The sequence below is a fragment of the Aureivirga sp. CE67 genome (genome assembly GCF_015767245.1).
Classification (GTDB): Bacteria; Bacteroidota; Bacteroidia; order Flavobacteriales; family Flavobacteriaceae; genus Aureivirga.
Map to the genome: position 1 here is coordinate 1 of NZ_JADOTV010000001.1, position 115,343 is coordinate 115,343.

Here is a 115,343-nt window from a genome sequence, read left to right on the forward strand (position 1 = left end):
TTAATTTACTACAAAGATCAAAAGAAAAATTGAATTTTAAGCAAATAAGAACAAAGTTAGCTTATAATAAAGATGAGTTGAATAAGATTTTTAAATCAAATTTATTTTTATGAAAAAGCCGTGTTGGTCCATAGAAATTTACTTCAAATGATATTAATTTATCATATTCACACTAAAATTTCTAGATTACCAATTTTTGAAACAGTGGTGTAATGGTAACACTCGGTGCAGATAATAATTATTTGATTATCAGATTTTGGTTAAAAATAATTTATTTCAAATCTAAAACAGGTTCACTGCGTTGTTGGTTCGAATCCAACCTGTTTCTCTAAAAAAAGGACAATTTTATGTTAATCAAAAAACTAGGGAAATTACATAAACGATTACCTTTTTTATTTATTGGGGCAGTAGTTCAGAGGTAGAACGCATTATAATTTTAAGATTTCCTTTTAGGACAATTATAATTTATTTCTTGCCTTTCACGCATGAGGTCGTGGGTTCGAGTCCCACCTGCTCCACAATTTTAGTCAATAACTACTTATTTCTAGTCTTCGGACATTTTATTTGGGATAAAAAATAGTTGTTAGATTACTAATTTTCTTATTTGTTTTATGGGAGTTTTATTTAGAACACACCCCTCACCCCTCTCAAGAGGGGAATGAATAAGTTTAAAAAAAGAAAAAATGCAAAAAGAAATTTTAAAAATCGCTATTCAAAATGGAGCATTGTATGTTCCTAGTTTTGAAAAATTAGATTCTTATGAAATTCAAGAGTCTACTTTGAACTTTTTATTCAACATCAAAAAGCTTGGTTTTTTGTTAGAAGAAAATGCTTTGCATGCAATTCAAACATTGAACCCTACACAAAAGCTGGAAATTTATGAAGTTTTACAAGAAATTACAGGTGTAAAAAAGAATTGGACACCCTTAATCAATAAATGGAAAATTTCGGTTCGTGTTGGTTTTTCGGATTATTTAAAAACTTTTTTAAATCAATTTTCTAAAAACAAAACTGGTGTACAAATGCCTTGTGGACATCTGATTCCAGAAGGAGCTTTTGAGCTGGAAAGATATAATGGTTGCCCATATTGTGGAACTCCATTTGAATTTGATTCTTTAAAATTAGAAGGAAAAGGAAGTCAGTTGAAAAGTCTGATTTTATGGACAGAACAAGATGCTGAAAATTATTTTCATTCTTTATTAAAATCAAAAGTTCCATTGGATGCAACACAGGTTTGGCAGTTAAAAACACTGTTGAATTATTTTGAAATCCCAAAAAATATAGAGATTTCTATGAAAGAAACTTCCATGTTGGTTGTGGGAAAATATTTCGAAAAAGATGATTTAGAAGCTGTGGCGAAATTGCTAAAAAACCCAAATGATTTGATGCGTTATTTATGGTATCAGCACACTGGATTTTTGCAAATTGTACAACCAAAAGTGATTTTGAAAAGAAAGATGCGAAATATGGTTTATTCTCCACATTCGCAAGAAGTTCTTTTGAAAGAATATAAAAAAGAATTGCACCTAAAATATAGCAGAACCGAAGCTCGAAAAATAGCTTTTCTTTTTAATCAGTTTGAAGGAAATGTGCAGAAAATCTGTGAAAACATGCATCCAAAAAGAGAAATGTGGGTTCGCTTTATAAGAGCTTTACGTTTTTCTGAGTTTGCAAAACAAAAAGGTTTTGAAAAATTAGCTAAGGTTTTAGATACTTTTTATAAAAAAGAATATGTTGTTTTTGAAGGAAATGTGCAGCATTATAAATTGAAGTCTGACGCAAAAAATACATTTCGTTTATTGAAACAAAGACCAGGATTATTTGCTCGTTCTTTATTCTCAAACATGCTTTGGTTTGGAGCCGAAGAAACGATCAAACATTTCAAGGAAATTGCTGATATGTTACCAATTCGCTTGATTTTCACTCTGAATATGTATAGCGAATATTATTTTGATAAAAACGGAACAAGACAAGTGCAACCTTTAGGTGGCGTTTCGAAAAATGTGCCGAAAAATAAATTTTTAAAGTTATATGATGATAAAACTCTGGAAGGAATGCAAAAAGCAATTCAAGAAATGAGTTTGGAAATCATGGCGAATCGTTTTGCGAAAATGCCAAAAAATGGAGAAACTATTTATATCAGCAACCATTTAAAATTTGCACCAATTCCAGTTGGAGATCGTTCGGAAACTGTGCAAGAATTACCAAGTGCTTTGATGGGAACTCGTTTTCCTGTACATGGAAACACAGTTCGTTTGTTTATGCAATGGGGAGAAGGTTTGCCAGCACAACATCTGGATATGGATTTGAGTTGTAGAGTGATTTATTCTTATAAAACAGAACGTTGTTCTTATTCTAATTTGACAATTCATGGTTGTCAGCATTCTGGAGATATTCAGCAAATTCCGAATAAAATTGGAACTGCAGAATATATCGAAATTGATGTTCCTAGCTTACAAAAAGCAAATGCAGAATATGTGGTTTTCACTTGTAATGCTTTTACTGATGGTGCTTTAAATCCAAACATGAAAGTTGGTTGGATGAATAGCAATTCTCCAATGAAAGTATCAAATTCGGGAGTTGCTTATGATCCTTCGGCTGTGCAACATCAGGTTTCGATTACACAAAGTATTACCAAAGGTTTGGTTTTTGGAGTTTTGGATGTACAAAAAAAAGAAATTGTTTGGTTAGAAATGCCTTTTCAAGGACAAGTTGTGCAACAATTAGATCATACAGGAATTCATGCTTTATTAAATAAATTGAATAGCAAATTGACTCTTGGAGGTTTACTAGAATTAAAAGCAACAATTCAGAACCAAACTATTGTAGATTCTCCTGAAGATGCAGATGAAGTTTATGATGCTATTTGGGGAAGAGATTTAAGCAAAGTTCATGAGTTTTTGTTTGAAGATGTTGAGGAAATTATAGAATTGTAGAAAGGGGAAAAAGTCTTGACTTTAGGGTTGGGGCTTTTTTGAGGAATTTAATAACAATTATATTTACAATAAAACACATCTAATTAAATACAACAAACTCTTCATGGCTTTGAACTTATAAATAATTAAAAAAATAATAAACACCTCTATGAAGCATTTATTATTTTTCTCAAAGTTCTTTTTAATTCCTCGATTTCTTCTTCTGTTATTTCTTTTTTTATTTTTTTAATTTCGATAAATTATTCTTTAATTCTCTTTTTTTTTGCCTAAGAACATATTTTGCATCCTCTTTTGAAAGCTTTCTTTTTCTTTTTGGAAATTCAATATCTCCTTTTACTAAAAAAGTGTTTTCAGCTATTTTTTTTCCATTAACAATATCGTACAACTTGAAAGTATTAATAACTAACCCTTTTTTAATACTATCTCCAATCATTTTAGGTTCTATTTTATAAATATCTATAGAAGTCAATAGATATTTTTTTTTCAACGAATATTCTTTATTCCTATTGAACTTTTCAATAATACTATTTTTGTAAGAAAAATTTATTTGTTCGGGATAATACTCATATAAGATTTCTTTATCTTTATAAAACTTCAAATAATTTCTCACACAAATATCATCTATATAAAAAGAAAATAAAGTTGTATCTTGTGGTAGAATATTTTCAATATTATACTTATTTTGAATAAAAATAATTTCGTCTTTTTGAATATTTCTTACTTTTTCAGACCAAAAACCATTTTCAGAAATAACTTGATTTTTATTTAAGTATTCCGAAACACTAATTGTATCAACTATTATATTTACATTAAAATCCTCTTTTATAATATCTAAGGGTAAGTTTTTTTCTAAATAAGATTTCAAATCGACTTCATTTGCATAATAAAGACTATCTACAAACTCTTTTTTTGAATACAGAACTTCTTTTTCATTAGAACAGCCTATAAGTAATAAATAGACTAAACTTAATATTAACTTTTTCATTTTTTTTAATTATTTTAATCATGCACAAAAATGTTAAATTTAATAGTTCTGTAAAAATATTTTTAATCAATTATTATAGAAAATATAAAGAAGAGAAATAGGGTTAATTAAAACCCTATTTTTATTTTTTCTGTTTGTTGAAAATTCTTTTTTGTATAGTTGAAAATCTCTGCCAAAGTAAGTTCTTCATTGATCGATTCACTATCTAATTCTTCCAATAAATTATTCGTTTTTTCTACAGATAATTTCTTGAAATCATAATAAGCAATCATTCTTCCTTTTCGTAAAAGTGCTTTATCGATTTTATCCAACTCAGAATTGAAAGTACAAATAATTCGAATGTTTAAATAATCACTGAAAAGTCCATCTGTCAATTGTAAAATTGTAGAAACAACTGAATTTTTACCAGAATGTTCTCGTTTCATTATTACTTTCTCAGCATCTTCAATAATCAAAATTGCATTTTTATGATCGATTAGAAATGAAATAAAACCTGGTTTTAAAAGTTCTGTCACAAAATCATTTTGAATAAAGATAAAACTCAAATCATCAAATTTTGAAATCAAACTTTTGATATAAGTTGTTTTTCCAGTTCCAGGTAAACCATGAAGGAGAATTAATCCAGAACTTTTACTTTCAAAAGATTTACTTATAGTTTCATGAACATCTTTAAAATCTTCGTTATAATTCTTTTCAATATCTAAATCAATAAATTCTGTTTTGACTTCTTGTGTTGAAAATCCGTTTGTACTACTTGTTAAAACTTCAAATGAAGGAGCAGGCTTTTCTGCTAATTTGGTTCTTAGTTCATGATTTTTATTCAGAATCCATTTTTCTGTTTCTTGATCTTCACTGTGATAATAAAAATTGACTTTCAATTTTGCATAATCTATAGTAACACTAACCAGAAGTTCTTTTGTTTTACTTGAAAATAAATAATCAAAAACATAATCATCTTCAATTTTTGCATCTTGTTTATCTTCTGTATTCCAATTTTTATACAAAATTTCAAAATCCTTTAAATCTAATATTTCAAGACCTTTTTCCATGTTTTCTTTTGATTCTTCCAAAGGAATAGAACAACTCAAATTTGAAGGAATTTTATCGTAAATAAAAGTAAATAATGGTGTGTGTTCAACATAATCATTATAAGATGTGTAGATATCAAATAAATTCTTCATATAATTTTTATTTTTATAATCGCAATTTAGAATAAAAAATGAATATGTATCAATTTCAGATTGCTATTTAAAACAAAAGAATCAAAATGCACAAAATAAATCCAAATTTCCAAACCAAACTCCAATCCTACCCTCCTATTTTTAGACTAAAATTAGAGTATTTAAAAAAATTAGTACTTGAAACAGCAGAAGAAAATAAAGAAATTGGAAAAGTAGAAATGACTTTAAAATGGGGAGAACCAAGTTTTATTACTAAAAACGGAAGTACATTACGCATGGATTGGAAAGAAAAAAATCCGAATCAATATGCTATGTATTTTCAATGTTCTACAAGTTTGGTTCGTACTTTTAAAGCAGTTTTTGGAGAGAAATTTACTTATGAAGGAAATCGAGCAATCATTTTTCAGATGGATGAAAAAATTCCAACCGAAGAATTGAAAGAATGTATCAAAGCTACTTTGAATTATCATAAGGTAAAACATTTACCTACTTTGGGGATTTAATATTTAGTTAAAACTTTTACAAATATTTTTTAGACCAAAAAACAGCTTCATTCATAAAAAAAATCCACTTTTTTTCAAAAAAACATTTACTACGCAAAAAGACTGCATACTTACATTTCATCTTTGCAATGTAATTATGAGAGACATATAAAATCTTATAATTCAAGTCGAATATGAAGGGAAATTTTGCTATTCTCTGAAAAAGAAAAAAATTCATGTGTGCTATTATTTAGGCTGATGATAATAGTACACTAATTAAAAAGATCATTGAGTTATTTTAAAAATATTGAAAATTAAACGTAAAGTATTAGGAAGTTTCAGTATAGCTTCACAGTATACAGGTTCTTAATCGCAGTATATTCTGAATATTTTATGTTTCACTTTGGATCTGTAGGTTGTAGGTTCGAATCCTACTCATTTTTTAATGATAGTTCAATTGGATAGAACGACAGTTTTTATTTTTTTCGGTTCAATTCCGAAACTTCACCTGTCATGTGAATGGTCTGGTTAGACATGTACTTTACAAGTACTCTTTTAATTTAAGTGAGTTATTTTCATTAATAATAGATTTTTCATTTTGAAAAGTCACTTGGACATTCTTCGAAAATTCAGGATACCGAAAAAAATGATTTAAATGCTCTTTTGACACGATTTTCTATCAAAAAGAAAGAAAAACAACTCAAAAAGACCATTTAAGGAGATTTTTTACTTAATGAATATTCCAAAAATGCAGATTGTTTTCGGATAATCTTCTAAGATTATTCTTGAAAATAACTTTTTTTCAAAAAATAACATCAAAAACAAATTGTTAAATAATTAAAACAAAAAAAATGAAAAGGTTAGTCGTAAATGCGGGAGAAATTGCTATGAGTTTTAGTCACGGAAATGTAGAAGATATCTACGAAACCGGAACTTATTGGGTTGGTTTTAGAAAAGAAATAAAGATGTATAGTCTTTTACATTCTTTCACACCACCAGTAGCTCTAGAACTTTTGAAGAAAAATGAAGATTTTCTTCGTTTAGCAAAAATTATAGATGTAAATGACAATGAAATATGTTTACACTATAGGAATGGAAAATTTCAAAGCATCTTACGAGCTGGCGAATATGTTTTTTGGAATGGTATTAATGAAGATACTTTCCAAAAAATAGATTTTACAAATTATGAAATCGGTGATTCGATCTCTGACGAGATTATTTCAAAATATGAGTTTGCTTCTTTTGTAAAAAGATTTGATATTCAACCTTATGAAAAGGGAATATTACTTGTAAATTCAAAATTTGAAAAATGGTTGGATCCTGGATTTTATCGTTTTTGGAAAAATGCCACAAAGATTGAAGTTTTGAAAGTAGATTTAAGAGAGAAGCAGTTGGAGGTTGTTGGTCAAGAAATATTGACACAAGACAAAGCTAATCTGCGAATCAATTTTGTGATGAATTTCAAGGTGGAAGATGTGTATAAAGTAACTTTTGAAATAAAAGATTATGAAAAACAACTTTATTTAATGGGACAAATGCTTTTGAGAAATGTAGTTTCAGAACATTCTTTTGATAAATTATTAGAAGATAAAAATGAAATTGCAGATGCTGTTTTTAATGAATTCAAAGAAAAAGCTAAAAGCATTGGTGTAAAATTAATTAGTTGTGGAATCAAAGACATTATTCTTCCTGGAGATATCAAAGAAATAATGAATCAAGTATTGGTGGCACAGAAAAAAGCACAAGCAAATGTTATCATGCGTCGTGAAGAGACAGCTTCTACAAGAAGTTTGTTAAACACCGCAAAACTTATGGAAAATAACGAAATGTTATTAAAACTGAAAGAAATGGAATACGTAGAAAAAATTACGGAAAAAGTAGAGACAATTTCTCTTTCAGGAGGCACACAGATTGCCGAGCAACTCAAAAATTTATTTGTAAAATGAAACTTACTGGACAAGACATATTAAAACTAGGATATAAACAAGGAAAAGAAATCGGATTAGCATTAAAAATCGCTGAAACTTATCCTGAAAAAAAACAAAAACAAGCAAAACGAGATTTGAAAAAGGTGTTGAAAGCACCGATGAATTATCTCCGAAAAGAACCATTTGCAGAATTGGCAAAAGAATTGGTTTCCCCTTCTCTAAAAGAAGCAATTGTTCCATTGTTGGATGAAAAGATTGCATATAAAACCTTTGGAAAAGTACAAATCGAGCAAGGAGCAATCGACCAAATGGAAACAGCGATGAAACTTCCAGTTTCAAAAGCCGGAGCTTTGATGCCTGATGCACATCAAGGTTATGGTTTACCAATTGGAGGAGTTTTAGCAACAGAAAATGCCATTATTCCTTATGCAGTTGGTGTGGATATCGGTTGTCGAATGTGTATGAGTATTTACGATTTACCCGTTTCGATGCTTCGAGAGGAGAAACGAATGTTCAAAGATCTGTTGAATGTTAATACTCGTTTTGGAAGAGAATCTTTTGAAAATTCAATGGATCATGAGATTTTAGAACATCAAACTTTTCAGGATATTGCAATTGTTAAAACTTTAAAAGATCGTGCTGCAAAACAAATTGGAAGTTCTGGTGGAGGAAATCATTTTGTAGAATTCGGAATTGTAGAAATCACTGACGAAAACAACGAATTTGATCTTCCTACTGGGAAATATCTAGGATTGCTTTCGCATTCTGGTTCTCGAGGTATGGGAGCTTTTATTGCAAAACATTATACAAATCTAGCAATGCAAAATTGTAAACTTCCAAAAGAAGCAAAACATTTGGCTTGGTTAGATATGAATAAGCAAGAAGGACAAGAATACTGGTTGGCAATGAATTTAGCTGGAGATTATGCTTCTGCTTGTCATCATCAGATTCATGAGCGAATGGAAAAAAGTTTGCAAGCTACGACTTTAGCAATGGTGGAAAATCATCATAATTTCGCTTGGAAAGAAATGGATCAGTTCGGAAATGAGCGAATCGTTCACCGAAAAGGAGCAACTCCAGCAGGAAAAGGAGTTCTTGGAGTAATTCCAGGTTCGATGACTGATCCAGGATTTATCGTTCGAGGAAAAGGAAGTATTCTTTCACTAAATTCGGCTTCGCACGGTGCTGGTAGAAAGATGTCTCGTCGAAAAGCCGAAAGCATGCTGCAAAAAAAAGATGTGAAAAAATTCTTGAAACATCATGGTGTAGAAGTTATCGGTTCTGGTCTTGATGAAGCTCCGATGGCTTATAAAGACATCAATGAAGTGATGAATTATCAAAGTGATTTGGTGGATGTAATCGGAACATTTCAGCCTAAAATTGTAAGAATGTCAAAGGATTAATTTTAAAATTTAATAGTAAAGCAAGAAGAGAAATTTTCTTGCTTTTTTTTATTTTTTATTGAATACTTTTATTTATAATTGCAAAAAAAATTAACATTTGTTATGATTATATTCAACATTCAAGCAGCAATTCTTGGTGCTATCATTGCTATTATTATTTATCTTATAAGTTTTATTTATCCTGAAATCACTTCCATAAAAGGTACTCCTTTCTGGTTAATTTGTTTTGTGACCGCTTCTCTTGGTGAGTTTATCAAAATTAAAGCAAAATTATTTTGGCTTCCAGCTTGGCTTATCACCTTTCTTGGTTTAGCTATTTCGTCCTATTTTGATATACAAGATGATATCTTTCCAACTTTCTTGATTCTAGGACTTATTTTTTCTGCATTACCTATTTATTTGGCAAAATCAAATTTTCAAAAAAAATGGAATAATGCTCAAAAAAGTTTAGAAATTTTAAAATCGAAAGAAATCACTGAATTTGATTCTAAAGAGTATTACACTCTTTTACTTGATGCTCTTTTTATTTCAGAATTTGCCGATGAAAATAATGTCCATGAACATATTATGTTTCAGTTATTCATCAAAACTTGGTTGAAAAATAAAAATGTTCAAAACCATTATTTTGATTTTCTAAACTACTTGAGTTTAAATATTCCAAAAGAAGATTTTGATAAGAAATTTAAATTATTCCAACATTATTTATCAATTATAAATGCTAAAGAAACTGTTTATTTTAACGATTACATGTTTATGGAAATGGCAGTCTATTTTAAAGATTGGATTTGGTTCAAAAACCCAACGAATAAAACTACTATAAAAGAAGAAAATTTAAAATTCAGAACAGTAGAATAAGGCTGCATCCCTATCGGGTCGTGCTATCCGTTACAAGTTCGCAGCAAAAAACCTTGTATTTCTAAAGAATCCGTGGGCTTCCGTTGGTCGCCTCCTTTTCTTAAGAACTACAAGGTTTTCTGCTTTACGAGCTTTCCACTTCTATCACTTGCAGAAGTAAATTACTAATCCTGAAGCTTTTCATAAAAATTATTAAAAAAGATTCTACAGCAAAAAAACAACACAATTTTATCAGATTAATATTGTAATTTCGCATCAGTAAAATTTATTTTTAAATGAATAGTATAAGTGTTTTCGATATGCTAAAGATCGGTGTTGGACCTTCCAGCTCCCATACTTTAGGACCTTGGAGAGCATCTGAGCGATGGATAAAAGAACTAAAAGAAGAAAATCATTTTGATAAAGTAAAAAATATCAAAGTTGATTTATATGGTTCCCTTTCTCTTACTGGTAAAGGTCACGCTACAGATATTGCTGTAATTTTAGGACTTTTTGGTGCTGACCCAGAATATTTTGATACCACCAAAATAGAAAGTACCATCGAAGAAATCAATGAAACCAAAACATTAGATTTCAACAATGAATTGAAAGTAAATTTTGATCCAGAATCAGATATTACTTTTCATAAAACATTCTTACCATTTCATTCAAATGGTCTGACTTATACTGCAACTTTAGAAGATAATTCAGAAATTACAAGTACCTTCTACTCTATCGGTGGAGGATTTATTTGTAAAGAAAATGACGGAGATTCAGATATTGAAGAAACGAAAAAACTTCCTTATCCGATTAATTCTTCCAAAGATCTTTTAGCACATTGTGAAAGAGAAAACAAACAAGTTTATGAAATTGTTCTTGAAAACGAAAAAACTTGGCGTGATGAAGAAGAAATTTATCATCAGTTAGATCGTGTATGGAACACAATGCTAGAATGTGCCTACCTTGGTTGCCAAACTGAAGGACATCTACCAGGAGGATTAAATGTACGAAGAAGAGCTTATGATTTACATAAGTCTTTAATTAAGAAAAATGAATATACAAAAGATACTTGGGTAGAAACAATCCGAAAAATGGATGTAAAATTCCATAAAATCTTCAAATGGATTAGCTGTTTTGCTTTAAGTGTAAACGAAGTAAATGCATCTTTAGGAAGAGTTGTAACAGCACCAACAAACGGAAGTGCTGGAGTAATTCCTGCTGTATTGATGTATTATCAATGTTTTGTAAACAAATTTGCAACAAAAAAAGAAATCCGTAGATTCTTGATGGTTGCTGGAGAAATCGGGTGTATTTTCAAGAAAAATGCAACTATCTCTGCCGCAATGGGAGGATGTCAAGCAGAAATCGGAGTTTCTTCTGCAATGGCAGCTGGAGCTTTAACAGAATTATTAGGTGGAACTCCCGAACAAGTAACTATCGCTGCAGAAATTGCGATGGAACATCATTTAGGATTAACATGTGATCCGATTGGAGGTTTGGTACAAATTCCTTGTATTGAAAGAAATTCAATGGGAGCAATTAAAGCAATTCATGCTGCGGAATTAGCTTTGGAAAGTAATGCAAATCATGCGAAAGTAACCTTGGATGAAGTAATTCAGACTATGTGGGAAACTGCACAAGATATGAATATAAAATATAAAGAAACATCTACTGGAGGTTTAGCTGTATCAGTTAATGCGGTAGATTGTTAAAAAATAAAAAAACAAAACTAGTAGTAGGTAATCATCTTATGGCAAAAGAATTTACAGCTTCAATCTGCTAGTTTTGTTTGTAATATTATCCCTATTTAGCTTTTTTCTTTCTGACAATTGTTTTCTTTACGTCTTTCCAATATTGCATAATTATAAATGAAGTAACTACTGCAGAAGCCATACCTTCAAAGAATACTGCAAAAACTGCCATAGGAGCTGTTAAATTATCACCCCACACAAACGATGTTTCTAAAACTTTGATAAAAGAAGGTGAAATAAATTGTAAATATATCGCCAACGAAACAGTAGAAAGTATTACCGATAAACTTGCTGTTGATAGTGAAATCGACATGTTTTGGAAATAATCATGTTCGCCATTTACATTTACATTTTTACGAATAGCACCATTTACTCCCCACAAAACAAAAACGAAGTTTAGTAATCTTAACTCAACAACATCATCCAATCCCAGTAATTTCATTACTAAAAAATAAACAATGATACATACGTATATTTTTAAAGTCTGTGTCCATATTATTTTTGAAGCTGTCATAATCGTAAATATTTTTTAGAGTTAACTTTATTCAAATTACTAAAAATTCTATTTCCTTTAAATCATTTATCTTTTTTTTAACCTAATTCCAAGGAAGTTACACCATAAATTTTATCAATTGGCAAATCCGGAATTCCGTTTTTATACATACGAACTGTTCTTGAAACTTCTTTCATTTGGTACTTTTCCACTAAACTTTTAGACTCAAAATTTGGTTCTGGAATATCAATAAATATGTCTGAAAATTCATCAGCATAAGAAAAAGCAGCTTTTAATAATTCTTCGGCATAGCCTAATTTCTCCGAGAAAAGTGGGCCAATTTTATAACCATTATCACATTTTCTGATAGTAATAAACCCTTTGACTTTATATCCTTCTAAAAAAACAAAGCTTTTAGCATCTTTTAATTTTATCCATTCTTTTAAAAATTTTTTTCTCCTAGATGGAAAAAATTTAGAATCGAAAGTATATAGTTTTCCAAAAGAAATTTTAGAAGCCTTTTTAATTTTTTTAGTATAATCCGATTTAAAATTATTATGAATTACATAACGAACATTTGTGTATGCAGATGCAAAACCACTTTCGTGATAATTTTCTTCTCTTTGTGTAACACCATCTAAGCCAATAATATCAGTTCCTAGATAATGCATTCCATGATTCCATAGCTTTTTTCCTAATCCTTTATCTCTATATTCTTGTTTAACAATAAAACATCCTAAAAAACCGAATTTATCTTTATACTTAACAGCTGAAAAACTTCCAATCAATTCATCTTCATTATATATACCGAAAAAACCTTTTTTATCTGTTTTAAAAAAAGCTTTCATATCATATTTCCCAGGGTTCCAACCTTCCTCTTTTATAAATTCATAAACATGTTTTAAATCTTTCCTTTTGATATGTTTTACTTTATAATCTTGAATTTCCATATTAACTTCTAATTCTTATCTTCTTTAAATTAGTTATATTTTTTTGAAAATCACTCATATAAAGACATAAAAAAAGAGTTACAAAAACTGTAACTCTTTTTTTAATTTATTTTAAAACAATATTATTGACCAACCATTGCATCAACTTTTGCTTTAACTTCTTTTTGTTTATCATACATTTCTAATTGACCATAGATTCCATAAAGTAAATTCCCAACAGATTCATTTGGTTTTAATTGAAATGCTTTTTCAAACGATGGTAAAGCCTTTTTATAAAGATCCATTTGTTTAGCTTGTAAAGCATCGTATTTATCGAAATTATTTAAATTTTCGTTCATTTCTTTAACAATTGCCTTCTCTTCTTCTAAGATAGCAACACCGATGTTATTATAAGCTTCAGCATAATTAGGATCAATTTCTGTAGCCTTTTCAAAATAGCTTATTGCACCTTCAACATCTCCTTGATCTAAAGTAACAACTCCTACATTGTAGTATAAAGTTGCATTATCTGGAGCTAATTCGATCGCTTTTTGTTGAAGATTTTTAAACATTTCCTTATCTCCTAATGCATAGTGAACACTAGCTTCAGTTAATAATAAATCGTAATTCTTTGGTTCTTCTTCTCTCTGCTTTTTAATTAACTCTAAAGCTTTTTCGTACTGTTCTAGAGCAATATATGCATTAGACATTGTTTTCACAATTCCACTTCTTCTTGAAGGCTCAACAACTACTTGTGGATCTTTAACTAACCCTAACTTAACTTGTGTATCCATAGCCTTCTTACTAGCATGAGGAATTTCCTTTCCAGTAGATATATCTTTAGACTTATAAGTTGTTTTAATTCCAGTATATCCTGTATCTAATAACTCTTGGTATTTATCGATAGCACCTTTATAATCTTTTGCAAAGAATAAACTTAAAGCAGCATTATCTAAATATGCTGTATCGGTAGGTTGTAATTTATATACTTGATAAAAATTCATTGCAGCTTCAGTATAATCTTTAGGAGATTTAGAATCTTTAGCCGCATTCCATTTTAATCTTGCTTCTTTATCAAATTTTCCAACTAAAGCTGATACATTTTTTTTAGCCTCAGAAGTATATTTTTTTGATTTAGTTTCTTTTTCGTATTTTAATAATTTGTTGAAAAATTCACTTGCTTGAACGTCTTCTCCTTTACCTAAATAAGCTTTTCCCATATTTAAATAATATTTACCTAAATATTTGTTTTCACCTGTTTGATCAATAAGAGCTTTTGCTTCTTTTAAGTTTTCAATGGCTCTATCATAACTTTCAGCTTTTAAAGATTTTTCAGCTAATTTAATCTCTTTCTTTTGAGAAAAAGCTACTGTTCCAACTAATAGAGCAGCAGATAATACGATTACCTTTTTTTTCATCTTGGGTTTAGTCTATTTATTATTGATTGTTATTTTCTTCACCGTTTAGCTCAATATTTGTGCCAACTTCTTCATTATCATTTTCTTCTTCCTCTTCATGCATCACTTTTGCTACTGCAGCAATAGAGTCTTTCTGTTTGATATTAATCAATTTAACTCCTTGTGTTGCTCTTCCCATTACACGCAAATCAGCAATTGCCAATCGGATTGTAATTCCAGATTTGTTGATAATCATTAAATCATCTTCATCCGTAACATTCTTAATAGCTACTAATTCACCTGTTTTTTCAGTAATGTTAATTGTTTTAACACCTTTACCTCCACGGTTTGTAACACGATAATCTTCTAAACTTGAACGCTTTCCATATCCTTTTTCAGAAACAACAAGAATATTACTTTCCATATCATCTACAGAAACCATTCCGATTACCTCATCTGATTCTGAAGCTAAAGTAATTCCTCGTACTCCTGAAGCATTTCTACCCATCGGACGAGTTTTGTTTTCTTCAAATCGAATACATTTTCCTGAACGTAAAGCTAATAATACCTGGCTATCTCCAGTTGTTAATTTTGCTTCTAATAACTCATCTCCTTCACGAATTGTAATAGCATTAATACCATTCGTTCTCGGACGAGAGTATTGCTCTAATGAAGTCTTTTTTACAACACCTTTCTTTGTTGCCATAATCACATAGTGATTATTGATATAATCTGCATCTCTTAAGTCTTCCGTTACTAAGAATGCTTTTACTTTATCATCTGGCTCAATGTTGATTAAATTCTGAATTGCTCTTCCTTTAGAAGTTTTATTTCCTTCAGGAATTTCAAATACACGCATCCAGAATACTTTCCCTTTTTGAGTGAAGAACAACATGTATTGGTGGTTTGTTCCAACAAATAAATGTTCTAAGAAATCTTTATCTCTTGTAGCAACACCTTTTTGTCCTCTTCCTCCTCTATTTTGAACTTTATATTCGTCTAAATTCGTACGTTTTACATATCCTGCATGAGAAATAGTTACAACTACTTTCGTATTAGGAATCATATCCTCAATACTCATATCTCCTCCAGCATACTCAATTACAGATCTTCTTTCATCACCATATTTTTCTTTAATAGCGATTGTTTCTTCTTTAATGATTGACATTCTTCTAGTCTCATCACCTAAGATATCTTTTAAATCTGCAATCTTAGCCATAACCTCATCAAACTCTGCTCTTAACTTGTCTTGTTCTAGACCTGTTAATTGTCTTAATCGCATTTCTACGATAGCTTTTGCTTGGATTTCAGTTAATTCAAAACGTGTAATTAATCCTTGTCTTGCTTCATCTGCGTTTTTAGACCCTCTGATTAATTTAATTACCTCATCGATATTATCACTGGCAATAATTAATCCTTCTAAAATATGTGCTCTTGCTTCTGCTTTTTTAAGCTCATATTCTGTTCTTCTAACAACAACTTCATGACGGTGCTCCACAAAATATTTAATCATATCTTTCAGATTCAATAATTGTGGTCTTCCTTTAACAAGTGCAATATTATTTACACTAAATGAAGTTTGAAGGGCAGTATATTTGAATAATTTATTTAAAACTACATTCGCAACAGCATCACGTTTTAAAACATAAACGATACGCATTCCTGTTCTATCCGACTCGTCACGAATACTTGCAATTCCGTCTAATTTTTTATCGTTAACTAAATCAGCTGTTTTCTTAATCATTTCAGCTTTGTTAACTTGGAAAGGAATTTCAGTAACAATGATACATTCTCTACCGTTTACTTCCTCGAAAGAAGTTTTTGCACGCATCACAATTCGTCCACGTCCAGTTTGGAATGCTTGTTTTACTCCTTCGTATCCATAAATAACTCCACCTGTTGGGAAATCTGGAGCTTTTACATGCTTCATTAATTCCTCAACTTCAATTGCATTATCATCGATATAAGCGATAATTCCATCTGAAACCTCTGAAAGATTATGAGGAGCCATATTTGTAGCCATACCTACAGCAATTCCTGAAGCTCCATTTACTAATAAGTTTGGAATTCTTGTTGGTAAAACCGTTGGTTCTTGTAAACTATCATCAAAGTTTAGTTTATGGTCTACAGTCTCTTTATCGATATCAGAAAGCATTTCTTCAGAAAATTTCTGCATTCGCACCTCTGTATAACGCATCGCAGCAGGACTGTCACCATCAACAGAACCGAAGTTACCCTGACCATCGACCATCATATATCGAACGCTCCAATCTTGAGCCATACGTACCATTGCATCATACACTGAAGTATCTCCATGTGGGTGATATTTCCCCAGTACTTCTCCAACTACTCTGGCAGATTTTTTATAAGCTCCTGTAGATTTTATACCTAATTCATGCATCCCAAACAGCACCCTTCTGTGTACTGGTTTTAATCCATCTCTTACATCAGGTAACGCCCTCGAAACAATAACCGACATTGAATAATCAATGTAAGCCGATTTCATTTCGTCTTCTATATTGATAGGAATCAGTTTTTCTCCGTCTGACATATTATATATTTATTTTATTTAAATGAGTCTTTTTTCAACAGAGCAAGATACATTATTTATAGGTTTTAACACCAATTTTAACACAACTTTTTTTAGGTAGTTATTAACATTTTTTCTATTTTTAGAAAAGACAATCTGTCATATTAATTATTGGAACAAAATTTGAGCAATCACTAGCAAGTTCATCTTATTATTTTTTGAAATTTGATATAAATAAATCCCTGATTTATCCGTTTAAATTATTAAATTATACCAATTTTAAGAATAGTCGTTTTTTTCTGAATTAATTTTTAAGATAAAACGACAAGATTGACAAAAATTTTCTACTAACTTTACGATGTAAAAAAAAAATATGGACGACAATTTTTCACCAAAAGTAAAAGACGTGATCGCTTACAGTAAAGAAGAAGCTTTGCGTCTAGGACATGACTTTGTAGGAACCGAGCATCTAGTGTTAGGAATACTTAGAAAAGGAGAAGGTAAAGCTATCGAGATATTAAACGCATTAGATATAAATTTAGATCATTTAAGAAAAAAAGTGGAGGAATTAACTCCAAGAAACTTCTCAAATGTGAACTCTGAAAAAAGTAGTATTCACTTAACTAGGCAGTCTGAAAAAGCACTAAAAACAACTTTTTTAGAAGCTAAAGTACACCAGAGCCCTTCGGTGAATACTGGACATTTATTATTATGTATTTTAAGAAATGAAAATGATCCTACAACAAAACTTCTACACAAGTTTGAAATAAACTATGAGGAAGCTAAGATTATTTTCAAAGAACTTGTAGAAGACGAGCAAGAAGATATCACAGATTCTCCTGTTTCTGAAACTCCTAATGACGATGATTTTGATGATTTAAAGTCAAGTCCTTTTAACCAACCTAAAAGTAATAAACCAGTGCGAAAGACAAAAACTCCTGTCTTAGACAATTTTGGTCGAGATTTAACTTTACTTGCAGAAGAAGGAAAATTAGATCAGGTTGTTGGAAGACAAAACGAAATAGAACGTGTTTCTCAAATTTTGAGTAGACGAAAGAAAAACAATCCGATGTTGATTGGAGAACCTGGTGTAGGTAAATCAGCCATTGCTGAAGGTTTAGCGCTTCGAATTGTACAAAGAAAAGTTTCTAGAATTCTTTTTGACAAAAGAATCGTTTCTCTTGATTTAGCTAGCCTTGTTGCTGGAACAAAATACAGAGGACAGTTCGAAGAAAGAATGAAAGCTCTGATGAATGAACTAGAAAAGAATGATGATATTATCCTTTTCATCGATGAAATTCATACAATTGTTGGAGCTGGAGGAGCTACGGGTTCTCTAGATGCTTCAAATATGTTGAAACCTGCTTTAGCACGTGGAGAAATTCAATGTATTGGTGCTACGACTCTTGATGAATACCGTCAAAATATTGAGAAAGATGGAGCTTTAGAACGTCGTTTTCAAAAAGTACTTGTAGAACCTACTTCTGTTGAAGAAACTATTCAGATTCTACATAACATCAAAGATAAATACGAAAATCATCATAATGTAAATTATACTGAAAAAGCAATTGAAGCTTGTGTTCGCTTAACAAATCGATACATGACGGATCGTTTTCTTCCGGACAAAGCTATTGATGCTTTAGACGAAGCTGGTTCTAGAATTCACATTACAAATATTGTAGTACCTAAAGATATTCTTGAGATAGAAGCACAATTAGAAGATATTAAAGAAAAGAAAACTGCTGCTGTAACTGGTCAAAAATATGAAGAAGCTGCAAAACTTCGTGATGATGAAAAACGTTTAGAGTCTGCACTTCAATTGGCACAAGCACAATGGGAAGAAGCCTCAAAATTAAATAGAGAAACTGTAACTGAAGATAATGTTGCAGAAGTTGTTTCTATGATGACTGGAGTTCCTGTAAACAGAGTTGCTGAAGCAGAAACAAAAAGATTAAAAGAACTTCCTGAATTAATTAAAGGAAAAGTTATTGGACAAGATGAAGCTGTAAAGAAAGTTGTAAAAGCTATTCAGCGTAATCGTGTTGGACTTAAAGATCCTAACAAACCAATTGGTTCTTTTATTTTCCTTGGTCAAACTGGAGTTGGTAAAACACAATTAGCTAAAATTCTTGCTACAGAATTATTTGATTCAGCTGAAGCTCTAGTTCGTATTGACATGAGTGAATACATGGAGAAATTTGCTGTTTCTCGTTTAATTGGAGCACCTCCTGGTTACGTTGGATATGAAGAAGGTGGACAATTAACGGAAAGAATTCGCCGTAAACCTTATGCTGTTGTTCTTTTAGATGAGATTGAAAAAGCACATCCAGATGTATTCAATATGTTACTTCAAATTTTAGATGATGGACATATTACAGATAGTCTTGGTAGAAAAATTGATTTTAGAAATACAATTATCATCATGACTTCTAATATTGGTTCTCGTCAATTAAAAGACTTTGGTTCTGGTGTTGGATTTGGAACTGCTTCGAAAAAAGAACAAGCAGATCAGAATGCGAAATTGATGATTGAAAATGCATTGAAAAAATCATTTGCTCCAGAATTCTTAAACAGAATTGACGATGTAATTGTATTCAATGCTCTAGAATTAGAAGATATTCATAAGATTATTGATATCGAATTGGATAAACTTTATAAAAGAATTGAAAAACTTGGTTATAAACTTATTCTTAAAGATAAAGCGAAAAACTTTATTGCAGAGAAAGGTTTCGACAAACAATATGGAGCTCGTCCTCTGAAAAGAGCAATTCAAAAATACATTGAAGATGCATTAGCTGAAGAAATAGTCTCAGCGAACTTGAAAGAAGGAGATGAAATATTGATGGATTTTGATAAAAAAGAAGAGAAAATCAAAATCACTATTGAAAAGCCTAAAAAAGCAAAATCAGAATAAAATAAAAAGCCCTCATTTTTGAGGGTTTTTTTGTATCTTAAAGAAACATTCTCGCCCCAAAAGATTCATAGTATAAGTTTTCAAATATTAGATTATGATTGAGAAAGTTTCTGGAAAAATGGGATTGCCTCCTGGCGCACTTGTCTATGTTGGAAAAAAAAGAAGTTTCCCTACAAAGGTTGACTATATTGGATATGACAATAAACAAATTGAATTTGAAAAAGATATTCCAGTTGAAAGACTTAAAGAAATTTATGCGAACAATAATGTAAACTGGATTGATGTTCGCGGACTTCACAATGTGGAAATTATTCAAGAAATCGGAGAATTTTTTAAAATAGACAATCTTCACTTAGAAGATATTTTAAACACAGAACATCGACCAAAAATTGAAGAAACCGAACATTATATTCTACTTTGCATCAAAACTATTTCTATCCGAAAAAGCACAAACAAACCCAAAATACGACAACTTTCTGTAGTTCTTTTTGAAAATTGTGTTATTACTTTTCAAGAAGAAGAAGAATGCCATTTACACATGGTAAAAGAAAGAGCTGTCATCAAAAAAGGGAATATCCTAAATTATGGAAATGATTTTTTGATGTATTCTATTATTGATTTAATTATTGACGAATATTTTGGAGTGATTGATAAATTTCATGATAGCTTGGAAGAATTAGAAAGTAAAATTTTTAATATGTGTGAAGAAGAATCTCTGATTTTAATTCAAGATAATAAAAAATACATCATACATCTTCGAAGAGCTATCTTTCCTATTCGTGAAGAAATTTTTGTTTTGATGAAACATGCTTCAGATTTAATCACATCTAAAACATTAAATTATTTCCATGATATTTATGAACATATTTATTTCCATATGGAATCTCTTGAAAATATTCGAGAAATAAATGCTGGTTTAAAAGATTTGTATTTATCGAAAATCAATCTTCGAATGAATCAAATAATGCAAACACTTACAATTTTCGCTTCCATATTTATTCCACTTACTTTTATCTCAGGTTTTTATGGAATGAATTTCGAAAATATGCCAGAACTAACTTGGAAATATGGTTATTTTGCTACTATAGCTGTGATGATTATTACTTGTGTGCTTCTTTTAATTTATTTCAGAAGAAGAAAATGGTTATAAAAAAAGGCGAAGTAAAAACTTCACCTTTTCTATTTTATTTTTGAATTGCTTTGAATGCTTTAGGTAAGAACTTCAAAATATCTGAAGCAATAAAACTTTCATGTGTATGTTGTTTTAATGCAATATCAGCTGTTAAACCATGAAGATAAACTCCTAAAATTGCTGCTTCTATTGGAGTATATTTTTGAGCAATTAATCCTGCAATTATTCCCGTCAAAACATCTCCACTTCCACCTGTTGCTAATCCTGGATTTCCTGTTGAATTAATATAAATCATTCCTTCTTTTACAATCATTGTATTTGCTCCTTTTAGCACAATAATCACTTCATGATTTACTGTAAATTCTCTCAGCTTATCTAATTTATCAAAATCATTTTCCCATTCTCCAATTAGTCTTTCCAATTCTTTTGGATGTGGAGTCAAAACAGAATCTTTTGGTAAATGTTTAATCAATAATTTATTTTTAGCTAAAATATTAATCCCATCTGCATCTACAACTAAAGGGATTTTATTTCCATGTAAAAACATTTCAAAACCTTGAATAGTTTCTGAAGCTGTCCCCATTCCTACTCCTACTCCAATCACTGTTGGGTGTACAGAGTAATCAAAATATTCTAGAGTGTCATCCGAATCTACCTCAACCATTGCTTCTGGAACTGTAGCTTGCATTACTTGATACCCACAAGACGGAATGTAGGCTGTAGTCAATCCTGCACCAGTTCTTATCGCTGCTTTTGTTGCCAAAACTGCTGCTCCGATTTTCCCATAACTTCCTCCCATCATCAACACATGACCGAAAGCTCCTTTATGAGAAAATTTTGTTCTTTTTCTATAAATGGATTTGATTTTTGGAAGATCTACATATTGTACAGTTACTTTTAACTCATCAATAAATTGCATATTTAAACCAATGTCTAAAACTTGCCATTTATGGATAAACTTTTCATTTTCTGGAAGCATAAAAGCTAGTTTTGGAAACTGAAAAGTCAAAATCACATCACTATGCACACAAACATCTGTTGAATTCAAACTTTTTTCAGCAAAAAATCCTGAAGGTACATCAATCGAAATTATTTTCGAATCGGAAACTTTATTAATCTCTTCAATAACGTCTGCTGGAAGTCCGAGAACTGATCTATTTAAACCAATTCCGAAAATAGCATCTATAATTACACTATTACTTGTTATGTGTGGAAAATCTTCTTTTTTCTCCAGCTGGTAAATCGTTACTCCACTTTTTAAAAGTGCATTAAAATTGGTCGCAAAATCTTCCGATCTATTGGAGTTTGCAGGAACGATATAAACTTCAACAGTATATTTTTTCTTAGCAAGCATTCTTGCAATTGCCAATCCGTCACCTCCATTATTTCCTGTTCCACAGAAAATATAAAATCGCTTTTTTTTCCAATCTTTTTTGTTCGTAATATATTTTACACATGCTTTTGCAGCACGCTCCATCAAATCGATTGAAACAATAGATTCTCTTTTTACAGTTTCTCTGTCTGCTTCGTAAATCTGCGAAATCATTGGAATTTTCATAAGCTTTCTTTTAAAATATTAGACTAAATAAAGCTTTGAATTAGATATAAATAAAATACAAAGGTTATTATTTTATTAAAACACACCCCTAACCCCTCTCAAGAGGGGAATTAAAAATTATCATTTATAAACTAAAATCAAAGAAAAAGGAATGAGAATATTCCTTCTTCTAATTTAACCATTATTCTAAAGATTTTAAAGCTTCTTTTAGTTTTTCGACACCTGAAACTGCATTTTCTTGAATTAGATTTACATTTGATGGTAAAATTCCTTTTTCAATATGCGGATCGATTACAAAAAGTGGACATTTTCCATCAATATAATTGATCAGATTTGCTGCTGGATATACTTGTAGACTTGTTCCAATTACCACAAAAATATCTGCTTTAATACATTTTAAAGCTGCATTTTCAATTTCCGGAACATCTTCTCCAAACCAAACTATATTTGGACGAAGTTGTGCTCCTTTATCACAAACATCTCCAATTTTTATTGGATTTGTTCCGATATCAACAATTGTTTTTGGATATAAAGAACTTTTTGCTTCTCTTAATTTTCCGTGTAAATGTAAAACGTTAGAACTCCCTGCTCTTTCGTGTAAATCATCTACATTTTGTGTGATAATATGCACATCAAAATCTTTTTCTAATTCGGCTAAAACTTCATGTGCTTTGTTTGGTTTTGCTTCTCCTGCTTGTTTTCTTCTTGCATTGTAAAATTCTAAAACCAAACTCGGATTTTTTTGCCATCCTTCTATAGAAGCTACATCTTCAATTTTGTAGTTTTCCCATAAACCATCGCTATCTCGGAAAGTTTTTAATCCACTTTCGGCACTGATTCCTGCTCCTGTCAGAATGACTAATCTTTTTTTCATAATTTTTGTCTTTGATTCTTATTTGCTCAAATATAGAAATTATTCAATCATAATCGTTTCTGAAAGAAAAGGAAGCATCGTTCCTTGAGAATTAACTAAAGTGAAAATAAATTCCAATTGCAATGGTGTTTTGCAAGTAGAAGTATATGGAATTTTTATAATTCTATTTCCTGAAATAAACTCCGCTTCACTCGAAGCATTTAAAGGGTCTTTCTTTATTTCTAATTTATCTACTTCTATCTCTCCTTGAATTTTTAAACAACCATTTATAGGGTTTATATCAGATTTAAACATATTTTCTGTGGAAGAATTTAAAGAATAAATATTCCAGTCTTCTTTTAGGTTAATATTTAAAATAATATGTGAATTTGTTTTTGTTGCAGTAATTTGAATCCTATCGGCATACATAGATTTATCTATTTTAGCTTCCTTTACTTCAGAAGAACTTTTCCATGAAATAGAATTAAAATTTGGATATAAATCATCTATATTAAAATTTTGTAGATAAAATTCATGAAGCACAAGTCTTATTTGTTTTTTCTCAGCAAAAACATTCGAGTTTTCAATATGTTTTTTGAACATTTCTAATGTAGTTTCATCTACAGCATTTGAAACTTTTCTGACTACTTCTTCATAATTTTCTTTTGTCAAATCACTCAGATAGAAATCCATTAATTTTTTATTTTCCTCAGTAAATGTAAATAATTGTTTGTTAGCAGTTACATATTCTAAAATATCCTTAACCTTAATATCTCTCTCATAATCTGATTTTATTTTCTCTATTGCAGTAGCAAATACTGAAAAGTTTTGAAGCGTTAGAACTTCATATTTAGACAAACCACAGGTTTCTAACCTCTTTAAATATTCATTCGTATGCGCACTTGTAATATTTTTCTTTACATAAAAAATAATTTCTTCTTTTAGTTCGTCACAATCATTTGCAAAAACATTCAAATTTAAACCTAAAAGAAAAAAAATAATAATCTTCTTCATTTCTATAATTTTCTATTTAATTAATGAACGGCGAATATAGAAATTAAATCTATGTCTGATTGCTTCTGCAAAAGTGATTGTAGTGAAAAGCTTTTGTTTTTTTGAAAATTAGAAATTGTTAGAAAACGGAGGCGACCAACGGAAGCCCACGGATTTCTTAGAATTTCTTTTTCAAAAAAGCAAAACTTGTAGCGGAAAGCACAACCCGAAATGTAATGAAGGGATTTGCCCTAAAATTAGAAAAACTTAGATTTGAATAGGTGTAAACTATTTCTATTTTATTAAATAATATCACATTTGATTTTTTTTGAAATAATTTTATTTAATCTAATAACACACCCCTATCCCCTCTCAAGAGGGGAACTCAATAATCTGAATATCTTTATATAAAATCAAACATATTAACGTTTATTCTATATCTACATTTTTTCTTGTTCAAATATAGTATTTCTTACTTTGTTCTTCTTATACTTTGTTTTAAGTAAAACTTCTTTGTTCTCAGCTGCACGATAATGTTTACTATCAGGATTTAAAAGATATTCGAGTTGAAATGCAATCATTTTTTCAAAAGGTACAAGAAAATTATTTGTATCAGATTGTTCTAAACCGCTTTTTTTAAGCAAATTTAAAACAGTATGCACAGATTCGATCGTACTAAGACAAAGAGATTCTGGTTGTTGTTTGAATATAAATTTCGATTTTATTTCATTGTCAAAACTCACTCTTTTTAGCTTTTGTAAATTCTTGCTAAGCTTAAGCATTTTTCGAGCGCAAGGCCAAGTAGCATCAAGAATAAAAATATGTGGATTTTCTCCCATAAAAGAGTTTATTTCTTCATTTTTTTTGGTTGATAAATTGAAATTATCATTCCCAGGATACAATAAGAAAGCGGTATTTTTCTCATTAGCCAATATTTCGTTTACTCGATTATTATTGGTAAAATCTACTCCAACTATAATTTCTGAATTTTCAAGCTGAAGATTTGTGATATGTCCCGTTCCTTTTTTCTCTTTTTTATATTCCTTTGGGTGCATCAGAATAATAAAATGAGTTTTGGTAGAAATTGGATTTATATATTCACAAACACAGGTGCATGAAGATCTCATGCATTTATAACATTTACCTCTTGTTTCTTTATTTTCTATTTGCAAAGTGAGATTCTTTTTATTTTTCTAATCGGTTGTATTAAAAAGTCTAATTTCTTATTATTTTACACTCTGTATTTACTTAAAAAAAATAATAAATGTTCAAAAATAGTCGATTTTGTATTTGAAAACAAAAAACAATAATATTTGGATTTACAACTTTTGTATGTAATGGAGGGATTTGCCCTAAAAGAAATTAAAATTCTCTAATTTTGTGTTTTAAAATTAAAGGATGGGTAGTAGTTATAAAAAGAAACATAAAGTTCGAATTGCGGTTTATAATCTAGAAAATCGAATTTTTGTTGGGAGGAATAATATTGAGGTGAATTTACCTGGAGTTGAGAAACAAATGCAGAAAGACGATAAGTTGTATATTCATTATTTGAATGAAGGAAAATATCGTTTGCTTTGGGTGTTTCGTAGACCTGTGATGAAGAAAAAAGAGATTTTACAGATTTTGGAGGAAGCAAATATTAATGGTTTGTTGTTTAAAGAAAACTTACAAGCTTTGATGCTTTATACAAATCTTTCTGAGGCAGATTTTGATTTAGAAAGTTTGGAAACTGCTCTTGAGAAAATAGAAAAGCTTTAAAATAAAAATCCTATTAGAAGTCTAGTTTCTAATAGGATTTTTGGTTTTATTTAAATTAGTCGCGAGTTACAAACCCGCGCCAGAATAGGGTAAACACACCCCTAGCCCCTCTCAAGAGGGGAACTTAAAATTATCTTCTACGTTTCTTTTTCTTTGGTTCTTCTTCTGTTGTTTTTTTAGATTGATTTGCGATATAATGCGATAACATTTTATCCATTAATTCTTCTTTTGTCAGATGATGTAAAACTGTTCGGAATTTCATTTTCATTTCTTGCGAAACTTCTTTGTTCATCTTTGTTTTGAAGATTTGTTTTGCCCAAAGTAAAGCCGAATTATCTTCCATACTTTCTGCTGATGGTTTTTCATAAGCTTTGAAAGTAATTCCTAATTCTGCCTGAAAATCTGCGATATCTACAGCTTCTTCTTGCTGAATAATCGATAAAGAAAGTCCTGAAGCTCCAGCTCTCGCAGTTCTTCCGCTTCTATGAACGTAAGTTTCGTATAAATCTGGTAAATGATAATTCACCACATAAGACAAATCTTTCACATCAATTCCACGAGCTGCTAAATCAGTTGCAATCAAAATATCAATATATCCATCTCTGAATTGTCCCATGATTCGATCACGAATTCCTTGTGTCAAACTTCCATGAATTGCTCCTGAAGAAAATTTATGTTTTGCTAAATTCTTCGCTAATTTATTAACCGCTGCTTTTGTTTTACAGAAAATAATTCCTTGTTTTCCTTCTCTACTTGACAAGAAATGCATCAAAACATCTAGTTTTTCAATCGGATCAACAATTACATATTTATGATTGATTTTTTCATTTCCAGAAATTTTCATGTCAACTTTTATTTCTTCAATATCTTTTGACATATAATCATTAATCAAGGAACGTGTAGTTCCTGGAAGTGTTGCTGAAAACAAAAAAGTTCTCTTTTTCTTCGGTAACATTTTGAAGATTTCATTCAAATCTGTTTTCAATGAAGTTACCATTTCATCTGCTTCGTCTAAAACCAAATATGAAGCTTCTGCAATAGAAACTGCTTCTCTTTTTACCAAATCAATTAATCTTCCTGGAGTTGCCACGATGATTTGTGTTGGTTCTTTTAGTCTTTCTATTTGTGGTTTGATTGGAATTCCTCCGCAAACAGCAGCGATAGAAATTGCTGGAATTTCAGAAGCATAAGCTTTTAAATTCTCATAAATTTGTTGTCCTAATTCTCTTGTAGGAACTAAAACTACAGCTTGCACCTGCGTTTTTTCCACATCGATCATTTGTAATAATGGCAAACCAAAAGCGGCAGTTTTTCCCGTTCCTGTTTTTGCTAATCCTACAAAATCTTTCGTGGAATTCAATAAAATTGGAATTGTTTTTTCTTGAATTTCCGTTGGTACTTTTATGTTTAAGTTTTCTAAACTTTTTAAAATTGGTGCTGATAATCCTAAATCAGAAAATTGTTTTGACATCTAAATTTATTTTGTGCAAAAATACGCAGCCTTTTAGACATAGACTCTTTTATTTTCTTAAAATATCAAATCAAAGAGATTTTTAAACAAAACCTAACATGTACACATCGTAACTGTAGCAGTTTTTAATGATTTATATTTTTCAAAATATGGTTTTAAAAGCTTCTCTCTTTCTTCATAAACTCCTCTCATTTTCTTCTCAAATTCTTCATCAGACTGTACCATATCTTCAATTTCTTGAATTCTATTTTCGATTCTATAATTGAATTTCACAAGAAGTTCTTTTATTTCACTTTTCACCTCATCTGGAACATTTCCTGCATCATGAATAAAAACTTCAAAAGAACACATATCTTTTCCATAAGCATATTGAGCAAAAGGTTTTGTGTTCATCCAAACTTGATCTTCGGAAGTATAATTTCCTGAAAGTCCTGTTGTATAGCTTTTTCTTTCTAAATCTAAAATTTCAACTTTATCCACTTTTTCTAAAACAATTGCCATCGGTTCTAAATGTTTATAAACATAAAGATTTTTGTTATAAACATATTTTAACCGTTTTGCATAATAACAATATTCTCCTGGCTCTGTAACCAATTCGTTTTTCAAAAACAATTTTGGATTTTGCTCTAAATACGATTTATATTCATCTGTATTTTTTCCATTTGCTAAAAAACGATAGCCTTCCACGGTTTCTCCATTCTTAAAATGAATCTGGAAATGAATTTCTACTCCATTATATTCTGCAAAAAGAAGAATTGGAAATAGGAAGATTATTATTTTGGTGAATGTTTTTTTTGTCATATCTCAATTTTGATTCTTTTTCAGTTTATTTTAATTACTTAAAAGCTAATGTATAAATTTCATCCCTCAATTCAAATCCGATTTCGACTCCGCTCAATCTCCGTTTTCAAACCTCACTCCTTCCTAAACATCTTCATCAACATTTCAGGAACATCCATTCTTTCCATAATTACTTCAACAAAACGAAGTTTATCATCATTAGCTCGTAATTCAGAAAGGCAAGTTTCTAATTCTTCTGTAGTAGTAACTTTTGTAGTCCAAACATTTTCGCCAAACATTTTTGGTAAATCGGCATAATTCCACATTTGAATATCGTTATATTCCATCTTTTCTCCATGAATCACCCGCTCAATTGTATAACCGTCATTGTTTAAAAGAAAAATAATTGGAGTCGTTTCATAGCGCAACATCGTAGAAACTTCTTGAGCTGTCAATTGAAAAGCACCATCTCCCACAAAAAGAATATTTTCTTTGGAAGAATCTGCGATAGAAGTTCCTAGCAAAGCTCCAACTGAATAACCAATAGAAGCCCAAATAATTTGAGAAATAAAATTCACATTATCTGGCATTCGAATAGGTAAAAGTCCAAACAAACTCGTTCCTGTTCCTGCAATAATAGTACTGTGTTCTTTGAAAAAATAACCCATTCGATCCCAAAAATACGCTTGTTCAATTTTATTAAAATTTTTCTCAATCATGAAATGATTTTTCTCTTTTTTAGGAATTTTTGTAGCGGAAAATTTCAGTTTACTATCTTTAATTTTTTTGGATAAAAAAGGAATAAAGTCATGAAAGTATAATTCATAATAATGAGAGTTTTTGACACGAACATGATTACTATGAATTTCTATTGAAGAAGATTTTGGAAGCATACTTGTGTTCAAATCCGAAATTAGAGCGCCGAAAGAAATAATACAATCTGCTTTATGCACAAAATCATAGACTTTTTCATTTCCATTTTCGCCACTATAAACACCAACAAACAATGGATTTGATTCATTTATATAAGCTTTCCCCATATTTGTAGTAATAAATGGAATCTGAACTTCTTTAATTAAATGTTCAATATCTTTTTTAATATCATGTCGCATCGCACATAAATCCACACACAAAAGAGGTCTTTTAGAATGACTCAAAACTTTTGTAATTCGAATTGCAGCTTCTTCCATCGTTTCTTTGGCTGAAACTGAATTTGTAAGTTCCAAAGGCTTTTTTTCCACTTCAATTTCCTGATAACAAATATCACTTGAAACTCCAATATAAACTGGTAATTTCTTTTTGAAACAAACTGTCAAAACTCGATCAATTTCTTCGGCAGCATTTTCCACAGTAAGAATTGTTTGAGCTTTTGTCACTTTTGCATACATTTCTTCAAAAACATTGTATTCATTTGTTCGAATAGAATGATGAAAAACAATATCTGATTTTTGAATTTCTGCAGAAGGCATTCCAACAATTTTTACCACAGGAAGATATTCAGCAAAAGAACCCGCAATACCGTTTATGGCACTCAATTCTCCAACACCATAAGTTGTAACCAAAGCTGCAGCTCCTTTGATTCTAGCATAACCATCCGCAGCATAAGCTCCATTTAATTCATTACAATTTCCAATCCAACGCAAGCCTTTATAATGTACAACTTGATCTAGAAAACCTAAATTATAATCTCCTGGAACTCCGAAAACATCGTCAATTCCCAACTCCTTCAATCGCATTAATAAATAATCTCCTACTGTAGTTTTCATAATTTTTCTTTTATTCAAAAAAACACTTATTTATTTTTCATTTTTTCTAAAACTCTCTGACATCTTTTTACCACAGGAACATCTACCATCTTACCTTGATATTCGCAAACAGAACCATTTGCTTTTTCATAAGCTTTGATAATTTCTATCGCTTCTTGAATTTCTTTTTCTGTTGGTTTTAATACATTTTTAATCGTTTTTAGTTGATTAGGATGAATAGCGATTTTCGCATCAAAACCTAAATTTTTAATCACTTTTATTTCTTCAATTAATCCTTTTTCATTTTTAAAATCTAAAAAAGGAACATCCCAAGCTAATTTATGAGAAGCTTTTGCTGCTTGAATTATTCTACTTCGAAAAGTCATAGAATTTTTAATATCAAGATTTGCTCCTATATCATTTGCGAAATCAATTCCACCATAGACCAAACCAACAACTCTAGAGTGTTTTGCAATTTCAAAAGCTTTTTCCAAACCAAGTGCAGTTTCTATTAAAACCAAAAAATCTACATTTTGAAACTCTCCAGAAAACAAAGAATTATAAATCTCTACTTCTTCAAAGCTTTCTATTTTTGGTAAAAGAAAAATTCCTGGAACAAAATCGTTTTTTAGAAAAGCTGAAATATCTTCCAATCCAAAAGCTGTTTTGATAGAATTAATTCGGACAGAAAGAAGAATTGAATGGTTGCTCGGATATTCTTTTTTCTGGTTAAAATAAGAAAATAGAATCTGTCTTGCCTCTTCTTTACCTTGTATAGAAATAGCATCTTCCAAATCGAAACAAACCATATCTGCAAAAGGTAAATTTCCTGCTTTTTCAAATTGTTCCAGATGATTAGCAGGTGTAAATAATAAGTTTTGACAAAGTTCAATTTTCTTCATCCTCAAAGAATTAAAAGTATCCTTCAAGTTACTAAATATCTAGTTTTCAAAATATTGATTTGATTTAAATCGCAAAACTTTAACACTAAACAAAAAAATCTTAAATGATTTATTCTTAATTTATTAGGTATTAAAATTTCAATATCTATTTCAAAAAAGAGAAAAATAAAAATGAATATTTCAAATAGTTTAAAAGGGCATCTGGCAGTATTTTTTGCTTACATTTTTTTAGGTTCAAATTTTATGTTTGTAAAAGTTTTGATGCCAGAAGTTTTATCTCCAATGGCTTTCTTTTTTACAAGAATTTGGGGAATTATTCCTTTTGCTTTTATTCTTTATCTCTTCAAACCTCAGAAAATTAAAAGAAAACATTTTATTCCACTTTTAGTTAGCGCCATCATGATTGTAACCATTAGTAATCATTCTTATTTCTATGGTTTAAATCTTACTTCTCCTGTGGATGCTTCAATTTTAATGACTTGCACACCTATTTTCGCTCTATTTTTTAGTGTTTTAGCCAAACATGAAAAATTTAGTTTATTGAAAATTATTGGTGTTATTGTTGGAGGAATTGGTGCTGTAGTTTTAATTCTCTACGGAAGTAAATCTGGAAATCATGAAGCTACTCTCAAAGGAAATTTAGCATTTTTATTAACTTCATTGGCTTATGGAGCGTACATTGTAGCATCCAAACCAATCATTCAAAATTATAATGCTGCTACTTCTATTTTTTGGATTTTCTTTTTAGGAGGTTTGACGATTATTCCTGTTGTTTATGAACCTGTCGTTTCAACAGATTGGCTTTCTATTTCTACAAAAGACTATTTAATGATTGGTTATACCGTTTTAATCGCGACTCTTTTGGCTTATTCTTTAGCAATTTATTCGTTAAAACACTTGCCACCTTCGGTATCTTCTAGCTATATCTATATACAACCCGTTACAGTTTTTGTGATGATTTTATTTTCAGATGCACTACATCAGGGTAAAAATTTTAAAGATGATTTTTCTTGGGTAAAAGTATTCTCTTGCGTGTTAGTTTTTATTGGAATTTTAATCATTATACGAGGAAGAAAAATTGAATTACAAAAAATAAAAAAGAAGAAAATATGATGTTTCTCGCTTATGCTAAATTAAATCAAGATGAATATTTTGAAGTTTTCGGTTTGGATTTCGAAGATTTTGAAATTGGGCAAAAATTCATTCATCGTCCTGGAATTACAATTACACAACAAGACAATAAATCAGAATGTTTAGACACTTTAAATGGTGCTTGGATGCATTATGATCAGAATTATGCAAAAGATACAGAATGGAAAAATTGTTTAGGTGTAAGCACTTTAAGTGTACAATATATTTTGGGTTTAACTTGGAAAACTTTTTCTCGAAAAAAAAGAATTACAACTATTGAAAATATCACCATTCCGAAGCCATTTTTTGGAGGAGATACTTTTTATACAGAATCCGAAATTTTAGATATAAATGTCAACGCTGGAGATGATGATTGTGGAGAAATTTTAGTTCGAACTTCGGGAATTAATCAAAAAAAGGAAGTTTTTACTATAATCGAATATATTGTTTTGATTTATAAAAAAGGTAAACATCCATTCTATGGAGACAAACGATTTAATTATAGTTTAAAATCCGAAAAGTTTTCTGCTTATTTTCAAAAAGATAAAAATGAGTGGATTGAACGTTCTGGAATTTATTTAGAAGATTTTAAAAAAGGAGAAATTTACCATCATTTTCCTTTCAAATATATTTCACAATCGGAAGCAATCAAACATGCACTACATTCTGGAAATAATGATTCAAAATATATCGATCCACTTTATTCTAAAAGTTTGATGTTGGAAAACAAAGTACCAATTACAGAAGCTTACCTTTTATCAATTGTTTGTGCAAGTACGACAAAAACTTTCGGTAGAGTTGTTGCAAATCTAGGCTGGAAAAATATTCATTTCACAAGAGAAGTTTACCCAGAAGAACAAATTCGAGTAATTTCAAAAATATTAGGAAAAAGAAATTCTAAATCTCGCCCAGACCAAGGAATACTGAACGTAGAATCTTATTGGATTGACGATAAAGGCGACAAAGTTGTTTCTTTTGAGCGAACATTACTTTTATATAAAAAGGACAAAGCTCCGTATGAAAACAGCGGGTATTCTTAAAATTCAATAACAATACTATGTCACAATTCCTGAAAGCACATCTGGCTGTTTTTTTAGCTTATATTTTTTTAGCAATTAATTTAGTTGTCAGTAAAATACTGATGCCAGATGTCATGGATCCAAGTAGTTTGTTGTTTTTAAGAATTATTGCTTCGCTTCCGTTTTTAGTTATTTTTTATATTCTGAATTTTCAAAAAGTAGCTAAAAAAGATATTGGAATTTTGATTCTTTGTAGTGTTTTAGGAATTGTTCTTGACAATGCTGGTTTTTATTTTGGTTTAAACCTAACTTCACCTATTGATGCTACAATCATCATGACTTTAGCTCCAATTTTCACTTTAATTATCAGTGTATTTCTAAAATTTGAAAAACTAAATACTTTAAAAATATTAGGAATCGCCTTAGGTGCAATTGGCGCAATTTTATTGATCACTCATTCCAACGAATCTTCTAAAGGAGCAACTTTATCTGGAAACTTAATCTTTCTTGGAGCATCCATTGTTTATGGTTTATATGTAGTTTTTTCGAAGCCTTTAATCAAAAAATACAATGCACAAACAGTCCTATTTTGGCTTTTCGCTATAGGAACTATTTTTATTTTCCCTACAACCATAAATTCAGTACTAGAAGTGAATTGGTCAGAAATTAATTTCGGCAATTATTTATTAATTAGTTATACCGTAATATTAGGGACTGTATTAAGTTATCTTTTAGCAATTTATTCTTTAAAACATCTTGCTCCATCTACATCTGCAAGTTATATCTATATTCAACCTATTATTGTATTTCTTTCCGTTATTATCATTGATTTTTTTGATGTAAACAAAGATTTTAAAAATGATATTTCTTGGATTAAAATTTCAAGTTGTTTGATTGTTTTTGGTGGAATTGTTTTGATTATTAGAGCTAGAGTTCGAGAGTTAAAAAAAGAAAAAGTATAGTTTTCTATAAAATCTAATAAATAAAAATCCTGTTTAAATTCTATTACAAAATTCAAACAGGATTTAAATAAAAACAGCTATTCATATTGAATAGCTGTTTTACATAATCTTTATACTTTTTCTACCAATCGGAAACCTTCACCGTGGATATTTAAAATTTCCACTGAATCATCTCTTTTTAAGTATTTTCTAAGTTTAGCAATATAAACATCCATACTTCTAGATGTAAAGTAGTTATCATCTCTCCAGATCTTAGTTAGCGCTAACTCTCTAGGCATTAAATCATTTTTATGAATTACTAACATTCTTAGTAATTTATTCTCTTTCGGAGAAAGTTTTTGTGGTTCTTCTCCATCAAAAGATAAATGTCTTAATTTAGAATTAAAAGCAAACTTACCTACATTGAATTCAAACTGATCTGCATCTGAATTTTTATCTACTTCTTTTCTCTGAAGTATCGCTTTAACCTTGTACAATAAAACTTCTGAATCAAAAGGTTTGTTTAAATAATCATCTGCTCCTGCTTGATAACCTCTTAATACATCTTCTTTCATTGTTTTAGCAGTTAAGAAAATGATAGGCACCTCTGGGTTTGTTGTTCTGATGTCTTTTGCTAATGAAAATCCATCTTTTCTAGGCATCATAACATCTAAAATACATAAATCAAATTCATCATTTTTAAACATAATTAAACCTTCTAAACCGTCTTTAGCATGTGTTACATCAAAATCATTCAATGCTAAATAATCATTTAAAACTGTTCCAAAATTTGGATCATCCTCAACCAATAAAATTTTACCGTTTTTCATATCTTCACTATTTATATCAAGGGTAATTTAATATAGAAAGTACTTCCTTTACCTTTCTCACTTTCTACATACACCACTCCCTGATGTTCCTCAACTATTTTTTTAACATACGACAGGCCTAATCCGTGTCCTTTAATATTATGAATATTTCCTCTTTGTTCTCTATAAAACTTTTTAAATACGTTTTTCTGAACCGATTTACTCATACCAATACCATGATCTTGTATTTTAATCACAATATTTTTTGGTGTATTTTCAATATAAATATCAACTTTAGGTTCGTCTTCCGAATATTTAATTGCATTATCTAACATATTGACAAGAACGTTTGTCATGTGAAATTCATTTCCTAAGAAAGTTGAATTTGTCACATTATAATGTCTTTTAATATATCCATTTCTTGAGTTAACAATTAAGTCAACATGAGAAATAGCTTCGTCCATTAACTTAACAATATCAATATTTTCTTTATTTAAATCTAACTGATTTTTCTCTAATCTTGAGATTCGTAAAACGTTTTCCACTTGTGAATGCATTCGTTTGTTCTCTTCACGAATCATACCAATGTATCGTTTTACTTTTGTTTTATCATCAATAATTTTGGGGTTCTTTATAGCATCCAAAGCTAAATTAATTGTAGCAATAGGAGTTTTAAACTCATGAGTCATATTATTGATAAAATCTGTCTTCATTTCAGAAATTCTCTTTTGTTTTATCATCTGATAAATAGCAGTTCCAAAAGCTACAATAATAATGACTATAAAAAATACAGATAAGATCAACATTTGAAATATTGTTGACAAAATGTATTTTTTTTGTCCAGGAAAACTAACATATAATTGATAATCACTTGCTCCATTGTTATCTTCAAACATTGGAACCATATATGTTTGTTCGTTATCTTTATTAAAATATCCAGAACGTATTGGAGTTGCAAAATGATTATTATAAACTCCGTATTTAAAATCTGTTGAAATCCCTCTTAGCGTTAATTCCTTTTCTATTGCTGCTTTCAATTTATTATTTGAAATCCTTTTATTAATCGGAATTACCTTCGCCAAGGTATTAAAGCTCATTTTAAAATTTTCTATATGTAAATTATCAAAACTAGCTTCTTTTGTATAGGATTCTGCTTTATTAAATTCTTTATTATCTTCAGCTTCATCATAATAATCAATCTTTTCTTGACTAAATATTTTTTTGAAGCTTAGTGAATCATTGATAAAAAGATCATTATCCGTCAATTCACCTTCAAACATTTCATTATCAAAAATTTCTGACGGTACATCATATTTTTCTTCAAAAACAGATTGTTCATAAGTAAAAATCGTTTTACCTGTAGTATCCATTCTTTGTAGAATAATCTTCTTTAGATCAGAACTTTTCGGTTTTGGTATCTCTTCTATTTTTTGAAGTACTACATTATACCAATACAGAGCTTCTTCGGTAGAGATATCATCAGAGACATTTGCTAATGCAAATTGTACATCTTTTTTAAATTCTTTATCTCTAATTTCAATAGAACTTTTGATCCAATAAACTTGAACTATAATACTTCCTACTAAGGAAATACTCATCAATAATATAATGAGTACAAAAACCTTTTTTCTCATACTTCAAAATTACACTTTTAACAGGATCGTTATATTTATTTTAACGTTTATTAACATATTTTGAAAGCTTTTATTAATTTCTTAACAATAAAAAATAAATTCGCATATCTAGATTCTTAATTATTAAGTAATTCATTATGTATTTTTAAAACTTTTAGTTTTAATTCAGACTCTGTTTTATTTTCTATAACATAATCTGCTTTCTCTATTTTAATTTCGTCAGGTAATTGTTTATCAATCCTTGCCAGAACTTCTTCCTTTGTACTTTTATCTCGTTTGATCACTCTTTCGATTCGATTTTCTAACGGAGCTGTTACCACGATTATTTTATCACAAAGTTTATCACTTCCATTTTCAAACAAAATTGCATTTTCATAAATGATATAATCCTTAAGTCGGTTATTTTCTTTAAACATTTCAAAATGCTTAAAAACTTCCGGATGTACTATAGAATTTAACAATTCTAGTTTATTTTTATCATTAAAAACAATATTTGCTAAATATTCTCTATTCAATTTACGATTTTTATAAGAATTTTCACCAAAATTTTTAATAATTTTTTCTTTAAGCTTTTCTGAGGTGTTCATAATCTCTTTCGCTTCAGTATCGGCAATGTATGTTGGAATGTGCAATTCTTGAAACAATTTTGCTACTGTAGTTTTCCCACTTCCTATTCCTCCTGTCAGTCCTATTACTTTCATTTATTAATTAAAAATTCTATTTTATTTGGTATAATTCTTACTGAATTTATATATTTTGGTTTTATGATAACTTTAGGTAAAAGATAATTTAAATTTTGTGATTTCGAATATTCATAATCACATTCTACCTTAAACAAATTTTTATCCAAATCCTTAAATTTTTCAATCGGTACTTGGCATTTAATTTCTACCTTATTCGGAAAAGTTATTATTTTATCTTCCTTTGGTAAATTTATTACTTCAAAATCTACTTCAACTGTAGCTTCTGTATATTTTAAAACTTCTGCTTTAAGAACTACTTCTTTTTCCGAAAAATTCACATTTTTAATATTTTCAGGAATTTTTAAAGGCAAAAGCTTTTCGATATTCGAAGAAATATGTTGTATTTCTACTTTCTCTGTATGTATCTCATTCAGGTTCTGTAATGCATTACTCGATCCCATTACAGTTACTGAATCTGGAATTAATTCGTATTTTCCTTTTATATTAATTCCTGTTTCAAATTGAAAATTCACATCAGCGATAACGGGAATTTTCCTAGAAATATTTTTATTTAGCTGTATAAAAATCGAATCCGTATATATTTTTTGCAGATTGGTATTTTTATCCAACTGATCTTCAATTTTTACAAAATGTGATTTTGGTAAATAGAAATATTTATTTTTTCCTAAAACTTGTATATCATTTAAATCAACTTTAAGAGTTGGAGTCGTAAATTTATATTTCAACAAATTAAACCCTGTCCCTTGAATCAATACATGTAATTGTTTATTAGAATAACTACTTAATTCTTTTTCTTTTGGTAAGTTTATATACTTTATATCAAAATACGCTGGAGTTGTATATTTTTTCGACAATTTGATGAGTAGCCAACTAATCGTTGAAAGGCATAAAAAAATAAGAAACGTCTGAAATTTCTTATTTGTTCTCAATTTTCGAAATAATAGCATTTATCTAAACATTGGTGTTATATAAAATGTAAGATAAAAAAAGTGAGCCAAATAAGCTCACTTTTAATAGAATATTTTAATATTCAGCTTATTTTTTCTCTGAAGTTGTATCAAACTTTTTACTCAATTCCATTGAAATTGCTGATTTTTCCATCTTCAATTTACCTGCTCCGGTTTCTACTACTACAGTTCCATCATTTTCATTGATTTCTGCAATCTTACCATGAATTCCACTTGTAGTAATAATCTTTTTACCTTTAGTCAGTTCAGATTGAAAAGATCTTTCTTGCTTTTGTTTCTTCATCTGAGGACGAATCATCATGAAATAAATCACAACAAACATTACTAAAATAATTGCAATGTTATACTGACCTCCTGCTTGTAAAAATATTGCTGAATGTATCATTTTCTATACTTTGTTTAAATTATTTTTTTGCTGCTGCTTCCGCTTCTTTTTTAGCTTTCGCTTCTTCTCTTCTCTTTCTTGCTTCTTCAGCTCTTTTCTTTCTTTGTTCAGCTTTTTCTGGATCTGGCTCTACGTTTGCTTTGATTTTGATAAGCTCTTTACCTTTCGCAGTATTTGTAGTTAAAGTAACTGTTTTAGTTTGTCTGTTTGGTTTCCCGTTAGAGTTAAATAAAACTTTGATTACTCCTTCTTCTCCTGGCTTGATAGCTTTTCCTTTTGGATAATCAGGTACAGTACATCCACAAGATCCTTTAGCATTAGAGATAATTAAATCAGACTTTCCAGTATTTGTAAATTTGAATTCTGTTTCAACTTTATCTCCTTCTTTAATATCACCAAAGTCGTGTTCAGTTTTTTCAAATTTAATTACTGGTGCATTTTCAGTATTTTTTACATCTCTTTCTTTTGCTGCTTCAACTTTAGTTGCATCAATTTTTTTTGCTGCATCTCCTCCGTTATTACATGCTGCGAATGCAAGAGTAATAAAGGCTCCTAAAATAATAGTTGTTTTTTTCATCTTGATTTATATGATTAATTTTGGTAAAAATAAAAAATTATAACAATCCTCTCCCAATTTTCTCGATTCTTTTTGAATCAGAAAATTCTTTTTGTAATTTATCTAATACCCCATTGATGAAATAACTACTCTTTTTTGTAGAATAATCTTTAGATATCTCAATGTATTCATTAATCGTAACTCGCACAGGAATAGAAGGGAATTTTAAAAATTCACAGATTGCCATTTTAATTAATAACATATCCATGTCTGCAATTCTATCCGTATCCCAGTTTGGTGTTTTATCTGCAATTTCCTCACCATATTTGTCATGGTGTAAAATTACTCTTCTAAATAAGTTTAAAACAAAACGCTCATCATCCATGTCTTTGTATAATCTATCAACAACAAACTGACGATCTGTTTTAATCTTTTTTAGATTTTTCATAATCCAAGTATTCACAAATGGAATATCATCTACCCATCCTAAAAACTGATCTTCAAAATAATCTTCTAACTTTTCATTTGGCGCAATGATGTGTTTGAAAACATTGATCACAAAAGTCTTATCTTCTTGCTCAGATCTTTCTGCATTTTCCATGTATTTCACATAGAAATCACTTTCTTTAATCAAGTTTAAAACTAAACGAACGTACTCGTCATCCAAATTCCAATTCGTAATTTTTCTTTCCTCGATCTTATCCGTCAACGAAGTACTTTCTGCTAATATTTTTAAAACAGAATTGTCAATAAATTTTGTGTTAGGATTTAGTTCTTCTTTTGAAGCAAGATGCTTTTTCTTAGAAATTTCTATGTCATTTCTAGCCATATCTCTAACTCGTACCAATAAGTCTAGCTTCAAAAGGTACAAATCATACATTTTATCAATACTATGAAGTAAAAACTTCTCTTCTTTTGCTAAATTGTCACTCCCTGACTTTAGCATTGCATACGCCGACTGCATTACTTTTACTCTGATATGTCTTCTATTAATCATCTTTAAAGAACGTTTATAATTTTTAGGGTAAAAAAAAGAGCGGACCTTTTTTAGTTCCGCTCTGCAAAATTAAATATATTTTTTAATATCTATATTATTTTTTTTCATTTTTTCTAGCATCAATTCTAGATTGTGCTACGTTCAATGCTGCTTCATGAGTAGTAATTCCTTCTTTCTCAGCTAAAGAGAAAATATCTAACGTAGTGTTATAAATATTTTCTGTCTTCGTCATGATTTCATCTCTACCATACTTAGCAATCTCAGCATATACATTGATGATTCCTCCAGCATTAATCAAGAAATCAGGAGCATAAAGGATTCCTCTTTCTTTTAATCTATGTCCGTGTTTGATCTCATCAGCTAACTGGTTGTTTGCAGCTCCAGCAACGATTTTAGCATTTAATTGCTCAATTGTGTTATCGTTGATAGTTGCTCCTAAAGCACATGGTGCATAAATATCTACATCTAATCCGTAAATATCAGATCCCATATGAACAGTTGCTCCGTATTTTTTGCTTAACTCTAATAAACGATCTTCATGAATATCGTTGATGATTACTTCTCCACCTTCTTTTGTGATATAATCAACTAAAGTTTCTCCTACGTGTCCAACTCCTTGAACTAAAACTTTTCTTCCTTCTAAGTTATCCGTTCCGAAAACGTGCTTAGCAGAAGCTTTCATTCCCATAAATACTCCATAAGCAGTAATTGGTGATGGGTTTCCAGATCCTCCTCTACTTTCAGAAATTCCAGTTACGTGTGGAGTAACATCATGGATAACATCCATATCACGAGTTTCCATTCCAACATCCTCAGCAGTAATATATTTACCTCCTAATGAGTGAACAAACTCTCCGAATTTTGCCATTAAAGCATCATTCTTTTGTGTTTTTGCATCTCCGATAATTACAGCTTTTCCTCCTCCAAGGTCTAATCCTGTTACCGCAGACTTATAAGTCATACCTCTTGATAAACGTAAAACGTCGTTTAAAGCTTCCCACTCGCTTTTATAACTCCACATTCTTGTTCCTCCTAAAGCAGGACCTAATACAGTGTTGTGAATACCGATGATTGCTTTTAAACCTGTTTCTTCGTCATTGCAAAAAACAATTTGTTCGTGACCGTTAAATGAAAGTTGTCCGAAAACTGGATCCATTTTTTTAAGGTCTTTTACTTCGATAGTTTCTGATGTCATTTTGTATATTTTTGTTAATTGAAACTTTAATTCCCTGCAGAATGAATTATTTTAACTTTTTAAGATTTTTGTCAAAAGTTCGCCTTTTAAAATTATCTTGTTAAAAAAAACATTTTGTTAGTAAATACTGAATTTCTCTACGTATTTTTGACAAAATTATTTGCATTCACTCTATTCGTTGTTCGCAAATTTAATTTTTTAGTTTACGATTTCAAAACATTCAATTGTTTTTATACAATTTTCAAAGAAATAAAATAACAAAACTTTAAAATGAAAGCCTTAAAATATTTAAATAAATACTTTATAAAATATAAATTTCAGCTAATTCTTGGGTTATTTATTACCGTATTGGCAAAAATATTCGCTCTTTTTGTTCCTCAAATAATTGGGCAATCCATTGATATTGTGACAGATTACAAAAACGGAGTGGTTACAGAGCTTTCTGAAGTGAAAACACAATTGATGTACAATATTCTGTACATCATCGGAGCTGCCTTGGTTTCTGGTGCTTTTACATTTTTAATGCGTCAGTTGATAATTGTAACTTCAAGAAAAATTGAATTTGATCTTAAAAATGAAATTTTCCAACAATACGAATTACTTTCTCTAAATTTTTATAAAAAACACAGAACCGGAGATTTAATGAATCGAATCAACGAAGATGTAAGTAAAGTTCGTATGTATTTTGGACCTGCAATCATGTACAGTATCAACATGGTAGTTCTGTTTATTGTTGCAATCGTAGAAATGGTAAAAATTGATTTAAAACTTACATTGTACACTATGATTCCTTTTCCAGTACTCTCAATTTCTATTTATTATTTAAGTAAAATGATTAATGAGAGAACAACTGTTGTTCAGCAATATTTATCACATTTGACTACAATTGCTCAAGAAAAATTTTCTGGAATTAGCATTATCAAATCTTACGGAATTGAACCAGATACTATTCGTGAATTTGAAGATGTTTCAAACACTAGTAAAGATAAAAATATTCATTTATATAAAGCACAAGCATTATTTTTCCCAATGATGATTTTATTAATCGGAATTAGTAACATCATCGTAATTTATGTTGGTGGAATGCAATATATCTCAGGAAGAATCAATTTAGGAACTATTGCCGAGTTCTTGATTTATGTGAATATGCTAACTTGGCCAGTTGCAATTGTTGGTTGGGTAACTTCTATCATTCAACAAGCAGAAGCTTCTCAAAAACGTATCAATGAATTTTTACACGAAGTTCCAGAAATCCAAAATAATGCTACTGAAAAATCAGAAATTGAAGGAGATATTGTTTTTGATCATGTAACTTACACTTATGATGACACAAAAATTACAGCCTTAAAAGATGTTTCTTTTCATGTAAAAAAAGGAGAAACTATCGGGATTTTAGGAAAAACTGGTTCTGGAAAATCTACCATTTTAAATTTAGTTTCGAGGCTTTATGATGTTACAGAAGGAGAAATTCAAGTAGATCAAACAGATATCAAACAAGTAAATCTTGGTGATCTTAGAGAAAATATTGGTTTTGTTCCTCAAGAGGCTTTCTTATTTTCGGATACGATTGAAAACAACATAAAATTTGGAGATGAAGAAGCAGATGAACAAAAAGTAATTCAAGCTGCAAAAGATGCTTATGTACATCATAATATAGAAGATTTCAAAGAAGGTTATCAAACTTATGTTGGAGAAAGAGGTGTAACACTTTCTGGAGGACAAAAACAAAGAATCTCAATTGCTAGAGCAATTATCAAAAATCCACAGATTTTAATTTTCGACGATTGCCTTTCAGCAGTAGATACAGAGACGGAGGAAAAAATCTTGAACAATCTTTACAAAGTCAGTAAAGACAAAACTACTTTCATTGTAAGTCATCGAATTTCATCTGTAAAACATGCAGATCAAATCATTGTTTTAGAGGAAGGTAAAATCATACAAAGAGGTAACCATGAAACGTTACTAAAAAAAGATGGGTTTTACAAAGAACTTTATGAACAACAACTTATGGAAAAAGAATTTTGATTTTTGTTGGAAAAGTCAAATATTTTTTTAGATTTGTGATGTATTCAAATGAAAATGATTAACTAAACTGAAAGATTATTATGGATGAAAAAGAACAACTAGAAAGAGAGGAGATTTTTTCGCAGGTATTAAGGGCTGGTAGAAGAACTTATTTCTTTGATGTAAGATCAACAAAAGCAGATGATTACTACCTGACAATTACAGAGAGTAAAAAATTTACTCATGAAGATGGATCATTCCATTACAAAAAACACAAAATTTACTTATACAAAGAAGATTTCACTGAATTCAATGAAATGCTACAAAAAGCTACAGAATATATCATTGAAAATAAAGGTGAAGAAGTAATCTCTGAACGCCACCAAAAAGATTACAAAAAACCAGCAGAAATGGAAACTGCTCAAGTATCAGAGAGCTTCACTGATATAAGTTTCGAAGATATTTAATTTATTCTTAAATTTTATATAAAAAAGACTACTAGAAAAACTCTAGTGGTCTTTTTTTTTCAAGCAACTTATTTTTTTATTAAATTTAAGTAATTGTTAATCAATTATTTAAATACAAAAAATATGTACAACACAAATCCAAAATCTATAAATAAGCTTGATCTTGAAAAATTTGAAAAAGGTACAATTAACCACGTTTGGTTACACATTATCAACAATGGTTTGGGAGAACCTGTCAGAATTCCAATTTGTGTTGCACGAGGAAAAAAAGATGGACCTGTTTTAGGTTTAACTTCCTCTCTTCATGGAAATGAATTGAATGGAATCCCAGTAATTCAGAAAATGATGAAAAGCATCGATGTAGATGAATTAAGCGGAACTGTTGTCGGAGTTTTAGTTGCAAATGTACCTGGATATCTCCTTGAGCAAAGAAAATTTAATGATGACGTTGATTTAAACAGAATTGCACCTGGAAAGCCAAATGGAACGCAATCTGATTTATACATCAATCGCTTTATCGAAAGAATTGCTTCTAAATTCAATTTTCATATTGATTTACATACAGCAAGTGTAGGTCGTGTAAACTCTTATTATATCCGAGCTGACATGTCTGACCCTATCACTTCAAAATTAGCGAGATTACAAAATCCAGATATTATTCTACACAATCCGCCAAATGATAAAACGCTTAGAGGAAACATTCAAGGAAGAGGAATTCCATCAATTACGCTAGAATTAAAAGATCCAAATCTTTTTCAATACGATGTAATTGAAGATAGTTTAATCGGAATTCACAATGTTCTTTATTTCTTAAAAATGGTAGATGGCGAAGTTCTTTGTCCAGTTAAAAATACGATTCTTTGCGAAACTTCATCTTGGTATTATACAGATGAAGGAGGAATTTTATCCGTAAAACCTGAATTGAAACAAAAAGTCAAAAAAGGAGAACTGATTGCCGAAACACAAAATATTTTCGGAAAAGTAATCAAACAATATTTTGCTCCAGAAGACGGAATAATCATAGGTAAAAGTGTTAATCCAGTAAATCAATCAGGAAGTAGAATTGTTCATTTAGGACAAAAACTGAGCGAAATTCCATGTATCACAGAAGATGATACCACTTACATTCAAAACATGAAATAATTTTTCAATTAATCATACTTACTTAAAAAAAGCTTTGAACTTCTGTTCAGAGCTTTTTAATTTTTAACCCATTTTATTAATTCTTCCTGATTTACAATTGACCAACTATGCGGGTGTCTTTCTCCATTAATTCGGAATCCTTTATTTTTCGTCAATATTAATTCTACATCAGATTTTTTCTTCTTCAATATTTCAGCTAGTTTTTCTAAAGAAAAAGCATTCAAATTTTCATATTCATTTTTTCTATTTTCTCTCCACCACTCTACATCTGGCTCTGTGTAAAATCTTAGTTTGGTATTTTTTAATCTTTTTACATTTTTGATATTTTGAGTCTCCAAAGTAAAAATTGAATTCTTTTCATATTTACGGATTGAATCTTCTGGCCTCCCAAATTCTTTGTTTAAAAATTGCAACAACCATTTACTTTCTGCTACCGATTCTTTTGAGAAATCATTTTGAATATTTACGGCCGAAGTTCTATAAAGCGCTAATAAATCAACTGGAGAATCTACTACAAAAACACCTTTCGGATCGATATAAAATTGCTTTCGACTCATGATAAATTCTCCTAACTGCATCGCTACATTTCCTCCACTAGAAAAACCTCCAATAAAGATATCTTTATTGGATAAATGTTTTGTTTCTAAAAAATCTTGTAATTGTTTTGCTAATTGATATTTTTCTTCTTCCGTCAAAAATAACCGCTGATTAAAATTGAAATATAAAATCGCAACATTTTCATCCAAAGCTTTTTCTTTAATCGTAAACTCTTTTTGAATATTTAGAGCATTTCCACCAAAGCCATCAAAAAGAATCAAAACTTGCTCTATCTCATTTGGATACCAAAATTCAAAATCTTCAGTTACAATAGATTTTATTTCTTTTTTCGGTTCCAAAACAACATTTTTATTTTGTTTTTCATCCTTCTCATTACAAGATATAAGCAAAATTGTAAGTAATAGAATTAGTAGTTTTTTCATATTTTTTTATTTAACTAAAAAACGAAGATTATTTTACTTTATAACTCAACGAATTTTCTCTAAATTTTAATTATCTGGAGCTTCCCTTTTTCTTCGTTTCCAAAAACTCAGAAAAAGGTCGGGCTTTTCACTATATCTTTTTTGCTAAATCAACTGAATGAAGAAAAGCAAAAAAGGATGCCGTTGCAATCCCTAAGCCGAGAAAATTATTTTTTTCATATTCAACTTTTGTATAAAAATTTAAACATAAAAAACCAATATTCTTAATTAAAAATAATGTATTATTTTTTGAGTAACTGGTACAGGACTCTTGATAATTAATCACTTTCACCTTTCGTTATTCATTCAAGAACGAGCAGAGGAATTATTTTCAAATTTAATTATAAGTGAATTTATAATATCTATCTCTCCATCATTTAATAACCCATTTTCAATATAAAAACCTAAAGTATCGATTATATATTCATACTCTATTTCATTTCTTATCTTTTTTCTTTTTATAATTTTAACTAATTTATTTTCTCTCTCAAAAGGCAGTTTATTTTTTAAAATCTCTTCCCAAAAAGAATTGATATGATCACCTGAAGATTCCTGAAAATAACTAAATAGCTCTTGAGATAAATACTTAATACTTGTAAGATTTTTAAATCGAGGTTCAACGTCAATAATCTCATTTTTTAATCCTTCATAGTAGTTAATAAAATGTTTTTTTTCTTCCTCACTTATAAAAGTTGTTTTTTTCAAAATAAATATTGCTATATCTATAACTTTCAACAACTTAACAGATTCTGTTTGATAATTTCGTCTCATATCAAATTTAAACTAACAAATAAAACTCTTAAATACTTTCTTTTCATACATAATATACTTCTTCGCGTCTAGATTTTTAGAAATAACCTCATTAATTGAATTTCTAGCCCCTACTATCGCTCAAATCCTTTCGAGTGACACACAACAATACACAAAACTTTTAAACATAAAAAACGGCATTCTTAATTTAAAAAACTGGGTTTGTTTTCTTAAATAGCAAATATATCGCAAAATACAAATTGCGATAACGGTTATTTATTCTAGCAAAAGTGGAGTTGAAAGATCAAAATTATTTTTTTCTAAAAATTTCAAAAACAATTGCTTTTCATCTTTAAAATAATAAGCACTACTTGTAAGAAAACCTAAATTTAAATCCCTATTAAAATATAGAGTATCTTTAGAGTTATCTATTCTATTTTCATATATAACAGCAAATGTCATATAATCTATTTCATCTATTCTTTCTTGACTTTCAAAATAATCTACTAAACTTAAAAATTCTTCAATTTGCACATTTTTTTTAAGAACTAACTCTTTTATTTCATCTCTCCACCCCTTTTCTCCTATATACCACCAAGGAAATTCAATTTCATAAGGATCTGGACTTGTAATTGGGTAAGACATATATTCCATATCCCTATAAATTACAACATTAGAAGAACATCTAATAAAAAAAATTATAAAAACAATATAACTGATCTTTCTCATTTCTTTTTTATTGGTTAGTTGAATTTGATTTTTTTACTTGAACATCTAATAGGAAAAGAGAAATAATATTTTCATAGATTCCATCAATAATCAATCTTTTTTAAATCTTTTGAAAAATCTTGCATTTTTAATTTATCAATGATTTCATCATATATTGGCAAATAAATTTTCGATTCATAATCAAATTTTTTTGATTTCTTTCTTTCTACTATTATTTCTCTATATTTTTTTATATAAAGTTCAAAATTAGATGAATCTACAATTTTAATAATAGCTAAATAAATAAAACCAAAAATTAAACCTGCATGAAATTCCCCTTTATTTTCAAATTCTTTTTTAACTCCATATAAATAAATATTATTTAAACTATGAAACTTTAAAAGTAAAGGAACTACACTATTTTCTATCCATGCCTTAAAAAATTCTATGTTTTTTTCTAACATCTCTTCATCTTGCATATCAAAATAAATAGGCTGATATTCCAAGCCATAATATTCACAGCACTTTTTATTGCTTAATGAAATACTAAAAGTCGAATATTTTCTAAAATCTTTTATATTTGCCCCCTTATAAAACTCTTCAAACCATTTGTGTAAAAATTTATATTTCCATTCCAAAGAAGGTAATGCTTTAATAACAGCACAATCATTAATAATGTCAAATTATAAATCTAATATGATTTTAACATCCAATTGAGTATTTTTTTTTAGTACAAATCCCTTATATGATTTTGAAAATTTAAACTCCTTTAATTCAGTAGTTCTATTTAATAATATTTCATATAAATTATTCCTAAACTCACTTAACGAAGTAGCTTGCATCTTTTCTATATATTATATATTTTATCACTTATATCTTAGTACTTTTCTAATGCTCAAATCTTTTCGAGTGACACACAACAATTACACAAAACTTTTAAAATTTAATTTGGAAATATTTTTATTAAACAATTTTTATTCTTTTTCATTTTTTCCTTTAAATCTAATCGAAAATAAAAACTTATTCTTATTAAGCATCGTTAATTGCATAATTTAATAATTTCACTGCAATATCATTATCTGAAATAACTGAATCAATGCCCTTTAACTCTTCAATTACATCCAAAAAATAATAAAAATCGAAAAGATTATAATATTTCACATCATTAAAAAGAAATTCAATATTTCCTTTTGTTTTTTCTATTTCAAAAAACATTAATTCATTTTCTAAATCAAAAGGTTTCTTCATATAAATCTCAACAACTCCTGATTCTACATCAAGAGATTCTTTATCACAAAAATTCTGATAATCCCCTTTCTTTCTAAAATAATTAACTAATTCAATAATTTTCATATTATTAAAATTTACTTCCTAATATCATTCGAATTCTTTTAAGCACCACACAACAAAACACAAAAATTGAAACATAAAAAAAACAGCATTTTTAATTAAAATATTAGGTTTGGTTTTTTGAGAATCTGGTACGCCACAAGTTAAAAACTTACGGCAGCGCTTAGTTATCTAAAACTCTCAGGATCTGGGGCCAGCGAAGGGTACCAATTAGCTTTAAAATTCAAATAATCGTTACTTAACTTTCTCTTTACATATTTTCGAACTATAGGATATTTACCAGGCCTTATCATATAAATAGTATCCGAATAAATTTCAAAATATCCATCTGCAATACCATATTTTTGCATTTGATTTATTTCTGTAAATAATTTAAAAACAACTTTATTATTTTTGATATGAAAAACACCTCTTCGACCATTTGTTTCAGGATCAAAATCTTTTTTATGTAAAAAATCATCTCTATCTAAATAAAAACTATTAAAACAACCATTAGAATAAAATCTATAAACATTATATATAGAATTTTCAACATTATTATAATCTAATCTTGCTGGAACATTTGTTAAAATATTATATTCTTCATAAACTGCATTTGTATCTATTTTTGAAAATATTTTTTTATCTAATGGAGAACTATTAGTTTTAAATAGCTCATTATTTTTTGGTACTTTTGTCTTATTATTCTTTAATAAATAAAAATTAGTTTTACAAGAAATAAAAATAAACAACAATAGAATAATATAATATCTAGAAATCATACAAAGTAAAATTTAAATTCTTCATCTGAATAAATGGTTTCATTGGATAAATCACCAGCCAATCTAATACAATAATATTGTTTTTTAAACAACCTTTCCACCACAAAACAAAAATTTCAAGAATAATTTTCATCAAAATATTACAAAGTTTGGAGCTCCCCTTTTTCTTCGTTTCAAAAAACTCAGCAAAAGGTCGGGCTTTCCGCTATATCTTTTTTGCTAAAGCAGCAATATGAAGAAAAGCAAAAAAGGATGTCGCTGCAATCCCTAAGCCGAAAAATTTAGGCATAAAAAAAGCTGTAGTACCAAAAGGAATCACTACAGCTCACATATGAAAATTTAAGTTGCTATTTTATAATCAATTTCTCCATAAAGATTTTGTCAGAAATAACTTTTACCATATACATTCCCGATCCTAAATCAGAAACATCTAACAAATTCTCTTTTGAAGTTTTTACTTTTCTACCTTGAATATTATAAATCTCTACTTCTTGTAGATTTTTCACCAGAAAAGTAATTTTATTCTGAGCAGGATTTGGATAAATTTTATCTAAATGAATTTCTTCAATTTCTTCGATATCTAAATCATTACATTGTGTTTGTAAGTCTGATTCCGAATTACAATTTGCTAAATTACCACTCAAGAAAATTCCTCCCTGAATATTTCCTGCTAACAAAATATTACAAATCCCAGTACAGTTATCTAAAATATTATTATCCGAAATAGTCAACCCTCCGTTGATATTTTGCAGATCTTCCAAACCAGCTAAACTTGAAAGTGTCTGATTAAAAGAAATAGAAAAAGCTCCGTTGATATTATCCAAAGATTGAATTCCTTGCATATTGATCATTTTTTCATTTAAAGCAATCAACAAATCTCCTGTAATTGTCGTTAAAGAATTAAAACCAACTAAGTTTGTGATTTCCGTATTAAAAGCGATAATTACAGAACCACTAACAGTTTCTAAATTCTCAAAACCTGTAAAAGAAGTTACTCCCATATTTCCTTGAAGGTATAAATCCCCTCCAACTGTCGTAACATTCTCCATCCCTTCAAAGTTTAAAAGAGAATTATTACTAACAATATTTAAATCTGTTCCTGTAAAATTGATTTTAGCAGTGTCTCCATCTCCAGTTAAAGAACTTAGCATTGCATTCGATTGAATTGTCAACTCTCCTTCTACTTCAACCTCGTTAACCAAACCTGAAAAATTCGCTAAAAGAATATTACTATTTATAGATAAATCAGTTACCGTAATACTTTTTAAAATTCCTTCTAAAGTCAATAATTGTGGATTTTCAGAAATCTCGAATTCTCCCACAACACCTTCCAAAAGATCTAATCCTCCAAGATTTGCAAGAATCCCATTTTGTCTAATAAAAAATCCTTGACCTACGCCTTCCAATCCTTGAAGCCCTGCTAAATCTGGTAACATATCATTGTTTTGAATCACAAAATCGCCATCAACATTGGTTAGCGCAGTAATTCCTAAATCACCTCCATTTGGACCAAGAGTTTGCAATTGCGGATTATTAATAATCCAAAGTGAACCTTGAATATTGGTAAGATTTGAAAGTCCGTCAAGATTTTGAATAGTAGAACCATCATTATCAATATTTCCTACATAAATCGATTTTGGAAAATCTGTACAATCTGGATAAGTGGTTTTAAAAGCGTCCAATTCTGCTTGTGTAGAAAAAGTCAGTATCTCATCTGGACAATCTTGGGAAAATAAAAAAGTAGGGATTAGTAAAACTAAAAATAGTAGTATTTTTCTCATGTCATCTTCATTTATCATTCACTATCTAATTTACTAAAATTTAAAACTCTATTCTACAAATAATTAAAATATTTCTGAGAAAAAAACGTTTAACATTACGTTTTACTTAAACACAAAAATCAAAATATTTATATGAAAAAAATAATTACACCATTTCTCTTTGTTTTTCTAATTTTTAGTAAAAATATTTCTGCACAAGAAGCCAAAATTAAAAGCCAAGAAGGATTTTCTCCTCAAATTGGAACAATGGTTTCTATGTTGGAAGATTTAAAAAAAAGAGTTGAATATCAAGTAAAAAATTTGAATCAAGAACAAACAGATTTTCTACTAGATGAAAAAGCTAATAGAATTGGAGCCATGATTCTTCATTTGGCTGCAACAGAAGTTTACTATCAAAATGCAACTTTTAATAATGGCGCTTTTAATGAGGATAAAAAATGGACTTTGGCTTTACAACTTGGAAAAAAGGCAAGAAAAAAACTAAAAGATAAACCAATCCAATATTACATGGATATTTGGAATGAAGTACGAGCAGAAACTTTAAGATTTTTAAAAACAAAAGACGACGCATGGTTTAATGCAAATATGGAAGGGAATCCAAATATAAATAATTATTGGGCATGGTTCCATGTGATGGAACACCAAGCAAATCATATGGGGCAAATTGCATTAATCAAAAAAAGAATGCCAAAAAAATAAACATTATCACGTTTGATTTTGTATAAAAACAAACAGATTGTCCATTTCCCCTCTTGAGAGGGGCTAGGGGTGTGTTTTTAGATAAAACAAAATTCCCTAATAAGATTTTAAACGTGATAATGGCTAATAATTCATAAAAAAACCGAAGCTTTTGACTTCGGTTTTTGTTTTTTATTTCTTATCTACTACGATTCTATTTTCTCTATTTGCCAATTCCCAAGCTGTATAGAAAACCAATTTTGTTCTTTTCTTCAAAAGCTCATAATCGATTTTATCTGGCGTATCTGTAGGTTTGTGATAATCTACGTGTGTTCCGTTAAAATAGAAAATGATTGGAATATTGTGTTTTGCAAAATTATAGTGATCCGAACGGTAATAAAAACGGTTTGGATCATTTTCGTCGTTGTATTTATAATCTAAAGCTAAGTTTACATGCTCTTTGTTTGCAGCTTCGTTGATATCGTGCAATTCCGTACTTAATTTATCTGCTCCAATTACATAAACAAATTCTCTATTATTTTCATGTGCTTCATCCACACGACCAACCATATCGATATTTAAATTCGCAACTGTATTCACTAAAGGAAATAATGGATTTTCTGTATAATATTTAGATCCAAATAATCCTTCTTCTTCTCCTGTTAAGTGTAAAAATAAAAGAGAACGCTTTGGTCCGTTTCCTTCATCATACGCTTTTTTGAAAGCTCTTGCGATAGCTAAAACTGAAGATGTTCCTGAAGCATCATCATCAGCTCCGTAGTGAATTTCTCCATGATCTAATCCCATGTGATCATAATGTGCAGAAATTACAATAATTTCTTCTGGTTTTTCGCTTCCAGGAATAAAAGCAACTACATTTTCAGAATCATCATTCGAACGATTTTGGAAAAATGCTTTTGGGATATCTTGGAAATAATTTGGAGCATTTTTTGGTGCTTCTATTTTCTCCTGCTTATAAACATTTGCTAAATAATCCGCAGCTAATTTTTGTCCTTTTTCTCCAGTTCTTCTTCCTTCAAATTCGTCAGAAGCTAATTGGTATAAATCTTTTTTTAACTCTTCTGTTGTTATCGTATTCGCATAATACGTTTCTCCTCTTTTGCTTTTTTTAATCCCTCCACAGGCAATAAAAAAAACTCCAGCAAGCATTAACAATGAGATTTTTTTCATGTAGTACTATTTTTAGTTTTTGTTTATTTATTCGATATCCAAAAATAAAGAAATCATTTGAATTATAATATGAAAAGATTTTAAGTAAAAATCAATCGAAAAAAAATTTGTAAAAATTTCAATTAACCTAATAGTATTTAGCTTAATTAATCTGGATTAAATCTTTATTTAAATCACAGAAAACCTTTCTTTTAAAATGTTAAAATCGTAAATTTAATCTCTGAAAAGCAACCATTCAAAAACTACGATTATGCTAAAAAAATCAACACTTCACTCTAGCATTTTTATATTTGGAATTCCTTTGTTTCTCTTCGGAATTCTGATTTTAATTTCACAAACAGCATTTTTAAGAAATCCTAATAATTTACTTGCGCTTGGTATTTCTTTAGATTTATTTTTATGTATTCCTTTAATCTATTTTTTCCTGATTCGTAAAACAAAAATTCCCAAAACTACCATTGTTCCTATGATGGTTATTGGTTTTTTGATAGGAACTTATATTTTGCCAAAAGAACATCATTTTTATCTACAATTATTTAAAACTTGGTTATTACCAATTATAGAAATTACCGTTCTAACCTATGTTTTAATTAAACTAAGAAAAACACTTATCAAACTTCGAACAATTAAAAATTCGGATACTGATTTTTTTACTGCTTTAAAAAATACTTGTAGCGAAATTTTACCAAAAAAATTAGTTCTGCCTTTTGCTACAGAAATCGCTGTGATCTATTTCGGATTTTTTCAATGGAGAAAACGAAAACAACAACATGAAAATGAATTCACCTATCATAAAGAAAGTGGCTCTTTGGCTTTAATGGCCGTAATTATTTTTATGGTTTTGGTAGAAACTGTAGCTATGCATTTTTTATTACAGCAATGGAGTTCTCTTGCAGCTTGGATTCTTTCAGGATTTAGTTTGTATACTTGTTTACAATTTTTTGGTTTTTTGAAATCTATCTCTAAAAGACCAATTTTAGTTACAGAAAATTCTCTAATACTAAGAAATGGAATTATGAATGAAACAAATATACTTTTTGAAGACATCGACTCTATTACTTATAGTTCGAAAGATTTGGAAGAAAATAAATTAAGTGTAAAACTTGCAATGTTGGGAGAACTGGAAGGACATAATGTTATTTTAAAACTAAAAAAAGAAAATGAACTTGTTGGTATTTATGGACTTCGAAAAAAATATATTGAAATTGCTTTTTTCGTAGATGATCTAAAAGGTTTTAGAGAAAAAATGGCACAAATTCATTAAACGAAAAACAAGAAATAATTAACAAAAACACTAATAAATTTCTACAGTTTGTTAGTGTTTTTATTTTGATTTAATTACTCTACCTGGAATCATATTTTCTTTTTTATCTGCGAAATTTCCATCATCCCAATAATAATATTCCGCATGACGATATTCACCAAGATTTATCGTATCAAATTCATCTAATTCCTCAGACCTCCTTACTCCCAATTCTTTTAAAGCTTCATTAATTGTAACATTATGTAATACTTTTTCACCATTTTCAAAATAAGCAGCATATTGTTCTCCAAATCCGCCAAAATAATCTGTTTGAATCAGCGCAAATTTTTTCATCCCAATTTCTTTGGCCAAAAACATGGTAAGATCACAATCCCAATCAAGATGTTCACTTTTTTCTTTAATAGATAAATCTAATATTTCAGCTAGTTGACACATTGCTTCCAATTCAAAAATAACAATCACATATTCGTTTTCAAATGCAGCTGCTAAACCATATTCTTTGATTTTTTCTTTATTTACATTTTTATCTCCAATAATTGCCGAAATGTGATGTCCCATGATATTTAAAGCTATTTTTTAGAATAAAAGTTCTGTTTTCTCTTCAAACTTTATCAAATATAATAATAAACAAGATTCTCTTTCATTATTTTATCTACTTTTAGCAAAAATTAAGCTAATAAATATTCTTGTTGAAAAAATGAAAAAAACATTTAAAACTAAAACTGGTTTTTGTCATATCTTGGATGATAAAATTGTTTTTACAAACAATAATTCTATCGAAAACTTATCTAATCTCAGCACAGAGAACAACATTATAAAAAGCTTAATTCTATACGCATTGATGTCTATCCTATTTTTTTATTTGAGTTATGAGAGTTTTAAAATAGAACATTATTTTTCTGCAACTTTATTGGGAATTTTCGGTTTACTGCTGATTATAGGAAATACACAAAGCACTAACAATTCTAGCACTAAAATAATTGAACGAAATAGAATAAAAGAAATCAAATTTAAAAAAGCTAATTTATTTATTACACGCTCTAGGTTTGAAGTTTTCTTTGAAGATAAAAACAATAAAATTAAAAAGAGGATGATTTTACTTCCAGGTTCTCTTAGCAAAGGAATGAGTGAAACTGAAAAAGCTCTTGAAATAATGAAAGAAGAAAATCTATTTATTTAGAATATCAATAAAAAATTAGCCTACTCCATAAAGTAGGCTATTTGATTTTTACAACAAATGAGAATCTATCGGTTCCCAAAGTTCAATTTTATTATTTTCACTATCCAAAACCCAAGCGAATTTTCCGTATTCGTATTCTTCAATTCCTCCTACAATCGTCACATCTTTTGATTTTAACTCTTCTAGAAATGTTTCCAAATTAGCTACACGATAATTAATCATAAACTCTTTTTGACTTGGATTAAAATATTCCGTGTCTTTTGGAAAAGTAGACCATTGTAAAAATGTCTTTTTATCCGGATTATCCAAATCTCTGGAAACAAAAGAAGCTCCGTATTCATTTACATCGATTCCTAATTTTTCTTTGTACCAATCTTTTAAATGAACAGGATTTTCAGCTTTGAAGAAAACTCCTCCAATTCCTGTTATTTGCTTTTCTTGGTTTTCTACTTTATCTTTTTTCTCAAAAAATTTATTTTCTACTTTATCAACAATTGTTTGTGCTAATTTTTCTTTACTTTCTACAGTCCAACCTGCTACATGCGGAGAAAGCAAGACTTTATCTGAAGAAATTAATTCTCTAAAATATGGATTGTCAGAGTCTGAAGATTCAAAGAAATTTTCGAAAGAAGATTTTTCATATTCTAAAACATCCAAACAAGCTCCTAAAATTTTCTGATTGTTTATTGCTTCCATCAAATCTTTTGTAACTACGGCAGAACCTCTCGCTGTATTTATCAAATAAAATGATTTTTTGAAATTATTGATAAATTCAGCATTTACCATTTTATTCGACAATTCATTATGCGGCGTATGAAGCGAAAGTACATCCGCTTTTTCTTGAAGTTCTTCTAAAGAAACTTGACGACAATTCATATCTCCAACATTTGGCTTGATATCATAACAAATAACATCTACATCAAAACCTCTTAGTTTTTTAGCAAATGCTTTTCCCATGTTTCCATAACCGATAATTCCAACTGTTTTTCCATCCAGCTCAATTCCACGATTATCTTCTCGAAGCCATTGTCCATTTCTAATTTCTAAATCTGCTTTCTTCAAATTATTGAATAATGCAAGAATCATCGCTAGAGCATGCTCACCTACAGCATTTCTATTTCCTTCTGGTGCAGAAATCAATTCAATTCCTTTTGACTTTGCATATTCTACATCAATATTTTCTAATCCAGCTCCTACTCTTCCGATAAATTTCAGATTTGTAGCTGCATCTATAAATTCTTTATCAATCGAAAATCTACTACGAATTACAATTCCATCATAATCTTTAATGATTTCTAGAATTTCTTTTTTCGTTCCTTTATAGTTTTCAACATTTTCACATCCTAAATCTTTTAATTGATTTATAAGAAGTGGATGATTGGTATCTAGATGTAGTACTTTCATTTTTTGGTTTTGTTTTTCTTTTAAATAAAATATTTTATTTTCTCGATATTAATATTATCAGTTTAAATTCTTAGTGGAGAGTTTTATTTAATCTGTAACACACCCCTAGCCCCTCTCGAGAGGGGAACTTTCTCATCTATCTTTAAAAATAGCTTAAACATTTTTCAATAAAATATTTCTTCCTAAAAATAAAAAATCCTAACAGAAAAATTGTTAGGATTTAAGTTTATGTTTTTCAATAAATTAATATTGTTCTTTTTCGTTTGGAAAATCAACTGACTTCACATCATCGATATATTGTTTGAAAGCACCAGTCATTTCTTCATATAAGTTTAAATATCTTCTTAAGAATTTTGGATTAAACTCATGTGTCATTCCAACCATATCGTGTGTTACTAAAACTTGTCCGTCTACTCCAGCTCCAGCTCCAATTCCAATTACTGGAATAGAAATACTTTCTGCAACTTCTTGAGCCAATTTCGCAGGAACTTTTTCTAAAACTAAAGCAAAACATCCCATTTTTTCAAGCATTTTAGCATCTGCTTTTAATTTCTCAGCCTCTGCATCTTCTTTTGCTCTAACAGTATATGTTCCGAATTTATAGATAGATTGTGGTGTAAGACCTAAATGCCCCATTACAGGAATTCCAGCATTTAAAATTCTTTTTACAGACTCTTTAATCTCTTTTCCACCTTCCACTTTGATAGCATGTCCTCCTGATTCTTTCATGATTCGAATCGCAGAACGAAGTGCTTCTTTAGGATCTGATTGATAAGTTCCGAAAGGAAGATCTACAACTACTAAACTTCTTTTTGCAGCTCTAACTACAGAACTTGCATGATAAATCATCTCGTTTAAAGTAATTGGTAATGTTGTTTCGTGACCCGCCATTACGTTTGAAGCTGAATCTCCTACTAAGATAATATCGATTCCTGCTCCATCTACAATTTTAGCCATTGTATAATCATAAGCTGTTAACATAGAGATTTTTTCTCCATTAGCTTTCATTTCAATAACTGAATTTGTAGTAACTCTCTTATATTGCTTTTTTGCTACTGACATTTTTTATTAAGTGTTTAAAAGTCGGTGCAAAAGTACGGAAATTTATACACATATTAATTATTTGTAAATTCTTTGTAAATATCAGATTAGCTTTAATCTTATAATTTTCAGTATAAAATCAAGGAAATAATATCTTTTAAAATTAATGAAGAAAATTATCAATTCTAATTTAGATTCTTATTCATTTTCACGTTTAAAGTTTTATGAGAAAATTTTATTTAATCTAAAACACACCCCTAACCCCTCTCAAGAGGGGAACTTGACAATCAGTATATTTTTAGACTAAACCAACCGTGAAAATATTCATTTTTTTCTTGATAAAAAATCAAACTAAAAAGAGACTCTTTCTTAAAACAGTCAATTTTAATTTTTAAAGAAAAAACAAGAGAAACATTTTAAAATTAAAACGAAAAACTTAAATTCACACAAAAGAAAATAACACAACAATGGAATTGAAAGTAAGCTATATTCAAACGGAGTTGTTTTGGGAAAATAAACAGAAAAACCTGGAAATGTTTTCCGAAAAAATTGCTTCTATTGAAGAAGAAACAGATATCATTATTTTACCAGAAATGTTTACAACTGGTTTCTCGATGGATCCTGATTATTTTGCAGAAGAGATGAGCGGAAATTCTGTAGAATGGATGCAAAAAGAAGCAAAAAAGAAAAATGTTTTATTGATAGGAAGTTTGATTATAAAAGATGATTTTAAATATTATAATAGGCTTCTAGCAGTTTTTCCTGATGGAAATATTCTTCAATATGACAAAAGACATCTTTTTACTTTAGCTGGTGAACATAGAGTGTATAGTGGAGGAAATGATCGTTTGGTTTTTGATTATAAAGGTTGGCGAATTTGTCCATTGATTTGTTATGATTTACGCTTCCCAGTTTGGAGTAGAAACACGGAAAATTATGATGTTTTAATATTTATAGCAAACTGGCCAGAGCGAAGAAACTTTGCTTGGAAACAATTATTAATTGCTCGCGCGATCGAAAATATGTGTTATACTATTGGAGTGAATCGAGTTGGTTTGGATGGAAATAAAATAAATCATTCTGGAGATTCGGCAGTGTTAGATTATTTTGGTAATAATTTGATAGAAGAAAATTCGAATAAAGAAGAAATTAAAACCATCACACTTCAAAAAGATCCAATGAAAAAAGCTAGAAATAAGCTACAGTTTTTAAATGATCAAGATAATTTTACGGTATAAACTATGGATTCAAAAAGAAAAGAATTAGAGGCAATTTTAAGCAAAATAAAAAATCCGAAAAGAGAATATCGAAGTAAAGCTGCGGAAGAGATTTCTAAAAAACCTGAATTATTTAAAAGTTTGCTAGAAACTATTTTTGAAAATAATAAAGATTTTAGTCAAAAAGCTTCTTGGTGTCTAGAATGGATTACGAAAGAGAATAGAGCTCCTATTTATGATAATCTTGATTTATTTTTAGACAATGTACAAAAACCAAAAGACGATACTATAGTTCGACCACTTGCGAAAGTTTGCGAATTATTGGCTTATGATTTTATGAAAAGTAATGGAAAATCCGCTTTAAAAGAAGATCAGATTGAAAAGATTGTTGAAGTTTGTTTTGATTGGATGATTTCAGATCGAAAAGTTGCAGTGGAGGCATATTCCATGCAAACAATTTTTGTTTTTAGAAATACGCAAGATTGGATTACCGATGAGTTAATTAATATTTTAGAAAAAAATATGCCAAATGGTTCCGCTGGTTATAAAGCTAGGGGAAAAAGAATTTTGGAAGCAATAGAAAAAGAAAGAGCTACACTTTAGTAGCTCTTTTTATGTTTTAATTATTGAAATTACTTTGGTATAAATAAACTTCTGTGGCACCTAAACCATATTTTTGATAAGAAGCATCTTTTACATCCACATGATATCTTCCAAAAAGATATTTCAATTCTTCTTTCAAAACACCATCTCCAATTCCGTGAATAAAAATAATTTTTGAAATCTTTTTATCAATGGCAAATTCGATTTTTTGCCTTGCTGTTTCCAGTTGAATACTCATAATATCAAAATTGGACATTCCTTTATATTTTGGAATCAATTTTTCAATATGTAAATCTACTTCCATCGTATGTTTTGGTGCTCTTTCTTTACTCGGAAATTTCAATTTACTTTTACTCAAAATTTTCTTATTCACATAATCATCTGATTTCTGTGAAAGTTTCTTATTCTTTATATCTCGGTATTTCGCTAGTTCTTTCTGGTCTTCTGTGATTTTTACTAAGTCTTCTTTATTATAAACTATTTCAAAATCATCTTCTGTTATAATCGTAACTTTCTCTCCTTTTATTTCTTTAATTTTTCCTCTAAAAGAGTCTTCAATTACGGCAACAACATCTCCTTTTTTAAGTTTCACAACTCTTAACTTTTTAATAATTATTAGACAATATCTAAAAAACAAATATTTAGTTTTTTTATGCAAAAATACATTCTCAATAAGATATATGAAAGTCAATACGGAAAACTTCTTTAGAATTTCTCAAAATGATGTAGAAATTTCTGAAGAAAGAAAAGATACTCTTAATTTAATTTCGAAAGCGATTTTAGATGAATATTTAGAAAATAATTGTGTAAATATAAATTTTATTTGCTCTCATAACTCCCGAAGAAGCCAGTTTGCTCAGGTTTGGGGAAATTATGCTATCAATTATTTTTCTATTCCAAATATGGAGTGTTTTTCTGGTGGAACGATGGCAACGGCTTTTCATAGAAATACCATAAAATCTTTAAAGGAAGTTGGTTTTCATTTTGATTTAAAAACATTTAATCATCAAAATCCTGAATATATTGTTTCGTACAAAGACTGTAAAAAACCTTTTGTTGTTTTTTCAAAACTTATTGATGATGCAATTAATAATTATCCATATATCGCAATTACGACTTGTGATACTGTAGAGAAAAAATGCCCACTTTTTACGGATTGCATCAAATACTTTCAACTGCCTTATGAAGACCCGAAGAACTATGATAATACCGCTTTAAAACAAGAAAAATATGCAACTCTAAATATGCGAGTAGCTTCAGAAATGGCTTTTTTGTTTAAACATATTTCAGAGAAGATTAAAAATTACGAATTGATCTAATCCAGTTTTTTATTTATAGAAGTTTTTAGAAGAAAAAACCCGAAGTTATTCACTTCGGGTTTTTGATCTTATATATTCTAACTATTAATAGTAGTTATATCTTCTTACTTTTGCGATGTGCTTCGCTAAACGCATTACTTGGTGGCTATATCCATACTCGTTATCATACCAAACGTAGATTACAGTATCTTTTCCTTCTTCAGTAACGATTGTAGCTTTACTATCAAAGATTGATGGAGCATTTGTACCAACGATATCAGAAGATACTAACTCGTTATTCATCTCATATTTGATTTGCTCTACTAAAGCACCTTCTAATGCAGCTTTCTTCATTGCAGCATTCATTCCTTCAACAGTAGTTTCTTTTTCTAATCTTAATTTTAAGATAGCTAAAGATCCATTAGGAACTGGCACACGAATAGCACTTGAACTTAATTTTCCTTCTAAAGATGGTAATGCTTTAGAAACTGCTTTTCCAGCTCCTGTTTCCGTAATTACCATGTTTAATGCAGCAGCTCTACCTCTACGGTATTTGTTATGCATGTTATCAACTAAGTTTTGATCATTTGTATAAGCGTGGATAGTTTCTAAGTGTCCGCTTACCACTCCAAAGTTATCTTCGATTACTTTTAATACTGGAGTAATTGCATTTGTAGTACAAGATGCAGCAGAGAAAATATCGATCTCGTTTGGATCATTCTCTAAGTGGTTTACACCGTGAACGATGTTTGGAATTCCTTTTCCTGGTGCAGTTAATAATACCTTGTCAACACCTTTAGATTGTAAGTGTCTGCTTAATGCTTCTTTATCTCTGAAAGCACCTGTATTATCCATTACTAAAGCATCAGAAATTCCGTATTGTGTATAGTCAATTTCTTCTGGAGCGTTAGCAGAAATTACGTGTACAGTTGTACCATTGATAATTAAAGCTTGCTTCTCAACGTCAGCAGTTACAGTTCCAGGGAAATCTCCGTGTACAGAATCATTTCTTAATAATGAAGCTCTCTTTTCTAAAACAGTTTGATCAACTTTACCTCTTGTTACAATTGCTCTAAGACGTAATTGTCCACCTCTACCTGTTCTTGTCATTAACTCACGAGCTAATAAACGTCCAATTCTACCAAATCCGTATAATACAACATCTTTTGGCTCGATTTCATTCGAAGATTTTGCGTCTTTAAGTTCATTTGAAATAAACTCAATTACACTTGCATTATCGTTTCCATCTAAATGATATTCGTAAACTAATTTTCCGATATCTAATTTTGATGGTGGTAAATCTAATTGACTAATAGCTTTTGCTACCTCAACCGTATCGAAAATAGAAATTGGTTTTTCAACGAAATCACTAGCATACTCTACTAAGTTTAAGATCTCACTTACATTTCTATCTATCAATTGATTTCTAAAAAGCACTAATTCAATTGTTTTATCATACCAAAGATCACTGATAATTTTGATAAGCTCCACAGTAGCTCTTCTTCTATCTGCTTGGAATGATAATTCTTTTTCGTATATCTCGTTATTTGACATTACAGTTGTGTTATTTTTAATAATGCGCCAAAAATAAGATTTCTTGCATTACTACAAAAATTTAAAAATAAAAAAATCGCCCATTGGACGATTTTTAAACTATAACTAATAACTATTTTTACCTCATTGTTAGAGGAACGTATTCTATTTTTCCTTGTTTTGTTAAAATCTCTAATACAACATAATCTTTATTTTGACTATTTTCTAGAATATTTTCAACTTGCCCTACAGATTTAATTTTTTCTCCATTGATACTTAAAAGAATATCTCCTTCTTCTACTCCGAATCTCTTCGATAAATTTTGGTTTGTAACCTCATTGAATTTTAAACCATAATTTATACGATATCTCATTTGTTCTTTCTTAGATAATTCATCTAATTTACCAATATAGAACCCTAAATAATCATCTGTTCCTTTTCCTTCTTTACCAAATTTATTTTTCAATTTCACAGGTATCGTCATCTCTTTTCCATCTCGAATAACTGTCACTTGAATAACATCTCCAGGACGCTTAGCATTTAATTGTCCACTGAAATCTGCAAACTTAGTAATCTTTACATTGTTTAATTTTACAATGATATCATCATCTTCAATTCCTGCTTCTTGTGCAGCTCCTTTGTCAATCACCTCACGAACTAAAATTCCTTGTGCAGTTGGTAAATCATATTCTTTTGCTTTTTCAGCATCTAAATCTTCAAAATAAATTCCTAAATAAGCACGTTGTACGTCTCCATACTCCATGATATCTTCGATAATTTTCTTTGCAATATTTGATGGAACTGCGAAAGAATAACCAACAAACGATCCAGTTTTTGAAGTAATTGCTGTATTAATTCCAACTAATTGTCCACTAGTATTTACTAAAGCTCCTCCACTATTTCCTGGATTCACCGCAGCATCTGTTTGAATAAAAGATTCTGTACTATTATTCCCATGAAGATCACGAGCTTTTGCACTTACAATTCCTGCAGTTACTGTAGAAGTCAAATTATAAGGATTTCCTACAGCTAATACCCATTCACCAACTTTTACCGCATCCGAATCTCCGAAAGTGATATATGGTAAATCTTTTGCATCTATTTTTAAAAGAGCAATGTCATTTTGTGGATCTGCTCCAATAAATTTAGCTTTGTATTGCTTTTTATCATTAAGTGTGATTTCAATTTCGGAAGCTTTTGCAACCACATGATTATTTGTTACAATATAACCATCTGCAGAGATAATCACTCCACTTCCTGTTCCTACTTGCTCAAATTGTTTACTTCCCTGACCTCTACCATAGAAGTATTCTGCAAAAGGATCTCTTACTGTTTGTACAGAAGTATTTTTTACGTGTACTACAGAATTTACTGTTTCTTGTGCTGCTGTAGTAAAATCAGTTTGCTCAGCTGGAATTGCTGAATAATTCGTTCTTACAATTGGGGCTGCTTCTATCTCATTTTTATAAATATTTTCATTCTTGTCAAAAAATAGTTTATATGAGCCTAATGAAATAAACCCTCCAATAATAGCAACAGCTAATAAGCTTAAAACTTTTTTCATAATATGATATTTTTATTTTTTGAGTGTCTCAAAGTTACCTAATTTCTAACTCATTTTTTGTTCCATAGGTATTGTAAAACTTAACTTTAACTAAGGTTTAACAAAATTGAATTTTCTATTTTTTTTAACAAAAAAACTCTTTTATCATATTATAATTCATAAAAAAAGGCTGCATCTTTCAATGCAACCCTCTCTTAGATAAAAACTTAAAACTTATTTATTTTTTCAATAATCTTTGTGTAAACACTTTATTTTGTGTTTGAACTTTTAAAGTATAAGCTCCAGTTTCAAAATTCTCAACATTTAAATTAATTGATTTCGCATTTACATTTTGTTCGAATACTAATTGTCCAATAGCATTATAGATTTCTACATTGTCTATAACATGGTTAAAGCTAATCGTAAAAGTATTCGATACAGGATTTGGATACATTTTGAAGTTATTGATAAAATCTTCTTCTATTCCAATGCTTGCAGTTGTGAAAGTCTCCACTGCTGTCCACTCACTTACAACATCTGTATCACAAAGATCTCTTACATAAACATTATACGCTGTATTCTCCATTAACCCTGTTGCATTATAAGTTGCTTCTGAAACAACATCTCCTGAATCTGGCATAGCTTCTGTAGAAGCAACAACGATAACTTCCCATGAATCTGCCCCTCCGGTTGTCCATGTTACAGTTGCTGTAGTTTCTGTAATATCTGAAATCATAACATTTGTTGGAATGTTACACTCCATTAATGTCGTGAAAGTTTCTACGGCTGTCCACTCACTTACAACATCTGTATCACAAAGATCTCTTACATAAACATTATACGCTGTATTCTCTGTTAATTCTGTTGCATTATAAGTTGCTTCTGAAACAACATCTCCTGAATCTGGCATAGCTTCTGTTGAAGCAACAACGATAACTTCCCATGAATCTGCTCCTCCGGTTGTCCATGTTACAGTTGCTGTAGTTTCTGTAATATCTGAAATTATAACATTTGTTGGAACATTACACTCCATTAATGTTGTAAAAGTTTCTACTGCTGTCCACTCACTTACAACATCTGTATCACAAAGATCTCTTACATAAACATTATACGCTGTATTCTCTGTTAATCCTGTTGCATTATAAGTTGCTTCTGAAACAACATCTCCTGAATCTGGCATAGCTTCTGTTGAAGCAACAACGATTACTTCCCATGAATCTGCTCCTCCGGTTGTCCATGTTACAGTTGCTGTAGTTTCCGTAATATTTGAAATCATAACATTTGTTGGAACGTTACATTCTAATGTTTGTTCTACTTCAGTGATTCTAATATTATCTACAAATAATCTCCATGAATCTGCTCCAGAATAACAATTTAAACCAACATAATAAACTCCTGATTCTACAACTGTAAAAGTTCCTACTCCTTCTTCAAACTCTGTATTAGTTAACTCAGTTCCTCCATTATTATCCCAGATCACATTTTGTTCTTGATTAGATTCTGCTTTTTCAGTTCCAATTGTAACTCTTAATTTCTCTGGATTTGTTTTAGTTTTATAATCAAACTTTACTTCAATTGTTTGACCAGCAACTAAATTTACTCCTCTTGAATATACCCAAGCATTTGCTTGTGTATCCGTATCATTTTGATATTTGATAGATCCTCCATCTCCATCAGAAATATTACTTGCAAAAGTTACAGTTGCCCAAGTATCAGTACTTGCATCATTTGCATTTAATTCCCAACAATCTGTATTTGCATTAGGGAAACCAAAAACATATGGTAAATCTGCTGCATCACAATCTGCAGTTTCTTCTTCTAAAGTTGTAAAAGTATATTCAACAAACTCCGATTTTACATCATCACAAATACTTCTGATATACACAGTATATTCTGTACCTGGCAATAAATCTGTTAAATTTTCTGTAGCAATATCTCCTCCAAGAAGTAAAACCCATGTTCCAAACGAATCTTCTGTTGGTGCAGCTTCTATAGATTGGTAAACAAAAAACTCTGAAGTATTTCCGTTTGTATTCCAAGTTAATGTACCTGTTGTTTCCGTGATATCTGCAACTGAAAGATCCGATGGTAATTCACAATCTGTAGTTTCACCTCCAAGAGTTGTAAAAGTATATTCAACAAACTCCGATTTTACATCATCACAAATACTTCTGATATATACAGTATATTCAGTTCCTGGTAATAGATCCGTTAAATTTTCTGTAGCAATATCTCCTCCTAGAAGTAAAACCCATGTTCCAAACGAATCTTCTGTTGGTGCAGCATCTGTAGATTGGTAAACAAAAAACTCTGAAGTATTTCCGTTTGTATCCCAAGTTAATGTACCTGTTGTTTCCGTGATATCTGCAACTGAAAGATCCGATGGTAATTCACAATCTGTAGTTTCACCTCCAAGAGTTGTAAATGTAACTATCTCTGCATATTCACTATTTTCTCCATCCGTACAATACGTTTTTACATAAACACTATATTCTGTTGCAGCTTGAAGTGAATTTTGAACAATCTCTTCTGTTGTTCCTCCAAGACTAATTACTGCATTAAATACATCATTTGCTGGTAAACCTAAAGAAGTTTCTTTTATTAAATATTGTGAAAATGATACATCATCTCCAACAGCTTTTGTCCATGTAATTTTTGCACTAGTTTCTGTAATCTCTGTAACAACAATATCTGAAGGTGCAGGACAAGTAGACTCTAAAGTTGTAAAAGACTGAACTCCTGTCCATTCACTTACTTCATTTCCGCAAAATGTTCTTAAATAAACATCATAAGTAGTATTTGGTGTAAGGCTCGACACTGCTTCAGAGCTACCAAAACCATAAACAATATCGTTTAATGTAATTTCTGCTCCATTCGCAACAACTGCATAATCAACATTATCGGAAGATGTTATTGTCCAATTTAATGTAACTCCAGATGAAGTAATATCTGTGAAATTTAAACCTGTTGGAGGTAAACAACTTGCTGTATCTCCTCCAAGAGTTGTAAATGTGATTGGACCTACCCATTCACTTTTTTCTCCAATAGTATAACAATTTGACCTCACATAATAATCATATGTTGTTCCTGCTGTTAAACTCCCTTGAATTATTGCATCTCCAGAAATATATGAAGTAAAAACACTTCCTGGAGCTTCACCTTCTGAAACAATTGCAATATCCGAAGATGTAGTAGAGTTTCCGTACGTAAAATTAAATGTTGCGTAGGTATCACCAATTTCAGTAACTGATGGATTGGTTGGTGGTTCACATTGAGCGTTTATCTTATTCGACATAAATAAGATACTCAACAAAATAAATAAAAACTTAGGGGTCAATTTTGTTTTTTTCATCATATAATTTTTACATTTTTGGCAAATGTACTCCCCCAACACAACTGATTTAATTATTTAATATTAAATAAACATCACTTAAATGTTATCAAATAATTAATTCCTAGGATACTAACTCATACTAATACTATTTTAACATTAAAACGCTATTTTTAAAACAAATAAACAAACCTTGCACACCTCTAAATCTCTTTAAGACACTACACTATTAATATAAAAAAAGCAATTCTAAATCAAAAAACTATTTTAAAAAAAAAGATAAAATAGTATTATATTGATATACAAAACAAAAAAAACAGTATTTAGTTTTACCAAATACTGTTTTAATTTTACATAGAGTTTTAACCCTTATTTTTTTAATAATTTGAAAGAATCAAAAAACTTATCTTTTAATTTACTATCCTGATTTTCTCCAGAAGAAATAACTTGCATAGTATACATTTCATTCTCTATTAGATAAACTCTCATACTGAAAACTCCTAATCCATCCATAAAACTGAATTTTATATCTCTCCCAGGATATCCTTCATATGAAATTTCCTTTTGAGATAAAATTTCTCCTCCTAGTTCTTTCTTAGCTCCATCAATCATTCCTTTAAAAAAAACATCTTGACTGACTTCCTTAGCAAATTTTTTAGGATATTCAGAATACAATGTTTGATAAACCCAAATTTCAGCATCTTCTGATTCTGCTTCATATGAAAGAGCAACCATTTCTATATTCATTGGTCCTTCCACTACATTTTCTTTTTCTTCTGCAGGCTTTCCAGGGAATTCAATTTGAAAATTTAATTTTTTGGATTTAAACGTATACCAATCTTCTTGAATTGCAAAACTCATTAGAGTCAAAACAAAAACAGGTAGTAATAATAACTTAGTATTTTTGATTTTCATGTTATATAATTTTGTTATTTTCGGCGAAAATAGTTTAAATTATATAAACATTTAAAACTTTTCGTTATTATTTAAAAACAACTTCTTTTTCAGATTTATCAATTTTAGCTAAATAAAATGGTTGAGAAAGAGCTGTTGTTGTATTTTCAGAAATATCTTGTGTCATTTCAACAAAAATACTTTGTGAGTCTGAATATATAGAAACCTCATAATTAGAACCTCCCCCAGATGAGTTTACATCTCCAATATATACGATGATCATATATTTTGAAAAATCTACATCTTTTTCGGAGAAATTACTTGAAACATCATTTACAGAATCCATTTTGTCAATCAATGTCATCCAAGTTTCATTATCTGAAATTACTCTTTTTTGAAATTCAACTCCTTCCGCTCCAGTTCCGCTTAAATCTCCTTTACCTATTAAATAACTGTCAATAGGTGTTGTTGAAGTAGTATCATCATCATCAGAACTACAACTTAAAAAGAAAACAGAAAGAATTAAAATAAGTACATTTTTTTTCATAATTAATAAATTTTTAATTTGTTATTTTTTATAGCTTTTCATTTAACGCAAATTTACTTTTTATATTTCTTCAAATCAAAACTTTACATATTCCGACTTTTATTACAAATTTTAAATTCAATATTAAATTCTATTCACTAAACCTCTTAATATTCTATTGGATTTAAACACTTTAACATAACTAAAATATTTTTAACTTTAAAATTAGAATTTCTATTATTAATCATTTTTTAAGCTAAAAAACGTATTTCATAACAATTAATTAATGATATATTAAATTTTATATAATATAATTTTATTCGATTCTGATTTTCAATAGTTAAAATTATAGGATTTAATCAAAAATACTTTAGCTTTGTGTGTTAAAAAATTTTACGAAGAAATATGTGTAAGAATATTGATGAAAAGTTCATGTCTGAAGCAGTAAAAGCCGCTTTAAATGGAATGAACAACAATGAAGGTGGACCTTTTGGATGTATCATTGTGAAAGATGGAGAAATTGTAGGAAGAGGAAACAATAAAGTTACTTCTACAAATGACCCAACTGCGCATGCTGAAGTAACAGCAATTAGAGATGCATGTAAAAACCTTGGAACTTTTCAGTTAGACGATTGTATTGTATACACTTCTTGTGAGCCATGTCCTATGTGTTTAGGAGCTATTTATTGGGCAAGACCAAAGAAAGTATATTATGGAAGTAACCAAATTGATGCTGCAAACATCGGTTTTGATGATGAGTTTATTTATAAAGAAATTCCTTTACCATACGAAGAAAGAAGTATTCCTTTCGAGCAGTGCGGAAGAAACATCGCTTTAGAGCCTTTCCAAAAATGGTCGGAAAAAGAAGATAAAACAGAATATTAATTTTATCTTTCCAAGATATCGAAAAGAGATTGTTTTTTACAGTCTCTTTTTTATTTTAATTCAACTTTGGCAGAAATCGGAAAGTGATCTGAATAGTTCAAAGGAAAAACTTCAAAATCGTCTACCTCATAAGAATCATCTACCAAAATAAAATCAATTCTTACAGGAAACGGATAATTAAATGTTTTACCAAAACCTTCTCCAGCTTCAATAAAAGCATCTTTTTTAGTTCCTTTCAATTTATAATAAACCCAAGAAAATGGTGTATTATTAAAGTCTCCACAAAGTATTGTTTTATAAGGAGAGTTTTGCTCATGTTTTAAAACCTTGATTGCTTGATTTCCTTGTTTTTCAAAAGCACTTGCCACTCGTTTGTGAAGCATTTTCCCATCTTTTTCTCCAAAGTTTTGTTTTGATGGGTTAATTTTTAAAGATTCTAAGTGAATATTATAAACTCGCAAAATGGTTGTATCCACTTTTATATCAGCGAAAATGGCATCGTTATTAGTTTTATCAAAATTCAGAACTCCTTTATTCATGATTCTATGTTTTGAAAAAATTGCTTGCCCAAAATTATTTTTCTTATTGTGAATTTTGACGTATTTATAAGGATAATCTAATTTTAATTTCTCATTAGGATGATATTCTTGAAAACAAATAATATCTGGGTTTTCTTCATTGATAAAATCTACAATTTTTTTATCAATCCCCTCTTCTGGAAGCCATTTATATAAGTTAAACATTCGAACATTATAACTCATAACTTCAATAGAAGTTTCTTTCTTTACTAATTCTTTTTTATTTATTTTAAAATAAGAAGGGAAAATAGGCAAACCAACTAAAAACAAAAATATTGGTAGAATTGCTTGTTTTTTTATTCGAATAAGCCAGTATACTAAAAAGATTAAATTAACCGAAATAAGTACGGGAACAAAAAGACTAAAGGCAGAAAGTGCAGCAAAATGAATAGGATTTATAAATGGTAATAAATAGGAAATCAAAAGAACAGCTCCTACAATACTATTTAAAATAAACATTATTTTATCAAAAAATGATAAATTTTTCATCGCTATTTTTTTCCCTCGTTAAATAAAAACTCTTTTTCTTCGGACGATAAACTATCGTATCCTGATTTGCTAATTTTATCCAAAATCGCATCTATTTTATTCTGACGTTCTCTTGGTGAATAACTTTTTGGTACAGATTTGTTAGATGCTTTTTTAGTTGATTTATGTACCGTTTTCAAATGTGATTTCGGTTTCTTTAAATTTCTTCCAAAAGAAAAAATTGTTTGCATGCTTACTTCAAACCATTTCCCGATATCAATATTATTATTTAAAGCCTTAGTATAAACAAATCCTAAAATCGCTCCTCCTAAATGTGCAATTGCTGCTCCTGCATCAGGTGTACCAAGTTGAACTAAATTTAATCCTACCCAAACTAATGCAATAAATAAGATTTTAACAGGACCAATAAATCGAATATGAAATGAATATTGTGGAATTTTCGTTGTAATACCAATCAAAATTGCTGAAACAGCAGCAGATGCTCCTCCAAGTGGCATTATTACATGATTAGGATTAATCGCATAAAAACCAAGGAAAAACGCAGCTCCCGATAATAATCCTAGAAAATAATAATTTAGAAATTTTTTAGGCGTAAAAAAATCTAAGAACAAATTTCCGAAATAATATAAAACTAAGAGAATCGATAAAATATGAAAGAATCGAAAATGAACAAAACCATAACTAATAGCTGTCCAAGGTTTCTTCAAAAACTCAGAAAAAGAAACTGGAAGAGCTACCCAATTTTGAAAAAAACTTTGAAACAATAATGAAAAAACAAAAAACAGAATGTTTATATAAATTATTTTTTCATTTACCGAAGCTTTATGATAAGCATGTTTTATATCTTCAACTAAATTCATTTACTAATTCCAACGTTTGTTATTAAAACTATTATTTTTCCAATAATATGCCATTATGAAACCAAACAATGCACCTCCTAAATGTGCAAAATTTGCTATTCCAAAATTATACCCTGAAATTCCCATAAATAAATCCATTAGAATTAATACTGGTATAAAATATTTAGCTGCTACTGGTATTGGAAGAAATATCAATGATAATTTAGCATTAGGGTAATAATATCCATATGCTACCATTACACCATAAACTGCTCCTGAAGCTCCTATTGCTGAACTATTATAATTAGCATAAGCATCTGCTAAACTTGAACTATTATTTAAAGAATTAATTATTGAAGGATTTTTAATATTTTGATTTAAATAATCTATCCCTGCATTATATCTATTAGAATTTAAGAATTCCATTACTTGCATATTATTTAACCCACTATCAATTAATTCATTATATGCTGTAGAATACCCTAAATAGTTTACCAAGGTATAGATAATTCCTGCTCCAATTCCTGCTGAAAAATAGAAAAACACGAATTTTTTAGTTCCCCATTCTTGTTCCATAGAAGTACCAAATCCCCATAAAGCAAACATATTAAACAAAATATGATATATAGACATTTGATTATGCATAAACATACTAGAAACAAATTGCCAAAAACCAAATTCTGGATTTAATGGAAAATGCAGAGCTAAAATATTATTCAAGCCAGGATTTACAAACCTTGTAGCTAAATAAAATAAAACGTTAATGATAATCAAATGCTTTACAGCCTCGGTCATTCTATACATCTATCTAAATCTTTTATCAATTTCATCTAAAGATACCGAAATAAAAGTGGATTTCCCAAACGGAGAAATATTCGGATCTTTACATAAGAAAAGTTTATTCACAATTTCTTCCTGCTCCTTATTTGTCAAAATACTTCCTGTTCTTATTGCTAAACTTTTTGCCAAACTTTTTGCCATAATATCTAATTGGCTAAAGCTTGTTTCAGGAACTTCATTTTTAATATCTTCCAATAACTGCTCGATAATTATCGGCACTTGAGATTCAGTAATACTTGTCGGAATTCCAGAAACCATAATCGTGTCCTCTGAAATACTTTCAAATACAAAACCAATATTTTCTAAATCTAATTGAATTTCTTTTATTAATTCAATGTCAATTTTATTGAACACTACTTCCAATGGAAATAAAAGTTGCTGACTGGTAGCTTCTTTTACTGTAATATTCTCTAAATACTCTTCATATAAAATACGCTGATGTGCCAATTGCTGATTGATAAAAATCACTCCAGATTTAATTGTACTTACAATGTATTTTTTATGAACTTGATGTGTTTTATTTACATTTATGTTTTGTTCCTCTCCAAATAATGTTGGAGTTTCTGGAACCAATTCGCTATGCGATGTAAACTCTAATGTTACATTTTCTTTTTCATTCTGATCAAAAGAAGTAATATCCGAACTTAGTTTACTTTCAAAAAGTTGCTCATTAAAATCATCAGAAGAAGTTCCCATTTTCGATTCAAACAAATTAGAATCATCTTCAGACATACTTCCCATCTTCGACTCGAAAGTTGTGTGTGAATCCTCAGAATCACTCCCCATTTTCGACTCAAATAAATTCGGATTTTCATCTGGTAAACTTCCCATCTTTGATTCAAAAGTAGTATGAGAATCTTCAGAACTATTTCCCATTTTCGACTCGAAAAGATTCGATGTATCATCATCTGATAAACTCCCCATCTTCGACTCAAAAGTAGTCGGTGTTTCTATAGATTCATTACCAAGTTTTGATTCAAATAAATTTGCTGGTTCATTTTGAGCACCTCCCATTTTAGATTCAAATGTAGAAGGTTCTTTTTGCTCTAAAGGTGTAGTATCTACATAAAGACTTTCCCAAGAATTTGTTTGCTTTGGCTTATAACTCTTAGAAAAACTTTGTTGATTTCCTTCTGCAAAAGGATTGAAATTTGGATCTACTTTAATGGTTGGAGAACTCACCGAATTTTCTTTAGAACCAAAACTCTCATCCATTGAAGTATCTCTATCGAAATCCAACACTGGTGAAATATTATATTGTCCTAAACTATGTTTAATTGTAGATCTTAGAATAGCGTATAATGTTTTTTCATCTTCAAACTTAATTTCAGTTTTGGTCGGATGAATATTAACATCTACACTCTGTGGTGGTACTTTTAAATATAAAAAATATGTAGGAAATGCATCCTTCGCTATCAAACCATCAAAAGCAGAATTCACCGCATGATTTAGATAAGTACTTTTTATAAATCTATCATTCACAAAAAAGAACTGTTCTCCTCTTTTCTTTTTTGCATATTCAGGTTTTGTAACAAATCCTGTAATTGTAATTATATCTGTTTCCTCATGAATAGGAACCAATTTTTCATTTGTCTTATTACCAAAAATCGCAACAATTCTTTGTCTTAAATTACTTTTTGGTAAATAATAAACTTCACTTTGATTATGATATAAAGAAAAAGCGATAGAAGGATGTGCCAAAGCAACTCGTTGAAATTCGTCTACAATATGACGCATTTCCACAGTGTTCGACTTTAAGAAATTTCTTCTCGCTGGAATATTATAAAACAGATTTTTTACAGATATCGCTGTTCCTTTTGCTGTTGAAATCACTTCTTGATTTATAACATCACTTCCTTCCATCTTGATTAAAGTTCCCAACTCATCTTCTTCTCTTCTAGTACGAAGCTCTACGTGAGCTATCGCAGCAATAGAAGCCAAAGCTTCACCTCTAAAACCTTTTGTTTCTAAAGAAAATAAATCTTTTGCGTCTTTAATTTTGGAAGTTGCATGTCTTTCAAAAGAAAGTCTAGCATCTGTTGCACTCATTCCTATCCCATTATCTATGGTTTGAATCAGTGTTTTCCCAGCATCTTTAATAATTAATTTGATATCCGAAGAACCTGCATCGATAGAATTTTCTAATAATTCTTTTACAACAGAAGCAGGACGTTGCACAACTTCACCTGCAGCAATCTGATTTGCCACATGATCTGGTAGTAACTGTATTATATCTGCCATTAATTTTTTTATATAAATCCAAGTAAATAAGCTGCAATCGCAATTAAGATTGTAATGATTAGAGCTAATCTTCTATTAGCTCCTCTATCTACAACCGAACCTTTTGATCGTTTCCAATCATCTTTTAGGTTATTCTTGGAAAGAGTAACTTTAAAATCTTTATCAGATGAATTAACCGTTTTTTCATCCTTTTTCTCATATTTTTTCTTCAAATCGTCCAGACGTTCCTTTCTTGGATCGTAATAACGAGGTTTGTAGTCAAAAACGTAATTTGAGCGAGGTTTAAAAGCATTGAACAACATAATCTTAAGTTTTTACGGTTGATAAATCAAAGTTACTTATTTCAGTAAAAGTACTCAAATATTATACCAAGTATAATCTGTTAAAGTTTACTCAGTTTCGCGCTTTAAAACTGCCATTTTGATAGCTGCCACAGCACATTCGATACCTTTGTTTCCGAATTTACCTCCAGAACGATCGATTGATTGTTGCTTTGTATTGTCTGTTAATACACAGAAAATAACTGGAATATCTTGTTGTACATTTAAATCTTTGATTCCTTGTGTCACTCCGTCACATACAAAGTCAAAATGTTTTGTCTCTCCTTGGATTACATTTCCGATAGCAATTACAGCATCTAATTCCTGTGTTCCTACCATTCTAGTACATCCGTAGATTAACTCGTAACTTCCAGGTACGTTCCAACGAATAATATTTTCATCTGTTGCTCCGTGCTCTTTTAAAGTGTCAATTGCTCCCTGACAAAGGTTTTCTGTGATATCTGAATTCCATTCAGAAACAACAATCCCAAATCGATAGTTATTCAAATTTGGGATTGCTGATTTATCATATTTTGATAAATTTTCTGTTGCCATTATATATTATTTTTGTGCAAATTTTGCTTTATTTATATATAACTCAATATCTTTTCCTTCGTTAGAAGATGGATATTTATTTTTAATTTCTGTGAAATACTTTTCTGCTTTAGCGTATTCTTTTAAATCCATTGCTGTCAATGCAGCTTTGTATAAGAATAATGGAGTAGAGAATTCGTTAACTTTTAATTTAGCCGCTTTTTCGTAGTAAGAAAGTGCTTCTGATAATTGCTCTAAATTTGCGAAAGAATCTCCGATAGCTCCAATTGCTGAAGGTGCAACAATCTCATCATCTGCTTTAAAAGCATCTAAATATTGAATTGCTTTTTGGTAATCTTTCATTTTTAAATAAGAAGCTCCTGCATAAAAGTTTGCTAAGTTTCCAGCTTTTGTTCCAGAATACTCAGTAGCTACATCTAAGAAACCTAATTTTCCATCAGCTCCTGTTAATCCTAAATTTAATAAAGAATCATTTGCAACTTCATTTGCTGTTGCTTCTGTAAAATATTGTTTTGGGAAAGCTAATTCGTTTGCAGCCTCTGTTTCATTTGGAGATGAAACAAATTTTTGATATCCTAAATATCCTAAGACACAAACAACGACAACACCAATTGTTCCATAAATAGCCTTCTGATTCTTCATGATAAACTCCTCTGATTTATTAGCAGTTTCGTCTAAAGTATCAAAAACCTCAGCTGTTGTACTGTGTTCTTCGATTTCTGGTTGCTCTTGTTCAACAACTACTTTTTTCTCCTTACTTGGTTTTTTTTTGTACGTTGCCATATGTTATTTTTAATTTAGTAAGCGCAAAAGTAGCTTTTTTAATTGAAAAGTAAAAACACATTATTATCAAAATTATTAATAATTTGCGATTTATTTTAAGATAGGGAATTTGTTTATGTATTTACAAAAATTAACATTGTTTAATTTTAAGAATTTTGAATCAGAAACTTTTGAGTTTGAATCAAAAATAAATTGTTTTGTTGGGAATAATGGTGTTGGAAAAACAAATGTACTGGATGCGATTTATTATCTATCCTTTGCTAAAAGTTATTTTAACCCTATTGCTTCTCAAAATATTCGTCATCATCAGGATTTTTTCATGATTGAAGGAGATTATTTTATGGATGACCATTCGGACAAAATTATTTGTAGCTTAAAAAAAGGACAAAAGAAAATATTAAAGAAAAATGGCAAGAACTACGATAAATTTTCAGAACATATTGGTTCTATTCCATTGGTTATTATTTCGCCAGCAGACAGAGATTTGATTGTAGAAGGAAGCGAAAGCCGAAGAAAATTCATGGACGGAGTAATTTCTCAACTAGATAAACATTATCTTCAAACATTGATTTCTTATAATAAAGTAATTTCTCAGAGAAATGCTTTGCTAAAATATTTTGCTGCAAACAGAACATTCGATCCATTAAACCTAGAAATTTACAACGAACAACTCTGTGACTTAGGAAAGATTATTCATGAAAAAAGAACAAAATTCATGGAGGATTTCATTCCTATTTTCAAAAAATGGCAAGCAATTATTTCTGAAAATAAAGAAGAAGTTTCTCTGGTTTATAAATCAAAATTAAACGAAGAATCTTTAGAAACACTTTTAGAAAAATCTTTAGAAAAAGATCGAGTTCTTCAATATACAAGTGTTGGGATTCAAAGAGACGATTTATCTTTTGAAATTGATGGTTTTCCAATTAAGAAATTTGGTTCTCAAGGACAACAAAAAACATATTTGATTGCTTTAAAATTAGCACAATATGATTTTATCAAAGCACAAACAGAGCGTTTGCCAATCTTACTTTTAGATGATGTTTTTGATAAATTAGATGAAACTAGAGTACAGCAAATCGTAAATCTGGTAAATGATTCTAATTTTGGTCAAATTTTTATCAGCGATACACATTATGAAAGAACTGAAAAAGTAGTAAAAGAAACGAATCAATCCTATAAAATAATTCAATTATAATTCGTTACTTTGCATAATATTCCCTCTCCAATCTCGGAGAGGTTTTTCTTTTAAAATTCATTTCACCATGGCAAAAAGACAAAACGATTCTTATTCTATCAAAGATTTAATGGATGCTTTTATTAGCGAAAACAATCTTACAAGAGGTTTTGTAAAAATAAATGCGCAAGAAGCTTGGGTAAAAATCATGGGAAATGGTGTGAATTCCTACACAGAAAGAGTAGAACTTAAAGGAAAAACGCTTATCGTCCGTTTAACTTCTTCTGTTTTAAGAGAAGAACTTAGCCATGGTAAGCAAAAAATCATCGAAATGATGAATAGAGAACTTGGGAATAACTCGATTACAAATATTACTTTAAGGTAATTCTATCTTAAAGAATAAACTATCATTTATAATTTCTGGTTTATAAATCAATGTTTTCACCTTTCCAGTAGGTTTTACGTTTGTATCATTATGTTTATAAGTTGGAAACGATCTATAAATCTTTCCATTTTTCATCAAAATTGAATCATGTCCCATATAATCTGTTTCAGTAACAGGTGGAAATTTCACATATTCAACTTTTCTATTTCCCTGAATCCAAAATGGTAAGATTTGCTTATATGCTCCACTTCCTGCAGAATAAGTAACAAAATATAGAATTGTATCATTTCCTAAAGGACTACCGTAAATATTTTCAATTGGGTCTACTTCTTGATGAAAAATAATTGAATCCGTGTCTACTTTCGAAATTTCAAAATCACTTAAACTCATTGATTTTTTAATTTCACTAAACAAAAAACCTCTAAAAAAATTATCTTTTGTAATATATCTTTTCATAGTTTGTTTTTTAACATTCTGTTTTGGTTTATCCGTGCAAGAAAACAACATTCCTACAATAAATAATATCAATATTTTTCTCATCAGCTCTATATTTTAGTCAATCTTTCACAAAATTCTGGATATTCTACTTTTAATTTTTCTATTTGCGAATCGGATAATTTCAAATAAAATATTTTATCAAAACAAATCAAATTTATACCCAATCCTTTTATCGAATTTATGATCAAGCTTCGATATCCCATATCAAAATAATCTTCTTCTACTTTATTCAATCTCGAATATTTGATTCCATCTAACTCAAAAGAAAACAACGACTCTAACTCTTGATTTGTAAAAGTATCCAATATATGTTCTGGAAAATAATCTGTTCCTAAAAAATCAAAAAAACGAAGTACTTCTTCCTCGTAAGGTCTTTCCAAATCAGTCATTATTTCAGGAAAACAAAACATTGTATTTGGAAAGTAAGAAATAATTTCTTCCAAACTTGAAACAGTATTTTCAATACAATTCCGAATTCCCATTCGAATTTCATCTTTAGTCAATTGATCAAAAAAACCAATTTCTTCCAAAAGAATAATCCCTTTTTGCGTTTTTGATGGGGAAAAAACACGATCGAAACCTTCTCCTCCAATAAAATCAAAATGATTTTTATATTCCCAAAGCTCTAATAATTCTCTTTGTTTGTAATTTATAGAAAGAAAATAAAAATCTATTTGTTCTGTTTGCTGGTTGTAGTTTTGAGTCGCTAAGCAAAGTTCTTCTCTATTTTTTTCTTTTAAAAACTTATTTACTGGATCTAAAAACTGACTAAATAAATTCAATTTATAACCACCAGAATAGATAAAAACAGGAATTACAGTTCCATAAAAATGCCCATCAACTTTGAAATGAAAAACCAATTCGAAAGAATCTTCTTTTTCATTTCTAATTTTCACAGAATATTCTTCGATAATAAACCCATCTACAACTTTACTTAACTCTTTAAAAATCGTAAAATATTGATTAATCAAGACTTCTTTTTCGTAATAAACCGGACTACTCCACTTTAAAACATTTTCACAAGAATCTAAAACCTCAAAAATGGACTTCAATTTATTTTTCTTATAACTAGAAGACAAAGCAGCGTAAGTTTCTTCTGTCATGAATTTCTCTATCTTTAATCTTTTAAGTATTTCTTGTTGTTTTAAATATTCCGAACCATAATTTTCTTTTTCATTTAATTTTTTCGCAGCATAATCAATTACGGCAGATTCGATAAATAATTGTTCGTTATCTATATTAGATAAAACTTCATTTAAAACAGTATCATCAATCAAACCAATAATTTGTAAATCGAATAATGTTCTTGTAATTGTTTTTCCTAAAACACTCCTTTTTGGGTGAATAATATTGGTTTCATCAAGTTGAATTGAAGGAATTTCATCCAAAGAAAAAACCATTTCAACATCATAAGTTACTTCTTCATTTTCTATCTCAGCTTCAATTTTATAAGCTTTTGAATTAAAATATTTTTTCTCAAATTCTTTTTCAACATCAATAATATTCCCCTCTTCTCTTTTTTCCAACAAAGACTCATACATATTGAGCCCAGTTCGATATTCAAAATCATTTTGAAAAAAATTGACCAATAAATACAAGATTTTTGTCCTTGTTAGTAAATCTTCTTCTTTCAATTTTTCAATAAATAATTCTTTACCTTTTTTAGATAAAATTGCTGTATCACTTAACAATTCTACATAAAACAAAGCTTCTGATTTCTTTAAAAAAGATTTATTATTTTCAAATTCCATCATAACTCGATAGTATAAATATTCAATACTTAAGTTATGGATTTTCAAGCAATTATCTTAATTTTTATTAAAAAATTTTATAAATAAAAACCTGATAATCAGAATACTAAACAAAAAACAGGAAATCCTAAAGAATTTCCTGTTTTGCAAATTATATTTTTATATTTAGCGAACTTTAATGCAAAATTATCATTTACTAAAGATTAATTTTAAAGCAACTATAATCATAATCACACCAAAGATTTTTTTCAACATCGCTTGATTGATTACTAAAGCAATTTTTGACCCGAAAAATCCACCAATGATAAAAAAAGCTGCCACCACTGCTGCTATTTTCCAATCAATTGGTTCGCTTTTATGATAATTCATCACAGCAAGAATCGTAACAGGCGGAAGCATTACAGCCAAACTCATTCCCTGAGCATTGTGGTGCGTAAGTCCTAAAAAATAGGCAAACATCGGAACCATCAGAATTCCTCCACCAACACCAACTAATCCGCTTAGCATTCCTGCGCAAACTCCAATTAAAATCGCTAATAATAATGTTGTCATTTTCATTTATAATTATTGAGGTAATTTTATCGTGTATTTTTTTCTTGATTTATTGTTCAATTTACTCTGACGTAACCAAGGATTGTAGATTTTCAATTTCTTGTAATTCGTATTCATTTTAATTGCAAAATCAGCCAAACTAGTAATTGCAGTATCTACTTCTACTCTTTTAAACTCTGGATGTTTGTACAAATCTTCTTCTTCGTAACTAAACCCGTACTTGAAAGGATTTCCTAAAATTTCTTTTACAGCAATAATTCTAGGCACATAACGAGAAGTTTCGGAAACCAAAAGTAAATCGTAATAATTATCTACTTTCTGCGCTTTCATTCTTCTAGAAACTCCAGCATTTCCTGCATTATAAGCTGCTGCTGCCAATGTCCAAGAACCAAATCTTTCTTTTGATTTCAATAAATATTTACAAGCAGCTTCTGTAGATTTTTCGATATCGTATCTTTCATCCACATTATCATTGACTTCCAAACCAAGTTCTCTAGCAGTTTTTTTCATCAATTGCCAATAACCCTTTGCTCCTGCTGGCGAAGAAACATTCATCAAACCACTTTCAATTACAGCCAAATATTTAAAATCGTCTGGAACGCCGTGTTTTTTCAAAATTGGTTCTATAATTGGAAAATATTTTTCCGTTCTTTTGATTAAAAGAAGTCCGTTGGATTGCCAATAAGTATTTACCAAAAGCTCTCGATCAATTCTTTCTTTTACATCATGTTCTTCTAAAGGAACTTTTTCTCCTGCAAAATTCAAATCTGCTGGAATTTTCAGTGCTTTAATCTCATACAATTTACTTGTATTGATGTCTACCGTATCACGCTTTCCTACATATTCTTCTAGCTCATTTAACGGCTTACTATTGATAAGAGTAAGTGTCACACCTAACACCCCAATTATCCCGATATATTTTAATGATTTATTCATAACCCCTCATTTTTTACTTTACTTAAAATTATCAATTTCAAAATAAAATTGAAAGTTCCAATTTATTAAAATTTCCTTTAAATTCAAGGATTTACTCTAATAGTTTTTCATTTTTTTATTTCTATTTGATTTTAATTTTTTAAGCTTAATATTTAATAAAAACAACCTTACTTAACATAATTTTCAACGCGATAAAAGACATTTAATTATCAATAATCATTTATTTTTGAAAAAAATATTTTAAAAAAATCTGATGGAAATAAAAACTTGTAATAAATCTTCAATTCAAAAAATCGTAGACGGAATCAATAATTATAATCTTCAGCAAGTTGCTGCACTTGCTCCTACTTGGACACCTCTTGAATTTCATATGGAAAACGAAGAAAAAGAAATTATTGGTGGAGTTTTAGGTGGAATTGGTTATTGGAATGGTTTGGAAATTAAAATTCTTTGGGTAGAAGAAAATTATCGAAAAGAAGGAATTGGTTCAAAACTTTTAAAACATATTGAAAACATTGCCAAAGAAAAAGGCGCAACTATTTCAATGTTGGACACTTTTAATTTTCAAGCAAAAGATTTTTATTTGAAAAATGGCTATCAGATTTTTGGAGAAATTGATAATTTCCCTGAAGGTCATCAACGTGTTTATCTTTCTAAAAAACTAAATTCCTAATTTTTCAAAAACTTCCTCTTTGTAGGTTTCTCCTATCGGAATTCTTTGTTTTTCTATAATCACCTTTGATTTTTGAACTGAATTGATAAAATCAACATTTACGATATAAGAACGATGAATTCGTAGAAAATTTACAGGAAGTTTTTTCAATATTTCTTTAAAACTAGAAAGCGTTAAAATAGCTTTATCAGCATTTTTTAGATAAATTTTGATATAATCTTTTAAACCCTGAATATAAACAATCTCGGAAAGATTTATCTTAAGGTTTTCATATTCTGATTTTACAAAAATATATTCTGGTAATGAAGTTGTTTGGTTGTTTTGTACAGTATTTTGAGTGGAAATATTTTCTTGTTTGGCTTCAAATTTTTCTTTTGCTTTATTCACAGCTTTTAAAAACCTTGGAAAAGCAATTGGTTTCAACAAATAATCTGTTGCATTTAAATTAAAACCTTCCAAAGCGTATTCTGAATAAGCTGTTGTAAAAATCACCTGAACTTCGGAGTTTTGAAGAGATTTTACCATTTCTACTCCTGTCAGATTTGGCATTTCTATATCTAAAAATAACAAATCAACTTTGTTTGAATTTAAAAAAACAAAAGCATCTAGCGCATTATTAAATGTTTTAACAACTTCCAAAAATGGAATTTTTTCTGTAAAAGCTTCTATGATATCTACTGCCAATGGCTCATCATCAATAATCAAACATTTCATAGTTTCAGGTTTAAAATTAATTCAATTTGGTATGTTTTTTTGTCCGATTGTACTTTTAAATCATATTGTTTTGGATAAAGCAAATCTAATCTTTCTCGAGTATTCTTTAGACCTATTCCGTAACTTTCTTGCTTTTGATCTAACACTCCAATATTGTTTTCACAAAAGAAAAACAAACGTTCTTTTTCTATATAAACTCGAACATCTATTTTGGTTTCTCCAGCATTATTGGTTCCGTATTTAAAAGCATTTTCGACAAAAGAAATCAACATTAAAGGTTTTATTTTATAACTCGAATATTCACCTTCAATTTTCAGCTTTACATTTTCGTTATTTGCAATTCTTAGCTTTTGTAGCTCAAAATAATTTCGGATATAATCTAATTCCTTCTCTAAAGGAACAAACTCACTATCTGTTTGATACAACATATAGCGCATCAAATCGGAAAGTGTAATAATTGCTTCAGGAGCTTTGTCAGATTTTTTTACAGTAAGCGAATAAATACTATTTAAAGAATTGAATAAAAAATGTGGATTTATTTGATGTTTTAAAAACTCTAATTTATCAACTACTTTTTGTTTCTCTGCTTCTTTTTTTCGTTTTTCAGTTTGATTCCATTCTTCAAAAATACGATTGGAAACTCCAATAAAAATCAACAACATATTCATGATAAAAGTAATAGAATGTGTCAAAATTTTAGGAGGTCCTTTCCAGTCTTTCATTAATACTCCAAATTGTTCAGCTTTCATTAAAGATTCAAACCTTCTTGGAATTGGAAATATTTTTTCAAACAAAAAAGTAAAAGCAAAACATATAAAAAGAATGATAACGATATAACTCAACCATCTTTTATTCATCAGAATATATGGTACAAGAAAAAGGTAGTTTATATAATATAAAATAATATTGAAACCAATTCGGATAAAAATTCTGTAGGAAATACTTTCTGTAACATAGTATAACTGCATTATACTGGCCAGACTAAAAATTAACCATATCAAGACATGTCTTAAAACGACCTCGTTACTTTTGATGAATTTCCACATTTCTCTCACTTTAAATTTCTTTAAATTAATTACAATTTATATTAATTCCTAATCGAACTAATTCTTCTTTTGTAATGGTTGGGCTCTTTTTATTTTTAATTTTTTTCAAAACAGTTTCTGCAGTATTTTCTGCATCTTGCTTTGTTTCAAATGATTTTTTACAATCTATTACTGGAATATGTTCTTGTTTGATAAAAAGTTTTCCTTGTCGAATAATTTCATATCCATAACCTTGATTTTGTTGCGTTATGCTCAATTCAAACTCTTTCGTATTTTGATTGCAAGAGAAATACAAAATAACCATAAGAATTTTCAGAACTACAAACTTCATTATTTTTTTCATAAACAAAAGAATTAAAAAAACTCATCCACTTTCAAAAAACCATTTAGTATAATAATTATGAAAACAAAAGTGAATGAGTCGAATAATAAAACGAAATTATTTAATGAGAGTATTTCAATTGTAATTAATCTTCATCATCAAATTCTTCAAACGGAAACAGCTCGAAATTATCATCAAAATACAAAGAACCTGTTCTACCTAATAACACATAAGCTCTTCCGTTTATATTAAATCCTGAAGCATCTTGTCTAGAAACACCCTCAATAGCAGTTGTTTCTTCCCACGAATCATCTAAAGGATCGTATTGCCAAGTACTATAAAGAGCTCCTCCGTTATAACCTGTCGTAAAAAAACCATATCCACCAACAGACAGACCAACAGAGTTTGCTCTTAATATTGTATAACCATCATCAATATCTTCATCAATATCTTTCTTTTTTGTCCAAGTTTCAGAGTTTGGGTCAAACATCCAGAAATCTGTTTTATAAATCCCATTACTTACTCCTGTTCCTAAATAAATATTTCCATCTATCTCGAAAGTAGCAGCCGAACGTCTTTTTTCTCCACCAAAACCAACAATTTCAGTCCAAGTATCAGAGTTTGGATCATATTTCCAAAAATCTTTCTTATCGTTTGTTCCATCGTATCCTGTTCCTAAAAATCCTTTTCCGGCACCATCAAAAGCTACAGCAGATCTTCTTTGTCCACCACCAAAATCAGCCTTTTGTTCCCAAGAATTCGATCCTGGATTGTATTCCCAAAAATCACTTAACTCAACAGAATCATCATAACCAGTTCCGATATAACCTTTGTCATTTATAGCAAGACCAACAGCAGAACTTCTTGGTACTCCAGGAAAATCAGCTTTTTGCGCCCAATAATCCCCATCACTATTATATTCCCAAAAGTCACTTAAATAATCATCTCCATCATATCCTGTTCCGATATAACCTTTATTTCCTATGGTGAAACTTGCTGCACTACTTCTCGGAATTCCATCAAAAACAGATCTTTCCACCCAATTTCCGATTTCTGTATCATCTTCATCCGAACATCCTACAAAGGAAATTACCAACAGTAACATTCCTATTTTATAAATTAAATTCATCTTATTCATTATTATCTCTATTTATCGTGTGAAATTAAATTTGATTCCTGTTGAAAATGAAAAACCGTTTGTAGTATCAAAATTGTAAACCTCTTCTTTATCATCATCCAAAAGCGAATAATTATTCCAAAGTGTATAACCTGCTTTCCCAAAAATGGACCAAGATTTTGAAAGTTTATAATTATATTCCAAACCAAGAGTTCCTGTATTTAAAGCAATATCAGAAGCTTTTTTCCCTTCATATAAAAAAGGATTTGAAATATTTGCTTGCATTCCTGAAAGTTCTACTCCAAACTTTACATTTCTCTTTTTGTCAAAATTATATTTCAAATGCGTACTTGGTAAACCAAGTGTGTAAAGAAATTTTTCATTAACTTTCTTTGTATATCGAACTACTGGAACCAGCATTGGTTTTCCGAAACGAGCAGTATAAGCTACTCCTAAAGAAAGGTGTGAGAAAGCATTTTTTTTCCCTTTTCTTTTATGAAAAAAAAGACCTCCAGTAGGGAATAAATCAGAAGAAGTAACAGAACTTTCTAAAGTAGAACTCAAGGAAATCTTCGCATACGTATGAAAACTCCAAACATCTGAAAGCTTATGAAAATAATTTAAAGCATAAGAGAAATTATATACTTCTGACAATTCAGATTTATTAATCAGTATATTTTGATCGTAAGAAAAATCATAAACTTCTGCATCAATTCCATGAATGAAATAATTTTCTCCTACTTTTGTTGGAAGTTTTAATTTTAAACTTGATTTATTATAATCTACATCTCCTAAAGATTGTAAATCATAAGAAAACTTCATTAATTCCAAATCTTGTCCTACCACATTAAAACAAAGAAAAAGCATACATAAAACTGCTATTTTGTTTTTCATCTTAAATAATTTTGAAGCAAATGTATTTTTGAAACAGTCTACGCAAAAATCTAATAGATAAACCGTTGTTTTCTCTATACAAAAACTGGTTTTTCATCGACAAAAATCACCTTAAAACTTTATCGATAAATTATCCGTTTTCATCTATGTTTTCGGGGCGTATATATAACTTTTTATAGCTTCTTTTAAAAGAGAATTACTTTTGGTCAAAATTTAAAACAATGAAATATTTTTTTAGAATTCTGATAGTAATTCTTTTGGTTTCGTGTGCAGAAGATGACAGTACTCCTCTTACAATTGGAGAAGATTGGATAGAAACTGATACTAAAATTTATCATATCGACACGATGAAGGTTACTTCTTCAACTATACAACTTGATTCAATTAATTTAGACACAAAACGACTTTTGACAGGTTCTTACCTCGATGAATTTCTTGGAATTGTTTCTACAAAAAATTATATGCAGTTGGATTATTCTTCTTACAACGATATAAATTCTGATAGTAGATTTGATTCTATAGCCTTAATTCTAAAACACGATAAATATTATTACAACGATACGCTTTCCATTCAACACTTAAATGTTTTAGAAGTTATTGATGATATTAAACCAATTGAAGATGAATATTATTATAACACAAATAATTTCGCAGTAAACTCAAGTCCTTTGGCTACTTACTCCTATTTTCCTGAGCCTTATAAAAATGATTCGATTCATATTCGATTAAACGATAATTATGGAACAAAACTTTTTGAGGATATTAGAGAGAATAACATCAATGATGATCAGGATTTTTATGAGAAATACAAAGGAATCTCTGTAGATAACGCAGCTTCAAATGCGAATATTATCGGTTATTCTACCGAAAGTTTACTACGACTTTATTATACTAACAAAAGTGAATTTGGTGATGAAGAATTTGAAAAGGATTTCCCTTTAACTGTTCAGAATAGTTTTAATAACATGTCTGTTGACAAAACCAATACTTTTCTTTCCGGATTAAATAATGTAAAAGATGAAATTCTTTCTGAAGATGCTGAAAATTTAGCTTTTTCTCAAGCAGGAACTGGTATTTTGACAAAAATTGATGTTCCACATTTTGAAAGAATTCATGATATTCCTGGAGAAGGAACTATTGTAAAAGCAAATTTAAAACTTCCAGTAAAAGCAAGATCTTTTGATGATAATCTTCAGCTATCCGATTCTTTAAAAGTGGTAATTGTCAGAAACGATCATTTAATTCTTCAAGATTTAACTTCAGGAAAAGATGAAATTCCTGTATATGGTATTTTAAATCAAAAAGACTCTGAATTCAATAATGTTTACTATGAATTTGATATTACTAAATTTTTGGAGTTGAAATTAGACGAACCTTTTACCAATTATTATATCGGAATTTTCCCTGTTGATTTTCTAAATTCTATCGATAGAATTGTCTTTGAAAATGATCCAAACTCAGAAAATCAAAAATTTCTATTAGAACTTACTTACGCTCTTTATGATGATGAATAAAATATATTTTTATGTAGGAATTTTATTATTTACAGCAAATTCGTTTGCGCAAAGTAATAAATTGACGAGCTCACCCTATTCAATTTTTGGTTTAGGAGATATTAATAATTCTTCCTTAGGAAAAATAAATACTTTAGGAAAATCGGCTATTGCTATGCCAACAAGTGATTTTATCAATTTGACAAATCCTGCTTCTATTGGTTCTATCGGGGCAAATAAATTTCTTTTTTCTGTTGGTGTAAAAGGACAAATTGAAACTTTAGAACAAAATGATTTAAAAGAAAACAGAACTTTAGGTAATTTTTCAGGAATTGCTTTGGCTTTTCCTATTAGCAAAAATTCTGGTCTGAATATTTCTCTTCTTCCTTATACAAATGTTGGATACTCTTTTAATAATTTAAAATTTGAACAAGAAGGAAGTGCAGAACCTTATACTGTAGATGTTGATGGTTCTGGAGGTTTGAATAATTTTCAGATCAATTATGGAATTTCTATAACCAAAAAATTACGATTAGGTTTAGGAACTTCTATTTATTTTGGAAAAATTGACAATCGTGAATTTAGTCTAATTGAAGATAAATCTCTAACTGTAGATACAGAAGAAAACTATGCAGGAGTTCAGTTCAAAACTGGTTTTCAATATGATATTAATGAAACTTTTTCTATTGGAAGTACTCTAAGTTTCCCTACAAAATTAAGTGGTGAGCAAAATAAATACGTTACTGTTTCAGGAGAAGAAACGATTGAAACTACAGGTGATGTAGATTCTTATAAATTGCCTTTTGAATTTGGTGTTGGAGTTTATAAAAAGCTTGGAAAACAATTTTCTGTGAATCTAGATTATAAAAAGAGCTTCTGGAAAGAAAGTAATCAGGATATTTCTTTTGGTCAATTTATCAACCAAGATTTTGTTGGTTTTGGTTTAGAATTTATCCCAAAAGCTAACGGAATTCGTTATAAAGATCGAATTGAATATCGTATTGGTTTTAATTATGATTCTGGAAATTTGTTGATTGAAAATGAGAAAATTGAAGATTATTCTTTCAATATTGGTTTAGGAATTCCTTTAAATAAAAGAACGCCTTCTAAATTAAATATCGGATATTCTTTAGGAAGAAAAGGAAGCTTAAACAGCGGATTAATTCTAGAAAATTATCATATGTTTAATCTAAGCTTAGACTTAGGTAGTTTATGGTTTCAAAAATCAAAAATTAAATAAAAAGCCTTTACGAAAAAGTATAAAAAAAGCCTTTAGACATTTTCTAAAGGCTTTTCTTTTTTCTAAAATATTATTTTATTTCCCAAATAATCTATAAGATAAGTTTATAGAAATTTGCTCTGTTTTGTTATCAAACTTAAAGTTTGTATTTGAATTATTATCAATATATTCTATTGTAGAATCAGACAATCCTTTTTCCCAACGAATATCAACTCCAAATTTTCCTAATTCAACTCCAGCTCCGATTACTAAACCAACAGAAAAATCACTTGAATCTGTCTCTTTAATATCATCAAATTTGAAATCATTTCCGATAGCATATTGGAAATTAGGTCCTACGAAAATATTTCCAATCTTTAAAATCTTTGTACCAAATAAAACTGGAATATCAAATCTATCTAAAGAATAATCTCTTTTTCCAGCTACGTCATACTCAGAATTAATACGAACATATGATAACTCAGGACGAACATATAAACCAATCACAGGAACTTTAACACGTAACCAAACTCCTGCACTATAACCTGTTTTATTATCTGCACTAATTGATTGTCCAATTGCAGAAAAATCTCCTGTTTTACCAAAATTTAAACCAGCTTTTGCTCCAAAACCAATTTGAGCATTTGTAAATTGTAAAGCACCAATTACAAACACCAACGTCATTAAAATTCTCTTCATGTTGAAATAATTATTACTAGGGTTTCTAAATATTTATTTTCTTGTTAAAACTTTCTCAACTTTTTCAATGATTGCTTTATCATCTAATTTGTATTTCTCCATTAATTGTGCTGGAGTTCCAGATTCACCGAAACTATCATTTACAGCTACAAATTCTTGAGGAACTGGATTGTTTTGGATTAAAACTCTCGAAACGCTTTCTCCTAAACCTCCTAAGATATTGTGCTCTTCAGCAGTTACAACACATCCTGTTTTAGCAACAGACTTTAAGATAGCTTCCTCATCTAAAGGTTTAATCGTGTGAATGTTGATTACTTCCGCACTGATTCCTTTCTCTTCTAATTGTTCCGCAGCTTGTAAAGCTTCCCAAACTAAGTGTCCTGTAGCTACAATAGTAACGTCAGTTCCTTCTGTTAATTGTATTGCTTTCCCGATTACAAATGGCTCATCTGGCATAAATACTGGTACTTTTGGTCTACCAAAACGTAAGTATACTGGACCTTCGTACTCTGCAATTGCAATTGTTGCAGCTTTTGTTTGATTATAATCACATGGATTAATTACTGTCATTCCTGGTAACATTTTCATCAATCCGATATCTTCTAAAATCTGGTGAGTTGCACCATCTTCTCCAAGAGTTAATCCTGCGTGAGATGCACAAATCTTCACATTTTTATCAGAATAAGCAACTGATTGACGAATTTGATCATAAACACGACCTGTTGAAAAATTTGCAAAAGTTCCTGTAAAAGGAATCTTCCCACCAATTGTCATTCCTGCAGCCATTCCAATCATATTTGCTTCTGCAATACCTACTTGAAAGAAACGATCAGGGTGATTTTTTTCAAATTCATTCATTTTTAATGAACCTGTTAAATCAGCACAAAGTGCTACTACATTTTCGTTAGTTTTTCCTAATTCAGTTAAACCGTCACCAAATCCTGAACGTGTATCTTTCTTTTCTGTGAATGTATATTTTTTCATCGAAATTATGTTATGTTGTTGCTTACAAAAGTAGCGATTTTATTATTTTAATTTTAGTTATTCCTTGGTTAATTTTCTAGATTTTAGAAGTCTTTTTTAAGCCATTTAAAAACAAAAAAATATCTTTAAAATTTGACTTTTTAAACTAAAATCATTTTAAATTTCAAATAAAATTAAGTATTTATTTTGGAAGTTTTTGTTTTAATTTTTCCACAATAGAATAAGTAGCCGGGCAAACCTCTGTATTTTTTAATGTAAGATCTGTTAATTGGAAAAATTTTCTACGATTTGTATGAGGATACTCCCCGCAAGCTTTAGGTCTAACATCATAAATCATACATTCATTATCATACCCTAAAAACGTACATGGACTTGATTTTAAAACATAAAAATCATCTTCATCTCTTTCAAGATAGTTTTTAATAAATTGAACTTCTTTCATTTTCAAATGTTTAGAAATTCTCTGAATATCTTTTTCCGTAAAAATTGGACTTGTAGTTTTACAACAATTAGCACAAGTTAAGCAATCCGTTTTTTTAAATTCTTCTTCATGTAAGTCTAACATGATTAAATCTAAATTCTTAGGTACTCTCTTTTTTAATCTATAAAAGTACTTTTTAGATTCTTTCATAGATTCTTTAGACAATTTTGGTAATTCATCTAAACGTTGCTGCATACTTTTATCCTTACTCATTTCTTAAAATTTGCTGCAAAAGTACGTTTAATTTTAAAAGGGAACTATGGATATCTTGTTAAAACTACTTTTGGTCCATAGACAAATGATCTATCAAGAATTAATTTTGACACATTAATTTCATATCCCCAGCGAATCCCTTCAATATCTAAATAATTAAATTCTCCTTCTCTAATTATTTCGTAATAATAATTTCCATACTCTAGAATATTATTATCCTCCGAAATTTCAAGTTGTCCATTTGGTTCAAAATGAAAAACAATATTTTTATCTATATAATCAATTGGCAATTCAGGATCTTCTTCTTCAGAATCAAATTCTTCTATTTTTGATAATTTCCAGTCACCAATCAAATCATCTGAAATTATTTCCTCATCATAAGAGCAAGAGGAACAGATGCATGCAAAAAGTAGTAAAACTTTGAAATATTTCATTTTTATCTAACTTATAGTAAACTTTATTTACTCAGTTTCTTGTTCTTCATAAGGTATTCTCTGGAATTTATAAAAACACACATCTTGACAATCTCCAAATTTTGGCGAAAAAACCATGTCTAAATCTTCAAAATAATATGCATTTACAACAAATCCGAAAACATCTTCTTTCTCTCCCAAACTATTACAATCATAATTCATTTTCACCATTTGATTTTCTAACTCAAAAATACCTGAAGTACAATCTTCATATTCATTCGTTACAAATCTATAATTTGGAAAAAGAGAAAACTGAAACGATTCTTCTACTTCTACCCAACCATCTGTTGTACTATTTCTAATTGCAATTAGCTCCCAATCTCCAATCGGAGAAAATTCACTTCTTGTTATTCCATCATCAATTGTTGTACAACTTTGAATCGTAGAAATAAGAATCAAAAAAATAATAAATAATTTAAAAGGGGTTTTCATATAAATAATTTAATATTTCCCAAAAATAAAAAAAATTGAAAGAGAAACTATTATTAAACTAATTATTGCTTATTTATTTTACTTTTTCAGTATGAAAGATATCAAATATTAAAAAAAAAATTGTTTCGTTTGTTTATATCTCTATTTTTAAACAAGATGACGATATTATTTAAAAAAAGTCATTTTTATTTCTCTGAAGATGTAGGACTTACTTTAATGAAAATTGGATCCGTTATAGATCTTGAACAAAAGCATGAAATAAGACTTGTTTCCTTTGAAACAAATAATTAAAAAAACAAAAGCGTTGAATTTTATTTTCAACACTTTTTACTTTTTTAAAAAACTGATTTTCAATTAATTATTTAGTAAATTTAATAGAACACTTTATTAAATAATTAAACAACAATGGAAAAAATACCACAATTATTAAAGAAAATTGGAGACAAACACTATGTTGAAACTTGCTCATTATGCTATGAAGATTTTGAAGTTGGAGCAATTATAGAATCCAATCATGGTAGAACAATTACTTCAGCAGATTGCATGTGGATGACTATGTTAATGGGAATTGAAACCGCAATGCACATCAATCAAGACTATGCAAAAAAATCGGAGTTTGGAGATGTTATTATTGAACAATTAGTTGTTTTTAGCATCAGTATCGGACTTTCTTCACGTTTAATTTCTGGTTCTGCTAGCGCAAATTTTGAGTTTGACGAATTAAAAGCGCTTCATCCAGTTAGAATTGGTGACACACTTTATGTTACAAGCGAAGTTCTTTCCATGAGAGAATCAAAATCGAGACCGAAACAAGGAATCGTAAAACTTAAAATCATTACAAAAAACCAAGATGGAGTTGTAGTTCATACAGGAACTAGAACCATGTTGGTTTGGAAAAAAGAATTCTTACCACAACAATCTATTAACGGATAATTCTATAAATCATGAAAGATTGTGGACAACAATTAGCGGTTCCTTGCACTTATATGCGTGGTGGAACCAGCAAAGCAATTTTTGTCAAAGGAGAAGATTTACCTCCTGCTGGACATGAAAGAGACGCAGTTTTAATGCGAATGATGGGGAATCCGGATATCAATGAAATTGACGGAATGGGTGGCGCACAATTAGTAACTTCTAAGCTTGCTGTGATTGACCCAAGTACAAATCCAGATGCGGATATTGATTATACTTTTGGTCAAGCTGAAATTTTGAAAGCAAATATTGATTACCGTGCAAATTGTGGAAATATTTCTTCTGCTGTAGGACCTTTTGCAATTGCTGAAGGTTATGTAAAAGCTGTAGAACCTGTTACAGTTGTTCGAGTTTTCAATACTAATAGCCAGAAAATTTTGTATTTACATGTTCCGGTTGTCAATGGCGAACCACAAGTTATGGGAGATTATCATATTGATGGTGTTCCTGGAACTGGAGCAAGTATTTTAATGGATTATCATAAGACTCTTGGAGCCGAAACAGGAAAATGTTTACCAACTGGCAATGTAACAGATATTTTAAAACTGGATAATGGAAAATCTGTAGAAATTACAGTTTGTGATTATGCTAATGTCAGCATTTTTGTACATGCAAAAGATTTAGGAATTGAATGTACAGAGTCAAAGCCTGAATTGGATAATAATAAAGAACTTCTTGATTTAGTTCGAGAAATTCGTGGAAAAATTGGAGAACAAATTGGATTTTGTAAAGATTGGAAAGAAATTGATGATGTTTCACCTTTGCTTCCGCTTGTTTTTGCTGTAAGAGAACCTGAAAGTACAGAAACTGAAGATATTCGAATACGTTTGTTTTTATTGAATAAATGTCATCCAACTTTGGCGGGAACTGGTTCGGTTTGTTTAGGAGCTTCTTGTGGAATTGAAGGTTCGGTTTCTAATAAAGTTGCAAATACTCCTGATATTCATTCTTTCACTTTAAGAGCCCGACATCCGTTAGGAATTATGCCTGTGATTGTAGAATCTAAACCTGTTGAAGGACAAAATTATCCAGACTTTACAAAGTTGGCTTATCACAGAACTGCTCGAAAAATTATGAAAGGCGATGTATTTATTCCAAATGTTTCTTATAAAAATTAAATCTGTCTGCATATGAAAACTACCATTTTGATTATTGATTTCATAAATGACATTGTAAATGAAGAAAGCAAATTTGCGAATTCGGCTAAAGCAGTAAAAGATAAAAATGTGATTGAGAACGCAAATAAATTAATTGCTTTTGGTCGAAAAAACGACATTCCACTTCTTTTTGTAAAAGTTGGATTTTCCAGTTCTTATGTTGAATGTCCTGTAGGTGTAGAAACTTCATTATTGAGTAAAGCTAAAGAATTCGGAGCTTATCAATTGGATAGTTGGGGAACTGAATTTCATCCAAAACTCGATTTTCAAAAAGGAGATATTGTCATTACAAAACATCGTGTCAATGCTTTTTATGAAACAGATTTAGCTCTTTTATTAAAAACTTTAAAAACGGATCATTTGGTTATTTGTGGAGTTTCTACAAGTTTAACAGTACAAACAACCGCAAGAGAATCTCATGATCGGGATTTTAATACGACAATAATTCAAGATGCTTGTGCAGATAGTTGTTCGGAAGAAGCACAAAAATATACGTTTGAACTTCTCTCTGAAATTGCAAATATTAAAACAACGGAAGAATTTATTTCTTAAAAAATTCAAATGCTATTCAATTAAAAAATAAAATCATGGATTATAAAGATATATATCAACAAAAATTAATGTCTCCAGAAAAGGCAATTAAAATAGTTCCAAAAAAAGGAAAAATGTCTTTTGGTTTAGGAATGTCTGAACCCCCTGCTCTTTTCGCTGCATTGGAAAAACGTGTGCAAGCAAAAGATATCGATGAATTGAAATTGTATTACATGCATCCTGCAACACCTTTGCAAGAAACACTTTTAAAAGAAGAATATTTGGATAGACTTTTATTATATCCTTTTTATCCAACAAAAGTAGAAAGAGATTTAGTAAAAAAAGGAGTTGCAAAAGGAAAGAAATACATTCATTATATTCCAGAAAACTTCCACCAGATTCCACAAGTGATGACAGAAGATATTGGACTCGATATTTTTATGGTGACAGTTTCAAAAATGACAAGTGGAGGATATTTTAGTACAGGAACAAATGGAGATTATACAATTACTGCTGCTCGAAAAGCGAAAAAGTTAATTGTAGAAGTAAATGAAGAAATGCCTGTAGTTTTTGGAGATACTTTTATTCATATTTCTGAAATTGATGCGATTGTTGAAAATACGATTCCACTTCCTGAAGAGCCACCTTATAACGAACCTAGAGAAGTTGACCATCAAATTGCAAAATATATTGTAGAACATCTTTCTGATGGAGCCACAATTCAGATTGGTGCTGGAAATGTTCCGAATGCGGTTTGTGCGAAGCTTGGAAATTTCAATGATTTAGGAATTCATAGCGAGTTACTTTCTCCAGTAATGGCAGATTTGATTATCAAAGGAAATGTGACAAATAAATATAAAAATATCAATGTTGGAAGATCTGTTTTTACACTTGCAGCAGGAAATCGACCATTTTTTGATTATATAAATCTAAATCCTGGAATCGAAGCTTATCCTTCTTCATATATTAATGATCCATATATTATTGGTTTAAATGACAAAGTTTTCTCTTTAAATTCTTTTATTGAAGTGGATTTATTTGGACAAGTAAGTTCTGATTTTATGCTTGGTCATCAGTGGAGTACGGTTGGTGGACAATTAGATTTTGTGGAAGGAGCTCAGCGCTCAAAAGGTGGAGTTTCTATTTTGGCAGCAACATCTACAGCTGCTCACGGAAAAGTTTCTCGTATTGTACCAACTATTTCCGGTCCTGCTTCAGATACTCGTAATTCTGTACAATATATTGCAACCGAATATGGAATTATAAATCTAAGAGGAAAATCAACTATGGAAAGAGCAGAATTATTGATTTCCATTGCACATCCAGATTTTAGAGATCATCTTCGAGATGAAGCAAAACGAATGCAGATTCTATTTTAAAAAAATAGATAAAACAATAAATATGAAAAACCTACATGATTTTGTGTAGGTTTTTTGTTTATTTAAGCTTTAAATAAAAAATAATGAAAAGAAAATTCTCAATATTATTCCTATCCTTAATAAGCTTATTTTCAATATTTAGTTTTAAATCTGACAAAAAACCTAAAGAAAAAGAGTTAGAACTGTGGGCTACTTATTATTATATCCCAACTCTAAAACATTCAGAAAATGGTATCGATTTATTAAATGAAAAGGAAGAAAAAACAGGTTTAAAATTAGATTTATGTGATTGGTGTACAGCTTGTATAGAAGGAACTGTTTATATTAAAAGAGATACTACTATTCATATTTTTAATTATTTTGGAAGGTCTGAAAATATTCAAAACGATTGTCGTGATTGTGAAAAATATGAAAACTACAATTCTTACGAGAAAACAGGAAAAGTTCTTTGGCAAAAAAGTTCTAGATATGGAAAAGGAGTTCAAAATTTCAACCTAAAACCTTTTAAAACAATTGCTGTGGATCCTAAACTAATTCCTTTTGGCTCTGTTCTTTTTATTTCAGAAGCAAAAAACACGATTTATAAAGATGAAAATGGAAATCGACAAATACATGATGGTTATTTTTTTGCCGGAGATACAGGTTCTAAAATTATAGGAAATCATATTGATGTTTTTCTAGGCAATACAGAAATTAATCCTTTTTCTTTTATCAAGTCAAATAAAAAAGGAAATTTTAACGCAAGAATAATTCGTGACTCTGTTCTAATTGAAAGAATGAAAAGCTTACATCAATAAACTAATATTTCAAAATTCTGTCTCTTGAATCAATTTAGTGAATCTTTCTATGAGAAAAATTTCAATATGTATGACTTTGAAAATCAAGCTATTTTTTTTACTTTAATTTTACTGATTCACTATAGGTTCCTATTTCTTTTAGTTTCTCCCAAGTTATAGAATCAATATTTTTTGTAGCTTCAAGAATTTCATTTAAAACTTCATCTGTAATTTTCTCTTCTATTTCATCAAATAAATCAATAAAACTAGGTAGTTTCTTAAAATCATTTTCATCTTCGCAATGAATACCTATTACAGGATAAGGTGCTCCAAATGGATTTTCGTAAGATATTAAATCATATTCTGCATTCTTTGGAAATTCAGGAAACCAAAGAGGAATTTTAATTCGTAAAACATCCAAACATTTTATTGACAAATCCATATCCCAATTTAATTTATCATAATCGGGAAACTCTATCGGAAGGTAACCTCTTTTTTTTTCTTTTTTCATACCATCTTATTATTTCCAACAAAAATAAAAATCATTTCTAAACTTTGTTAATATTCTTTATTTTTAAGAGTACATAAACTCAAAAAAATGTTAGTAAGAATAATTCTCTTTTTGATTTTAAATTTTGGTGCTTTAGCAATTGGAAGTTTTTTCACAAGCAAAGGTGTTCCATCAGATTGGTATGCAAATTTAAACAAAGCTCCTTGGACACCTCCAGGTTGGATTTTTGGTGCAGCTTGGACAACGATTATGATTTGCTTTAGCATTTACCTGGCTTATCTTTGGCCAAACTCTACAAATAAATCGCTACTTATAACTTTATTTGTTTTTCAATGGATTTTAAATGTTGGTTGGAACCCAACTTTCTTCTATTACCATCAAGTGCTTTTTGGTTTTGTAATTATTTTGACTTTAACTATTCTAGTTGGATATTTTCTTTTTCATTATTGGAATACTGTAAAACTAAAATCTGTTCTGATTTTACCTTATTTTATTTGGCTACTGATTGCAACTTCTTTGAATGGTTATATTTTGTTTAAAAATTAAGAGCCTGTTTAAATATTTTCCTTTTGCGAAAGGGATTGTAGTGAATAGCTTTTCTTTTTTCAAAAATTAGAAATTCTTGACAAACGGAGGCGACCTTAGAAGCCCACGTATTGTTTAGAATTTCTTTTTTTGACAAGAGAAAACTTGGAACGAAAAGCCCGGCCTTTTTCTGTGTTTTTTTTAAAACAAAGAAAAAGGTTTCGCCCAAAGAATTATCTTATACAAATAATTTAAGCACTCTTGCATAAAACTAACACACCCCTAACCCCTCTCAAGAGGGGAACTTGACAATCAAAAAATTATCTTAACACAACTACTTTTATTTAATTATCAAAAACAAAAAAGACTTCACGAGGAAGTCTTTTTAATAATTTATATCGATTTCTTTTTAGTCAAAAGATTGCATATTCACCAATTTATGATATTCTCCTTGATGTGCAATTAATTCTTGATGTGTTCCTTTCTCAACGATTTTTCCATTTCGCATTACCACAATTAAATCTGCATTTTTAATCGTAGAAAGTCTATGTGCTATTACAATCGAAGTTCTGTTTTTCATCATGTTTTCTAGAGCATCCTGCACAGCTTTTTCCGCCTCTGTATCTAGCGCTGAAGTTGCTTCATCTAGAATCATAATCGGTGGATTTTTCAGTACTGCTCTCGCAATAGAAATACGCTGTTGCTGACCTCCTGAAAGTTGATCTCCAGAATCTCCAATATTATCGTCATATCCATTTGGACGATTCATGATAAATTCGTGTGCATTTGCAATTTTCGCAGCGTTTTCTACTTCTTCATCAGTTGCATTCTCTACACCAAGCATGATGTTATTTTTGATTGTATCATTGAAAAGAATTGCTTTTTGATTTACAATTCCCATCAAACTTCTAAGATCATGTTGTGTAACTTCTCGAATATCTTTTCCGTCAATTTTAACCGAACCTTTATTCACATCATAAAAACGTGTAATAAGGTTTGCTAAAGTCGATTTTCCACTTCCAGATTGCCCAACTAAAGCCACTGTTTTTCCTTTTGGAATCGTTAATGAAAAATCTTCCAAAACATAATCTTGATCATATTTAAAAGAAATATTTTCAAAAGTAATTTCACTCTCAAAAGACTTTAATTCTTTAGGTTGTTCAGGATCAACAATCGTATTTTCTGTTTCTAAAATCTCTAAAATTCTCTCTGCGGCAGCATTTCCTTTTTTGATATTATAAGAAGCTTTTGAGATTTGTTTTGCAGGTGCAAGAATATTATAAGTCAAAGTAATAAATCCGATAAAAGTTGCTCCATCCATTGTGTTTTCAACCAAAACCATGTGACCTCCAAACCAAAGAATTACAGCAACTGATGCAATTCCTAAAGTTTCACTTAATGGTGAAGCTATATTTTGACGATTTAATAGCGAATTCAAAATCTTGTTTAATTTTGAAGTAGAAGTAAAAATCTTATTCGACATCTTCTTCTCTGCATTATAACCTTTAATCACTCTTAATCCTGTTAAAGTTTCTTCAATCAAAGAAAGAAAATGACCTTGTTCTTTTTGTGCTCTATCAGAATGTTTTTTTAATTTTTTCCCGATCATTGAAATGATAATTCCAGAAATTGGTAAAAATATAAATACAAACAAAGTAAGTTTAGCACTCAACATAATCATTGAAATCAATGTAAAAATAATGTTTAAAGGCTCTCTTACTGCTAATTCTAAAACCGCTAAAAATGTCCATTGAATTTCTTGAATATCTGTAGTAATTCTTGCCATTACATCTCCTTTTCTCTTTTCAGAAAAAAACGAAACTGGTAATTGTATGATTTTTTTTGCAGTCGTATCTCTTAAGTCTCTTAAAACTCCATTTCTCAAAAATGTAATAAAAAACATCGCAAAATAGTTTGAGATATTTTTCAATAAAAATAGAGAAACTATAAGTCCACAAACAAAGAAAAGCGTACTACTTTCACCATAATCTACACGAATTTGTGTTACGTAGAAGTTCAAATAATCAAAAATAAAATCTTTAATCCCTGTAATTCCTTCCCATGTTGGAGCAATTTTTACTGGTGGTTTTTCTTGCTTAAAAAGTACATCCAACATTGGGATTAATGCTAAGAATCCTAGCGTACTGAAAAGCGCATAAAAAATATTAAAAATAATATTCAAAACTGCATATTTACGATAAGGTTTCGCAAAAAGCAGAATCTTTTTAAAATAGTTCATTTAATTTAAAAAATTGGTTAAAAAAAGTCTATTCAATAACTTGAATAGACTTTATATAATATTGTTAAGTGCAAAAATACGGTTTATAAACCAAACTCTTTACAAAATTCATTGATTTTTGCATCTAGTTGTTTTTCTACCTCTTTTGCATTTTCTGTAGAATCTAATGGTAATTTCACACTAAAATAGAATTTAATTTTAGGCTCCGTTCCAGAAGGACGAGCTGCAATTTTACTTCCATCTTCTGTATAGTAAATCAACACGTTTGATTTTGGTACATCAATCGTTTCTACTTCTCCAGTAATAATATTCTTTCTTTCAGAAGAAGCATAATCCTCTAAATGTGTCACTTTTAAACCAGCGATTTCTTTCTTTGGATTCTCACGAAGATCAATCATCATTTCTTTGATTAATTCTGCTCCTTCAATTCCCTTTTTCACTAAAGCAACTAAGTGCTCTTTGTAGAAAGAATGCTCTTTATAAATCTCTAATAAATCCTTGTAGAAAGTAGACCCTCTAAGTTTTGCATCCATTGCAATTTCACAAGCTAAAAGCGTTGCTGTCACAGCATCTTTATCTCTTACGAAATCACCAATCATGTAACCAAAACTTTCTTCTCCACCACCGATGAATTCCATAGATTCATTGTCACGGATCATTTTTGCAATCCATTTAAATCCTGTCAATCCAACTTTACAATCTACATCATATTTAGCAGCGATATCGTTTACTAAATTTGTAGATACAATCGTAGATCCAACAAATTGGTTTCCGTTTAACTTTCCTCTTTGTTGCCATTTTTTGATTAAGAAATCTGTCATGATACTCATTGTTTGATTTCCATTCAATAAGATCATATTTCCGTCTAAATCTCTAACAGCAATTCCAACACGATCTGAATCGGGATCTGTTCCAATAACGATATCAGCATTCACTTCATCTGCCAATTCCAATGCCATTTTTAAAGCTGCTGGCTCTTCTGGATTTGGAGATTCTACTGTAGGGAAAGTTCCATCTGGCTCCATTTGTTCCTCTACAATATGAACATTTGTATATCCTGCTTTTTGTAATGTTTTAGGAACAATTTTGATTGAAGTTCCGTGTAATGAAGTGAAAACTACATTTAATTTTTCTCTATCAGCCTCTGCAAAACATCCATTGTTTAAAGAAGCTTCCATAAACGCATTATCAATTTCTGTAGCGATATATTCTAATAAATTATCATTTCCATCAAACTTAATTTCAGAAAAATCTAAACTATTTACTTCATCAATAATATTCTTGTCATGTGGAGGAACAATTTGCGCTCCATCATTCCAATAAACTTTATATCCGTTATATTCTGGTGGATTGTGCGAAGCTGTTAACACAATTCCTGCATCACAACCAAGGTGACGAACTGCAAAAGACAATTCTGGTGTTGGACGCATTTCATCAAAAAGATAAACTTTTATATTATTTGCAGTAAAAACATCTGCAACGATTTTCGCAAACTTATCACTGTTTCTTCTACAGTCGTAAGCAATTGCTACTTTTAATTCTTTATTTGGATAGTTTTTGTGTAGGTAATTTGATAAACCTTGTGTAGCTTTTCCTAATGTATATTTGTTTATTCTATTAATTCCAGCTCCCATGATTCCACGCATTCCTCCAGTTCCAAACTCAAGATTCTTATAAAATGCATCTTTTAATTTATCTGGATTATTCTCCATCAAATCTTGAATTTCTTGTTTTGTTTCTGAATCAAATGCGTCAGAAAGCCAAAGATTGGCTTTTTCTAAAATCTCTTCCATATTTGCTTAAATTAGGTTCTTTACAAATATACGTTTTATTCATTATATTTTGAGAAATGAGAAATTTTAAAAGGCTTATTTTATAAAATTTTTCATTCTTTTCAAACCTTCTTTTACAAAATAAAAAGCATCAAAAAAGTCCCATCTTTCGACAGGACTTTTACTCTATAATATTATTGTTTTTTCAATCTTATTTAAAGAACGAATCTACAAACTCATACTTATTGAAAACTTGTAAATCTTCAATTCCTTCTCCAACTCCAATATATTTTACTGGAATTTTAAATTGATCTGAAATTCCGATTACAACTCCTCCTTTTGCAGTTCCATCTAATTTTGTTACTGCTAAAGAGTTTACTTCTGTTGCTTTTGTAAATTGTTTTGCTTGCTCAAAAGCATTTTGTCCAGTAGAACCATCTAAAACTAAAAGCACTTCGTGTGGAGCATCTCCAACTACTTTTTGCATTACACGTTTCACTTTCGAAAGCTCGTTCATTAAGTTTACTTTATTGTGTAAACGACCAGCAGTATCAATAATTACAACATCTGCGTCTTGTGTTACAGCAGATTGTAAAGTATCAAAAGCTACAGAAGCAGGATCAGATCCCATTTGTTGCTTCACAATAGGAACATCTACTCTATCTGCCCAGATTTGTAACTGATCAATTGCAGCAGCACGGAAAGTATCTGCAGCTCCAAGAACTACTTTCTTACCAGCTTTTTTAAATTGATAAGCCAATTTTCCGATAGTTGTAGTCTTTCCAACTCCGTTTACTCCAACTACCATCAAAACATAAGGTTTTTTGTTTAATGGAACTTCAAAATCAACAGCTTCTCCAGTATTTGTTTCTGAAAGAAGTCCTGCTATTTCTTCTCTTAAAATTCCATTCAACTCATCAGTTCCTAAATATTTATCTTTTGAAACTCTATCTTCAATTCTATCAATTACTTTAAGAGTAGTATCTACACCAACATCTGATGAAATTAATACTTCTTCTAAATCATCTAAAACTTCATCATCTACTTTTGATTTTCCAGCAACAATTTTTGATAACTTAGAGAAAAATGTAGTTTTTGACTGTTCTAAACCTTTATCTAAGGTCTCTTTTTTTTCTCTTGAAAATAACTTTTTAAAAAAACTCATTTTATTCTTCTTTGGGAAATTAAATAATTATGGTAATAAAATTTGTCAGCAATCCTCTTCGCTTTTCAATTATTTTCAAAAAAACTGTAAAATAGTATGTTTTTTTGAAAATCTTTAAATGAATACAAATCTTATTCTAAAACTTTACAAATATAAAAAAAAAGCCACTTTCAATTATATGAAAGTAGCTTTTTTAAAATTATATTTTCTCACAAATTACTTTTTGTTTAAAAAGTCGTTTACTTGTGATGGATCTGTAATAGTTTCTACAAAAGTGTAAGATCCCGATTTAGGAGATTTTACCATTTTAATAGCTTTTGTTAATCTTTTAGAACCAGACTGTAACGATGCTACCGATTTCTTTGCCATGACTTAAAATTATTTAATTTCTTTATGAACTGTCATTTTCTTCAAGATTGGATTAAATTTCTTAATCTCTAATCTATCTGGAGTGTTCTTTTTGTTCTTAGTTGTAATATATCTAGAAGTTCCTGGTAATCCAGAAGCTTTATGTTCAGTGCACTCTAAGATTACTTGCACTCTGTTTCCTTTCTTTGCCATCTTAATTCGATTTTTTAATTATCAAATAATTATTTTAAAAATCCTTTTTGCTTTGCTTCTTTAATTACAGCAGCGATTCCTTTCTTGTTAATATCCTTTAAAGCAGATGCAGATACTTTTAAAGTAATCCACTTATCTTCTTCTGGAATATAGAAACGCTTCTTCATTAAGTTAGCATTGAATTTTCTTTTAGTTCTATTTAAGGCGTGTGAAACATTGTTCCCCACCATTGCTTTTTTTCCTGTAAGTTCACAAACTTTTGACATCTTTAACAGTTTTTAGTGTTATCTCAAAACGAGGTGCAAAGTTAAAAATAATTATAACGATTTACAAACTATTCAAAATGTTTTTTCTAATTTCTTTCTGAAGTAACTCCAACGACTTAAGTGTTGTGCGGTGAATTACCTTCTCTCTTGGCTGTCCAAAATTAAATTTTTCAACACAAATTCCAGCTGGTGAAGCTATAGAAATATACACAGTTCCTACTGTTTCATCTGTTAAATCTTTTGTTGGACCTGCATTTCCTGTTGTTGCAATTGCATAGTCTGTTCCAAATTTTTTCTGAATTCCAAGTGCCATTTCTTTTGCAACTTCCTCACTTACTACTGTATATTTATCTACAGTTTCTTGTAAAACTTCTAGTTCTTGAATCTTAATTTTAACATTATAAGGTACAATTCCACCAATAAAATAAGCCGAAGAGCCCGGAACAGAAGTGATCGTTTCTGCTATTTTTCCTCCAGTACAGCTTTCTGCAATAGCTAAAGTTGCTTTATTTTCTGTAAGAAGTTTCCCAACTAGAGCTTCCATCGTTTCATTTTCATCATAACCAACAATAATATCTCCGATAATTTGTTGCATTTTCTCCACTTCTTCTGCTACACTATCAATCAAAAATTGTTCATTGTCTCCTTTTGCCGTAAGTCGCAACATTAACTTTCCATATTGAGGTAAATATGCCAATTTGATATGTTTCGGAAGTGCATCTTCCCAAGTTTCCAAACGATCTGCAACCATACTTTCTCCCATTCCATAAGTCAAAATAGTTTTATGGTATATAAAAGGTAAATCAAATTTATATTGCAACTTTGGTAAAAGTTCTTTAGAAACAATTCCTTTCATCTCATTTGGAACTCCAGGCATAGAAACTACAATTCCTTTTTCATTCTCCAACCACATTCCTGGCGCTGTTCCCAATTCATTGAAAAGAACTTCTGATTTTGTTGGAACTAAAGCTTGTTGTCTGTTAACTTCTGTAAATGGATAATTAATTTTTGCAAAAAGATTTTTGATATGTGTTTCCACTTCTTCGTTTAAAACCAACGAATCTTGAAAATATGTTGTAATCGTATGTTTTGTAATATCATCTTTTGTTGGCCCTAACCCTCCTGTGATAATTACGATTTCTGCATTTTCTTGTGCTTCTGCAATTGCTTTTGTTATATGTTTTGTATCATCTTGAATAGAAGTAATTTGATAAACAGAAATTCCTATTTTGTTTAATTCTTTGGCAATCCATTGGGAATTAGTATCCACAATTTGCCCAATTAATATTTCATCTCCTATGGTAATTATTTCTGCATTCATCTTTTTTCTATTTCTAAATTATAAGCTTTCAAAGTTATGAAACATATCTCGAACATTAATCAGTAATTAGTTCCGAATTTTGAATAGATTTTTCATAATCTTCTTCATTCAAACTTGCATCTAAAATTACAATGGATTCTAATTTTTTTATCTCCATAATTTTCAGAAGTCTTTTTCTCATTTTCTTCCCCAAAAACACTCCTCCTATTATTACAACCTTAAATCGAGAATTTTCCGCTACGTATTTTGTAGTATTTGATAAAGAACAAAAAAAGGAAAGCTTTTACACTTTCCTTTTTGTTATTTTTTTGAGAATTAAAATTTAAGTTATACAACTCTCTTAATTGAAGTCTTTTTTAAGCTCTCATCATAAAACCTTGTAACACCATCAATAAAACAAGCATCAATGCAAAAATCAATACTGGTTTCTGAATTGATTTTGCTTCATATGTGATATCTTTTCCTAAATATTCATTCCAGAAAAAAGTATTTAATACGATTCCTCCTAAAAAGTTTAATCCCATAATTAGAAATAAACTCATTGAGCTTCCTAAATTCACCATCATTCCGTTTACCAAAAAGGTAAAAATAAGTGCATATAAGATTACCATCGGAATTTGTTTAACTTTTTTCATGGATTTCAAATTAGAAGCCATCAAAAAAGAAGCAAAAAATGGGGAAGCAATCACTGAAAATAAAATAAGAGATTGCTTTGAGTATAATTTAAAAATTGGGGTTTTATTACTCATTTTATTTTACTCTTACTTTTAAAAACTCTTCTCCTTCTATCTTTCCAATTAGTTCGTCGTTTTCTGAAACTTTTCCGACACCTGCTGGTGTTCCTGTAAAAATTATATCTCCTTTTTTCAAGGTATAAAACTGTGAAACATATTCTATAATCTCATCAATCTTCCAAAGCATCTGGTTGGTATTTCCTTCCTGTACTGTCTCACCGTTTTTTTCTAAAGAGAAATTTAAATCTTGTAAGTTTTCAAATTTTTCTTTTGGAACAAAATTTCCGATAATTGTAGCACCATCAAAACCTTTTGCTATTTCCCAAGGTAAACCTTTTGCTTTTAATTTTGATTGTAAGTCTCTTGCAGTAAAATCGATTCCTAATCCAACCTCATCGTAGTATTTATGAGCAAATTTTGACTCAATATATTTTCCTACTTTATTGATTTTCACCAAAACCTCAACTTCATAATGAACATCATCTGAAAAAGAAGGAATAAAAAAAGGATTGTTTTTAGGTAGTATTGAAGAATCCGGTTTTAAAAAGATTACTGGTTCTTCAGGTTTTTCGTTTTGTAACTCCTTTATGTGGTTTGTATAATTTCTTCCTATACAAAGTATTTTCATATCTCTTCGATTTTAAGAACATCACAAAAATACAATGAATTACAATAACTTATATTTTAAAGTGGTATTATTTTATCCAATTTTATAAAAACTTAGAATAAATTGCATAAAATAATACCATCTTACCAGTTGAATTTTAATTATTTAACCAACAAAAGTCAACTGTTATTATTTATACATGTGATTTATAAAATCTTATGGAATCCATTTGATTTTTCTAAAATCTGGTTTACGTTTTTCTAAGAAAGCATCTCTTCCTTCCTTTGCTTCTTCTGTCATATAAGCCAAACGAGTTGCTTCTCCTGCAAAAACTTGTTGCCCTACCATTCCGTCATCTGTCAAGTTCATGGCAAATTTCAACATTTTGATAGAAGTTGGCGATTTATCTAAAATCTCCTGAGCCCATTGGTAAGCAGTATCTTCTAACTCATCATGTGGAATTACAGCATTTACCATTCCCATTTCATAAGCTTCTTGTGCAGAATAATTTCTTCCTAAAAAGAAAATCTCTCTTGCTTTCTTTTGCCCAACCATTTTTGCTAAATAAGCAGAACCATATCCTCCATCAAAACTAGTTACATCTGCATCTGTTTGTTTGAAGATTGCATGCTCTTTACTCGCTAAAGTTAAATCACAAACAACATGTAAACTGTGTCCACCTCCTACAGCCCATCCTGGAACTACAGCAATCACAGCTTTAGGCATAAAACGAATCAAACGTTGTACATCTAAAATATTTAAACGGTGATATCCGTCTTGTCCAACATATCCTTGGTGTCCTCTAGCTTTTTGATCTCCTCCTGAACAAAAAGACCAAATTCCATCTTTTGAAGAAGGTCCTTCTGCTGATAAAAGAATTACTCCAATAGAAGTATCTTCTTGTGCATCATGAAAAGCATCTAATAATTCACTTGTAGTTTGTGGTCTGAAAGCATTACGAATATCTGGTCTATTAAAAGCGATTCGTGCTACTCCATTATGTTTTTTATACGTAATATCTTGGTATTCTTTTACGGTTTTCCAATCTATATTTGCCATTGTTCAATATTTTGGGTAAAGATAAAAATTTTCAAACACAGATAGTTTTGATTCTATATTTTTCATTTGTTAAGAGCTTGTTTAAATTTATGTAGTTTTATTTTCTTTGAATTATAATTTAAATATATAAACTAAACAGCTTCTTTTTTCAGTTTAAAATCTTTCAAAAAACACCTTTTTAAAAGTAATATTTTTAACAATTAAAGTTGTAATGTTATTTTATTAACAAAAATCACTTATTGGATTTAACAGTATTTTTACACTTTTTAAGATAATTTTTTATTTTAAAATAAGTAAAAATCAATATTCATTACATTTTTCATATTAAAAGTTAAACTTCTTTTAGCAGTATTTATTTTATATAGATTTGAAGCACGAAAACTAAGAAATCTATTTATTTATGACGAAGGCAAAATGGTTAGTATTAACATTGTGTATGTTAGTACTAGTTTCATGTGAAGATGAACAAAAGGACGAAATAGCATTACCTGAACAAACAGAAGAAACTGTAGAACATAGAAATTGTTTGACAACAGAAGTTTTAGAAAAAGAAGCTTCTGAAGATCCTACAATTTTACAACGTATGAATGCTATTGAAGATTTTACACAAAATTATAGAAAAAGAGAAAGATCAGAATCTGAAAGAAATTCTTTAATTTATGTTCCTGTGGTAGTACACGTGGTTTATTCAAATTATACACAGAATATTAGTTATGATCAAATTCAATCTCAAATCAATGTTTTAAACAGAGATTTTAATTTATTGAATGATGTTTCTTCAATTCCAAGTGAATTTAGAGACGATGCAGCTGCATTCAATATGTATTTTTATTTAGAACAAATTATTCGTGTACCATCAAACAGAGCTTCATGGGGAGATTCTTCAGATATCAAACATTCTAACAGAGGTGGTTCTGATGCTTGGGATACTTCAAGGTATTTAAATATTTGGGTAGGTAATATTGGTGGTGGAATTTTAGGTTATGCTCAATTCCCAGGTGGAAATCCTGATACGGATGGAGTGGTTGTAAGTCCTCAGTTTTTTGGAACTACTGGATATGTTCAAGCACCGTTTAATTTAGGAAGAACTACAACACACGAAGTTGGACATTGGTTAAATTTAAGACACATTTGGGGAGATAGTAGAAATTGTTCTATTGATGATTTTGTATACGATACTCCAAGTCAAAACACACCAAACTACGGATGTCCAAACTACCCAACATACCACTGTAACACATCAGATATGTTTATGAATTTCATGGATTATACAGATGATTATTGTATGAGTATGTTTACAAAAGGACAAAAACAAAGATCTAGAGCTTTATTCGCCAATGGTGGAGCTAGAGAAGGTTTTGTTAGATAAGAACATTAATTCTAATTTTATATAATTTATCTCAAAACAAAGCCTCATTTTTTCAAATGAGGCTTTTAGTTCAACTTATAAAAACTTATATCCTATTGATAAGGATTATAAACATATGAAGAGCTAAATGTTCCAAGATTATTGAAATAATCATTTGTTAATGCAGCAGGATCTGTAGCAATAATTCCTGTTCCTACATTATCATTTCCATCATTCCAATTCCATGGTGCATTCGCTTGTCCATTACTTGTTTTTGTGTTTGGAAAATAGGCTCCGTTAATTAAAAATTGTGAATTCCATCTATGATCCCAGAATCCGTTTGGTTCAAAAATATCAACTAATTTATATTTTACATGTTGGTCATAAGGACTTGAAGGGTATTCTGAAGTTGTTAAACTTGGGTAATATTTTACATAATCACTTCCTCCTGGTTTTAAAGTAGGATACGTTTTGATTCCATGTCCTTTTGCCTCCTGAGAAGTTATTGCTCTATAAGAACCAGCATAATATTCTGTATCGCAAATTCCATCAATATCTTCATTTCCATTTGTAAGTGGACTTCCGCTTGGTTTAAAAGAATAAAAGTTTAAGTGGAATACGGTAACAATTCCTTGTAAAGTTCCATAAGTAGAACCATCTTTTTTAATGATATGTAAAATTCCTTCTAAATCATTTTCATGCTGATCTAAACTATAAAGGAAGAAATTATCTGTCCAATCTCTTGGGTGAAAGAAAGAATAAACTACATAATAATGTGTAGAAGTTTCTGAAACAGAATAATAACAAACCGCTTTTGCTTGAGAAGCTGTAGAAATATTATTCCAATTGTTAGAAGAATTCCAATCTCCATCAAAATCAACAGCTGTAACATAATCTGATACACCACCTAAACTATATTTTCCTGTTCTGTCCACATCCTGAATGTGAATTGGTGCATGATGAAATGCTACATTAGCCCTATGATTAGACCTTAATAAAGTCTCTGTATCTGGAGTTACTTCTCCTTGTTCATAACTTTCATCTTCTTTTGTACAATTAGTAAGCAAAATGCTTACAAATAATAATAAAACTAGAGTAAATTTTGTTTTCATTATTTTAAATTAAGTATTTAGGTTAAAATTTTCAACTCAAAATTCATTTAAAAGAATATTATAAACATTAACTACTTATTACTAAACTGTAAGCCAAACATTACTAATCAATTGATTTTTAACATGTAAAATAAATTTAAATTAACCGACTTTAAATTTGAATTTAATATTTTATAGTGAATCCTTTTTTTTAATCTCAATAAACTTATTTTTTAAAAATTAACATTTTTTTATTATCGAATATTTATTCGATTATATACATTTGCAATATGAAATTAAAAGATGAAGAAAAAAGAATTCGAATAAAAAATGAGACGATAAATATCATTTTTGAAAAAGGTTTTGCTGGTGTAAAAATGGCAGAGCTTGCAAGAAAAGTTGGAATTTCTCCATCTACACTTTATGTGTATTATAAAAATAAAGAAGATCTGATTGTTTCTATTTGTAGTGAATTAATCAAAGAACAAATGAAAAAAAGTAAGCAAAACATGAATGAGAATTTATCTTTTAAATTACAATTAAAATCTATCTGGCTACATTGGGTAAATTTTGGTATAAATAATCATAAAGAGATGAGTTTTTTGACACAAGTAAAACAATCTCCTTATTATCAAAAAGTACCTCAAGATATTCGTGATGATAAAATGAAAGCAGGTATTGGTTTGATTGAAATGGGAAAAGAAGCTAAAGAATTAAAAAATATTGATACTGGAATTATTCTTGGAATCATAGATGCGATGCTAAAACAAACTATCTTTTTCGTTACATCTAAACAATTATCTATTAAAGAAAAAGATTTAAACATGATGTTTGATATTACATGGAATGCTATTAAACATTAAAAAAATAATTCAAAATACATTAATTAATATAAAACTTTAAGTAATCAGGGAACACTTGATTATTTTTTAAAACAATAATCGAATAAAAATTCGGTAATATGAGAATAAAAAAAATCCTGAAGAAAATGACACTAACAATTTTAGCCATAATAACAATCGTTCTTGTTATTGGTGTTTTATTTATAAACTTAAGTCCACAGTTTGGAGGAAATATTTCAAAAGAACAAAAATTAGCCTTTGAAAAAACTTCAAACTTTAAAGAAGGAAAATTTCAAAACCTTGGAAAGGTTGATGTAAACATGGGAGGAGAAAATTTTAGAAAAATGTTCAAAGAATATTTCTTTAAAAAACATCCGAATACAAAACCAGAAAATAGCATAAACGTACAGAAAGTAGATTCTATAGAAATTGCAAATCCTCAGAAAAACGTAAATGATATTATTTGGTTTGGACATTCATCTTTCTTGATTCAAATGGAAGGAAAAAATATTTTATTAGATCCTGTTTTTAGTGACGTACCAGCTCCTCACCCACTTTTAGGAAATAAAAGATTTAATGAAGAATTACCAATTATTGCGGAAAAACTTCCTGAGATTGATATGGTAATTATTTCTCATGATCATTATGATCATTTGGATTATGAAACTATTAAAAAAATTAAACATAAAGTAAAAAAATTCTATGTTCCACTAGGTGTAGGAAACCATTTAAAAGCTTGGAAAGTGGAAGAAGAAAAAATTAAGGAATTTAATTGGTGGGATACAATCACTGACGAAAATATCACTTTGGTAAGTACGCCTGCACAGCATTTTTCTGGAAGAGGATTGTTTAATAGAAACACAACTTTATGGAGTTCTTGGGTTATCAAATCTCCTTCTAAAAACATCTTTTTCAGCGGAGATTCTGGATATGGAGATCATTTCAAAGAAATTGGTGATAAATACGGACCTTTTGATTTTGCAATGCTTGAATGTGGACAGTACAATAAATTATGGAAAGAAATCCATATGTTTCCAGAAGAAACAGCACAAACAGCTGTAGACTTAAAAGCGGAACAAGTAATTCCTATTCACTGGGGAGCATTTAAATTAGCAATGCATACTTGGACAGATCCTATTGAAAGATTCATTAACAAATCTAACGAACTTGGTGTAAAAGTAACCACTCCAGAAATTGGAAGAAACTTTTCTCTTGATTCAACAGAATTACCAAAATCGGATTGGTGGAAGAATGTAAAATAAATTAAAAATGGTTTGTAAACACAATACATCCACGAGTTTTGTGTTTTATATAATGTAAGAAGTTTTACTACATTTTTACAGAATTAAACCATTATCAAACCTTAGATATAATTTCGATTATATTCAAAAAAAACTCTAGTACTTCTACTAGAGTTTTTTGTTTGGTTAAGTTTAGTTTTCCGTTGGTTAATAGTTACATTAACACATCAATTGTTTTTTAATACAATCTTAGTTTTAAATTACAAATTTTTAAGCATCTAACTCTTAAATTTAAACTTTATTTTAAAATTTCTATTTTGATATTTAAAAATCAACTTAATTTACAAGTTTTCATAATCAGCCTTTTTTTGTCATAATTTCTGAGTATTTTTAATATTTTAGCTCCTAAAACATTCAGATTTTGAAAGCAATTTACAAGAAATATATTCTAAACTTTAAACAAGCCAGTGGAACCTCTCGTGGAATTCTACATACAAAAGAAACTTTTTTTCTTTATTTAATTGACAATGAAAAAAGAGGAATTGGAGAATGTGCCGTTTTTCGAGGATTAAGCGCAGATGATCGCCCAGATTATGAATTAAAACTTCAATGGGTTTGCGAAAATATTCATTTGGGTAGAGAAAAACTTTTGGAAGAATTATACGAATTCCCTTCCATTCAATTTGGAGTAGAACAAGCTTTTCTTTCTTTTGAAAATGAAAATATGTTTCATCTTTCCCCTTCTAATTTTACTTCTGGAAAAGAAGCAATCAATATCAATGGATTGATTTGGATGGGAGATAAAAAATTCATGAATCAACAAATTGAAGATAAAATCAAAGCAGGTTTTACAACAATTAAAATGAAAATCGGAGCTATTGATTTTGATACCGAAATTGATCTTTTACAAAGTATTCGAAATAATTTTTCGGTAAACGATATCGAGCTTCGTGTAGATGCAAATGGTGCTTTTTCTCCTGAAGAAGCTTTGACAAAATTAGAAAGACTTTCCAAATTAGATATTCATTCGATAGAACAACCAATCAAACAGGAACAATGGATTCAGATGGCAAAACTTTGTAGAGAAACGCCACTTCCTATTGCCTTAGATGAAGATTTAATCGGTATTTTCTTTAAAGAGGAAAAAGAAATTATTCTGAAAGAGATCCAACCTCAATATATTATTTTGAAACCTAGTTTAGTCGGTGGAATCAAAGGTTCTGATGAATGGATTGAATTAGCCGAAAAATACAATATTGGTTGGTGGATCACTTCTGCTTTAGAGAGTAATATTGGTCTAAACGCCATCGCTCAATACACTTATGATTTACAAAACAAAATGCCACAAGGACTTGGAACAGGAGGTTTATTCACTAATAATATTGCTTCTCCTTTAGAAGTAAAAAATGGTGCACTTCATTATAATAATTCCAAAAATTGGCATTTAGAAGATTTATTCTTTAATTAATAAAATAGAAAATAAGAAAATGAATTTTATACAAACTGGTAACTCTGGTAAAAATGATTGGTGGCTTTATGTTTTTACTGTTTTAATTGTAATGCTTGGAACTCAAATTGGTTCTATTCCCTTAATGATTGTTGCTTTTTTTAAAGCGGGTGATACTCAAACTTTCTATAATGCTGCTTTAGATAATTTTGGAAGTTTAAATATCAATAAAAATCTTTATTTAATATTGATGTTATTAACCTTCATTATTGGGTTTATTTTACTTTTATTTTGTGTTAAATATTTACATAAAAAAACTACTACAAGTATTATCACATCTAGAAAAAAAATAGATTGGAAGCGTTTTTTCTTTGGAGTTTTCACTTGGGGAATCATTTCTGTTATAACTATTACTTTAGGAATCATTCTTTCACCAGAATCTTATGAATGGAATTTTAAAGCTGGACCTTTTTTCACTTTATTATTGATTTCTGTTTTATTAATTCCAACCCAAACTTCTCTAGAAGAGCTACTTTTTAGAGGGTATTTAATGCAAGGTTTTGGTCTTCTTTCTAAAAGTCCATTTTTTGCTTTAGTGCTAACTTCTACAATTTTCGGATTATTACATTTATCAAATCCTGAAGTTGCTAAAGTTGGAAATTGGATTATGGTCTATTATATCGGAACTGGTTTTTTCTTTGGAATTGTTACTTTAATGGATAAAGGTACTGAATTAGCTCTAGGAATGCATGCTATCAATAATATTTTAGCCTCTGTTTTTGTTACAGCAAACTGGACAGTTTTCCACACAGATGCTTTGTTTATCGATTATGCAGAACCATCTCTTGGAATCGATACTTTTCTTCCAGTGATTGTTTTATACCCACTTCTTATTGTGGTTTTTGCTAAAAAATATAAATGGACTAATTGGCGAGAGAAACTAATTGGTTAAACCAACGAATATTCAAAAACTCAAAAAAGTCGAAATCAAAATATTATAAATCTGATTTCGACTTTTTTTATCTTCTGTTTCTTTTCAAAATAATTAATTAAATCTTCTTTTGTAAAAATTAAATCAACCTTCGAAAATCATACGAATACAATTTAAAACCTGAAATTTTTCACAATGACATGAAAATAAAATATGGTTCTAATTTTGAGCTGTTAAATCTCTAAAAAAATATACTTTTGTCAAAATATTAAATTCTTTCTAAATCTTTGGGTTAAACTATT

The 115,343-nt window shown here is 29.5% G+C and carries 110 protein-coding genes, 2 tRNA genes and 2 pseudogenes; 40 read left to right on the plus strand and 74 right to left on the minus strand.

Translation table 11 applies throughout. The features are described from left to right. The first annotated feature begins 198 nt into the window (after positions 1-198). The 3 genes from I0K12_RS00005 (at position 199) to I0K12_RS00015 (ending at position 2,936) form a co-directional block, all read left to right on the plus strand. Positions 199-328 (plus strand) — tRNA-OTHER (locus tag I0K12_RS00005). A gap of 73 nt (positions 329-401) precedes the next feature. Beyond that, a tRNA-Glu gene (locus tag I0K12_RS00010) sits at positions 402-518 on the plus strand. Positions 519-683: 165 nt separating this feature from the next. Next, a complete protein-coding gene (locus I0K12_RS00015) occupies positions 684-2,936 on the plus strand; it encodes a hypothetical protein (RefSeq protein WP_196884848.1) in 2,253 nt (750 codons plus the stop codon). Positions 2,937-3,153: 217 nt separating this feature from the next. Here I0K12_RS00015 and I0K12_RS00020 read toward each other — a convergent pair whose 3' ends face one another. Both I0K12_RS00020 and I0K12_RS00025 read right to left on the minus strand, forming a co-directional pair. After that, positions 3,154-3,921, minus strand: coding sequence for a hypothetical protein (locus tag I0K12_RS00020; RefSeq protein WP_196884849.1), 768 nt, complete (start codon positions 3,919-3,921; stop codon positions 3,154-3,156). Between the two features lie 107 nt (positions 3,922-4,028). Continuing rightward, complete coding sequence (locus I0K12_RS00025) at positions 4,029-5,102, minus strand: AAA family ATPase (protein WP_196884850.1); 1,074 nt, start codon at positions 5,100-5,102, stop codon at positions 4,029-4,031. Between the two features lie 86 nt (positions 5,103-5,188). Between I0K12_RS00025 and I0K12_RS00030 the strand changes: the two genes are divergently transcribed. The 5 genes from I0K12_RS00030 (at position 5,189) to I0K12_RS00050 (ending at position 11,461) form a co-directional block, all read left to right on the plus strand. Further along, complete coding sequence (locus tag I0K12_RS00030; protein ID WP_196884851.1) at positions 5,189-5,605, plus strand: DUF1801 domain-containing protein; 417 nt, start codon at positions 5,189-5,191, stop codon at positions 5,603-5,605. A gap of 830 nt (positions 5,606-6,435) precedes the next feature. Continuing rightward, on the plus strand, positions 6,436-7,530 hold the full coding sequence (locus I0K12_RS00035; protein ID WP_196884852.1) for a slipin family protein: 1,095 nt from the start codon (positions 6,436-6,438) through the stop codon (positions 7,528-7,530). Then, a complete protein-coding gene (locus I0K12_RS00040) occupies positions 7,527-8,915 on the plus strand; it encodes an RtcB family protein (protein WP_196884853.1) in 1,389 nt (462 codons plus the stop codon). Before I0K12_RS00035 ends, I0K12_RS00040 begins: the two co-directional genes overlap by 4 nt. 102 nt (positions 8,916-9,017) lie before the next feature. Next, positions 9,018-9,770 carry a hypothetical protein gene (locus I0K12_RS00045; RefSeq protein WP_196884854.1) on the plus strand — a complete coding sequence of 251 codons (753 nt, stop codon included), beginning with the start codon at positions 9,018-9,020 and terminating at the stop codon, positions 9,768-9,770. 275 nt (positions 9,771-10,045) lie between these two features. Then, positions 10,046-11,461, plus strand: coding sequence for an L-serine ammonia-lyase (locus I0K12_RS00050; RefSeq protein ID WP_196884855.1), 1,416 nt, complete (start codon positions 10,046-10,048; stop codon positions 11,459-11,461). A 91-nt stretch (positions 11,462-11,552) separates the two neighbouring features. On the opposite strand, the gene I0K12_RS00055 is transcribed toward I0K12_RS00050, so the two are convergent. The 4 genes from I0K12_RS00055 to gyrA form a co-directional block, all read right to left on the minus strand. After that, on the minus strand, positions 11,553-11,942 hold the full coding sequence (locus tag I0K12_RS00055) for a hypothetical protein (protein WP_196884856.1): 390 nt from the start codon (positions 11,940-11,942) through the stop codon (positions 11,553-11,555). A gap of 149 nt (positions 11,943-12,091) precedes the next feature. Further along, entirely contained in the window at positions 12,092-12,943 is an 852-nt protein-coding gene (locus I0K12_RS00060) for a GNAT family N-acetyltransferase (RefSeq protein ID WP_196884857.1), read from the minus strand. Positions 12,944-13,065: 122 nt separating this feature from the next. Beyond that, positions 13,066-14,340 (minus strand): tetratricopeptide repeat protein, encoded by a 1,275-nt coding sequence (locus tag I0K12_RS00065; RefSeq protein WP_196884858.1) that lies wholly within the window; start codon positions 14,338-14,340, stop codon positions 13,066-13,068. Between the two features lie 19 nt (positions 14,341-14,359). After that, on the minus strand, positions 14,360-16,870 hold the full coding sequence (gene gyrA, locus I0K12_RS00070) for a DNA gyrase subunit A (RefSeq protein ID WP_196884859.1): 2,511 nt from the start codon (positions 16,868-16,870) through the stop codon (positions 14,360-14,362). Positions 16,871-17,222: 352 nt separating this feature from the next. Here gyrA and I0K12_RS00075 point away from each other — a divergent pair, with 352 nt between their 5' ends. Both I0K12_RS00075 and corA read left to right on the plus strand, forming a co-directional pair. Beyond that, positions 17,223-19,763: an ATP-dependent Clp protease ATP-binding subunit gene (locus I0K12_RS00075; RefSeq protein ID WP_196884860.1), complete on the plus strand. Its 2,541-nt coding sequence runs from the start codon at positions 17,223-17,225 to the stop codon at positions 19,761-19,763. A 94-nt stretch (positions 19,764-19,857) separates the two neighbouring features. After that, the gene (gene corA, locus I0K12_RS00080) at positions 19,858-20,913 is read left to right on the plus strand and encodes a magnesium/cobalt transporter CorA (RefSeq protein WP_196884861.1); all 1,056 of its coding nucleotides are present in this window, start codon (positions 19,858-19,860) and stop codon (positions 20,911-20,913) included. Between the two features lie 34 nt (positions 20,914-20,947). Here corA and I0K12_RS00085 read toward each other — a convergent pair whose 3' ends face one another. The 4 genes from I0K12_RS00085 to I0K12_RS00100 all read right to left on the minus strand — a co-directional run bounded on the left by I0K12_RS00085 (position 20,948) and on the right by I0K12_RS00100 (position 25,426). Continuing rightward, complete coding sequence (locus tag I0K12_RS00085) at positions 20,948-22,453, minus strand: NAD(P)H-hydrate dehydratase (protein WP_196884862.1); 1,506 nt, start codon at positions 22,451-22,453, stop codon at positions 20,948-20,950. 181 nt (positions 22,454-22,634) lie between these two features. Beyond that, positions 22,635-23,327, minus strand: a complete 693-nt coding sequence (locus I0K12_RS00090; protein ID WP_196884863.1) for an SIR2 family NAD-dependent protein deacylase — start codon at positions 23,325-23,327, stop codon at positions 22,635-22,637. A gap of 39 nt (positions 23,328-23,366) precedes the next feature. After that, positions 23,367-24,320: a hypothetical protein gene (locus I0K12_RS00095; RefSeq protein WP_196884864.1), complete on the minus strand. Its 954-nt coding sequence runs from the start codon at positions 24,318-24,320 to the stop codon at positions 23,367-23,369. A 419-nt stretch (positions 24,321-24,739) separates the two neighbouring features. Beyond that, entirely contained in the window at positions 24,740-25,426 is a 687-nt protein-coding gene (locus I0K12_RS00100; protein ID WP_196884865.1) for a tRNA-uridine aminocarboxypropyltransferase, read from the minus strand. Positions 25,427-25,697: 271 nt separating this feature from the next. On the opposite strand from I0K12_RS00100, the gene I0K12_RS00105 reads away from it, so the two are divergent. Continuing rightward, complete coding sequence (locus tag I0K12_RS00105; protein WP_196884866.1) at positions 25,698-26,057, plus strand: hypothetical protein; 360 nt, start codon at positions 25,698-25,700, stop codon at positions 26,055-26,057. Positions 26,058-26,187: 130 nt separating this feature from the next. Here I0K12_RS00105 and I0K12_RS00110 read toward each other — a convergent pair whose 3' ends face one another. The 4 genes from I0K12_RS00110 to I0K12_RS00125 all read right to left on the minus strand — a co-directional run bounded on the left by I0K12_RS00110 (position 26,188) and on the right by I0K12_RS00125 (position 30,955). Beyond that, complete coding sequence (locus I0K12_RS00110; RefSeq protein ID WP_196884867.1) at positions 26,188-27,528, minus strand: DEAD/DEAH box helicase; 1,341 nt, start codon at positions 27,526-27,528, stop codon at positions 26,188-26,190. Positions 27,529-27,621: 93 nt separating this feature from the next. Continuing rightward, on the minus strand, positions 27,622-28,329 hold the full coding sequence (locus I0K12_RS00115; protein ID WP_196884868.1) for a hypothetical protein: 708 nt from the start codon (positions 28,327-28,329) through the stop codon (positions 27,622-27,624). Positions 28,330-28,442: 113 nt separating this feature from the next. Next, entirely contained in the window at positions 28,443-30,074 is a 1,632-nt protein-coding gene (locus I0K12_RS00120) for an alpha-keto acid decarboxylase family protein (protein ID WP_196884869.1), read from the minus strand. Positions 30,075-30,100: 26 nt separating this feature from the next. Continuing rightward, on the minus strand, positions 30,101-30,955 hold the full coding sequence (locus I0K12_RS00125) for an HpcH/HpaI aldolase/citrate lyase family protein (RefSeq protein WP_196884870.1): 855 nt from the start codon (positions 30,953-30,955) through the stop codon (positions 30,101-30,103). 171 nt (positions 30,956-31,126) lie between these two features. Between I0K12_RS00125 and I0K12_RS00130 the strand changes: the two genes are divergently transcribed. Genes I0K12_RS00130 through I0K12_RS00140 form a run of 3 tightly spaced genes read left to right on the plus strand, consistent with a single transcriptional unit; the run spans position 31,127 to position 34,067 of the window. After that, positions 31,127-32,068: a DMT family transporter gene (locus I0K12_RS00130; RefSeq protein ID WP_196884871.1), complete on the plus strand. Its 942-nt coding sequence runs from the start codon at positions 31,127-31,129 to the stop codon at positions 32,066-32,068. Further along, on the plus strand, positions 32,065-33,126 hold the full coding sequence (locus I0K12_RS00135; protein ID WP_196884872.1) for a MaoC family dehydratase: 1,062 nt from the start codon (positions 32,065-32,067) through the stop codon (positions 33,124-33,126). Before I0K12_RS00130 ends, I0K12_RS00135 begins: the two co-directional genes overlap by 4 nt. A gap of 17 nt (positions 33,127-33,143) precedes the next feature. Beyond that, the gene (locus I0K12_RS00140) at positions 33,144-34,067 is read left to right on the plus strand and encodes a DMT family transporter (RefSeq protein WP_196884873.1); all 924 of its coding nucleotides are present in this window, start codon (positions 33,144-33,146) and stop codon (positions 34,065-34,067) included. Between the two features lie 110 nt (positions 34,068-34,177). On the opposite strand, the gene I0K12_RS00145 is transcribed toward I0K12_RS00140, so the two are convergent. The 8 genes from I0K12_RS00145 to I0K12_RS00180 form a co-directional block, all read right to left on the minus strand. Then, the gene (locus I0K12_RS00145; protein WP_196884874.1) at positions 34,178-34,876 is read right to left on the minus strand and encodes a response regulator transcription factor; all 699 of its coding nucleotides are present in this window, start codon (positions 34,874-34,876) and stop codon (positions 34,178-34,180) included. 11 nt (positions 34,877-34,887) lie between these two features. Then, positions 34,888-36,489, minus strand: coding sequence for a sensor histidine kinase (locus I0K12_RS00150; RefSeq protein WP_196884875.1), 1,602 nt, complete (start codon positions 36,487-36,489; stop codon positions 34,888-34,890). A gap of 116 nt (positions 36,490-36,605) precedes the next feature. Then, the gene (gene coaE / locus I0K12_RS00155; RefSeq protein ID WP_196884876.1) at positions 36,606-37,190 is read right to left on the minus strand and encodes a dephospho-CoA kinase; all 585 of its coding nucleotides are present in this window, start codon (positions 37,188-37,190) and stop codon (positions 36,606-36,608) included. Then, complete coding sequence (locus tag I0K12_RS00160; RefSeq protein WP_196884877.1) at positions 37,187-38,047, minus strand: hypothetical protein; 861 nt, start codon at positions 38,045-38,047, stop codon at positions 37,187-37,189. The genes coaE and I0K12_RS00160 overlap by 4 nt, the downstream gene beginning before the upstream one ends. 181 nt (positions 38,048-38,228) lie before the next feature. Then, entirely contained in the window at positions 38,229-38,546 is a 318-nt protein-coding gene (yajC, locus tag I0K12_RS00165; protein ID WP_196884878.1) for a preprotein translocase subunit YajC, read from the minus strand. 19 nt (positions 38,547-38,565) lie between these two features. After that, positions 38,566-39,123, minus strand: a complete 558-nt coding sequence (locus I0K12_RS00170; protein WP_196884879.1) for a DUF1573 domain-containing protein — start codon at positions 39,121-39,123, stop codon at positions 38,566-38,568. A gap of 37 nt (positions 39,124-39,160) precedes the next feature. Further along, positions 39,161-40,099 (minus strand): transcription antitermination factor NusB, encoded by a 939-nt coding sequence (nusB, locus tag I0K12_RS00175; protein WP_196884880.1) that lies wholly within the window; start codon positions 40,097-40,099, stop codon positions 39,161-39,163. 94 nt (positions 40,100-40,193) lie between these two features. Continuing rightward, positions 40,194-41,294 (minus strand): Glu/Leu/Phe/Val family dehydrogenase, encoded by a 1,101-nt coding sequence (locus tag I0K12_RS00180; protein ID WP_196884881.1) that lies wholly within the window; start codon positions 41,292-41,294, stop codon positions 40,194-40,196. Positions 41,295-41,564: 270 nt separating this feature from the next. On the opposite strand from I0K12_RS00180, the gene I0K12_RS00185 reads away from it, so the two are divergent. The 3 genes from I0K12_RS00185 to I0K12_RS00195 all read left to right on the plus strand — a co-directional run bounded on the left by I0K12_RS00185 (position 41,565) and on the right by I0K12_RS00195 (position 44,908). Further along, complete coding sequence (locus tag I0K12_RS00185) at positions 41,565-43,319, plus strand: ABC transporter ATP-binding protein (protein ID WP_196884882.1); 1,755 nt, start codon at positions 41,565-41,567, stop codon at positions 43,317-43,319. Between the two features lie 80 nt (positions 43,320-43,399). Beyond that, entirely contained in the window at positions 43,400-43,765 is a 366-nt protein-coding gene (locus tag I0K12_RS00190) for a PUR family DNA/RNA-binding protein (RefSeq protein WP_196884883.1), read from the plus strand. A gap of 123 nt (positions 43,766-43,888) precedes the next feature. Continuing rightward, a complete protein-coding gene (locus I0K12_RS00195; RefSeq protein ID WP_196884884.1) occupies positions 43,889-44,908 on the plus strand; it encodes a succinylglutamate desuccinylase/aspartoacylase family protein in 1,020 nt (339 codons plus the stop codon). A 56-nt stretch (positions 44,909-44,964) separates the two neighbouring features. Here I0K12_RS00195 and I0K12_RS00200 read toward each other — a convergent pair whose 3' ends face one another. From I0K12_RS00200 to I0K12_RS00230, 7 genes are all read right to left on the minus strand, one after another. Then, positions 44,965-45,888: a hypothetical protein gene (locus I0K12_RS00200; protein ID WP_196884885.1), complete on the minus strand. Its 924-nt coding sequence runs from the start codon at positions 45,886-45,888 to the stop codon at positions 44,965-44,967. A 345-nt stretch (positions 45,889-46,233) separates the two neighbouring features. Beyond that, complete coding sequence (locus I0K12_RS00205) at positions 46,234-46,662, minus strand: hypothetical protein (RefSeq protein WP_196884886.1); 429 nt, start codon at positions 46,660-46,662, stop codon at positions 46,234-46,236. 291 nt (positions 46,663-46,953) lie between these two features. Next, on the minus strand, positions 46,954-47,406 hold the full coding sequence (locus I0K12_RS00210; RefSeq protein ID WP_196884887.1) for a hypothetical protein: 453 nt from the start codon (positions 47,404-47,406) through the stop codon (positions 46,954-46,956). A gap of 83 nt (positions 47,407-47,489) precedes the next feature. Beyond that, positions 47,490-48,023, minus strand: a complete 534-nt coding sequence (locus I0K12_RS00215) for a hypothetical protein (protein ID WP_196884888.1) — start codon at positions 48,021-48,023, stop codon at positions 47,490-47,492. Positions 48,024-48,414: 391 nt separating this feature from the next. After that, the gene (locus I0K12_RS00220; RefSeq protein ID WP_196884889.1) at positions 48,415-48,738 is read right to left on the minus strand and encodes a hypothetical protein; all 324 of its coding nucleotides are present in this window, start codon (positions 48,736-48,738) and stop codon (positions 48,415-48,417) included. A gap of 164 nt (positions 48,739-48,902) precedes the next feature. Next, complete coding sequence (locus tag I0K12_RS00225; RefSeq protein ID WP_196884890.1) at positions 48,903-49,496, minus strand: hypothetical protein; 594 nt, start codon at positions 49,494-49,496, stop codon at positions 48,903-48,905. 347 nt (positions 49,497-49,843) lie between these two features. Continuing rightward, entirely contained in the window at positions 49,844-51,277 is a 1,434-nt protein-coding gene (locus I0K12_RS00230; RefSeq protein ID WP_196884891.1) for a T9SS type A sorting domain-containing protein, read from the minus strand. 132 nt (positions 51,278-51,409) lie between these two features. Between I0K12_RS00230 and I0K12_RS00235 the strand changes: the two genes are divergently transcribed. Continuing rightward, a complete protein-coding gene (locus tag I0K12_RS00235; protein ID WP_196884892.1) occupies positions 51,410-51,976 on the plus strand; it encodes a DinB family protein in 567 nt (188 codons plus the stop codon). Between the two features lie 171 nt (positions 51,977-52,147). Here the strand turns inward: I0K12_RS00235 and I0K12_RS00240 are convergent, their stop codons facing one another. Continuing rightward, the gene (locus tag I0K12_RS00240; RefSeq protein ID WP_196884893.1) at positions 52,148-53,146 is read right to left on the minus strand and encodes a M28 family metallopeptidase; all 999 of its coding nucleotides are present in this window, start codon (positions 53,144-53,146) and stop codon (positions 52,148-52,150) included. A gap of 250 nt (positions 53,147-53,396) precedes the next feature. Between I0K12_RS00240 and I0K12_RS00245 the strand changes: the two genes are divergently transcribed. Further along, positions 53,397-54,410, plus strand: a complete 1,014-nt coding sequence (locus tag I0K12_RS00245; RefSeq protein ID WP_196884894.1) for a hypothetical protein — start codon at positions 53,397-53,399, stop codon at positions 54,408-54,410. A 60-nt stretch (positions 54,411-54,470) separates the two neighbouring features. Here the strand turns inward: I0K12_RS00245 and I0K12_RS00250 are convergent, their stop codons facing one another. Further along, entirely contained in the window at positions 54,471-54,968 is a 498-nt protein-coding gene (locus I0K12_RS00250) for a hypothetical protein (RefSeq protein WP_196884895.1), read from the minus strand. Between the two features lie 139 nt (positions 54,969-55,107). On the opposite strand from I0K12_RS00250, the gene I0K12_RS00255 reads away from it, so the two are divergent. Continuing rightward, complete coding sequence (locus tag I0K12_RS00255) at positions 55,108-55,590, plus strand: phosphoribosylaminoimidazolesuccinocarboxamide synthase (protein ID WP_196884896.1); 483 nt, start codon at positions 55,108-55,110, stop codon at positions 55,588-55,590. A gap of 468 nt (positions 55,591-56,058) precedes the next feature. On the opposite strand, the pseudogene I0K12_RS00260 reads toward I0K12_RS00255, so the two are convergent. Both I0K12_RS00260 and panB read right to left on the minus strand, forming a co-directional pair. Continuing rightward, positions 56,059-56,994, minus strand: a pseudogene (locus tag I0K12_RS00260) (2-hydroxyacid dehydrogenase); the annotation flags it as partial. Between the two features lie 243 nt (positions 56,995-57,237). Then, positions 57,238-58,056: a 3-methyl-2-oxobutanoate hydroxymethyltransferase gene (panB, locus tag I0K12_RS00265; RefSeq protein WP_196884898.1), complete on the minus strand. Its 819-nt coding sequence runs from the start codon at positions 58,054-58,056 to the stop codon at positions 57,238-57,240. A 446-nt stretch (positions 58,057-58,502) separates the two neighbouring features. Here panB and I0K12_RS00270 point away from each other — a divergent pair, with 446 nt between their 5' ends. Together I0K12_RS00270 and I0K12_RS00275 are read left to right on the plus strand one after the other, a co-directional pair. Next, on the plus strand, positions 58,503-59,273 hold the full coding sequence (locus tag I0K12_RS00270; protein ID WP_196884899.1) for an amidohydrolase: 771 nt from the start codon (positions 58,503-58,505) through the stop codon (positions 59,271-59,273). A 3-nt stretch (positions 59,274-59,276) separates the two neighbouring features. Next, the gene (locus tag I0K12_RS00275) at positions 59,277-59,855 is read left to right on the plus strand and encodes an adenylosuccinate lyase (protein ID WP_196884900.1); all 579 of its coding nucleotides are present in this window, start codon (positions 59,277-59,279) and stop codon (positions 59,853-59,855) included. A 16-nt stretch (positions 59,856-59,871) separates the two neighbouring features. Here the strand turns inward: I0K12_RS00275 and I0K12_RS00280 are convergent, their stop codons facing one another. Continuing rightward, positions 59,872-60,447 (minus strand): Smr/MutS family protein, encoded by a 576-nt coding sequence (locus I0K12_RS00280; RefSeq protein ID WP_196884901.1) that lies wholly within the window; start codon positions 60,445-60,447, stop codon positions 59,872-59,874. An 88-nt stretch (positions 60,448-60,535) separates the two neighbouring features. On the opposite strand from I0K12_RS00280, the gene I0K12_RS00285 reads away from it, so the two are divergent. Next, positions 60,536-61,174: a hypothetical protein gene (locus I0K12_RS00285; protein WP_196884902.1), complete on the plus strand. Its 639-nt coding sequence runs from the start codon at positions 60,536-60,538 to the stop codon at positions 61,172-61,174. A gap of 84 nt (positions 61,175-61,258) precedes the next feature. On the opposite strand, the gene I0K12_RS00290 is transcribed toward I0K12_RS00285, so the two are convergent. The 5 genes from I0K12_RS00290 to I0K12_RS00310 all read right to left on the minus strand — a co-directional run bounded on the left by I0K12_RS00290 (position 61,259) and on the right by I0K12_RS00310 (position 69,001). Next, positions 61,259-62,707, minus strand: coding sequence for a glyceraldehyde-3-phosphate dehydrogenase (locus I0K12_RS00290; RefSeq protein ID WP_196884903.1), 1,449 nt, complete (start codon positions 62,705-62,707; stop codon positions 61,259-61,261). A gap of 118 nt (positions 62,708-62,825) precedes the next feature. Continuing rightward, entirely contained in the window at positions 62,826-64,250 is a 1,425-nt protein-coding gene (locus I0K12_RS00295) for a Do family serine endopeptidase (RefSeq protein WP_196884904.1), read from the minus strand. Positions 64,251-64,467: 217 nt separating this feature from the next. Beyond that, positions 64,468-67,581 carry a fibronectin type III domain-containing protein gene (locus tag I0K12_RS00300; protein ID WP_196884905.1) on the minus strand — a complete coding sequence of 1,038 codons (3,114 nt, stop codon included), beginning with the start codon at positions 67,579-67,581 and terminating at the stop codon, positions 64,468-64,470. Between the two features lie 348 nt (positions 67,582-67,929). Beyond that, positions 67,930-68,475 (minus strand): hypothetical protein, encoded by a 546-nt coding sequence (locus tag I0K12_RS00305; protein ID WP_196884906.1) that lies wholly within the window; start codon positions 68,473-68,475, stop codon positions 67,930-67,932. 67 nt (positions 68,476-68,542) lie between these two features. Continuing rightward, positions 68,543-69,001 carry a hypothetical protein gene (locus I0K12_RS00310; RefSeq protein WP_196884907.1) on the minus strand — a complete coding sequence of 153 codons (459 nt, stop codon included), beginning with the start codon at positions 68,999-69,001 and terminating at the stop codon, positions 68,543-68,545. A 384-nt stretch (positions 69,002-69,385) separates the two neighbouring features. On the opposite strand from I0K12_RS00310, the gene I0K12_RS00315 reads away from it, so the two are divergent. Then, positions 69,386-69,865 carry a nucleoside deaminase gene (locus tag I0K12_RS00315; protein WP_196884908.1) on the plus strand — a complete coding sequence of 160 codons (480 nt, stop codon included), beginning with the start codon at positions 69,386-69,388 and terminating at the stop codon, positions 69,863-69,865. Between the two features lie 50 nt (positions 69,866-69,915). Here the strand turns inward: I0K12_RS00315 and I0K12_RS00320 are convergent, their stop codons facing one another. The 8 genes and pseudogenes from I0K12_RS00320 to I0K12_RS00350 all read right to left on the minus strand — a co-directional run bounded on the left by I0K12_RS00320 (position 69,916) and on the right by I0K12_RS00350 (position 76,510). Further along, positions 69,916-70,932: an endonuclease/exonuclease/phosphatase family protein gene (locus I0K12_RS00320; protein WP_196884909.1), complete on the minus strand. Its 1,017-nt coding sequence runs from the start codon at positions 70,930-70,932 to the stop codon at positions 69,916-69,918. A gap of 2 nt (positions 70,933-70,934) precedes the next feature. Continuing rightward, positions 70,935-71,792 (minus strand): rhomboid family intramembrane serine protease, encoded by an 858-nt coding sequence (locus I0K12_RS00325; RefSeq protein WP_196884910.1) that lies wholly within the window; start codon positions 71,790-71,792, stop codon positions 70,935-70,937. Positions 71,793-71,795: 3 nt separating this feature from the next. Beyond that, entirely contained in the window at positions 71,796-72,575 is a 780-nt protein-coding gene (locus I0K12_RS00330) for a rhomboid family intramembrane serine protease (RefSeq protein WP_196884911.1), read from the minus strand. Further along, positions 72,576-73,625, minus strand: coding sequence for a hypothetical protein (locus I0K12_RS22195; protein ID WP_410548812.1), 1,050 nt, complete (start codon positions 73,623-73,625; stop codon positions 72,576-72,578). Between the two features lie 9 nt (positions 73,626-73,634). Beyond that, positions 73,635-74,852: pseudogene (gene mutL / locus I0K12_RS22200) on the minus strand (DNA mismatch repair endonuclease MutL); the annotation flags it as partial. A gap of 8 nt (positions 74,853-74,860) precedes the next feature. After that, positions 74,861-75,154 carry a hypothetical protein gene (locus I0K12_RS00340; RefSeq protein WP_196884913.1) on the minus strand — a complete coding sequence of 98 codons (294 nt, stop codon included), beginning with the start codon at positions 75,152-75,154 and terminating at the stop codon, positions 74,861-74,863. A gap of 87 nt (positions 75,155-75,241) precedes the next feature. After that, the gene (gene ribH, locus I0K12_RS00345) at positions 75,242-75,727 is read right to left on the minus strand and encodes a 6,7-dimethyl-8-ribityllumazine synthase (protein ID WP_196884914.1); all 486 of its coding nucleotides are present in this window, start codon (positions 75,725-75,727) and stop codon (positions 75,242-75,244) included. Between the two features lie 6 nt (positions 75,728-75,733). Next, positions 75,734-76,510, minus strand: coding sequence for a tetratricopeptide repeat protein (locus tag I0K12_RS00350; RefSeq protein ID WP_196884915.1), 777 nt, complete (start codon positions 76,508-76,510; stop codon positions 75,734-75,736). 115 nt (positions 76,511-76,625) lie between these two features. Between I0K12_RS00350 and recF the strand changes: the two genes are divergently transcribed. Together recF and I0K12_RS00360 are read left to right on the plus strand one after the other, a co-directional pair. Then, entirely contained in the window at positions 76,626-77,705 is a 1,080-nt protein-coding gene (gene recF / locus I0K12_RS00355) for a DNA replication/repair protein RecF (RefSeq protein ID WP_196884916.1), read from the plus strand. 67 nt (positions 77,706-77,772) lie between these two features. Further along, a complete protein-coding gene (locus I0K12_RS00360; RefSeq protein WP_196884917.1) occupies positions 77,773-78,069 on the plus strand; it encodes a DUF721 domain-containing protein in 297 nt (98 codons plus the stop codon). Here I0K12_RS00360 and I0K12_RS00365 read toward each other — a convergent pair. From I0K12_RS00365 to I0K12_RS00380, 4 genes are all read right to left on the minus strand, one after another. Then, positions 78,061-78,609 (minus strand): hypothetical protein, encoded by a 549-nt coding sequence (locus tag I0K12_RS00365; RefSeq protein WP_196884918.1) that lies wholly within the window; start codon positions 78,607-78,609, stop codon positions 78,061-78,063. The two genes, I0K12_RS00360 and I0K12_RS00365, sit on opposite strands and share 9 nt — an antisense overlap. A gap of 5 nt (positions 78,610-78,614) precedes the next feature. Then, positions 78,615-80,366, minus strand: coding sequence for a hypothetical protein (locus I0K12_RS00370; protein WP_196884919.1), 1,752 nt, complete (start codon positions 80,364-80,366; stop codon positions 78,615-78,617). Between the two features lie 141 nt (positions 80,367-80,507). Beyond that, positions 80,508-80,870, minus strand: a complete 363-nt coding sequence (locus I0K12_RS00375; protein WP_317194401.1) for a sulfite exporter TauE/SafE family protein — start codon at positions 80,868-80,870, stop codon at positions 80,508-80,510. Positions 80,871-80,882: 12 nt separating this feature from the next. Continuing rightward, positions 80,883-81,806 carry a lytic transglycosylase domain-containing protein gene (locus I0K12_RS00380; protein ID WP_196884921.1) on the minus strand — a complete coding sequence of 308 codons (924 nt, stop codon included), beginning with the start codon at positions 81,804-81,806 and terminating at the stop codon, positions 80,883-80,885. A 253-nt stretch (positions 81,807-82,059) separates the two neighbouring features. Between I0K12_RS00380 and I0K12_RS00385 the strand changes: the two genes are divergently transcribed. Continuing rightward, positions 82,060-82,479: a GNAT family N-acetyltransferase gene (locus I0K12_RS00385; RefSeq protein ID WP_196884922.1), complete on the plus strand. Its 420-nt coding sequence runs from the start codon at positions 82,060-82,062 to the stop codon at positions 82,477-82,479. Here the strand turns inward: I0K12_RS00385 and I0K12_RS00390 are convergent. The 5 genes from I0K12_RS00390 to I0K12_RS00410 form a co-directional block, all read right to left on the minus strand. After that, positions 82,468-83,193 (minus strand): LytR/AlgR family response regulator transcription factor, encoded by a 726-nt coding sequence (locus I0K12_RS00390; protein WP_196884923.1) that lies wholly within the window; start codon positions 83,191-83,193, stop codon positions 82,468-82,470. The genes I0K12_RS00385 and I0K12_RS00390 overlap by 12 nt on opposite strands. Continuing rightward, the gene (locus I0K12_RS00395) at positions 83,190-84,161 is read right to left on the minus strand and encodes a sensor histidine kinase (RefSeq protein WP_196884924.1); all 972 of its coding nucleotides are present in this window, start codon (positions 84,159-84,161) and stop codon (positions 83,190-83,192) included. Before I0K12_RS00395 ends, I0K12_RS00390 begins: the two co-directional genes overlap by 4 nt. Before the next feature lie 103 nt (positions 84,162-84,264). Beyond that, a complete protein-coding gene (locus tag I0K12_RS00400) occupies positions 84,265-84,582 on the minus strand; it encodes a DUF4907 domain-containing protein (RefSeq protein WP_196884925.1) in 318 nt (105 codons plus the stop codon). 124 nt (positions 84,583-84,706) lie between these two features. Continuing rightward, complete coding sequence (locus tag I0K12_RS00405) at positions 84,707-85,690, minus strand: Kelch repeat-containing protein (RefSeq protein WP_196885579.1); 984 nt, start codon at positions 85,688-85,690, stop codon at positions 84,707-84,709. Positions 85,691-85,711: 21 nt separating this feature from the next. Then, positions 85,712-86,572 (minus strand): DUF6268 family outer membrane beta-barrel protein, encoded by an 861-nt coding sequence (locus I0K12_RS00410; RefSeq protein WP_196884926.1) that lies wholly within the window; start codon positions 86,570-86,572, stop codon positions 85,712-85,714. Between the two features lie 221 nt (positions 86,573-86,793). Here I0K12_RS00410 and I0K12_RS00415 point away from each other — a divergent pair, with 221 nt between their 5' ends. Together I0K12_RS00415 and I0K12_RS00420 are read left to right on the plus strand one after the other, a co-directional pair. Beyond that, the gene (locus I0K12_RS00415) at positions 86,794-88,086 is read left to right on the plus strand and encodes a hypothetical protein (protein ID WP_196884927.1); all 1,293 of its coding nucleotides are present in this window, start codon (positions 86,794-86,796) and stop codon (positions 88,084-88,086) included. After that, positions 88,076-89,305 carry a hypothetical protein gene (locus I0K12_RS00420; RefSeq protein WP_196884928.1) on the plus strand — a complete coding sequence of 410 codons (1,230 nt, stop codon included), beginning with the start codon at positions 88,076-88,078 and terminating at the stop codon, positions 89,303-89,305. The genes I0K12_RS00415 and I0K12_RS00420 overlap by 11 nt, the downstream gene beginning before the upstream one ends. A gap of 75 nt (positions 89,306-89,380) precedes the next feature. Here I0K12_RS00420 and I0K12_RS00425 read toward each other — a convergent pair whose 3' ends face one another. The 5 genes from I0K12_RS00425 to I0K12_RS00445 form a co-directional block, all read right to left on the minus strand. Then, a complete protein-coding gene (locus I0K12_RS00425; RefSeq protein ID WP_196884929.1) occupies positions 89,381-89,983 on the minus strand; it encodes an outer membrane beta-barrel protein in 603 nt (200 codons plus the stop codon). A 33-nt stretch (positions 89,984-90,016) separates the two neighbouring features. Next, complete coding sequence (locus tag I0K12_RS00430; RefSeq protein ID WP_196884930.1) at positions 90,017-90,967, minus strand: transketolase family protein; 951 nt, start codon at positions 90,965-90,967, stop codon at positions 90,017-90,019. Between the two features lie 181 nt (positions 90,968-91,148). Beyond that, positions 91,149-91,643, minus strand: coding sequence for a YkgJ family cysteine cluster protein (locus I0K12_RS00435; RefSeq protein ID WP_196885580.1), 495 nt, complete (start codon positions 91,641-91,643; stop codon positions 91,149-91,151). Positions 91,644-91,705: 62 nt separating this feature from the next. Continuing rightward, positions 91,706-92,095 carry a hypothetical protein gene (locus tag I0K12_RS00440; RefSeq protein WP_196884931.1) on the minus strand — a complete coding sequence of 130 codons (390 nt, stop codon included), beginning with the start codon at positions 92,093-92,095 and terminating at the stop codon, positions 91,706-91,708. A 27-nt stretch (positions 92,096-92,122) separates the two neighbouring features. Then, a complete protein-coding gene (locus tag I0K12_RS00445; RefSeq protein ID WP_196884932.1) occupies positions 92,123-92,566 on the minus strand; it encodes a hypothetical protein in 444 nt (147 codons plus the stop codon). A gap of 405 nt (positions 92,567-92,971) precedes the next feature. On the opposite strand from I0K12_RS00445, the gene I0K12_RS00450 reads away from it, so the two are divergent. The 5 genes from I0K12_RS00450 (at position 92,972) to I0K12_RS00470 (ending at position 97,402) form a co-directional block, all read left to right on the plus strand. Then, complete coding sequence (locus tag I0K12_RS00450) at positions 92,972-93,499, plus strand: MaoC family dehydratase (protein ID WP_196884933.1); 528 nt, start codon at positions 92,972-92,974, stop codon at positions 93,497-93,499. An 11-nt stretch (positions 93,500-93,510) separates the two neighbouring features. Then, positions 93,511-94,656 (plus strand): PrpF domain-containing protein, encoded by a 1,146-nt coding sequence (locus I0K12_RS00455; RefSeq protein ID WP_196884934.1) that lies wholly within the window; start codon positions 93,511-93,513, stop codon positions 94,654-94,656. A gap of 12 nt (positions 94,657-94,668) precedes the next feature. Then, complete coding sequence (locus tag I0K12_RS00460; RefSeq protein ID WP_196884935.1) at positions 94,669-95,247, plus strand: cysteine hydrolase family protein; 579 nt, start codon at positions 94,669-94,671, stop codon at positions 95,245-95,247. A gap of 35 nt (positions 95,248-95,282) precedes the next feature. Beyond that, positions 95,283-96,605, plus strand: a complete 1,323-nt coding sequence (locus I0K12_RS00465) for an acetyl-CoA hydrolase/transferase family protein (protein WP_196884936.1) — start codon at positions 95,283-95,285, stop codon at positions 96,603-96,605. 83 nt (positions 96,606-96,688) lie between these two features. Beyond that, positions 96,689-97,402, plus strand: coding sequence for a 3D domain-containing protein (locus tag I0K12_RS00470; protein ID WP_196884937.1), 714 nt, complete (start codon positions 96,689-96,691; stop codon positions 97,400-97,402). Positions 97,403-97,499: 97 nt separating this feature from the next. Here the strand turns inward: I0K12_RS00470 and I0K12_RS00475 are convergent, their stop codons facing one another. Continuing rightward, complete coding sequence (locus tag I0K12_RS00475; RefSeq protein ID WP_196884938.1) at positions 97,500-97,892, minus strand: hypothetical protein; 393 nt, start codon at positions 97,890-97,892, stop codon at positions 97,500-97,502. 87 nt (positions 97,893-97,979) lie between these two features. On the opposite strand from I0K12_RS00475, the gene I0K12_RS00480 reads away from it, so the two are divergent. Further along, on the plus strand, positions 97,980-98,438 hold the full coding sequence (locus I0K12_RS00480; protein ID WP_196884939.1) for a TspO/MBR family protein: 459 nt from the start codon (positions 97,980-97,982) through the stop codon (positions 98,436-98,438). A 388-nt stretch (positions 98,439-98,826) separates the two neighbouring features. Here I0K12_RS00480 and I0K12_RS00485 read toward each other — a convergent pair whose 3' ends face one another. The 11 genes from I0K12_RS00485 to I0K12_RS00530 form a co-directional block, all read right to left on the minus strand. After that, entirely contained in the window at positions 98,827-100,656 is a 1,830-nt protein-coding gene (locus I0K12_RS00485; protein WP_196884940.1) for an ABC transporter ATP-binding protein, read from the minus strand. Between the two features lie 83 nt (positions 100,657-100,739). After that, positions 100,740-102,449, minus strand: a complete 1,710-nt coding sequence (locus I0K12_RS00490; RefSeq protein WP_196884941.1) for a phospho-sugar mutase — start codon at positions 102,447-102,449, stop codon at positions 100,740-100,742. 190 nt (positions 102,450-102,639) lie between these two features. Next, on the minus strand, positions 102,640-103,593 hold the full coding sequence (ftsY, locus tag I0K12_RS00495; RefSeq protein ID WP_196884942.1) for a signal recognition particle-docking protein FtsY: 954 nt from the start codon (positions 103,591-103,593) through the stop codon (positions 102,640-102,642). A gap of 216 nt (positions 103,594-103,809) precedes the next feature. Continuing rightward, positions 103,810-103,962, minus strand: a complete 153-nt coding sequence (locus tag I0K12_RS00500) for a DUF4295 domain-containing protein (RefSeq protein ID WP_196884943.1) — start codon at positions 103,960-103,962, stop codon at positions 103,810-103,812. 9 nt (positions 103,963-103,971) lie between these two features. Beyond that, complete coding sequence (gene rpmG, locus I0K12_RS00505; RefSeq protein WP_196884944.1) at positions 103,972-104,154, minus strand: 50S ribosomal protein L33; 183 nt, start codon at positions 104,152-104,154, stop codon at positions 103,972-103,974. A 29-nt stretch (positions 104,155-104,183) separates the two neighbouring features. Continuing rightward, positions 104,184-104,420, minus strand: a complete 237-nt coding sequence (rpmB, locus tag I0K12_RS00510; RefSeq protein ID WP_196884945.1) for a 50S ribosomal protein L28 — start codon at positions 104,418-104,420, stop codon at positions 104,184-104,186. Positions 104,421-104,481: 61 nt separating this feature from the next. After that, a complete protein-coding gene (locus I0K12_RS00515; protein WP_196884946.1) occupies positions 104,482-105,741 on the minus strand; it encodes a competence/damage-inducible protein A in 1,260 nt (419 codons plus the stop codon). A gap of 55 nt (positions 105,742-105,796) precedes the next feature. After that, positions 105,797-105,922: a hypothetical protein gene (locus tag I0K12_RS22080; RefSeq protein ID WP_255552846.1), complete on the minus strand. Its 126-nt coding sequence runs from the start codon at positions 105,920-105,922 to the stop codon at positions 105,797-105,799. A 175-nt stretch (positions 105,923-106,097) separates the two neighbouring features. Continuing rightward, on the minus strand, positions 106,098-106,376 hold the full coding sequence (locus I0K12_RS00520; RefSeq protein ID WP_196884947.1) for a hypothetical protein: 279 nt from the start codon (positions 106,374-106,376) through the stop codon (positions 106,098-106,100). Positions 106,377-106,491: 115 nt separating this feature from the next. Continuing rightward, on the minus strand, positions 106,492-107,103 hold the full coding sequence (locus I0K12_RS00525) for a fumarylacetoacetate hydrolase family protein (RefSeq protein WP_196884948.1): 612 nt from the start codon (positions 107,101-107,103) through the stop codon (positions 106,492-106,494). Between the two features lie 195 nt (positions 107,104-107,298). Further along, positions 107,299-108,141, minus strand: coding sequence for a 1,4-dihydroxy-2-naphthoyl-CoA synthase (locus I0K12_RS00530; RefSeq protein WP_196884949.1), 843 nt, complete (start codon positions 108,139-108,141; stop codon positions 107,299-107,301). 400 nt (positions 108,142-108,541) lie between these two features. On the opposite strand from I0K12_RS00530, the gene I0K12_RS00535 reads away from it, so the two are divergent. Next, entirely contained in the window at positions 108,542-109,510 is a 969-nt protein-coding gene (locus I0K12_RS00535; RefSeq protein ID WP_196884950.1) for a zinc metalloprotease, read from the plus strand. A gap of 92 nt (positions 109,511-109,602) precedes the next feature. On the opposite strand, the gene I0K12_RS00540 is transcribed toward I0K12_RS00535, so the two are convergent. Beyond that, entirely contained in the window at positions 109,603-110,601 is a 999-nt protein-coding gene (locus I0K12_RS00540; RefSeq protein WP_196884951.1) for a hypothetical protein, read from the minus strand. Positions 110,602-110,870: 269 nt separating this feature from the next. Here I0K12_RS00540 and I0K12_RS00545 point away from each other — a divergent pair, with 269 nt between their 5' ends. From I0K12_RS00545 to I0K12_RS00560, 4 genes are all read left to right on the plus strand, one after another. Further along, positions 110,871-111,443, plus strand: a complete 573-nt coding sequence (locus I0K12_RS00545) for a TetR/AcrR family transcriptional regulator (protein WP_196884952.1) — start codon at positions 110,871-110,873, stop codon at positions 111,441-111,443. A 98-nt stretch (positions 111,444-111,541) separates the two neighbouring features. Continuing rightward, a complete protein-coding gene (locus tag I0K12_RS00550) occupies positions 111,542-112,684 on the plus strand; it encodes an MBL fold metallo-hydrolase (RefSeq protein ID WP_231372671.1) in 1,143 nt (380 codons plus the stop codon). A gap of 400 nt (positions 112,685-113,084) precedes the next feature. Continuing rightward, positions 113,085-114,131, plus strand: coding sequence for an o-succinylbenzoate synthase (locus I0K12_RS00555; protein WP_196884953.1), 1,047 nt, complete (start codon positions 113,085-113,087; stop codon positions 114,129-114,131). 19 nt (positions 114,132-114,150) lie between these two features. Beyond that, on the plus strand, positions 114,151-115,062 hold the full coding sequence (locus tag I0K12_RS00560; RefSeq protein WP_196884954.1) for a CPBP family intramembrane glutamic endopeptidase: 912 nt from the start codon (positions 114,151-114,153) through the stop codon (positions 115,060-115,062). Positions 115,063-115,343 lie beyond the last annotated feature (281 nt).

Bases quoted from the DNA above. Each gene is read 5' to 3' on its own strand.
- I0K12_RS00015 (WP_196884848.1), top strand. From the start codon at position 684: ATGCAAAAAGAAATTTTAAAAATCGCTATTCAAAATGGAGCATTGTAT.
- I0K12_RS00020 (WP_196884849.1), bottom strand. From the start codon at position 3,921: ATGAAAAAGTTAATATTAAGTTTAGTCTATTTATTACTTATAGGCTGT.
- I0K12_RS00025 (WP_196884850.1), bottom strand. From the start codon at position 5,102: ATGAAGAATTTATTTGATATCTACACATCTTATAATGATTATGTTGAA.
- I0K12_RS00030 (WP_196884851.1), top strand. From the start codon at position 5,189: ATGCACAAAATAAATCCAAATTTCCAAACCAAACTCCAATCCTACCCT.
- I0K12_RS00035 (WP_196884852.1), top strand. From the start codon at position 6,436: ATGAAAAGGTTAGTCGTAAATGCGGGAGAAATTGCTATGAGTTTTAGT.
- I0K12_RS00040 (WP_196884853.1), top strand. From the start codon at position 7,527: ATGAAACTTACTGGACAAGACATATTAAAACTAGGATATAAACAAGGA.
- I0K12_RS00045 (WP_196884854.1), top strand. From the start codon at position 9,018: ATGATTATATTCAACATTCAAGCAGCAATTCTTGGTGCTATCATTGCT.
- I0K12_RS00050 (WP_196884855.1), top strand. From the start codon at position 10,046: ATGAATAGTATAAGTGTTTTCGATATGCTAAAGATCGGTGTTGGACCT.
- I0K12_RS00055 (WP_196884856.1), bottom strand. From the start codon at position 11,942: ATGAAATTACTGGGATTGGATGATGTTGTTGAGTTAAGATTACTAAAC.
- I0K12_RS00060 (WP_196884857.1), bottom strand. From the start codon at position 12,943: ATGGAAATTCAAGATTATAAAGTAAAACATATCAAAAGGAAAGATTTA.
- I0K12_RS00065 (WP_196884858.1), bottom strand. From the start codon at position 14,340: ATGAAAAAAAAGGTAATCGTATTATCTGCTGCTCTATTAGTTGGAACA.
- gyrA (WP_196884859.1), bottom strand. From the start codon at position 16,870: ATGTCAGACGGAGAAAAACTGATTCCTATCAATATAGAAGACGAAATG.
- I0K12_RS00075 (WP_196884860.1), top strand. From the start codon at position 17,223: ATGGACGACAATTTTTCACCAAAAGTAAAAGACGTGATCGCTTACAGT.
- corA (WP_196884861.1), top strand. From the start codon at position 19,858: ATGATTGAGAAAGTTTCTGGAAAAATGGGATTGCCTCCTGGCGCACTT.
- I0K12_RS00085 (WP_196884862.1), bottom strand. From the start codon at position 22,453: ATGAAAATTCCAATGATTTCGCAGATTTACGAAGCAGACAGAGAAACT.
- I0K12_RS00090 (WP_196884863.1), bottom strand. From the start codon at position 23,327: ATGAAAAAAAGATTAGTCATTCTGACAGGAGCAGGAATCAGTGCCGAA.
- I0K12_RS00095 (WP_196884864.1), bottom strand. From the start codon at position 24,320: ATGAAGAAGATTATTATTTTTTTTCTTTTAGGTTTAAATTTGAATGTT.
- I0K12_RS00100 (WP_196884865.1), bottom strand. From the start codon at position 25,426: ATGAGATCTTCATGCACCTGTGTTTGTGAATATATAAATCCAATTTCT.
- I0K12_RS00105 (WP_196884866.1), top strand. From the start codon at position 25,698: ATGGGTAGTAGTTATAAAAAGAAACATAAAGTTCGAATTGCGGTTTAT.
- I0K12_RS00110 (WP_196884867.1), bottom strand. From the start codon at position 27,528: ATGTCAAAACAATTTTCTGATTTAGGATTATCAGCACCAATTTTAAAA.
- I0K12_RS00115 (WP_196884868.1), bottom strand. From the start codon at position 28,329: ATGACAAAAAAAACATTCACCAAAATAATAATCTTCCTATTTCCAATT.
- I0K12_RS00120 (WP_196884869.1), bottom strand. From the start codon at position 30,074: ATGAAAACTACAGTAGGAGATTATTTATTAATGCGATTGAAGGAGTTG.
- I0K12_RS00125 (WP_196884870.1), bottom strand. From the start codon at position 30,955: ATGAAGAAAATTGAACTTTGTCAAAACTTATTATTTACACCTGCTAAT.
- I0K12_RS00130 (WP_196884871.1), top strand. From the start codon at position 31,127: ATGAATATTTCAAATAGTTTAAAAGGGCATCTGGCAGTATTTTTTGCT.
- I0K12_RS00135 (WP_196884872.1), top strand. From the start codon at position 32,065: ATGATGTTTCTCGCTTATGCTAAATTAAATCAAGATGAATATTTTGAA.
- I0K12_RS00140 (WP_196884873.1), top strand. From the start codon at position 33,144: ATGTCACAATTCCTGAAAGCACATCTGGCTGTTTTTTTAGCTTATATT.
- I0K12_RS00145 (WP_196884874.1), bottom strand. From the start codon at position 34,876: ATGAAAAACGGTAAAATTTTATTGGTTGAGGATGATCCAAATTTTGGA.
- I0K12_RS00150 (WP_196884875.1), bottom strand. From the start codon at position 36,489: ATGAGAAAAAAGGTTTTTGTACTCATTATATTATTGATGAGTATTTCC.
- coaE (WP_196884876.1), bottom strand. From the start codon at position 37,190: ATGAAAGTAATAGGACTGACAGGAGGAATAGGAAGTGGGAAAACTACA.
- yajC (WP_196884878.1), bottom strand. From the start codon at position 38,546: ATGATACATTCAGCAATATTTTTACAAGCAGGAGGTCAGTATAACATT.
- I0K12_RS00170 (WP_196884879.1), bottom strand. From the start codon at position 39,123: ATGAAAAAAACAACTATTATTTTAGGAGCCTTTATTACTCTTGCATTC.
- nusB (WP_196884880.1), bottom strand. From the start codon at position 40,099: ATGATTAATAGAAGACATATCAGAGTAAAAGTAATGCAGTCGGCGTAT.
- I0K12_RS00180 (WP_196884881.1), bottom strand. From the start codon at position 41,294: ATGACATCAGAAACTATCGAAGTAAAAGACCTTAAAAAAATGGATCCA.
- I0K12_RS00185 (WP_196884882.1), top strand. From the start codon at position 41,565: ATGAAAGCCTTAAAATATTTAAATAAATACTTTATAAAATATAAATTT.
- I0K12_RS00190 (WP_196884883.1), top strand. From the start codon at position 43,400: ATGGATGAAAAAGAACAACTAGAAAGAGAGGAGATTTTTTCGCAGGTA.
- I0K12_RS00195 (WP_196884884.1), top strand. From the start codon at position 43,889: ATGTACAACACAAATCCAAAATCTATAAATAAGCTTGATCTTGAAAAA.
- I0K12_RS00200 (WP_196884885.1), bottom strand. From the start codon at position 45,888: ATGAAAAAACTACTAATTCTATTACTTACAATTTTGCTTATATCTTGT.
- I0K12_RS00210 (WP_196884887.1), bottom strand. From the start codon at position 47,406: ATGAGAAAGATCAGTTATATTGTTTTTATAATTTTTTTTATTAGATGT.
- I0K12_RS00220 (WP_196884889.1), bottom strand. From the start codon at position 48,738: ATGAAAATTATTGAATTAGTTAATTATTTTAGAAAGAAAGGGGATTAT.
- I0K12_RS00225 (WP_196884890.1), bottom strand. From the start codon at position 49,496: ATGATTTCTAGATATTATATTATTCTATTGTTGTTTATTTTTATTTCT.
- I0K12_RS00230 (WP_196884891.1), bottom strand. From the start codon at position 51,277: ATGAGAAAAATACTACTATTTTTAGTTTTACTAATCCCTACTTTTTTA.
- I0K12_RS00235 (WP_196884892.1), top strand. From the start codon at position 51,410: ATGAAAAAAATAATTACACCATTTCTCTTTGTTTTTCTAATTTTTAGT.
- I0K12_RS00240 (WP_196884893.1), bottom strand. From the start codon at position 53,146: ATGAAAAAAATCTCATTGTTAATGCTTGCTGGAGTTTTTTTTATTGCC.
- I0K12_RS00245 (WP_196884894.1), top strand. From the start codon at position 53,397: ATGCTAAAAAAATCAACACTTCACTCTAGCATTTTTATATTTGGAATT.
- I0K12_RS00250 (WP_196884895.1), bottom strand. From the start codon at position 54,968: ATGGGACATCACATTTCGGCAATTATTGGAGATAAAAATGTAAATAAA.
- I0K12_RS00255 (WP_196884896.1), top strand. From the start codon at position 55,108: ATGAAAAAAACATTTAAAACTAAAACTGGTTTTTGTCATATCTTGGAT.
- panB (WP_196884898.1), bottom strand. From the start codon at position 58,056: ATGTCAGTAGCAAAAAAGCAATATAAGAGAGTTACTACAAATTCAGTT.
- I0K12_RS00270 (WP_196884899.1), top strand. From the start codon at position 58,503: ATGGAATTGAAAGTAAGCTATATTCAAACGGAGTTGTTTTGGGAAAAT.
- I0K12_RS00275 (WP_196884900.1), top strand. From the start codon at position 59,277: ATGGATTCAAAAAGAAAAGAATTAGAGGCAATTTTAAGCAAAATAAAA.
- I0K12_RS00285 (WP_196884902.1), top strand. From the start codon at position 60,536: ATGAAAGTCAATACGGAAAACTTCTTTAGAATTTCTCAAAATGATGTA.
- I0K12_RS00290 (WP_196884903.1), bottom strand. From the start codon at position 62,707: ATGTCAAATAACGAGATATACGAAAAAGAATTATCATTCCAAGCAGAT.
- I0K12_RS00295 (WP_196884904.1), bottom strand. From the start codon at position 64,250: ATGAAAAAAGTTTTAAGCTTATTAGCTGTTGCTATTATTGGAGGGTTT.
- I0K12_RS00300 (WP_196884905.1), bottom strand. From the start codon at position 67,581: ATGAAAAAAACAAAATTGACCCCTAAGTTTTTATTTATTTTGTTGAGT.
- I0K12_RS00305 (WP_196884906.1), bottom strand. From the start codon at position 68,475: ATGAAAATCAAAAATACTAAGTTATTATTACTACCTGTTTTTGTTTTG.
- I0K12_RS00310 (WP_196884907.1), bottom strand. From the start codon at position 69,001: ATGAAAAAAAATGTACTTATTTTAATTCTTTCTGTTTTCTTTTTAAGT.
- I0K12_RS00315 (WP_196884908.1), top strand. From the start codon at position 69,386: ATGTGTAAGAATATTGATGAAAAGTTCATGTCTGAAGCAGTAAAAGCC.
- I0K12_RS00320 (WP_196884909.1), bottom strand. From the start codon at position 70,932: ATGAAAAATTTATCATTTTTTGATAAAATAATGTTTATTTTAAATAGT.
- I0K12_RS00325 (WP_196884910.1), bottom strand. From the start codon at position 71,792: ATGAATTTAGTTGAAGATATAAAACATGCTTATCATAAAGCTTCGGTA.
- I0K12_RS00330 (WP_196884911.1), bottom strand. From the start codon at position 72,575: ATGTATAGAATGACCGAGGCTGTAAAGCATTTGATTATCATTAACGTT.
- I0K12_RS22195 (WP_410548812.1), bottom strand. From the start codon at position 73,625: ATGGGAGGTGCTCAAAATGAACCAGCAAATTTATTTGAATCAAAACTT.
- I0K12_RS00340 (WP_196884913.1), bottom strand. From the start codon at position 75,154: ATGTTGTTCAATGCTTTTAAACCTCGCTCAAATTACGTTTTTGACTAC.
- ribH (WP_196884914.1), bottom strand. From the start codon at position 75,727: ATGGCAACAGAAAATTTATCAAAATATGATAAATCAGCAATCCCAAAT.
- I0K12_RS00350 (WP_196884915.1), bottom strand. From the start codon at position 76,510: ATGGCAACGTACAAAAAAAAACCAAGTAAGGAGAAAAAAGTAGTTGTT.
- recF (WP_196884916.1), top strand. From the start codon at position 76,626: ATGTATTTACAAAAATTAACATTGTTTAATTTTAAGAATTTTGAATCA.
- I0K12_RS00360 (WP_196884917.1), top strand. From the start codon at position 77,773: ATGGCAAAAAGACAAAACGATTCTTATTCTATCAAAGATTTAATGGAT.
- I0K12_RS00365 (WP_196884918.1), bottom strand. From the start codon at position 78,609: ATGAGAAAAATATTGATATTATTTATTGTAGGAATGTTGTTTTCTTGC.
- I0K12_RS00375 (WP_317194401.1), bottom strand. From the start codon at position 80,870: ATGACAACATTATTATTAGCGATTTTAATTGGAGTTTGCGCAGGAATG.
- I0K12_RS00380 (WP_196884921.1), bottom strand. From the start codon at position 81,806: ATGAATAAATCATTAAAATATATCGGGATAATTGGGGTGTTAGGTGTG.
- I0K12_RS00385 (WP_196884922.1), top strand. From the start codon at position 82,060: ATGGAAATAAAAACTTGTAATAAATCTTCAATTCAAAAAATCGTAGAC.
- I0K12_RS00390 (WP_196884923.1), bottom strand. From the start codon at position 83,193: ATGAAATGTTTGATTATTGATGATGAGCCATTGGCAGTAGATATCATA.
- I0K12_RS00395 (WP_196884924.1), bottom strand. From the start codon at position 84,161: ATGCAGTTATACTATGTTACAGAAAGTATTTCCTACAGAATTTTTATC.
- I0K12_RS00400 (WP_196884925.1), bottom strand. From the start codon at position 84,582: ATGAAAAAAATAATGAAGTTTGTAGTTCTGAAAATTCTTATGGTTATT.
- I0K12_RS00405 (WP_196885579.1), bottom strand. From the start codon at position 85,690: ATGAATTTAATTTATAAAATAGGAATGTTACTGTTGGTAATTTCCTTT.
- I0K12_RS00410 (WP_196884926.1), bottom strand. From the start codon at position 86,572: ATGAAAAACAAAATAGCAGTTTTATGTATGCTTTTTCTTTGTTTTAAT.
- I0K12_RS00415 (WP_196884927.1), top strand. From the start codon at position 86,794: ATGAAATATTTTTTTAGAATTCTGATAGTAATTCTTTTGGTTTCGTGT.
- I0K12_RS00420 (WP_196884928.1), top strand. From the start codon at position 88,076: ATGATGAATAAAATATATTTTTATGTAGGAATTTTATTATTTACAGCA.
- I0K12_RS00425 (WP_196884929.1), bottom strand. From the start codon at position 89,983: ATGAAGAGAATTTTAATGACGTTGGTGTTTGTAATTGGTGCTTTACAA.
- I0K12_RS00430 (WP_196884930.1), bottom strand. From the start codon at position 90,967: ATGAAAAAATATACATTCACAGAAAAGAAAGATACACGTTCAGGATTT.
- I0K12_RS00435 (WP_196885580.1), bottom strand. From the start codon at position 91,643: ATGCAGCAACGTTTAGATGAATTACCAAAATTGTCTAAAGAATCTATG.
- I0K12_RS00440 (WP_196884931.1), bottom strand. From the start codon at position 92,095: ATGAAATATTTCAAAGTTTTACTACTTTTTGCATGCATCTGTTCCTCT.
- I0K12_RS00445 (WP_196884932.1), bottom strand. From the start codon at position 92,566: ATGAAAACCCCTTTTAAATTATTTATTATTTTTTTGATTCTTATTTCT.
- I0K12_RS00450 (WP_196884933.1), top strand. From the start codon at position 92,972: ATGGAAAAAATACCACAATTATTAAAGAAAATTGGAGACAAACACTAT.
- I0K12_RS00455 (WP_196884934.1), top strand. From the start codon at position 93,511: ATGAAAGATTGTGGACAACAATTAGCGGTTCCTTGCACTTATATGCGT.
- I0K12_RS00460 (WP_196884935.1), top strand. From the start codon at position 94,669: ATGAAAACTACCATTTTGATTATTGATTTCATAAATGACATTGTAAAT.
- I0K12_RS00465 (WP_196884936.1), top strand. From the start codon at position 95,283: ATGGATTATAAAGATATATATCAACAAAAATTAATGTCTCCAGAAAAG.
- I0K12_RS00470 (WP_196884937.1), top strand. From the start codon at position 96,689: ATGAAAAGAAAATTCTCAATATTATTCCTATCCTTAATAAGCTTATTT.
- I0K12_RS00475 (WP_196884938.1), bottom strand. From the start codon at position 97,892: ATGAAAAAAGAAAAAAAAAGAGGTTACCTTCCGATAGAGTTTCCCGAT.
- I0K12_RS00480 (WP_196884939.1), top strand. From the start codon at position 97,980: ATGTTAGTAAGAATAATTCTCTTTTTGATTTTAAATTTTGGTGCTTTA.
- I0K12_RS00485 (WP_196884940.1), bottom strand. From the start codon at position 100,656: ATGAACTATTTTAAAAAGATTCTGCTTTTTGCGAAACCTTATCGTAAA.
- I0K12_RS00490 (WP_196884941.1), bottom strand. From the start codon at position 102,449: ATGGAAGAGATTTTAGAAAAAGCCAATCTTTGGCTTTCTGACGCATTT.
- ftsY (WP_196884942.1), bottom strand. From the start codon at position 103,593: ATGAGTTTTTTTAAAAAGTTATTTTCAAGAGAAAAAAAAGAGACCTTA.
- I0K12_RS00500 (WP_196884943.1), bottom strand. From the start codon at position 103,962: ATGGCAAAGAAATCGGTAGCATCGTTACAGTCTGGTTCTAAAAGATTA.
- rpmG (WP_196884944.1), bottom strand. From the start codon at position 104,154: ATGGCAAAGAAAGGAAACAGAGTGCAAGTAATCTTAGAGTGCACTGAA.
- rpmB (WP_196884945.1), bottom strand. From the start codon at position 104,420: ATGTCAAAAGTTTGTGAACTTACAGGAAAAAAAGCAATGGTGGGGAAC.
- I0K12_RS00515 (WP_196884946.1), bottom strand. From the start codon at position 105,741: ATGAATGCAGAAATAATTACCATAGGAGATGAAATATTAATTGGGCAA.
- I0K12_RS22080 (WP_255552846.1), bottom strand. From the start codon at position 105,922: ATGAGAAAAAGACTTCTGAAAATTATGGAGATAAAAAAATTAGAATCC.
- I0K12_RS00520 (WP_196884947.1), bottom strand. From the start codon at position 106,376: ATGAAAAAAGTTAAACAAATTCCGATGGTAATCTTATATGCACTTATT.
- I0K12_RS00525 (WP_196884948.1), bottom strand. From the start codon at position 107,103: ATGAAAATACTTTGTATAGGAAGAAATTATACAAACCACATAAAGGAG.
- I0K12_RS00530 (WP_196884949.1), bottom strand. From the start codon at position 108,141: ATGGCAAATATAGATTGGAAAACCGTAAAAGAATACCAAGATATTACG.
- I0K12_RS00535 (WP_196884950.1), top strand. From the start codon at position 108,542: ATGACGAAGGCAAAATGGTTAGTATTAACATTGTGTATGTTAGTACTA.
- I0K12_RS00540 (WP_196884951.1), bottom strand. From the start codon at position 110,601: ATGAAAACAAAATTTACTCTAGTTTTATTATTATTTGTAAGCATTTTG.
- I0K12_RS00545 (WP_196884952.1), top strand. From the start codon at position 110,871: ATGAAATTAAAAGATGAAGAAAAAAGAATTCGAATAAAAAATGAGACG.
- I0K12_RS00550 (WP_231372671.1), top strand. From the start codon at position 111,542: ATGAGAATAAAAAAAATCCTGAAGAAAATGACACTAACAATTTTAGCC.
- I0K12_RS00560 (WP_196884954.1), top strand. From the start codon at position 114,151: ATGAATTTTATACAAACTGGTAACTCTGGTAAAAATGATTGGTGGCTT.